Origin of the sequence: Rickettsia africae ESF-5, from assembly GCF_000023005.1 — a bacterium.
In the GTDB taxonomy this organism is placed as follows: domain Bacteria; phylum Pseudomonadota; class Alphaproteobacteria; order Rickettsiales; family Rickettsiaceae; genus Rickettsia; species Rickettsia rickettsii.
In genome coordinates this window covers 403,700-519,042 of sequence record NC_012633.1, presented here as the reverse complement: position 1 = coordinate 519,042, position 115,343 = coordinate 403,700, and the positions used below count along the sequence as shown (strand labels likewise).

Genomic DNA, 115,343 nt, shown 5'->3' with positions numbered 1-115,343 from the left:
ACCGGAAAATATTTCTACGTAGCTATTAATTACTCTATCAGGCGTTTGAAGCAACCCTTCTCTGCTTGGATCTTCACCAATGAATTTTAGTAACGTTCTTACTGCCTCTGTAGCTTCTTCTCTAGTTGGTTTACTCATGTGCTAGTTTTATACTTTTAAAAAATATTACTTTAACACAAATATATACAAACATCAAGCCGCCTACTATAGCAATAACCCCTCCTCCGCCCATCATTCCCATTAATAGCTTAGCTGACATCGGCATTACACTATTTGGGTCTTTCCGCATAACACCGTAACCACCGGCGAATGCTAGACCTAGTATGTGCAGAATCTGCCCGAATGTTAGGAGGTAAAATGTAAAATTAATAATATTGTCATTGCGAGGAGGCACGAAGTGCCGACACGATAATCTAGGGAGTTTTTGTATTACCTCATGAGATTGCCACGCTCTTTTTAGTCGCTCACAATGACGTTGATACCTCCCAATACCCAAATAACTACACCCCATACAAGCAATGCTAATCCCTACTATAGACCCGTGATAATGAGCAGGAATTGCTACATTTATCCCTGTGATATTCATTGCTATAAGCCCGCCAAGTAAGAATAAAGTAATAGAGCAAAGTAAGATGGTTTTGATTACTCTGTCATTTATTGTAACCGTGTCATCCCGCGGGATGACAAATACCCACACCAACTCAACCCCCATACCTATTAAACATAAAACAGGAGCAATGCCGCCTAGATATTTCATATGATTTGTATAGAATACTTTGAAGGCTCCATCGATAATATCATAAAATATATGACCGAAAAGTGTAAGAATTCCGAAAATAAAATTTAAATAAAGTAAGAAAAGATAGAATTTTTGACATTTCACTTCTCTAGCTATTAACTCTCTAAATAAACTAACCCAAATAAATATTAATATTTGAGTATATATAAATTGCAGTAAATGACCTCCGCTCCAAAAAAGTAATTCATAATAAAATTCTATCTCGATTGGAATAATTTGAATGATGTTTTGCAAGCCATTATAAGACCATCCAAAACAAACAAAGCTTAAAATAAACATTATAATAGTCGATAATACGGTAAAATTAACTAGACTATTTAAGTTCGTCCAATCGAAGAAATATAAAATATTTATAGCGTACAATAGCAATGTAACACCAAATAAGCTTAACCCCCCAATAAATACGATATTTTCAAGCATCGGTATATAATTATTCATCACCGGATTATGCCCAGCTATTGGGGAGATGGCGATTAGAAGAGTAGCTAGAAAAGCAAGTTTGGGGTAAAGGCGAAACACGTCATTGCAAGCGAACGTAGAGAGCGTGGCAATCTCAGAAATTTTGTATTGTTTCATGAGATTGCCGCGTCGAGGCTTTGCCTCTCCTCGCAATGACGTTTCACCTCCCCAAACACTAGCCGTAACGGACAATAACCAAATCAATACCGATAAATTAACATGAATAATTAAAGCAGATTTGAAAATATGCGGATTTGGGAAAAAGCTTGATAATTGCGGGGTACGTAGTACCACCAAAATAATTGAATATAAACCCGCAAATCCCAAGGATAAAATACCAAGCTTAAGCCAAGAATTAGTTAAGCTATTATTTTGCAATTGATTGGTAGAATTCATAACTACAGGTAAATATTAAATATAATCTACAAATAGCGCACAGTATTTAAATAAGCAATATTTTTTTATTTGCTTTAGAAGCTAACATACGATATTAATAAGTCAATCCAGAGTTAATAGTTAGATATGACTAACCACCTACGCATCGGTATCGGTATTTTAATCTTTGAATAATAGGAATGAAATTTTATTAGGTAAACATATTAGTTCCCATGGTGAGTCTAGTTATGCTCCTGTCGGTGGACATTTAGAATTTGGAGAAACATTTGTAGAATGTGCTATCCGTGAAGTTTTAGAAGAAACAAATCTGATCATTGAAAATCCACAATTGATAGCGGTGACTAACAATATTTTTGAAAAAGAACAAAAGTATTACATCTTGATTTGCCTTAAAGCTCATTGTTTAAATGAGCATGAATTACAGAATCTTGAGGCTCATAAAGTAGAAAACTGGTAGTGGTTTGCTCTTGATAATTTACCCTCTAACCTTTTTCTACCTCTAAAAAGACTCATTGAGAAAAAATGTTATTTATATAAAAAAAGTATTGATTAACTAAGTTTATCTAATTTTAAATATCCGGACGCGTATTTGTGTAAAACACTAGCAATAAGAGTTTGATAAGACATTCTTTCTTGTGCTGCAATTCTTTTTATATGATTTAAATCGTATAACGGCAATCTAATATTAATTCTTTCCGATTTTTTAAAAAAATTAGCTGCGGCAATTTTAGCTATATTTTTTGGCTCTCTAGTTCTTTTTTAGGTAACTCTAAAAGCTCATCTTGTTCAAAATAATCTAGTATTTCTTATTCTTTTTCAGTAAATTTGTATTTTTTCATAATCTAATCCTTAGCTTGACTAATCCTTAGCTTGACAATATCATCCTAACTTAGCAACATTAATAAATGATCACCTTGATTTATAATTATGATAATACAGATTTTATTGTTGTAGCGGATTGAATGGTGGGTTTGAGAAGACTTGAACTTCCGACCTCACGCTTATCAGGCGTGTGCTCTAACCAGCTGAGCTACAAACCCACAGTGTAGAAGTATGGTGAGCTCGCCGGGATTTGAACCCGGGACCCTTTGATTAAAAGTCAAATGCTCTACCGACTGAGCTACGAGCTCTTAAATATATTGCATATATTCAAAAATTATGTTTTACTTTATCGCCGAAAAAGGCTAATCTGTCAACAATTATTTTTTAATTTAAACTTAGGAAGTTTATGCGGCATCAGGACGTGGCTATAATTATCCCCTCAAGGCTAAGTTCAACTAGGCTTAAACAAAAACCGCTGCAGCTTATCGGCTCTATAACTTTAATCGAGCGGGTATTCACACAAGTAAATCAAGCGGGCCTTGAGCATACATATGTTGCGACCGACTCGGAAGAGATAGCAAGCGTTATTACAAAAGTCGGAGGAAAAGTAATATTCACAGATAGTGCTATCCCAACCGGTACTGATCGTACTTATGAAGCTTTTAAATTAATTCCAAATAATCAAAACATTAATTACATAGTTAATGTACAGGGAGATATGCCTTTCATTGAACCTAGCTCTATTTTGAAAATTATAGAATATTTAAAAAACAGCAAATACGATATTGTTACACCGATAGTCAAAGTAGATAGGGAATCAGTGAAAGCTAGTAGTAATGTTACCGTAGCGGTTGACTCGGCGGGAACAGCATTGTATTTTTCGCGTAGTCTTATTCCAAACGGTGCAGAAGAATTTTTATATCATGTAGGCATGTATGGTTTTCGCAAAAACGCTTTAGAAAAATTTGTATCTCTTAAGCCAACTTTTTTAGAAAAAACAGAACGTTTAGAACAATTACGTGTCCTTGAAAACGGCATGACTATAGGTACATGTTTAGTTGAGAATGTTCCTATTTCCGTAGATACGGAAGAAGACTTAAAAAAAGCAGTAAAATTTTACGAAAATATTAGTAAACTAGGTTTATAATAATGGTACATTTCATTTTTGTTACCGGCGGCGTTGTTTCATCACTCGGTAAAGGTCTAACGGCAGCATCTCTTGCTATGCTATTGCAAGCGAAAGGTTTTAGAGTAAGTGTACGAAAACTAGACCCTTATCTTAACATTGACCCGGGAACTATGAATCCTCACGAACATGGTGAGGTATATGTAACCGATGACGGAGCAGAAACCGATCTAGATCTTGGACATTATGAACGTTTTACCGGAGTTTCCGCATGCAAATTTGATAGCATCACAACAGGTGCGATATACTCAAAATTACTTAAAGATGAACGTTTAGGAAATTACGCCGGCGTTACTGTTCAAGTCATCCCGCATGTTACAAATATAATAAAAGATTTTATACTTTCAAACACCAAGGGTTTTGATTTTATTATTTGTGAAATAGGCGGTACAGTCGGTGATATTGAAGGTCTACCGTTTTTTGAAGCTATAAGGCAAATTGGTAACAAATTAAAAAGCGAAAATTGTTTATTTATTCATTTAACATTATTACCTTATGTTAAAACCGCCCGTGAATTAAAAATAAAACCTACCCAACACTCAGTTAAAGCATTACGCGCTATAGGTATTTCACCTAATATACTAGTGTGTCGTGCAGAACGTAACATTTCAAAAGGCGAAATAGATAAAATATCTTTATTGTGTAATATAGAATCTGAGTATGTTGTTCCGGCAATAGATCAAAAAAATATATATTTAGTACCAATTGCATATCATAATTCAGGTCTTGATAATAAAGTATTAAAATTTTTTAATATTAATATCATGCCATCTAAATTAGATAAATGGTATGATATAATTAATAGGCTAAAAGATTCTAATTCAAAAGTAAGAATCGCTATAATAGCTAAATATCATAAATTAAAAGATGCTTATAAATCAGTAATCGAGGCACTTGATCATGCAGGTATTTATTACAAATACAAAATTGATTTAGCATGGATAAATGCTGAAAATTTAACTGAAGAGAATATTAATAAAAAATTATTAGATATAGATGGGATTTTAGTACCAGGTGGATTTGGAGAACGGGCAACTAAAGGAAAAATTATAGCAATAAAATATGCCCGTACTAATAACATACCTTTTTTTGGAATATGTTTCGGTATGCAACTTGCGACGATCGAAATAGCTCAGAATTTAATCGGTATTAAAGATGCAGTAACGGAAGAATTTAAAGTAGACGGTACAAAAATTATTGAGAAAATAAATAAAAACTGTGAAGACTCAAAAATAACAATTGAAAATGTAAAAAAGACTATGAGGCTCGGCTCTTATCCTTGTAGTTTGGTCGCAAGTACCATTGCAGCTAATGCTTATAAAAGCCTTGAAATAAATGAGAGACATCGTCATAGATATAAATTTAATAATGAATTTCAAAATATTTTTGAAAAACACGGAATAGTATTTAGCGGTTTTTCAAAAGATGAAGAGATTGTAGAAATAATTGAACTACCGCTACTGCGTTGGTTCGTAGGAGTACAATTTCATCCGGAATTTAAATCTAAACCTTTTGAAGCTCATCCGTTATTTATTCAGTTTATTAAAGCAGCGATTGAGTATAACAAATGTAATTAACAACAATATATGAGACTATTTTAAAAAATCTTGACATAGTTTTTATTATAGTCTAGGGTGCATAAAAAATAATAGCCGGACAGTTTCTAAAAAGCGTTTGAGGTCATTCCCGCATATGCGGGAATGACCTATAAAGCTCTAAGCCTTGCAAAAACATAACATTTTTAAACACTATCCGGTACTAAAAAAATAAGCTCATAGTAAATCAATGGATAGCGTGGATTCTAATTTCACAATTTGGAATAAAGCCAGAAACAGTAAATTTAGGCATATAGTATGGCCGATTAGATCGTATGAATTAACCAAGTTCATCCCGATGGCTTTACTAATGTTTTTTATTCTACTTAATCAAAATTTAGTTCGTAGTATTAAAGATAGTTTTGTTGTTACCTTAATGAGCTCGGAAGTATTGAGTTTTATCAAACTTTGGGGCGAAATGCCGATGGGAATTTTATTTGTTATTTTTTATTCTAAACTCTGTAATATTATGACAACCGAGCAAGTTTTTAGGATAATTACCGGTACTTTTTTATTTTTCTTCGCAATTTTTGGTTTTATTTTATTTCCGTACAGAGAGTTTTTTCATCCCGATCCCGAATTAATTAAGCACTATATCACTGTTCTTCCTCACTTAAAATGGTTTTTAATAATTTGGGGACAGTGGAGTTTGGTATTATTTTATATTATGGGAGAGTTATGGCCGATTATAGTCTTTACTCTTTTATATTGGCAGCTTGCAAATAAAATTACTAAAGTCGAAGAAGCACCAAGATTTTACTCATTTTTTACTTTATTCGGACAAACTAATTTACTCATCTCAGGAACCGTAATTATTTATTTTGCTAAGAGTGAGCATTTCTTATTACCTTTATTTTCTCATCTAAACGATACAAATGAAATTCTTTTAAAATCATTTATTACGGTTATTTTAATATCCGGATTAATTTGTCTAGCTCTTCATAAACTTATTGATAAATCAGTCGTAGAAGCTGACAAAAATATTAAATTTAAAAACCAAAGAATGGATATATTAAAATTAAGCTTGGTCGACAGTGCAAAAGTAATATTAACTTCTAGATATCTCGGTTTTATTTGTCTTCTTGTAATGTCTTATTCTATGAGTATTAGCCTAATAGAAGGATTATGGATGTCCAAAGTACAGCAACTCTATCCCGCTACAAAGGATTTTATAGCCTATCACGGCAAAGTGTTTTTTTGGACGGGAATACTCACGTTAGTTAGTGCGTTTTTAGGCAGTAGTTTAATTAGAATATGCGGCTGGTTTTGGGGAGCTATTATAACACCGATTATGATGTTTGGAGCAGGTGTTATGTTCTTTTCATTCACGGTTTTTGAAAATCACCTAGGAAATATCGTAAATACTCTCGGCTATAGTGCACCGCTTGTCGTTATAGTTTTTATCGGCGGACTTTGGCATGTACTTTCTAAATCCGTAAAATATTCACTTTTTGATGCTACCAAAGAAATGGTATATATTCCGCTCGATAGTGAAATGAAGACCAAAGGTAAAGCTGCAGTTGATGTTATGGGTGCTAAAATCGGTAAATCAATAGGTGCTATTATTCAATTCATATCCTTTAGTATTTTCCCGAACGCCATACATAACGACATAGCCGGTTTATTGATGTTTAGTTTTATTATCGTATGTCTATTATGGCTATATGGCGTGAAAGTTTTATCAAAATATTATAATAAGATGATACAACGTTGATAAGGATATCCATTCCTGCGAAGGCTTGCTTGCGTTGATACCTATAATCTTCATGAGCTACGTAGGCGTTGTTGCATGACTCAGAAAAGGCGTACGATGTCATTTGTAGCTCAATATTGTTGCGTAGACTGGTAAAATCCCCTGTGTCATCCCGTGGCTTGACCACGGGATCCATAAAAACAATAAAAAATACTAATAATTCTAGTATTTTTAACTGGATCCCGTGATCAAGTCGCGCGCGGGATGACATCGGGAAAACTGATCCACGCAACAAGGCCCAAAAGCGGGGATCTAGCACAATAACTTCAAATATCGATATAGAAGTTATTTATTAAAAAAATAAACCTAAAAAAACAAATTTTTTATAGGTTTTACTAGATTTCCGCCTACGCGGGAATGATATCAAACGATCCATGTATACAATGCTGAACAGAAATGACCAGTGCTTTTTAAAAATTGCTTGATGCTATGAATCAAACTACTGTATTTTGAACATCCTCTCCTATTAATCCTTGATCAAGCAAATTAAAAGCCTCATCCAAGCACTTATATACTGCATTTTCTTGAGCTACTTCGGAATAATTTTCGATTACCCCTAGATTTTGACAATAATAACAAGTTGAGCTTTTAAACCATCACTCTATCGATTTTTAATATTTTTAAAACAGCTTGGCTACTATCCTTTGCTTTTTCATATTTATTTTTTAAGCTCTGTAATCTGTCAACATATATTCTTAACGTCTCTACTTCTTTACTTTGATATATTAAGCTCTCTATTTTTTCAATTTTATTAACCGCTCTGCCTCTTCATACGGTTCTTTACATTGTCTTACTAAATTTGCTTTTGTAAAATTAGTATTAGCATTGTTATGCATTAATAGTGAAAGAATAATTTTGTTTTCTACTAAATTACGACCACAGTAATGTAATACTTCAGTCATCTGTTTATAAGTCACTCACCGTAGCACCATATTCAAGTAACATTCTGGCTTTTTTAAAATTACCTGTAACCTCTAAAGCAGTATCACCATTCTCATCTTGTATATTAAGATCAATACCTTTTTGCAGTAACTCTTTAAGGTCTGCTAAGTCAGTTACATAATGTAGGGTACTTTTGTTTTCTGGGCTATCTACCGTATCAAAACTAACGTCTTTACTGTTTTACTATTAAGATTATTGTTAATACTAATGCGTGAATCATGAAACATTTCTGGAGTGGTTTTACATTCTTTTGCATTACTCCCCTTTCCTATACAAGATTTAAAAATATTTATTAACTTAGAAATTTTAGGCATAATTATTTTTTTAGTTATTTTATTAAAATTCCATGTTTCATGGTATTTTTGACTCGACATTATATTAATATATTTTAATAAAGTCAATGTGAATGGTTAATTTTTATGAATTAACCAATTAACAATATAATTTAAAAATTCTTTTTTCTTGAATCTATTTGTAATATATTAATAGGCATATTTAATATTTGTAGAGGGAGTAATGAAACAAAATCCAAAAATCTCATTAATAGGTAGCGGTAACATAGGTGGTACACTTGCCCACTTAATTAGCCTTAGAGAACTCGGCGATATCGTGTTATTTGATGTGACTGAAGGAGTACCGCAAGGAAAAGCATTGGATCTCATGCAAGCCGGTACAATAGCTGGGTCTGATATCAACATAAAAGGCACAAACGACTATAAAGATATTGAAGGATCTGATGCCATAATTATTACTGCCGGTTTACCAAGAAAACCAGGGATGAGTAGAGAAGATTTAATTAGCATTAACACCGGTATTATGAAAACGGTTGCAGCAAATGTTAAAAAATACGCTCCTGATGCCTTTGTAATAGTAATTACCAATCCACTTGATGTTATGGTATATGTCATGCTTAAAGAAAGCGGATTGCCTCACAATAAAGTAATCGGTATGGCAGGAGTACTTGACTCATCAAGATTTAATCTTTTTCTTGCTGAAGAGTTTAAAGTATCGGTTAGCAATGTTAATAGCATGGTTCTCGGCGGTCACGGCGATGCTATGGTACCTCTTGCAAGATATTCTACAATATCAGGCGTGCCGATACCTGACCTGATAAAAATGGGCTTATCAAGTAATGAAAATATTGAAAAAATAATCGATCGTACTAGAAACGGCGGCGGTGAGATTGTTGCATTACTTAAAACAGGTTCTGCTTATTATGCTCCCGCAGCCTCAGCAATAGAAATGCTTGAGTCATATTTAAAAGATAAACGTCAGATTCTAACTTGTGCCGCTCATTTACAAGGTGAGTACGGCGTACATGATTTATATGTTGGAGTGCCTATTATGATCGGTAAAGAAGGTGTTCTAAGAGTAATAGAACTGCAGTTAACCACAGAGGAAAAAGCACTATTTGATAAATCAGTCGAGGGAGTTAAAAAACTCATTGAGACGATAAAATAAATGATAAAATTATATTATTGAAGCACAAATGCAACAAGATTTAAAATATTGAATTAATACTAATTATTAGTATTGTTAATTGAACATAAATGGTATTACATTTTGGTTTATTTTTATTAATAGAGGGAAATTATGAAACATAAGAATGAATTAGACCGGCTAATAAGAAATCTTTATTTAATAAAAAATACTAATTTAAATAATATTTTAGAAACAGATAAACTAGCTATAACACGTACAACTATTTTATAGAAGCTCTAATAAACAAAATAGACCCTAGAACGCCGGGACCGTATGTTTCTCAATAACAAGCTAACTTCAAAGTAACAAATGATAAAAATATACAGGGTGCTAGTAAAGAAATTTATTTAAAAAATCTACCTATGAGTATTGGTAAAGTTGAAGGCTTTAAGGAAGACGGAAAAGGTCGAAAAACAAAGGCTCAACTTGATATCCTAATATCCCCTTCAGATTTTTCAGCATTATTAAGACTAAGTAATTCATTACCGATCACTAATGAGCAAAAACTAGAAATAAAGGGCAATATTAATCTATTGCAATTGATGGAAGAAGTTGTTCAGAAAGTAGAGGAAAAGAGCTTAAATATAAAGCAAGATAAAAAAGTACTTACCTCACAAAAAAACGAACAAGCTATAACACACGGTCAACAAAAAGTAGAACTTAGCCTTAAAGAAGAAATAATCAAGTTAAGGGAAGCAGTTCAAGAAACAATCAAAAATCCAACTAATAATGAAGAATTTAATAAGACATCAAAAGAAATTTTAGGTTTGATTAATAATATCAACGCTCATCAACCATCTAGATTACAAGCAACTAGAAATAAAATCCTGAGTAGCGGAGAAAGCCCTAATACTAAAAATACAAAAATAGAGGGATTTTTTCTTGAACAACATGAATGGGATAAATTTCAAGAATTAAGAGAGAGATTACAAAAAATAAAAGAACCTAGAGAAAAATTATATGAAATGAAAAATTTTTATGATGTGATTAATTCATTAGATAAAAAGATCATTCTAGGAGTAATGCAAGAGAAACAAAAAGTGCAACAAACGTCCAATCAAAAAGCGCAAGAGATTATAAGAAGTAAATTTTTATACCTTGATAATGCCTGGGATTTTTCAGATGGTTTACAAAATTTATTTGAGAAGTTAAAAAATAAAGAAGCGACAGGGGAAAAAGAACTTATAGAAGCTTCTAAAAATATACTCAGCAAAAGTATATCAGTAAATAAAAATTACTTCCGTAATACTAATAATTCAAGCGAATTAGATTTACAATATAAGATGTTGTTAAGATAATATCTTGCAAAATATAAAGAAGGCTCTAGTCTTATATGCCAGAAGTAATAACAATAACAAAATTGATATATTATCCAAATAAATTTATATCAAATTTAAGCAAGCAAAATGAATCGGTACTACAAAAAGAAACAGGTAAATATTCTCCTTCTTTAGAAACTATACCTTATTAATAGATACCGGCAAATCTTATGTACAACAGGCAAATATTAATCCTCAATCTAATACCGTTTCTAGATCTTCTTCTATTGATTCAGGAATAGCATCAAGTCAAGAAGAATTATCTACCACATTTGGAAAAAGCAGCTCTACTAATTTAATTGAAGCTCTTTTTAGTACAAGCGAAAATTTTATCAAATTCAAATATAGCAAAAGATAAGTTAACGGTAACAAAAGAACTACAAAAATCTATCCAACAAAAAGAAGTAAGCAATGAAAGACTTACTCAAGAAGAAATAGATAATATTTATAAGACACTAGGTATATTTGAAGAAATTAAGGAACATGAAAAGAGCGACAATTCACGTGTTCCTCGTTTACTAAATAAAAATTACTATAAGCTAACTGATCCTCGTGAGGAGCGTAGAAGCGATAATATCGCTTTAGAGCAGGATAATACTGGAATGCTAACTACTGATACTGATTTAGAGTGGGATGACACCGGAATACTGCCTCCTGCCCAAAATAGTGCCGTTTCAGATAAATTAAAAGAAGCAGTAGATGATTATATATCTGAGCTACAAAATGAAAAGCTATCTAAAGATACATCCCCGAAACAAGTTGAGGCAATAACTCATCCAATGCAGGAAGCAATACCGACTCCTCTTGCTCTTTCCTGAAATACTCATCCTATATTCGATGATACAATAAAGTTCTTAAAGAGGTTTAAAGAAGAGATCGATAAATTTCCACAAGATTATACTAAAGCCTCTACCATACCTCTATATTGACATAATGTTAATAGAAATTTAGGAAGAAGTGAATTTTTAGCAAGTATGGTATCAACTTCTCAACAAAATGAGAGAATTAATGATATATTAGATAAACTTCAAAAAATTTCTACTAATTGTAGTACGATAATAATGATGATAAATTTAATCAAGAGATTAAAGCATCTTTTGTAGAAATTAATACCACATTAAAAAATATAATGGAATATAAAGGACCCGAAATAGAATATTTAAATTCCAATATAGAAAAAGTTTAAAAGAATTTATCTAATTTAGAATCTTTGACTTATGAATTATCTAAAAATACATCTCCGAAACATATTAAGCAATCAACCCAAGATCAACCTAAAATATCTACAGGAGCAGTTACCGGTATAAAAGATAGAATAGCAAAAATTGAAGCAGACTCTGACAGCAAAATCAAAAAATACTGGACAGAAGAAAAGAAACAGACTGTAGAAAAACAACATAAAAATACTCAATCTGACTATATAACTCCTCAGAAAAATTTTGAGTTTGAAAATCGAGGTAAAGAAATTAAAGAGAATAGTACCAAAAATTTAATAAACAAATTTGAAAAAGGCTTTGATAGTAAAACAACAAGATACTGGACATCACCGGCGGAATAGGATAAATGGGAGGAAGAAAAACAGAAAGGTATAGGAAAAGAGAATGAACTAATAAGACCTCGTACAAAATTTGCAATAGAACATTCTAAACATACTCAATCTAAAGAGCCTATATATCATCCAACTCCTGAAAAATTGAATATTAACGAAATAACTCACGATTTAAAGCTAAAAGGCAATACAAAAAACTTAAAAGACAAATTTGAAAACTTAGCAAAAGAAGCGAAGCAAATTGGGACACAAGCACAGCAACGCTCCAAATCTTCAAGTAGTCCTAACATAAAACCTACAGGTTGCAGTAAAGACGGAAGAAATATATAAGGCAATTGATGTTATTCTTGTTTTTGGGTCTTGTTGCATGGCTCGTTTATGTCATTTCCGCGGAGGCGGGACTCCAGTAAAAAAAAACAAGTTTTTTATGTGTTTATTTTGGCAAATATATCAATATTGAAGTTATTTTGCTAGATCCCCGCTTTCGCGGGGATGACATTGAGTAGGTTTTTCAAGCCATGCAACAAGACTTTACTGTTGTGAGGATGACATCCTACGTAAAACCAACACTGTACTCATTAATATTATAAGCAAAAATATGAAAAAGCTTAAAGTGAGAGATAGTGACTTAAAATTTTGCCATAACAACATACTAAAGAAAGGAGTAGTTGAGGATAGAATAATACCTCCAAAAGAATGTGATAGACTATAAAGCCTCATTTTAACATTAGTCTTAAATAAGGATTGAACAATAATTTGTAGCGGTACTGCATAAAATGCTGCAAGTCCTATTAATATAACGGGACAGAGAATATTAAATATTTGTTTGTATAACATTATTTGCATTCCTAAAGCAACAATAATGCTGACAAATAAAGCCCATGTAATCTGTCTTAAAGGGTTTATTTTATCGGCAAACAGCCCTGCAAAAACAGCTGATATTCCATAGGTAGTAGTAAGAGCTATATTCATAAATCTTATTTCAGGATGATTTATAAGAGCTATTTTTGTTAAAAAAACTCCTAAGAAAATTACTAAAAAGTGATACACTCCTCCAATAGCACCGTTTATTAGTAATGCTATTATAACGGATAGTTTATTATTCCATATAATTTGCCGCAAGGTACTTTTTGATGACGTTCTTAAAAACTCGCTACTTTCTTTAAAAAAATTTCTCATCAAAATAGCAAATAAACCAAATATTGCACCAATAAAGAAATTAAAACGCCATAAATATTGGATATCGGAATTACTAGCGTAATAATAAGCTATAGCCGCAAGTAATGCACCTATTTGGCCACAGCATGAAACTATTCCTATATTTAAATTTTTCTGATTATCTCCTGTTTTTTCAGCTACATAAACCTTTATTCCGTCAACCTCTCCGGCAAGGCTTGCTAAAAAAACCATTCGACATAATGTTAGTATTACCGTAGCAAAAATACCTATTATCTCAAAGGAAGGAGTAATAGCAATGAATCCGGTAGCAATGCTACTCATGCACATTGATATCTTGATAGATTTAGTACGCCCGTATTTATCTCCGATAAATCCAAAAATTAAGGACCCTAAAGGTCGTACTATAACAGCTGCACTAAGAATAGCAAAAAAACCAAGTAGTTGTTTATCCTGCTCTATATTAGGTAAGAAATTTTGTGCAAGAATACTAGCCGATAAACCGAATAGAGCATAATCATAATAACGGATAATCGTTGTAAAAAATGCAACTAAAAAAGCTGAATTAAACATATAATATTTTCTTTTTGTGGCAACAGCATATGATACCAACTATTTAGGCTGTGTGAAAGAAAATTAATTTAATCTATTTTGACTCTTTGCGTCTACAAATTATAAGATTTTTTTGAAATAGGAACAACTACAGCATAATTTCAATATAAAAATATTTTATATTTATTTTACTATTGTAGTTTTAATTATAATATTTTATATTTGGTATATATTTAATTTTTAACCGTTTTAAAAATATGCACTTAGAATATAAAGTTACTATATCTGAAAATGGCAGAATAAATATTCCTGCAAAAATTCGTGATCAATTACATCTTGCGTCAGGAGATCAGTTAATGCTAATACTTGATAAAGAATTAACATTGATTCCTCTAAAAAATAAAATTAAAGAATTTCAAGCATTAGTAAAATCTAGAAATAAAGATAACATATCATTAGTTGACTCTTTAATTGAATCAAGAAGAAAGGAATTTAATAATGAATAAATATATTTTAGATTCATCTGCTTTACTTGCATTATTTAACTTAGAAACTGGTAGTGACAAGGTCGAAGAATTATTACCGTTATCTATTATGTCTACAGTAAATATAGCAGAAGTAGTAGCTGAACTAGATAAAAAATTGAACATATCTTTTATTCAAAGTAAAGAAATGATCTCAGCTTCCATAAATAAAATTGTAGCCTTAGATTTTGATCAAACTATAGAAATTGGACGCTTAAAGAAAGAAACAGAACAATTTGGCTTATCTCTTGGTGACAGAGCTTGCATTAGCCTAGGATTAATTACAGGCTATCCTATATATACTGCAAATAAAATTTGGGCTAAACTGCAATTAAATTGTAAAATCGTTCTAATTCGCTAAGCTCTACGAAGATTTCTAATTGATTTGCTATTTTGAGGTATTTTTTAGCGAAAATTAATAAGATTTTTGAAAGAATAGCTACTCCTATTTCAAAGAAACCTTATAATTTGCAGCAAAAAATAACCAAAATTAAATCTTCTTAGAAATCTTCATAGAGACTAACAGCTCATTTTATGATAAAATTTGAAAAAAGAGCCATTATGATACTATAATAATTACCTTCCTCTTCCTGAGTTTTGCTTTTCTATTTTTGCTCTTCGTGCTTTCATAGCCTTTGCTAGTTCTTCTTTATGCTGATCTCCTCCTTGAGGCATTTGTTTACCAACATCCTTTGCCTCTTTTTTTATAGTTTTTGGAATTGATATAGGTGGTGGCGGAGGCGATGGGGGAATAGGAATACCGCTTCCAGGCATTAGAGGCGGCATCGGTATAGTACCGCTAGGCATAGTTGGAGTATTTTTTGAAGATTGATTAACAGCTGCTGCTTTATCTTCTCTTCTTTCATACGTTTTATAGCTGCTAATGCTCCTTATTGCTATAAATCTGCAGCTATCGGCTCTCTTTTTGTAGCAGTTAAGTGTTTATTTTTATTATCAAACTTTTGTTCTCTATCGGAAGCACTATTAATAGTATTATGTTCTTTTTCTATAGCCCTAAATTGATCATTAATAGCTTCTAATGCTGCAGCGATTTTCCATCTTTCTTCTCTAGTAATATTAGAATTAGCTTTTTTTTCTTCAAGCCACTTTTTCCTCTCTTCTAGTTCTTTCTGTTTTTGCTTTAATTCTTCTATACGTTTTGCATGATTATCTATTTTTTCTTCTGTACTCTTTGTTTGCTGCTCGAAAAAATCCTGTACTTGTCTGCTTTGAACTTTTTTCTTTAACTCTTCATCAAAAGAAAGCGGTTTATTTCGTACAGGCTGTCCTAAATCAGAATGTATTAGATCGTCAAAATTTTCTCTAGAAGCTAACGGTTTTTTACTGGCATCAGGTATTTAAGGATCATGTTTTCGTAAATCTTTTGTAATTTCTTGTATATTTTTATGAAGTTCTGTAATCGACGCCACTTTACCTCTCACAAGTTAATTGATTTTAAAGATATAGTAATTAAACCTCGTTTATAGCTTCAACGCAAGCAAAAGTTGCTATCTTTAGTATTTCATTAGCTGTTGCTGCAGCTTGAAGTATTTGAACGGGTTTTTCAAAACCGTTTGTTATAGGACCTATAAAGCTGTTTGACGAAAATTCTTGTAACAACTCAGTAGAAATAGCAGCTGAATTTAAACCAGGCATAATTAATACATTTGCAGATCCTGATAATCTACAAAATTTATATAATTTACGTAAATCACCATCTAAAGCCACTTTAACCGACATCTCTCCATCATATTCAAAATCTACCTTCATGCCGCTCAGCTCTTCTTTGTCCTTGCTAAAATTATCTAGTATATTTACTGCTTCACGAATACGAGCTGTTTTTGCCTTAGAAGAATTACCGAATGTTGAAAAAGAAAGAAGTGCAACACGAGGCGTGATTCCCATATTTTTAGCAATTTCTGCAGTTTGGGTTGCTATTTGTGCAAGTTCCCAACTGTTTGGATATTCTGTAATACAATTATCGGCAATAATAATATTATTATCTTTAGCAATCATAATTGAATAGCCAAGGATGCTACGATTAGTTTTTGGTGAAATGACTTTCATGATATCTTCTAAACTATCGATATAACTTTGTGTAACACCGGTTAGAAGAGCATCACCGTCACCGCATGCTAACATACAAGCAGCGAAAATATTCTTATCAGTTTTAACAAGCTTTGCACAATCACGGTATAAATAACCTTTTCTCTGAAGTCTTTTATATAAATAATCAGTATATTTCTCTAAACTATCGCTTAAGGCCGCATTCATTATTTGAATTCCGTCTAAGCTAATATCTTGACCTATCTTTTTTAACATAGCCTCAATTCGTTCAACACGACCAATTATAATCGGATGACCGTATTTCTTGTCTCGCATCATAAGAGCGGCAGAAATTACTTCTTCTTCTTCACCTTCAGCAAAAACAATCCGTTTAAGCGGTGCATTATGAATTTTTTCAGCTAAGAAATTCATATAGTTAGCAGTAGGATTTAATCTGCTACCTAATTCTTTCTTATATTTACCTATACTAAAATCTTTAACCCTAGCAACGCCGCTTTCTATTGCAGCAACGGCAACCGCCGCTGCTACTACGGTAATTAAACGAGGATCAAACGGTACAGGAATGATATATTCCTTACCAAAAACCATCTTACGCCCTGAATAAGCTTTATACACCTCTTCCGGTACAGGTCTACGGGCTAAATCTGCAATGGCTTTTGCTGCAGCTATTTTCATTTCCGTATTAATAGTCTTAGCTCTTATATCTAATGCTCCTCTAAAAATATAAGGAAATCCCATAACATTATTAATCTGATTATTATAATCAGATCGCCCTGTTGCTATAATCGCATCATCGCGTACAAGTTGTATATCTTCCGGAGTAATTTCTGGATCAGGGTTAGCCATAGCAAAAATAATCGGATTACTTGCCATTCTACTCACCATATCTTTAGTTACTGCGCCTTTTACCGATAACCCTATAAATACATCAGCGTTATTTAAGCTTTCCGCTAAAGTTCTAAACTTGGTATCACTTGCATATAGCTCTTTCCATTTATTCATACCTTCTAGGCGTCCTTTGTAAACAACGCCTTTAGTATCACATACAATAATCTTTGATTTATCAGCTCCAAGAGCAATTAATAAATCAATGCAAGCAATAGCTGCTGCACCTGCTCCGTTAACTACGATTTTTAAATCTTCAAGCTTGCGATTAGTAAGATACGCAGCATTTATTAGCCCTGCGGCGGTAATAATCGCTGTTCCATGCTGATCGTCATGAAAGACCGGTATATCCATTAAAGATTTTAATTTTTCTTCTATAATAAAACATTCCGGAGCTTTAATATCTTCAAGATTAATACCCCCAAAACTATAACTGAGATACTTCACAGCATTAATAAATTCTTCAGGATCTTCCGTATTCACTTCCAAGTCAATTGCATCAATATCAGCAAATTTTTTGAATAGTACCGCTTTACCTTCCATCACCGGTTTTGAAGCGGCAGCTCCTAAATTACCAAGCCCAAGTACGGCAGTACCGTTAGAGATTACGGCAACTAAATTACCGCGAGCAGTATATTTATATACATCCTCTAAATTTTTAGCAATTTCAAGGCAAGGAGCCGCAACCCCTGGGGAATAAGCAAGTGATAAATCTTGCTGAGTAACTAAAGACTTTGTTGCAGAAATAGCGATCTTACCAGGCTTATCTTTTGCATGATATTCAAGGGCCTCAGCATAATTTATTTTATTCATTTCATCCATTTTAGAAATTCCTGTTTTATTTGTTTGTTTTAGTTTTTCGTCATTGCAAGCAGACGCAATAGGCATCGACGAAGCAATCTCAGGCAACATTCCTGAGATTGCCATGCTCCTTTCAGTCGCTCACAATGACGTGGTAAATTCACCCCATTATATACATAATAATTGATATAGTAACTACCGAGAAAAAAGTAGTAAATGTTATAATCGACGCCATAGAATCAGGATCACCGTCAAGTTGACGAGATAAAACATAAGCCGTACTCGCACATGGAAGGCAGCTATATAATATTCCTACCGATCTATTTAATCCGTCAATAGACATTAACCATAGTACTACTACACTAACTAGAGGAAATGCAACTAATTTAACAAAGCTTGTAAACATTACATTATGTAAAAGCTCTTGTCTAATAGTAAAATTAAGCCCTGCCCCAACATTTAGCATACCGATAGCTAAAGCGGCATTAGAAAGGCTATCTAACGTTTTCTTAAGCCCTAAATGTAATTCAAGATTTGAGTAATTAAAAACAAATCCTACTAAACTTGCGATAATTAACGGATTACGCACAATTAATTTCATCATTAAAACAAAACTAGTGCTAATAGTATTAGTCACGGATTTATTAGGGATATAATAAGCGAAAATCATTACCGATAAAATATTGGTAAAAATAATCATATAAGAAGAAATAATGGCAACGATTGAAAGTCCGCTAGAACCAAGCAAGGGGCTACTTACCCCAAAAAAAATGTAGCTATTATAACGAATCGATCCTTGAAAAATGGAAGTAAATTGGACTTTATCTATGTTGTATTTTTTTTGGTAAATTATAAGACCGATTGATACAAGAATAGTGGATATAATAAGAGCCACTACTAATTTAATTATGGGCGCAATGCTTAAATCGGCAGTAGATACGTAACTAAACAACATGGCAGGAAATAATACAAAATACGATAATTTCTCAATACCACGCCAAAATTCTTCTGAAGTTAACCATTTATTTTTGATAATACTACCAAGCAGCGTAATTAAAAAAATAGGTAACGTACTACAAAAAATTTCATTCATTTGTTAATAGTTTTTATTTTAACACCATTGCGAGGAGCGAAGCGACGTGGCAATTTCGTCCAACTTCCTGAGATTGCCACACTCACTTCGTTCGCAATGACGCTTAGATACCCATGCGGGAATGATATATAGGCTACAACTGCCCTTCAACCAGCTTTTTCATTTCCTGCACCCCGTAAAGCTTTATAAAAGTCCCAAGTCTTGGCCCTTCATTCTGTCCAAGCAATATTTGATATAAATCTTTGAAGTAATCACGCAGATTTTCATATCCTGCTTTCATTCCTATATCATATATTGCTTTCTGAATTGCTTCAGCTTCGGTTTGATCAGCTATATCAGATAACATATCTAATATATCCTGCAAAATAACCTTATGCTTTTCAGAAGGAGATAAATATGATTTATGTGCTTTAATAAAGTCATTATAATATCTTATAGCAAATTCTGCTAAATGGTCAAGATAAGGGTTAGTATTTGGAGTTGCTTTTGGCTCATATTTGCTAATAAATCCCCAAAGCACCGATTTATCCGAAGGATTACACACAGAAGTAAGATTTAAAAGCAACGAATAGGTAATTCCAAAAGTCTCAATTTTCGGTACATTTCCGTGATGGATGTGATAAACGGGATTTGCAAAACGCTTTGCCCTGTCCTCTTCTAAATGATATTTCTGGTTAAAAGTAATATATTCATCAACATTTTTAGGAATTACATCAAAAAACAAACGCTTAGCTCTAGTCGGATTTTGATACATAAATAATGCCATACTTTCAACAGGAGCATATTTAAGCCAATCATCAATGCTAATACTATTACCTTTTGATTTTGATATTTTCTCACCGTTTTCATCTAAGAATAACTCATAACATAACTGCACCGGCGGCTTTCCTCCTAGGATTCGGCAAATTTCCGAATAAAGACGAGCATTTGCCAAATGGTCTTTGCCGTACATCTCATAATCGACTTTAAGCGCAGCCCAACGCATACCAAAATCCGGCTTCCACTGTAATTTGCAATGCCCTCCTGTTACCGGTACTTCTATATAATTACCGGCTTTGTCTTTATACGTTACAGTGCCTGCTTTAGCATCCCATTTCTCTATAGGTACTTGCAGTACCTTACCTGTTTTCGGACATATAGGCATGAAAGGTGAATAGGTAGCCTTGCGCTCTTCTCTAAAAGTCGGTAGCATTAGCTCCATTATCTCGTCATATTTCTCAAGCACCATTCTCAGCATCTCATCAAACATACCAGCTTTATAACAGTTAGTACTGCTATAAAATTCATACTCAAAGCCGAATTTATCAAGGAATGAGCGAAGCTTTGCATTCATATAATGCCCATAACTTTCACATTCACCGAATGTATCAGGGATAGAAGTAAGCGGCATATCCATATACTGTGCCACCATTTCAGGATTTGGGATATTGCTAGGTACTTTACGAAGCCCGTCCATATCATCGGAAAAGCAAATTAGTTTAGTCGGAATATCGGATAATTGCTCAAATGCTTTCTGTACCATCACCATACGGGCATTTTCACCAAAAGTACCGATATGAGGTAAACCTGAAGGACCATAACCCGTTTCAAATAATACATACCCCTTCTCAGGAATTTGACCGTTTAAGCTATCTAATATCTTCTTAGCCTCAACAAAAGGCCACGCGTTTGACTTAATAGCATCTTCCCAAATTTTTGACATTGATTTTTCTTGCGCTTTAATTAATAATCAGTGACAATATACTAAATTTATTTATTTGTAAAATATCAAATTAAACGCCGTCATTGCGAGGAGCGAAGCGACGTGACAATCTCATCAAACTTCCCAAGATTGCCACGCTCCTTGCAGTCGCTCGCAATGATATTAAGAAAAAAAAAACATGCCATTTAATACTATTATAAATTACATCAGAAAAGATAGCTATAAAGTTCTACATTTAGGACTGATCGCAATTTCTATAATAGCACTTTCTACCGCTTATATTGCTGAATATATATTCCATTATACACCCTGTCCTTTATGCGTTTACGAACGATTTCCCTATTTAACCCTAATCAAAATTTGCTTAACTGCTTTAATCATCCGACAGTTAAGTAAGTATACTTTAATATTCATTCTCCTAACTATCCTTAGCTCTTGTATATTATCAACCTATCATAGCTTCATAGAAAGAGGCATATTACAACCAAGTGCTCTTTGTTCATCAATGCTTCATATCCCGAAAGGCTTGTCTATACAACACATCAAACAAATGTTCTACTCACAGCCAATCACGTCCTGCATGAAACCCGCCATCAAAATCTTTGGTATTTCTATGACAGAGTATAATCTACTCTTAAATATCGGTCTTCTAATCTGTTTACTCCTCGTTTGGTTTTATCCAAAATCTAATAAATAGTTAAAAAATTAACTATTGGATTGCAGAAATTCAAAATATTATGTATAATGCTCGCACGACAAAATAATATTTAAACATAAAGGAATATTTATATGATGAATCAACCAACAAATAATGCCAATTACAGACTTCCAGACGGTAGTACGGTTTTACATAATGCAGCAACATATAGGGAATGTAAATAATGTTAGACTTTTACTTTCACAAGGTGCCGATGTTAATGCTTTAGATGCTAAAGGAAAAAAACTATAGATTATGCATCTAAACCAGAAATTAAAGAAATACTAACTGATTCCGCTAATGCACGCTCAGCACTACCTGAATTCAAAGCAGAACAAAAGCTTGCTGAGATGAAGAAAAATATTAAAAATGAGGATGATAAAAATAAAATTATCAACGGATTAATTATGAATCCTGAATTTTATTCTGATATAGATGATGTTACAAGAGAGAAATTAATAGAAAAACTTTTTAATTATAATTTAATGATAATAATCCAGTAATAGCTCCGGTAGCAGCACCGGCACCAGTAACAACCACTACTTCTACAGAAATAGCAGCAGAGGACAATGTACGTGCACCAAACCCTGAAATATATGACACCTTAATTGAAGCTGAAGACAACTGTACACCGTTTAGTATAGCAGCCTCAGCTGGAAATGCCAATATTGTTCAAAAATTAATTGAGCAAGGTCATAATGTCAATGCTAAGGATGAACAAGGAAATACGGCATTATTTTATGCAAGCACTAAAGAAATAGCTAAAATTTTATTAGACAAAGGGACAAGTTTTGAAGTTGAGCATAAATATCTATATTCACCTATACATTATGCGGCCACAATAGGAAATAAGAAGCTTTTTACTTAAAAAAAAATGTGGATGTTAATACTAAAGATGGAAAGGGACGTATACCTATACATTATGCAACTTATTCTAAACAGCACGAAATAACTCAAATTTTATTACAACCCGGCAGTGAAATTGATACAGTAGACAATTATGGCGGCACACCTTTTTTCTATTTGCTACTAAAGCATGAATCAGGTCAAAATAAAACGTTACTGGACTTCTTTTTACGTTAATCTTAAGATTAATGCGTGTGGTAAGTCAATTTTTAATCACGCACTAACATCAAGAGATAACTGGTTACTTGAGAAGTTAAGATCTAAAGGTGCTGATATAGGACGACAAGGCGTTCTATTGCATAATCCATTCGATCACAGTATAGCAACACTTGTAAAGATAGGTGTTGATAAAGAAAAGATAATTCTCATATTAATGAGCAATTAAAAATTAACACCATACAAAAATACTTGGGTGCAAAATCAGCTAACAATTATAAAGACATGGATGTTAATGATTATAATTATGATTTACCGGATGAAGAAGGGTTTGCAAAAAATACACACGAAAAATTATTAAAAGATGTTATGCAACGTCTTAAAAACGGTGAAGATAAAGATGGCATTATTAATACATTAATTGAGATTAGTATTAATGAAGATACAAGAACAGAGTTAATAGAAAAAGTTTTAAATTATAATGTTAATGATAATAATCCTGTAGCAACTCCAGCATTAGTTACTCCTGTAGCAACAGTAGTACCGGCTCCATCAACTTCAACAGAAGAAAAGTTATCGGCTGAAGTGAAGACACGCCTTACAATAGGGAAAATAAGGATGATATTATTAATTTCGTGCTTCTTTATCAGACTACTAACGAGAATGTAAAAAGTGAGTTAATAGATTATATCTGTGAATATTCTTTCGATACTGAATTAGCCGGACAGATAGGTGCAGATATTCAATTCTAATTTAAAATCTCTTTAAGTTCTTTTAAAGAAAAACCCGGTGGTTTTAGGTAGTCTAGTACTACCTTACCACTATCTAAGACTATAAGCCTTTTGCCGTAATTTACGGCATCTTCTAAATTATGCGTGATCATAACAGAAGTAATCTTATGTTTCTCTATAATCTCTGCTGTTTTTTTCATCACTTCCAAAGAAGCTTTCGGATCTAAATTTGCCGTATGTTCGTCTAGAAATAATATTTTAGGTGGATGAGCTATGATAAGTGCCAGCAGTATCATCTGTTTTTCTCCACCGGAAAATTTACCTAATGGCTGTGAAAGTAAAGGCAAAAAGCGTTTAGGCGCACCTGTAAGCTCTAACAACTCGCTACTTGCTAACCGTTCATTACTAGAGAATCTACTTTCCCACAAAATGACATTTTCTTCAAGGGTTAGCTCGGTAAATAGCCTCTCTTCAGCTTTTTGTGTTAATGTAACTAATGTAGAAGCTTTTTGTCCTTTAGGTATTTTATCGATTCTGACTTGATCTAGAAACACTTTCCCGCTAGTAGGTTTTAAATAGCCGGCAAGTATTTTAGCTAAAGTAGACTTACCGCTACCGTTATGACCCAATATTACAACAAACTCTTCTTTAGTAATATTTAAAGTAGTTTCAGCAATTATAGGTTCGGTTCTTTCTTTAACTTTGAACTGTATATTTTCTGCATATAAATAAGGTTTCATAAAGCCTCTCTTTTTACAGAACTCAACGAAATAAACAATACTATACCTAAAATAAGCTTAAGATTTATGGGATCGATTCCAATTCGGAGTAAAAAGCCCAGAGCAATAAAGTAAAATAATATACCTATCAAACAAGACAATATCTCTTTAAACGCATTAAAATTATTAGCATGGATTAAAATATGACGCCCTATAACAATTGCACCAATACCGACTAGTGCCACCCCGAAACCCATATTAATATCGGCAAAACCATTTACTTGTGCAGATAAAGTACCGGTTAAAGCAGCCAAACAATTACTTATGCTAAAACCGATAGTACGGTAAAGCTCAGCAGGTTTTCCTAAATTAATCAATAAATCTTTATTAAAACCAAAAGCACGAAGAAATAAACCGAGCTTACCTTTTAATAAAATTATAACTGAACATATAATAAGACAATTGATTATTACTAAAGGTATTAACCAATTTTCGAGATCTAATATAGATAATAGAGTCGGCATACCAAGAACCGATATATTAGGACGCTGCATAATTTGTAAGTTAACCGAATAAAGCATAAAACTTGCAAGTATTCCGGCTATAAGCCCGTTAATGCGGTTATTCTTCTGCATAACACTAACTATACTGCCTATAATTCCGCCTGCTATTACGGCAAATATTAATGCAGGAAATAACCCAAATGAAAGGCTGCGGGCAAACACTGCCGCACCAAGTACATAAGTACCGTCTACGGTAAGATCGGTAATTTTGAGAATCCGATAACTTATATACATCCCTAAAATAAGCGGCAACATTATTAAGGATTGCTCAAGAGCAGTAACTAAAATGTTCATGTTACTACTCTTCAAGTTCTTTACGCGCGAAAGGCAGTACGGATAAATTTTCTTTAGTAAGAATATCTTGTTTAACAAATGATTTAAGGTTAATAAATAAAGTTAAGTCTTTCATATCCCCAAATGGAATATCTTTCGGTTCTATTCCTTGTAAGATTTTTTTTGCCATTAAACCTGCTTCTACGCCTATTTGCTTCTCTTGTACTCCTACCGCAATAGTTGCCCCGCTAATTACCGACCCTTCATCGGAAGCAATTATCGGAATACGGCGTTTAAATGCTTCTTGCTTTAAAATATTAATCCCACTGACTATTAAATGATCTTTCAAAATTATAAAACTCTGCGTATTTTCAGGAGCATTTTTTACAGCCACAGGCATATCATTGAAATTTTGTATCATTACCGTGTGCAGAGAAATATTGTTTTTTCCAGCATATAATTTTAACATTTCTACTTCAGGTATAACTTTCTCACTACTGCTATAAATTAAAGTGATATTCTGTAAAAAAGGTAATTTACTAATGGTGTCAGTGATTTTTATCTCATCGTTAACACCAGTAACTAAAGGTAGGTTTTTACTATTAATCATAGCAGCAGCACAAACAAGCGGTTTATTTGTTATATGAGAAATAACAGTTTGGCTGGCTGTCGTGCCTATTGGAATTATTACATCAATATCCTGATCTATTATTTGCTTTATAATGGCAAGTAAAATATTAGCATCAGCATGAGCATTTTTAACTATAATTTCTGCATCTATATCTTTTAGCGACTCTTTAATTCCTGATATAATCTCAGTCATTGCGGCATGTTCAAGTGGCACAATGACTGCTACTTTTTTTTGATCCGCATAAACTGCAGCTGTGATGAATAAAACAAAAAGAAAAGAAAAAAATTTTTGAAAAATATTAGAGATAAACATTTTAATATCCTGTTATAAGTTATAATTTAATAATCAAAATTTAAATTTGCATATAGCAAACACATAAACGCAAAAAATTATCTACGCCAACACCAATTTTGTATTAAACTATTAACCTTTAAAGATATCATAAATATTTTTAACTGTAGAAATATAAAGTAAAGATAAAAAACTTAGCTTTCTTTGACTAGAAGCTAAATAGTCAAGGAAGCTCTACCTTAGAGGCTATCTGTAAATAAGTTTTAATGTTTAGCACTATTTTTAGATTAAGTAACTTTAAAATACTAAATTTTTAGTATTTTAAATTGTATCCCGCGATTAAGTCGCGGGGATGACAGGGGTGGAATGGATCCACGCAGGAATGACCTAAACAAGCCATTAATCCTTTTAATGACGATTCAGTACCCATGCAACAAGGCTTGCAAAATGAAAAAGGAATTCATTTCTTAAACTATGCATTTTCTGTTTGTGCTAATACCGTTTGCCCTAGTAATTGCGATAGAACATCTTGACCTGCTTCAGTCCAACTTACAGGTGGCTCTTCGTTTGGTAAACCTGTACCATAACGATCATTAAATACTCTCACTGCTTGCTGAGTAAATTGATCAAATGTACTTGTGGATTCCACTCCATAGCCATATTCTTTTAAATTTTCCTGTAAAGTATTAACTTTTTCTCCAGTACTATCAAGACTTAATAATAATTTACTCTTTTGCTCTTGCGTAGTCTCAAAATATCTACCAAAACCAGCTGCAGCTAATTCTTTCCAAGGAAATTTTGATCCAGGAGCTATATGAGCATTGCCTTCTCGGTTTACAGTTACTTCACCAAGACCGACTAAATCATGTTTTAAATCTAAATTTGGATATCTTTCTGTTACATCCTTAAGAAATTCTTTTAATTTCCCTATTTGCTCTGCAGGAAAATCACTTTTTGCATCATTAATAAGCATGACTCCAATACCAAACTTATTAACACCTACTTCTCCTTTCCAACTACTCTTGCCTGCATAAAAAGCTTGATCTGTTAAATCATTATGATATCCTTTTTGAGTCCCATCCTTATCAATTATGTAATGAACACTTGCACCTCGCTCATCCAATACTTCACGAACAGCCTTAATATCCTTGCTTACAGAATAAGTAATTACTACACAGGTAGGTTTTACTCCTTCCGGTCTTGGGGCCATATATTTACCATTTGGACTATTGGTATTACTAATACCGTTATTTTCAATAGCCTTACTTTTACTCATAACCTTCCTCCAATATATTTAATAATTGTTGACGGTTCAGAATTTACTAAACCTTAACGAAAATTAATACTTTGGTAATGCTAAGTCAATGAAAATTTAAATATTATTCACAAGGTATCGATACTGATCTGACACGTTCAATGATTATTTTTCTAATATTTGTAGTAAATGCTCTAGTTAACGATAAAAGTGCTCTTTCCATAGTCCTTGATAATTCTTTATAATCAAAAGAGACGTCATGTTCATATTGCCCTTCTGCTTCAGCAATATTATTTAAGCAATCACTTTCTATTTCTTTGAATAGATATTCAATTTTATTATTAGGAGTATTTTCATTGTCAGCTTTTAACTTTTCTTCTTCAGAACTATTAAAGAAATATTTTAAAGGCGTATTTAAAACTTTTGCAAAAACATATAACCTACTTATAGGTATATTACTTAAACCTTCTTCATATTTTTTAACTTGGAGAGCACTAATATCGAAAAAACTTGCCCTAATTCTTTTTGGATAATACCTACAGCAAGACGTCGTTCTTTTAAACGTTCACTTGCGAGTTTGTCTGGATGTTTTATTGAATAATTCATTTTAACAATAAGCTTTAATTAAAAATTAATTATTAATGAAGACTATTCAACTTTAAATGCAGTATATATTACTTTATATTTAATCAAGCAACTTTATTAAAAATTTAATATAATAATGCTAAAACCCTTTGGTGATCAAGAATCAAGGCCAATAAATAATTAATTAAAAGTATAAAAACGATGAGTAATAAAATAGTAAAATTACCGAATTGCGAGAATATAGTGGGAGAGATTAGTTTTTTAGGAATTAAACCTTGAGTACCATTTATTTCATTTAGATTTAGTTTTTTTATTGTTCTGCCAAAAGGATCTACTATAGCTGAAATACCGTTATTCGCTACTCTAATCATAGGTAAACCGTTCTCTACGGCTCTACTTCTACTAATATGAAAATGCTGATATGGACCGCTGGATTTACCATACCATGCATCATTTGTAATATTAATTATTACATCGGCTATTTCATTATTCGTCCGTACAAAATCAGGAAAAATAGCTTCATAACAAATTAAAGGTTTAATTTTAAGATTATATTTTTCAAGATAAACAAACCCTCCGTTTCCTTCTTTATAATCAATTAAACCATGAGTTAATTTTTTAAACGGTAGTATCTTTTTAAAGGGCATATACTCACCGAAAGGTACTAAATGTGATTTATGGTATTCAAATAATTTATGATTATTTTTATCAAGAGCATACATAGCTGAGTAAAGTTCAAACTCATCACCTTGTTTTTTATTATCCGAAATTCCTCCTGTTATCAAAATAGCATTTGTAGAATTTAGCATTTTTAATAATTTTGATTTAACTTGCGGTATATCATCAGGGACTACTAATGCTGCCTCAGACCAAATAATTAAATCGGTAGGTTCCAAATTTTCCGATAAATTAATATGTAGCATTAAATTATGCCAAAATTCTTCTTCATTCCATTTTTCGGTTTGAGGTATTGAAGGTTGCACTAATCGTACTTTTATATCAGTGAAATTTGTATGGTTATTACTTAGCCTTACTGCTCCATAAATGACAATGATGGTTAATACTAGGACTGAACTAGCTAGTAATATTTTTAACTGAGTAAATTGCTTGCTAAATAAAGGATAAGCTGATGTAGAAATATATATAACTATAAAACTAAGCCCATATATCCCTATTATACTTAAAGGCTGTATTAAAATATCTGAAAACGAAAAAGCATAACCAATCAAATTCCAAGGAAGACCGGTAAAAATCCATGAACGTACCCACTCAAATAATACCCAACATAAACAGAATATAAATTGGTAATATTTATTATTTTTAGCAAAAAAACTAAGCATGCAGCTTGCCGATATAAAGCAAGCTAAAACTATAGGTAGTCCAAATAACGCAAAAGGAATTGCCCACCAAAAATCTGCAATATAAACGCTAACACCGATACTTATCCAATATATTCCACTTAAAAAATGCCCAAAACCGAATAAATAACCAAATTTTGTGGCTTCTTGCCAATTTTCGGATTTTTGAACTATATAACATAAGTAAGATAACGTTAATAATGCCGGTATAAAGAAAGTCGGAGCAAAAACTAAACCGCTTAATATCCCTAGCAGTAAACATATGATTTTAGGTTTATACATTTTTATCGATTATTTGTTTACAAAATAATACATCATGCTATCATTTCAGCAAGTTTTAATATAATGAGTAAATAAATGACTACAGGATTACTACAAGGAAAAAAAGGCTTAATTACAGGTATTGCAAATAATATGTCAATATCGTGGGGCGATTGCACAGCTTGCTAAAAAACACGGAGCAGAGCTATGGTTTACTTATCAATCGGGAGTACTAGAAAAACGAGTTAAACCACTCGCTGAGGAAATAGGTTGTAATTTTGTTAGCGAACTTGATGTTACGAAGCCAAAATCAATTAGTAATTTATTTGATGATATAAAAGAGAAATGGGGTAGCTTCGATTTCTTACTTCACGGTATGGCTTTTGCCGATAAAAATGAATTAAAAGGACGTTATGTTGATACTAACTTAGAAAATTTTCATAATTCTTTACATATATCATGTTACTCTCTTTTAGAACTCTCAAGGTCCGCAGAAGCCTTAATGCATAACGGCGGAAGCATTGTGACATTAACTTACTACGGCGCTGAAAAAGTTATACCTAATTATAACGTTATGGGAGTAGCCAAAGCTGCACTTGAGGCTAGTATAAAATATCTAGCAAACGATATGGGAGAAAATAATATTAGGGTAAATGCTATTTCGGCAGGACCTATCAAAACTTTAGCATCTAGTGCAATAGGTGATTTTAGTACTATGCTTAAATCTCACGCTGCAACCGCACCGTTAAAACGTAATACTACCCAAGAAGACGTAGGAGGAGCAGCAGTATATTTATTTAGTGAATTATCTAAAGGTGTTACCGGTGAAATCCATTATGTAGATTGCGGTTATAATATTATGGGAAGTAATAAATTATTGTAGGGATTAATGTCATTCCCGCAAAAGGCTTGCTTGTGTAGACCAATAAAATCCACTGTGTCACCCCGTGGCTTGACCACAGGGTCCATAAAAACAATAAAAATACTAATATTATTAGTATTTTAAGCTAGATTCCGTGAATAAATCACGGGATGACAACTGTATTTTTCAAGTCACACAACAAAATCATCACAATCCATGATTTCTTTTTTTGAGGTGTTCAGGTTTTGGAGGAACAGGCGGTTTTTTAGATTTTGCCTGAACCTTTTTAGCCTCTAACGGCAATGCCAGATTATTGAATCTATTTAATTCTTTTGAGATTTGTTTTAACTGTTCTTGTACTTCTATCTTTAAAGGAGTATGGGAATTTTTCATTTCCCTATTTATTATTGTGCCTATTTTCTCAAGATTTTCTTTAGAAATAAAATATGATTTTATACCTATATAATTAACAATCTTTGACCACCAAGTTTGTCCTTTATCTAATCCTTGATATATTACATCTACTAAATCATTTTTTTTGAATGTTAATATATAATCAGAAACTCCTTCTAAAGATTTAGATAAATGCCTTTTTATTTCTCCTTGTCTCTTATCTTCAATATTTACTTTTTTGTCTTTCTTAAGTTTTGTTATTGCTTTTTCAATTATTGAAGATATCTTAGTTTCTTTTCCTGCATGTGCTTTATTTTCTAAATTTTCTTTGGTATTAAAATTTATATTAGTTCCTATTTTAGCATCTACTAATTGTTTAGCATACTTACCGTTAGGATCTTGTATTTCTCGCTCTATCTCAGCAGATTTTAAACCTAATTTTGTATATATATCTGATTCTCGGAAAAGTGGAGCATATAATAAAAAATTAATACTTTGAGCTATTCTACTATCTATCAAATCTTTAGAATCTCTTTTGGAATAAAATTTTTCTTGTAAAATACGATAGTGATCTAATATTTCCTGTGTTATATCTTTTACATCAAGAGATTGTAATTCTCCTTTATCATTAAATTTTGCTTTCATACCTGAGCGTTTGGCTTCCAATAATAATATTTCTTGAAAAACTTTATTATTAGGAGTACGACAAACGAAATTAGGATCGTTATCCGGCATTAATTCATTTGCATTTTCCATTATTGCTTGATTGAGTTTATGTAATTGCTCTTTATTAAGTTTTTTATCTAACAAACTTATAAAAGCTTCTCTTTGTTTTTGTTTACTTGCAGTACTAAAAGCCTGCTGCATCTTTTGCAAAACAACAAAATCAAAATTTTTGTTACCTATTTCTTGGATAACTAAATTTGCTAAATTTTTTGTTTCAGTATTCACTGTTTCTTTTTTATTTTTTGTAGCCATATTGAGTATTAATCTCACTTATAATTATTTAAATATTAATGATAGATTAAATTAACTTCTAGATGTTTTTACTATATTTATAATCAAAACTTTAAAACAGTATCTAGTAAGTCATACTGGTTCTGAGCTATTACCCAAAATTTCTATTGATTCTATTGTTTCATTATGCGATTGACTATGCATTACTAAATCTAAAATACTTGAAGATGCTAAATTGCTAATATAAACACCTTGTATATCATTTAATACATAATCAACCACTAATAATTTAGAATCAGCAGAAGTTCCATATAATGACATTTTTGCCTCAAATAATTTTTTAAATGTATCTAATTCAAGTAATTCTTCACATACAGCATGTTCTTTAATATCTCTACTTACAAATAAACTCATTATGCTTCGTGCTAAACTATTTTTAATATACATGCCTTTTAAGCATTCAATAAAATTTTCAAAAAAATTTAGTTCTTCAAAAGGAATGTTGAAATCAGGTAATAATTCTTGATATAATTTTTGCTGCAATTCCTTTTTTTCAATTAGTTCTTCAAAAGGAATGTTGAAATCAGTGAACAATTCTTGATATAATTTTTTCTGCAATGCCTCCTCCTCAAATTTTTTCAAATAGAAATTATCAATTAATAGCTTGTAAAGCTCAAGTATCCCACTAGGAAAGTTAATTTTCAAAGTTCCTTTTTTATCAATTTCTACAGTAAACCTGTTTTCTTTTGCTTCTAAATATATTAGATCTCGAAATATACTATCCTCTTTTGTTCTACGAAGTAAAAAAGCTGCATCTTTAGAATCAACTAAATCTAAAGCATGTTTCATTATTGTTGCATTAAGCTCATGTAACATATTGTTAGATATCACCTCTGCTGCATCTGCTAGAAAAGATTTTTTATCATCTATTTTTAATTTCCTTAAATTTTCTAGAACTTCTAAAGTTATTTCTCCTTGTTGAATTTTTTTAAGTAACTCATAATAGTTGCGAAATTTTACTTCTTGATTTTTGCATCCTAACCCGGCATAAACATTGCATCCTGATTCTTGCTTTTGAGCTAATCCAGGATATTCTTTTTCAATTTCTCTAGGTTTATTAATAAAAGAACTCATAATGTCTTTTAGCTTCATATAATTTATTCCTTATATTTAATAAGAAGTATTATATTTAGTTAAGAAATATTAACAAGTACTTTATAGAAGATTAAGATAAATTAATTTTTATTGAGAGGATGATGCAACAATGCTTTTTTGAGATGATTAGTTTGAAGATGAGTATATATTTGGGTAGTAGATATATCAGCGTGACCAAGCAGCTCTTGAATTACTCTTAAGTCTGCTCCGCCCTCAAGCAAATGACTTGCAAAACTGTGACGTAATATATGCGGAGAAATATACTCAGGGTTAAGTCCTGCATAAAGGGCAGCAGATTTTAACAGAATAGCAAAATTTTGCCTAGTCATATAACCCGCTAAAGCTGATGAAGGAAATAAATAAATTAGATTTCTGGGTTTAGCTTTATTCACAAAAACACCTCTAATTGCAAGATATTTAGCAATACTGATAACTGCCTGTTCATTTATTACTATGACTCTTTCCTTATTACCTTTACCAAGTACCGAAAATATTTTTCTTACTTCTCCTTTAGACGTTTTATTAGTCAGAATATCAGCAAGCTTAAGACTAACAAGCTCCGAGACTCTAAGACCGCTAGCATAAAGCAAATGAATCATAGCATTAAGCCTGATACCTTCAGGAGAATTATCTTGAGAGCAATGTTCAAGTAACGATTTAATTTGAGCTATAGATAATATTTCGGGAAGTTTATTTTGATATTTGGGCAAATCTACGTTAAGAACCGGATTAAACGCGGTATGGTTTTCGCTAATTAAAAATTCATAATAACTTTTTATAGTTGAGATTTTTCTGTTGATTGAGCGTGCTTGCAAATCATTACTTGCTAGATACTCAATCCAGTCTCTAATATTCTCAGTAGTAATATTTAATTCAGATAATTTGTGTTTAGCAAGATAATTTTGAAAATCGAATAAGTCACGCTTATAGCTAAGTATAGAATTTTTTGACAATGCTCTCTCGGCTAAAAGCATTTCTAGGAATTGCGCAATAAATCCCATAAGATGTTTTAATTTCTATAATGGAGGCCAGGGTCGGAATCGAACCGACGAATAGAGGATTTGCAGTCCACGGCATTACCACTTTGCTACCCAGCCTAATCAGTGTCATACCACAATCCTATGTCATTCCTGCGAAAGCAGGAATCCATAAACGGATAATTGTATTTTTACTGGATTCCCGCTTTCGCGGGAATGACATAAATACTACCAACATCGATACAAAAAAGCAACTATTTTTATATTAAACTCCTAATCCTTGCAGGATATTTAAACGATTTATCCTTCATACAATTCAAGAACTGCTAACTGAATCTACTATATCGTCATTTTTAATATGGGGAACATTCAGTAATTCCTTTAAAATTATGCTTGATTGTTTAGGTATTAGAACACTAGCTGATTGAAATAAAGGAACTACCGAGGCGAATCTTGTAACTTTATCAAAGCGTGGCTTAATTCCTATCACTCTAATATTACCACCTAAAAATCCTATATCTTGAATCAATTGTTGACCACTTGCTTTATCTTCGATTAATATAAATTTTGGCTGATATTCTCTAGCTAATTTTTCCGTCAAATTCTTAAGCTCAGGATAATTAATTTTTTTCCGTACTAATGATACTAGATAATATTTCTGAATCCCCATATATTACAAACACTATAATCGGAATCTTCGGAACTCTTAATTGCCGTATCCCAGCTTTGCACAAAATAATCAAATCTTGAAGGTAGATTTTCATAAAATCTAATATCTTCCATATTCAGTAACGATGACCTTTGTGCTATCGGTTCTTGTAAATATTGAGCATTATCATTATAGCTACCTATTTCCTGCTCTAATTTCATTAAACAATCAAGAGGTTCTTTAATAGCTGTCTAATAACTTTACCACTAAGATATTGATATTCTTTATTCATTAATTTAAAGGAGTAACCTTGAATGCTAATCGCCGGAATTTTTAAATGATGCCATGAATTGCTATTATTAAGTAGATAACCGGATAAATCATCCGTATGCAGACGCTGCATAACTAAAACTATCGCTCCCTTATTACGATTATTTAGTCTGCTAACAAAAGTTTGCTCAAACCAATCTATAAACTTTCTTACGTATTTTATAAGAATGAATTTGCTTGGGGTTATGAGGATCATCGATAATTAAGATATCACCGCCCTCACCTGGTTGCCGATCCTCCAACCGATGTTGCAAATCTAAAGCCATTAGCTGTCGTTAAAAACTTACTTTTTTGATTATGGGGTTTACTAAGGATAGTACTTGGGAAAAGTTCTTTATACCAATCAGAATTTAAAATGAACTGACAATCTAGTGAGTGTTTAATGCTAAGTATTTGAGAATAGCTGGCAACCATAATCCTTTTGGTAGGATTAACCCCCAATAAATAAGCAGGCCGAGCAACGCTAACACAAATAGATTGTAGTAAGCTCCTTGGCGGTAAATTATTAAACGATTAATATCACCGCTTTGCACGGCATTTAAATAATCGGTAATTATTCTTATATGCTTACTTGGATAATACTCCGCTCCAGGATTAATAGTATTAAATACCTTAATTATAAAACTATGAAAATCCTATCGTAAAATAGAATTTAAGAGTTCTTTAGAGTGGAGCATATTGTACCTACATCGTCATTGCGAGGAAAAATTGTAAGTTTTGACTAAGCAATCTCAGGCAAGATTCCTGAGATTGCCACGCTCCTTGAAATCGCTTGCAATGACCTTAAAATCTTATCATAAATTATCATTGCCATTAATCCCCTATAGTATATAATTTTGAAAAATAATATATTTATCTATGAAATTACTAAAAATTATTTTTATCATTACTATATGCATTAATTTTCCCATATTCGCAGAAAATTTAGAGTCGGTTACTACAACCGAAGATATTGAAAATGACGTATTTATCCCTCTTGATGAAAATCATCCTATTTTAAATCCAAACGATAATATTAATGATAGTTCTGAGTTTAAAAATTATACAAATGGCAAAATTATTGCTCTAAATAACATTACTGCTACTTCTGAAGAGATAGATTTGAAAGTCGGGGAAGAAAAATATTTCTGTAATATAAAAATCAAATTGCACAAATGTATAAAAAACCTTGATCCATATAATGAAGATAATTATTTGTTGATGACCATAACGGAATATAAAATAGACGAAGATCCTAATTTACTCTTTCAAGGATGGATGATTTCTTCAAGCATTTCACTTTCAACGTTTGAACACCCAATCTACGAAATTTTTGCTAAAGATTGTTTTTAGATGCAATATTTAATTTCAAGTTTAATATTTTTAATTCCAAGCCTTGGGATGCTGGCGGGCTTATCCGCTGCAGCTACTGTTACAATGTTTTTGCTTATATCATTCCTGCGAGGTATTAATCGTCATTGCAAGCGACTGAAAGGAGTGTGGCAATCCAGTAACAATGTCATACCGTGGCTTGACCACGGTATCCAAAAAATAAAAAAAGACTGGATCCCACTACAAGCTCACGGGATAACAATGTTATTCACCGCTTGGTGCTTTATATCTTGTTTATTCGCAATTCATCTTATTAATAGCTTAGCTACTTTTACTCAAGTTTTTATACTCTTATTTCTTGGCTTTGCAGTTAGTAATTCTGCTCCTTTTCAAAATCGCTTACAACTTAAAAAAGCCTTAATATTCGGAATTCTCACAGCAATATTATTATTCTTCATCGAATATTCTTCTAATGGATTTTTAACAAGAATATTCAAAACTAGTTTTGGCTTATATATGCTAGATCGTGGTTGTGCTTTACTTTCAATTACCGCTTGGGTAGCGATTATAATTTTACTTTCTAACGGTAAAAAACGACATACCTTAATGCTATATATATTAGTACTTTATTTACTAAGTATTTCCGATAGTTTAGCAAGTTTTTTAGGCTTCGGTATAGGAGGAGTAATATTTATTTTAACAAGATTTATGAAGCCGATATTTTTCAAATTAATCGCAATAAGTTTAATTACCGGCTCGTTACTATTTCCTGTGATAGCTAAACAAATAGAACCACAAGATTTATCTGAAAAATATTTAGCTACACAACCTTCCGCTGCTCATCGTTTATTTATTTGGCATTTCGTCGCAAACAAAATCATTGAAAAGCCGATTTTAGGCTATGGCTTAGCTTCTTCTAAATATATCAAAGCTGGTGATAATGAAATGATCGATTACAACGGAGAAAAATGGCATCCTTTGCCGCTTCATCCTCATAACAATATATTACAAATTACTCTTGAACTCGGTATAATAGGTTTAATATTATTTTTATGCTTAGTTTATAAATATCTCAAACAAATTAGTAATCTCGAAAATAAAAATTTCAAGGCAATTTCCTATGCATGTTTTATAAATTACTATATTATCGGCATGATTTCATATAATATTTGGCAAATATGGTGGATATCAAGCGGTATTTGGGTACTAGTTTTAATGAAGCTACTAGTTAAACCTGATATTGTCATTGATAATTGATGCTATTTGAGGTAAATATAGAGTTAAGTATCATTAAATCTACGTCATTGCAAGCAGCCGTAGGCTGCGTGGCAATCTCATCAAATATCCTGAGATTGCTTCGTCGCATTACTGTGCAATTCTTCTCGCAATGACGGAACAATATAATAAAAAACATATGCTACAAAACTCAGAACTTTTACAAGAATATCTACCGATTGCTATATTTTTCGGTATTGCGGTATTGGTTTCCGGTTTAATAATGATTCTACCTAACCTATTATCGACAAAAAAATATAATAAAGATAAGCTAGAACCTTATGAGTGCGGTTTTGAGCCTTTTAGCGATGCAAGATCAAAATTTGACATATGTTTTTACTTAGTTGCTATTTTATTTATTATCTTTGATCTTGAAATTGCATTTTTAGTGCCTTGGGCTATTAGTCTTAATACGATAGGTAAAATAGGCTTTTTCTCAATGATGTTTTTCTTATTCGTACTTATTATCGGGTTCATATATGAATGGAAGAAAGGAGCTTTAGACTGGTAGTAATATGAAAAATAATTTTTATCAAGAAGACGAATTATTAAGTAATGAGCTTTCTAATAGAGGATTCTTACTCACTAAAGTTGATGACGTTATAGGCTGGGCGAGAGCTAATTCCTTATGGCCTATGACTTTTGGGCTTGCTTGTTGTGCTGTTGAGATGATGCAGGCAGCAGCAAGTAGATATGATATGGATCGCTTCGGTATGTTATTTAGACCAAGTCCAAGACAGTCCGACCTTATGATAGTTGCAGGAACGCTTACTAACAAAATGGCACCAGCTCTACGTAAAGTATATGATCAGATGACTGAACCTAAATGGGTGCTTTCAATGGGTAGCTGTGCCAATGGCGGCGGCTATTACCACTTTTCCTATTCGGTAGTGCGTGGCTGTGATAGAATCGTACCGGTTGACGTATATGTCCCTGGCTGCCCTCCTACCGCCGAAGCATTAATTTACGGGCTGATGCAGTTACAGAAAAAAATTAAACGCACTACAGGTTTTAAGTATGACGCTAGACAAACTCATTGAAAGACTTGCAGCTAAATCTAGCATTTTAATAACTCCGATCACGGTTAAAGATTACCTAGCTTATAAAATCGAGCCGAATTTTTTATTGCCGTTTTTAAAAGCTTTAAAAGAATCGGAAGAATTACGCTTCACTTTACTTACTGATTTATTTGGGGCTGATTTTCCTCAGAATAACGTAGTCAATTCAGTTGGGCTTGGCCACAAGGAGCAAGGCGCGAAGCCTATAACTAATAGGAGAACGACGAGCGACAATGTAGGCGAGTCCAAATCAATTGACTATAAAAGGTTTGAAGTAGTATATAATTTATTAAGCTTAAAATTAAATAAGCGTCTTATAATAAAAGTATATATATCTGAAAAAGAAACTATACCTTCAGCAATGAATATATTTAGTGCCGCTTGTTGGTATGAGCGTGAAGTTTATGATATGTACGGGATAAATTTCGAGGGTAATGACGATAAAAGACGCATACTAACCGATTACGAATTTGAGGGGCATCCATTACGTAAAGATTTCCCGTTAACAGGCTATACACAAGTTAAATATGATGAGAAGCTAAAGAAAGTAGCTTATGAACCGGTCGATTTAGACATAGAATATCGTGAGTTTGATTTTAGTTCGCACTGGCATAGCCCGAGTTATGTATTGCCAGGTGATGAGAAGGCAACCGATGTCATTCCTGCGAAAGCAGGAATCCAGAAATAAAATGAATGTCATCCTGTGACTTGATCGCGGGATCCAGAAAAAATACAAAAGACTGGACCCCGTGGTCAAGCGAACTAGGTGACAGTAGGAAAAATACTATGACTAACAACACCAAAACTATAACTCTAAACCTTGGTCCACAGCATCCGGCAACTCACGGAGTTTTAAGGTTAATCCTTGAGATGGACGGGGAAGTAGTAAATAATGCCGACCCTCATATTGGGTTACTTCATCGTGGTACGGAAAAGCTTATTGAGCATAAAACATATTTGCAGGCTATACCATATTTTGATCGTCTTGATTATGTTTCACCGATGTGTCAGGAACATGCATTTGCTTTAGCTGTTGAGTCGTTATTAGAATGCGAAGTCCCACGAAGAGCTCAGTTTATCAGGGTACTATTCTCAGAGCTAACAAGAATTTTGAACCATACTTTGAATATTGGCAGCCAAGCTTTAGATATCGGTGCTACTACTCCTTTATTATGGCTCTTTGAAGAGCGAGAAAAGATCATGGAATTTTACGAGCATGTTTCCGGCTCTCGTATGCATTCAAACTACTTTAGACCGGGCGGGGTTGCAGCAGATTTACCCGAAGGTTTACTTGAGGATATAGATAAGTTTATAGAACAGTTTCCTCCTAAACTTCACGATATTGAAAGTCTACTAAATGAAAATAGATTATGGAAACAACGTTTAGTAGATATCGGCGTTGCGTCGCAAAAAGAGGCAATGGACTGGGGGTTTTCAGGACCAATGCTTAGAGGTTCGGGTATAGCTTGGGATTTACGCAAATCAAACCCTTATGACGTTTACGATGAAATGGACTTTAAAGTACCAATCGGCAAGAACGGTGATTGTTACGACAGATATTTCGTTCGTATGCTTGAAATGTACGAATCAATCAAGATAATCAAGCAATGTATAGAAAAAATGCCGAAAGGTGCAATTAAAACCGATGATCCTAAATTAACACCACCGACAAGAGCCAAAATGAAAGAATCTATGGAAGCAATGATTCATCATTTTAAGCTCTATACGGAAGGATATGACGTCCCAGCCGGCGAGACCTATAAAGCTGTAGAAGCCCCTAAAGGCGAATTTGGTGTATATTTATACTCGCAAGGAGGTAATAGACCTTATAGATGTCGTATTAAAGCACCCGGCTTTGCTCATTTGCAAGGACTAGATTTTATGTCTAAAGGTCATTTAATGGCAGATGTTATTACTATTATTGCAACGCTTGATATAGTATTTGGTGAGATAGATAGGTAATATATTTGTCATGCCGCAGGCTTGTACTTGCGTTACTCTGTCATTCCTGCGAAAACAGGAATCCATAAAATAAAACAATACATTTAAAAAACAAAAAATGTATTGGGTATATATATTATGCTCTAATAAGCATGGTACTATATTGGTATTACTAATAATATAATAAGTCGTGCTTATGAACATAAACAAAAAATAATAAAAGGTTTTACCTCAAAATATAATATTATAAAACTTGTTTATCAAGACAGAAGAATTTACTGATATTCAAAAAGCACTTACAAGAAAAAAACTTGAAAAAATGGCAACGTAGTTGGAAAATAGAACTGATAGAAAAAACTAATCCTGAATGGAAAGATTTAATTAAATAGTTCTACGGATTCCTGCTTGCGCAGAAATGACATAAAACTATACAGTACTAAAAATATATGAATACAAAAATTACAAATTTTACATTTGATAAGAAAAATTTAAATCTAGCAGAAGAGATTATAAAAAAATATCCACCGCATGGAAAAAGAAGTGCAATACTTCCGCTGCTTGATCTAGCACAACGTCAAAACGGCGGCTGGCTACCTGTTCCTGCTATCGAATATGTCGCAAATATGTTAGCAATGCCTTATATACGGGCTTATGAGGTTGCAACATTTTATACTATGTTTAACTTAAAGCGAGTTGGTAAATATCATATCCAAGTATGTACTACTACTCCTTGCTGGCTGCGTGGTAGTGATGATATAATGCAAGTTTGCGAAAAGAAATTAGGTGTACAACTCAAAGAAACTACTGAAGATCAAAAATTTACTTTAAGCGAGATAGAATGTTTGGGAGCATGCGTTAACGCTCCGGTCGTACAGATTAATGACGATTATTATGAAGATCTAACTCAAGAAAAAATGGGGGGAATAATAGACAAGCTTCAAAATGACTAGAATCTTATTATTATTACTTGGATTTTATCAATATTTCATTTCTCCACTACTTGGCAATAATTGCCGGTTTCACCCCACTTGTTCTGAATATGCCAAAGAAGCTATATCAATGCACGGCAGCATAAAAGGCTTGTGGTTTACCTTTAAAAGAATCATCAAATGTCAACCGTTTTGCAACGGTGGATATGATACCGTTCCAATCTCTATAAAAAATTCTAAACCACTTAATAAAAAAATATAAATTATGTTTATTGTAAACCTTAAATATACCTTAGGCTTAGATCTTTCTTCTGTTGAAAAATTTATTACGAAACATAGAAAATGTTTAGATACATGTTATGATAAAGGACATTTTATTAGGTCCTATACATCCAAGAATTGGCGGTATTATTTTAGCTAATATAGAAACACTAAGTCAACTTAAAAATATATTAAGATAAGATCCTTTTTATATAAATAATATAGCTGAATATGAAATTACTAACTTCACTCCTACAAAATGGAATAAGAATTTAAATATTTTTTTTCAAAAACATGAATAAACTAATTCCTGTACCTCGTGAATTTTTTGCAAGAGATACTAATGTAGTAAGCACTGAGTTAATCGGTAAAGCTCTTTATTTCCAAGGTAAAACAGCTATCATTACTGAAACTGAAAGCTATATAGGGCAGAATGATCCTGCTTGCCATGCAGCAAGAGGGCGGACAAAAAGAACGGATATAATGTTTGGTCCTGCAGGCTTTAGCTATGTCTATTTAATTTACGGAATGTATTATTGTTTAAATTTCGTAACCGAAGCTAAAGGCTTCCCTGCTGCAACCTTAATAAGAGGCGTACATGTTATTTCGCCTGAAAATCTATACCTCAACGGTCCGGGTAAATTATGCAAATATTTAGGAATTAATATTTCTCATAATAAATGCGATCTTATAAATAACAACGAATTTTTTGTCGGCGATATCGGCTTAAAGCTACCCTACTCTACTACTGCTCGTATAGGTATTACTAAAGGCACGGATAAATTATGGCGTTATGTTGTTACAGATATCACTAATTTAATCTCTCAATATAATGTACAGCCTTAATAAGGTCATATTGACTTACGGCAAAAGGACCTCGAAAAGGTTTGTCTAATATAAATAATAACAAAAGCATTGATGATGAAGTGATACAAACTAAACCAACCGAAATCTTATGTAAATAAAGCTTGGTGCCAAACATACAGACAAAAATTAAATTAATAGCAGTCATTATACACACAACTATCCAATATTGAATATTTAAGGAAAAATAGGACATTTTAATCCTGTTATACCTTACTGTATAAAGCTCTTTTATCTCCTCAATGATTTCCTGCTTAGTCAATAGCTGCACTTGCTCGCTTGCTTTATAAGCTTGTAGTCTCTTATTAATATCTTGGAGGAAACTAAGAGCTTCATGACCGATTTGCTTGCCGTCTTTCATTAATTGCCATTCACGCCGCATTACACCTTTGGTATAATTTTTAATATCTAGATAAATTGTAGGCCTCATTTCATGAGGAAGCCAACCTACACTATCTGCAAGCCTCATCAACACTATAGATTCTGCTGCCACCCCTTCTTGTGCTTCATTAAAATTACCGAGTAAATAAATTAATACCAAACCGGTTGATACCGCATACATACTACCGACTACACCCGATAAAAACCCGCCAAGACTTCCAAGCTCTTCTTTTTGAAAATTATTAGGAATAATGTATTTTGTTAAATATAAACATCCCACACAAAAACTCATCAAAACAATATTTATTATGATGAATAAAACAATATTAGGAACGGTATAGATAAAGTCAATTATATGATTACATAGGTATTATTAACCATGTCCTGCTGAATATTTATGTAATATACTAGAAATAAGAGTTTGATAAGGTAATCCCTCATAAGCAGCTTTTTGTTTTATTCTCACTAAATCACTACTAGAAATATGAATATTTATTCGAGTATCTTTTTTTAAATAATTAGCTGCTGCCACTTGTGATATATGTTTCTCTTGTTCAAAATTTTTAATTCTTTGCCATTCATCATTTTCAAAAGATTCCAGCAATGCGTTTTCTTCAGCATCTAGTATTATATTTGATATATTCTCTTTATTTCTCATTACTTTTTCCTATTTTTAGATATTTCTGAGTAGCTTTGTGACGTGGAATAATAGTATTTAAAAAAACTGTTCCATCAACTTCACTAATAAAAGGCACTAAATAGGCGTATTCATTAAATTTAACTATATACATTTTTTGCTCTGAATATTTATTAGGATTTGGATGTTCTATTATATCCAATAAATAATTACTTTCTATAACTGATATTATTGCTTCAAAACTTACCTTGCGCTCACTTATTAAGTTATAATTTTTTTCAGCAGAAAAGCTATAATTACATTTCTTTGTCATCTTATGATACTAGTACAATGTATGCTTTATGTCAACACTACACTTCCATCTCTTCTAAGACCACTGTAGAATCAGCAAGTTTAGTAATTTTTTCAATTTTTAACCGAGCTTCTTTTAGTTTTTTCTCACAATGATTCTTAAGTAAAATACCTCTTTCAAAGCTATTAACTGCCGTCTCTAGACTCTCTTGTCCTTTATCTATTTTTTTAACAATTTCCTCAAGCTCTTTTAAAGCTTCTTCAAAGCTAATATTTGCTTCTAAAGTTTTAGTATTAGTCATTTATTTTTATTTTTTAATGGTTATCTGTAGTAATTGTGTCTTCAGTTGTTTGGGGTATAAGTAATTTTTTTAGCTCACTACTATCAAAAGTTTTCTTAGGAGCAAAAATACTCCCTTGCATTTTTATATTAAGATGTGCCAAGCTATCTTTATCAGAACTTGTATTTGAGGTATTTAACTTAACAAGCCTTGCCGGCACGTAAAATGACAAAATACTAGATGCATCCATATCAAAATTATATATATTAACTGCAAAAGAGGCCGCACCGCTACTATATTGTGTTGCAAATTTTACTTTCTTTAAAAGGGCAATACCTTTTTGTAGTTCAATATCACCGCTTATACCTCTAATATTTTCTTGTCCTGTGGTTATAGCACTATTTATATCTTTATCTAAATTTTGTACCTTATAATCAGCTGTATCAATTTTTTCTATAAAAGCATCAATTGCAAAATTATTAACATCTATATTGTTTATAGCAAATTGTGATTTTGTAGTAAGGTTATATAGCTGGCTTTGAAGAGTGTTACCGTTAGTTCCTAAACTACCGCTTATACTTATTTTTCCGCCACTTGCAGTAAATATTTTAGGCATAAGAGCTGAAACTTTGTTTAAATCTATTGTATTTAAAGCATATACGAAATTTATAGCATAAGGTTCTAATAAAATATTGCCGTTACCTTGAAACTTACCACCTAATAATTCTGCTTCAATATTATTAAATTGTAATAAATTATTATTATTTGCTACATAAAATTTAACATTTTTCAATATTAAATCATTTTGTAATAATGTCGACAATGTACCGGAAACTTGTAAGGTAGCTTTATCTAAACTATAATCATTTATTAATTTATTTCTTAAATTAAGCATTCCTGCCGGTGATAATAAATCAGTAGTAAGATTACCGTCCTTAATTTCTACGATCAAAGACGGTAATACACTCGATGCATCTAAGTTCCAGCTAGTTGATAAATAGCTGTTAGCAGTTTTAAAATCTAAATTACTAATTTTTATATTAGCTGGTACGATTTTAGCAAGCAAATTCATTTTGTCAAATACATGATCGTTATACTTAACGCTATCTATCAGAATATCTAAATTAGCTAAATATCCTATTGTTCTAATAGGGATGAATTTACTTGGATAATCTAGAGCTTTCATATCTTTAGTTAAATTTTTTGTAAATTCGATAAGCGGCGAAATTATTGGATACGTTCTACTGCTTAAGTCAAGCGAAGATATATTAAGCGTAGCGTCTAAACGAGGTGTTTGAGCAATAAATTTACTAGAAAAATTTCCTGATAAATTTAAATTATCTGTTTTGAGTAATAAATTTTTAAAAAATAAATCTATTAAAGTGAGTTTTAAATCCGATGACAAGCTAAAAGGAATAGCTTCTTTAATAGTAACGTCGTTAAATCCTAAAATATTCAGTAACGAATTTATATCGTTGTGCTTTAAATATAGCTGTCCATCGAACATACTTCTAACGGCATTCTGTGTTACATTACCTGTAAGCTTAAATTCTCCACCTGATTTAATATTACCTGAAAATTCATTTATCTTTAAAGTACCCTTTAATAAGTTAGAAGAAAAGACTATTTTTTTTAGTTCTTCATTATTACTTAAAATTATTTCGTTAATTGCCACGTTTGCTTTAAGTAATTTATTGGCAAAAATAAATCTACTATTTGAAGAAGAAGTATTAAATGTTACCTCTGCATTTGGAGAAATTAACGAACTTAAATCTATTTTAGGAAAATCTAGTTTTACATTAGTAGTAATATTATCATTTTTAGCAATGTTAACAAATCCATGACCAATAATAAAAGATGATGCTATTACTATGTCTTTTAGTTCTATTTCATCTTCATTATTTGAAATATTAAATTTAACGTTTACTGCCTCATGTTGATTAAATTTATTAAAAAGATGGTTTAAATCCGGTAATATATTATACATTACCGATGCTAAATTTTTAATCTGATATTCACCACTACCGCTAGTAAGCTTAGAATCTTTGTAAATTTGCGATAACTTAAAACCATAATCATTATTATCAATATTAAGACTAAAATCTACTATATCGTCACGTTTATTAATTGAACCTGAAATTTTACCTATATAGTTACTTGTAGTTTTAAATATGTAATTAGACGATAAAGCATTTTCTTTTTTTAATATACAATTATTAAAATTTAAAATAGAATAATCTTGTTTATTAATAATACTTAGATTAGTAACATTTAGATTTATATTTTGTAATTTATATTTAAAGAAATTCTTTATTAACTCTTCATGATTATAAATATTTAATACATTAGAATGTGAATAAAATTTAGCATCTAATATATCTATTTTATTAATTTTAGGATTAAATTTTATAAGCGACCACAACGAAAAATGAATTTTAATCTGCTCTAAATCTAACTTTCCTTCTTCTCTTATCGTCTCAATAACTAAATAGGACAAAGGAAATTTATTCATCTTTATTTTTCCGATATTTTCTTTCGCAATTCCTAAATGACTGGTAAAATTATTAGTAACCGAATTATAGTTAACAAACGATAATGCACCAAACATTATAAATAACAATAATGAAAAACAAATTATGACGCCGGCAGCTATTTTTTTTATCATGTCTGTAAAAAAGTTTTTAAATATATTATTATATATAACTATCAAAATTTAAAGACAAATTAATGAATTCTTTAGAAAATTTAATTTTAGTCGGTGTAATAAAATCATGTCATGGAATTAAAGGTCATGTAATGTTAAAATCTTTTACCGACCCTGCTACAAAAATACTTGAAAGAAATTTAGTAAATGAGTCAGGAGCAAATATACATATTAAGCTAATTAGCCAAAATGCCAAAGGAGAATTAATTTGTACATTTAATGATATAGCTACTCGAAATGAAGCTGAAAATTTAAAAGGTTATAAAATATTTTGCTTAAGAGCAAGTTTACCGGAACTAGAAGAAGATGAATTTTATATAGCAGATTTAACTCATTTACCGGTATTAAACCAAGATCATAAAGAAATAGGCAAAATTAAAAATATTCTTAACTTTGGTGCCGGTGACATAATTGAAATAGAATTTTCAGATCAAACAACCGAATTATTACCTTTCAATAAAGAATTTTTTCCTATTATAACTAAAGATTATGTGATTTTAAATTATCAAAGAGAAGCTTGAATAATTTACCGTAGTTTTCAATTTCTTTATAGTACCCCACGATTCTTATTCACCTCTGTCTCATCCCGTGGCGTGACCACGGGATCCAGTTAAAAATACTAAATTTATTAGTATTTATTGTTTTTATGGCCCCCGTGGTCAAGCCACGGGGTGACACAGTGGGTTTTACCGGTCCACGCAACAACGCCTCGTGGGAATGACATAGAATATAATTATTTTAATCCTTAATTGAGTAAATTATATAAAATTGACAATTAATCCTTAAATACTATAATTAATATTATGTATATAAATAGAAGGTTAAGCTCTATGCCTAAAACTTTAAAATACTCACTTATTATATTTATAAGTATAATATTATTATTAATTGTTATTCCTTTCTTTATTCCTTTAAATAATTATAAAGGAATAGTAATAGATAAAGTTAAAGAGGCTACAAATAGAGATTTAACTATTAACGGCGACATAAAATTATCTTTACTACCGCATCCCGCAATATCACTATCAGAAATTAAATTATCATCAATAAACGGTACAAAAGAACCTCATCTAGTTTCCGTTGAAGGTGCTAAAGCGTCATTGCGACTTTTTCCTCTTTTTAGAGGAGCAATTGAAGTAGCTTCTATAAAACTGCAAAAACCGATTATAAATCTAGAAGTTTTAAGTAATGGACAAAAAAATTGGCAATTTTCTACACCTAATAATGCATCCAAAACAAATGAACTTAGCTCTGTAGAATCTACCAATACTAAAACTGAATTAGCACTTCCTATTTTGATTAGTCATTTTAAAATTATAGACGGCAAAGTAATATATATAGAAAAAAACAGTGAGAAAATATTTAACGATATTAACTTAAAGACTAAAATTAAAAGCCTTAAAGGTCCTATAGATTTGACTTTAGCTTTAAAGGCTTTGGAACAGCAAATTAATATAGACGGCAATATTGAAGAAATCGGTAAAATAATTCCGTTAAGTGCCAATATTAATCTTGCCGGTGAAAAAATTAAAATCGAAGGGAAATTTGATAGCGAAAATAATTCGTTCATAGGTAACGCAAATATTAAAGGTAATACTAAAACTTTAGGTATGCCTGCTGATTTACAAAATGACTACGAGCTAACTACGGCAATTACTGCCGATAGTAAAAATATAGCTATTAAAGATGCTAGACTTAATTATCCAAATATAGCATTACTAGCAAATGCAAATTATGATATAGAGCGTAATAACCTGAAATCAAATATTATTATCAATCCCGGTAACATTATAACCGAGATTAGCTCTAATTTAGATAAGACAAATATTATGCTACAAGCTGATAGTTTAAAACCTATACTTGATGCTCTAAAACTAAAGACCAATAAATTACCGCCTATTATTAACCAAAAACTTATACTTACTTCTAATGTAATTAGTAATTCTCAAGCAATAAAATTACAAAATATTAATTTATCGGCTGCAAATAGTAATCTAACGGGAGATATTGAGCTTAAAAATTTAGCACAAGATATAACTATTTCGCACAATCTAAAAATTAATAATTTTGAGTCGTTTATGTCTCTTATGGGAGTAAGTAATTTAAGTCAGATTGGAGTATTGCAGTTAAACGGAGGAGTGCAAAAAATTAAAGATACTTTCCATATTAATAATAAAATATCCGCTTTTAATACTAATATATCTATTAAAGGAGATATTAATTTAGAAACTCAGAAGCCCAATTTTAATCTTAACTTATATAGTCCGTTAGTTAATTTGGATAAAATTCTTACAAGTAATAGTCCTACTCCTGCTCCAAATAAAACTAATAGTCCTGCTACTCAAAACATACCTACAGCTAAAAATAATTCTCCTTGGTCAAATAATCCTATTAATTTAGGGTTTTTAAATGAAATTGAAGGGCAATTATCCGCAAATATTGATAAATTAACTAACAACTCATTAATCATAAATAATTTAAAAGCAAAATTAAATATCACCGGCGGCACGCTGAATATTACTTCAGTTAATGCAAGCATTTACGGTGGCGAACTAAGTAGCACCGGTTATGTGAGTTCAGCCAAAGATCAAAATGCTGCAATTAAAATCGATTTAAAAAATGCCTATCTCAAAAGTTTCACTCCGCAATCGGATAAAATAAAAATAACTGATGGGCGACTAAGCTTTAAAGCCGATCTTACTTCTCGCGGTAATAGCGTTTATACATATGTTAATAATCTAAATGGACAATTTAACGTAAATAGCGATAACGGGGAAATAAGCGGATTTGATTTAAACCGAATCGCAGATGCGGTAAATAATGCTAAAAATACCGAAGGAGTATTGCGACTTATTAACAGCTCCTTTAGTGGCGGATCCACATCTTTCAAAAATTTAATTGCCAGAGGAAATATAACGCAAGGCAAGCTTAATTTAAATGAATGTAGTTTAGATGCTTCACCTGCTACAACAAATGCAAGCGGTCAAATTAACTTACCACAATATATGATGGATGTTAGTGCAAGCGTTACTATTGCGGATTTACCGCCTATAGCCGTTAAATTATACGGATTCATAAATAATCCGCAGCATAAATTAGACGTTCAAGCCTTTCAAACATATTTAGTTAAAAACGTATTTAATAGCGTTATTAAAGACTTAAAAAGCGGAGAGAAGAAACCTGAAAATATTATTAAAGATGCTTTGAGTCTCAGAAAGAAAAAGGATACAAATACAGAGGAACAAAACAGCCCTCCGCAGGAAAACCAACAAGCAGATCCTGTGAATAAGCTTCTACAAAAAGGATTGAAAAAACTGTTTTAATGTGACCGTCACGAATGTTGTGTGACTTATTATTCCTCTCTATGTCATCATCCAGCAAAACATATAATATAGTGTAGTAACAATGTTGAAGTTATTTTTTCTAGACTTAGTTAGCAAGCAACTAGATGACAGTGCAAAACTCATAAATACCCACGTTTTGATACAGTTATTCCTGTGCCAAACCTAATTAGATACAAATCCTTTGTTTCCTCAGTATCTAATACCAAATTAGGTATGTTTTTAGGGAAATCTTGAATTACTTTAGTAATTTTTGCTGCTTCTTCATCATAATTTGCCTTTTTCAACAAAATAATAAGGTCTTCATATAATGATTTTTTATTTGGATTTAACCCTATAGCTCTTTTGATAGAAGCGAGTGCTTCCTCCGGATTTATTTTATGTAATTTATTAAAAAACTCTTCGTGAGAGTATGCTTTACTTGAATCTAGTTCAATAGCTTTCTTTAATGATTTAATCGCATTATCTTGTTGTTTTTCCATTAAAATAGAACTTAAACTATGAAAAAATTCAGCTTCTCTATTGTTATATTTTTCAGTTTTATCATAAGTTTCAATAAAATTTGAAAGTTCTTCAGGATCAGTTTCAACGAATCTTCGTAGATTGTCTTTTTCTTCTTGATATTGGATATCTGTGATGAAGATCGAGATATTTTTTCACTACTTGCTTTAGCAATTTCAGAAGTTTTAAACTTCCAATAAGGCAAAATTTCATTTTTATATGGTTGACAAATGCATACTCCTTGCTCCCCTTTACTCTATAGCTTTCCGGGCATTTACGATACTCAATATCATTTTTCCATTTATAACTTTTATTATCAAAATTTAGATAGCTTGGTTTTTCCATAACTTATGATATATTTGTAATTAATAATTTATAACCACAATTTCAATGTAAGTAAATAAATCTGAAGTTTGTAAAGCTAAGTAAGTAGTTTAAATAAACTTTAATTTAAAATCGTATGATTAAGAAAATAGTACAAAATACGAAAACTTTGCACGTACGTCCTAATGGAAGATCAGCTGATTACATAACGCCTAACTTCATGTATGGCTGTGCCGGAGGTTGCAGAAATAGTTATTGTTATGTTATGCATCATAACTATGAGACATTATATATCAATGAAAATATAGATCAAATACTTGACGTATTGGATAAACATATAGCAAATTTACCGACTAAAATTTCCAATCAAACAGATTCTAAATATTGGACATATAATATAGGTTGTTCTAACGATGTAAGTTTGCATTGGAAACACACTAATTGGTTAAAGATATTTAATTTCTTTAAAGAAGATCCACGTACTAAAGCAACTTTTGCTACTAAATATGTCAATCCTAAATTACTTAATTTTAATCCTGAAAACAAAATAAGGATTAGATTTAGTTTGATACCGACAAGAATGCGTGAGATATTAGAGCCAAAAACGCGTCCAATTATCGAGAGAATAAAAGCGGTGAATATTTTTATTGAAGCAGGTTACGAAGTTCATCTCAACTTTGCTCCTATTATTGTTTATGAAGGCTGGCTTACCGAATATGCAAAGTTATTTGAAGATTTAGGCTCAATACATAAACAACCAATATAAACCGTTTATAAAAGCAGAATGCATATTTTTAACGCATAACGATAAGCAGCATGAAAGAAATATTGCCTCAAATAGATTAGAGAGTGAAGCTTTAATTTGGCAACCAAATTATACAGGAAAATAAAGTAAGCAAATATGGAGGCAAGGCGGTACGTTATAAAGCCAGTATTAAGAGTAGTTTTATCCAACGATGGAGTGTGTTGCATGACAGGTTGCACCCATGGAATAAAATACGATATATATTCTAACTCTTCCTACTTATCAAAATTACGAAACAAAAGCATAAAATTTAAAAATTACAGTTATAAATAAAAAATCACTTGCATGAAAATACACTTATGATATGTTTCTTCACGTTGGGTTTCAATTTTAGCTTCTATAAAAGTAACCCAACACTATTATCTCTCAGCTAATAGTGGATATAGTGTTAGTTGAGTACAAGAGTAAAAATATAAAAAACAAGTAAAATATCGAATAGGCAAAAAATCGTTTAGCTTGTTTGTTATCAGGGGTGTCATAGAATAAAGAACCGGCATAATATAGAAATACTACCCCAAGGATACCAGAAATTATTAAATATATAAAATTATTCATTCCAATAAAAAAAGGCATTAGCGAAACAATAAATAAAAGAATACTGTAAATTAGAATTTGTTTTTTAGTATATAAAGTCCCCTTTACTGCAGGCATCATCGGTACTTTACAGTTTTTATAGTCATCGTTACAGAATAAAGCAAGAGCCCATGAATGCGGCGGCGTCCAAATAAAAATAATCAAAAATAATATAATCGACTCTAGAGATATAGTATTGCTTACCGCTGCATAACCTATCACAGGAGGTAATGCTCCCGATACTCCGCCAATAACGATATTTTGTATAGAACGACGCTTTAACCAAATAGTATAAATACAGATATAATAAAAAATAGTGAATAGCAGTAAAAAGGATGCAAGTAGATTAACACATAAAGCCATAAAAAATACTGCAAAAAATCCCGTTATCAAACCAAAAGATAAAGCTTCATCAGATTCTATAACTCCTCTTACTATCGGTCTTTTTTGGGTACGTTTCATTAAGCTATCGATGTCTCTATCGTACCACATATTAATTGCCCCTGCACTACCTGCCCCAAGCGCTATGCAAACAACTGCAATACCAGCAATAAACGGATGCACAGAATAAGGAGCAAGCCACATACCTACAAAACCCGTAAAAATCACAAGCGACATTACACGCGGTTTCATAAGTAAAATATAGTCTTTAACAGTACTTTGTGAATGATTAATTTTACCTAAATTGATTGGTCTTACTAAGGAACTCATATGAAATATTTTTTAATTAAATATAAAAAGTTTTAGGTTAAAAATCAATGATTGACTTTGATGCAAGAAATGTATATATTTTTTTGTAATTCAAATAATAAATAATAAGTTAAGGATATTATCAGTGACAAAAATTGTTCGTTCTAAATATAAAGCTAGTAGAAGACTTGGAGTAAGTCTATGGGGTGATAGCAAGGATGCTTTCAATACACGAAATTATCGTCCCGGGCAACATGGGCAGAATACCATGATTAAAACTTCAGATTATGGTTTACATTTAAAAGCTAAACAAAGATTGAAATGCCACTACGGTCGTGTCACTGAAAAACAATTTAGAAATATTTTTGCACTTGCTCAAAAAATGAAAGGTAATACCGGTGAAAATTTCATTGGGTTACTTGAAAGTAGACTTGATACGGTAGTTTATAGAATGAATATAGCTCCAACTATTTTTGCTGCAAGACAGTTAGTTTCACACGGACATATTAAACTAAACGGTAAGAAAGCCGATATCGCAAGCATACGACTCAAGGCAGGCGATGTTATAGAAGTTAAAGAATCCGTAAAACAAATACCGCTTATCCAAGAATCCGTTTCAAAACAAGGTCAAACAACACCGGGATATTTATCATTTGATGTACCTTCATTAACCGGTAAATATTTAAGAGTTCCTGCTCTTTCTGATGTCCCATATCCTTTTGAAGCAGAAGTGCATTTAGTAATCGAGTTATATTCTCGTTAATAATTATAAAAAGGCAGGTTTTATTTAGCTGCCTTTTTACTTTCTTCCCTACACCTACATTTTTTCTTTATACTATAATACAACTTATCACCTAATTCGGTAGCTTTTATTAAAGATAGATTAGTTAAAAATTTAACGTCTGAGCTAAGAAAAAACTGTAATTTTTGACGAAGCAAGGAAGTATAAAAATGCTAATTTTTAGTATTTTTTTATTATTTTTATGGAGTGCCACGCTACTTTCAATTGCTCAAAAGGTAATTGCTGCGTGGATCAGTTTTTCAGTTGTTTTTGGATACCGTGGTCAAACCACGGTATAACACCGAGTGCCTTTTTCGATACACACAACAACGCCCACTCACAATAACGATATCTATTTTTAATAAAAATAATAGCTGCTTCTACCTTTTCCAAAAAGTTAGCATATGGAACGCATTTAATAATTAGCGGTATAATTGGTTTTATTGTAAATGGGACAACAGGAAGCAGTCTTTTTGTTTCGGCAACTCTTGCTGATGAAATCTTAATAACCGAAGGGTATTTTCAGAAACATTATCTTACTTCTGCCACATTTAAAGGAAATTTAATCTACCCTATTACTACAAATCTCATCACAACTTTTCCTAATTATTCAGTACCAATTTATTTAACTTCTACAGCTGCAATAGTAGGCTTAGCATATTATGGGACTGATTTCTTAAATTATCAGGAAAATTTAAAAGAAATTCAGATAAACTTAACTCCTAATATTAGGGTAATTGATCCTAATATACTTTCTAACAATTTTAAAAATGATTCAAAAAATGAAATTAAAGATGTAACCCAAGGGTTTTAGATTTAATTGAAGCATACATAAATAGTAGTTTTATTAACTATACCGGAAATGATGGCAATACATTAATTGCATTAACCTTACTCATACAGGACCCTAATGCTGATATAGGACCTCTTGTTTCTCAAGGAGCAAAAATCAGTATTTTATGGTGTGGAAAAAATATAATAAGCACACTATTCCAATCATATAAAGTTTCTTTAACACAAAATACTCAAGATTTAATCGAACAAAAAACTTTAGAACTGTTACTAAACGAAGAATATAAAAGTAAAATCTTAGGATTAAAGGATATAGAAGCTATTACTAATAATTTATTTAATGATCTTAATAATACTTTCACTATTGGAATTTTACAATTAGGGAATTTAACCACTCAAAAAATTATACAGCTTATTGCATTGCAAGATATAATGAATTTAGTTCCAGGAGCTATTATATTTAATGCGTTTGAAAATATTAAGGAAAGATTTTTAAATATATTATATCAACTGAATATTTCTTACAGGCAAGAAGCCAGAGGAAATTAACGAAAATACAGCTTCTATAGTAAGAAATATATCCTCTAATACTTCAAATATCTTGTTAACTGATTCTGCTCAATTTATACAAAATCAATATGCCAAGCAACTTAAAGCTAAAAAAGAAATATCAAAAAAAATGTTGTTTTTAGATAGCACAAAAAATACTATAACTACTATACTAGATATCTCCAATAAATTCATAAAATCACTTTACTATATTTATAAAGTAAAAAATGGAGAGATTACGCCTGAGCAAGCTCTACTACTTAATCCTTGACTTGAAACCTTAAAATCATTCTTAACAAGTGCCTCATTAAAAATAATCTTTAGTGGAGCAGTTAGATAACAAGCGAGAATTACAAAATTAATAGAGGCAATTTCTTCTGAGAATAAAAAAGGAATAACATGGTCTACTAATGATACAAACGATGAACTTGTAATTTCTGATTATAACCTAATTATAGAAGAAAGAACTATTTTGAGTTTTGAAAAATTAGTATTCAAACTAGGAGCACATGATCTTCTTTCAGCTTCCTCAAGGCAACACTACTTTTTTAAAGAGTTTAGTCAATTGTATTGCTGATCCATGCCATAGCGTTGGTGAAATTTCCATACCTACCCATTATCAAAATCCAAAAATAATATTCATTAATCAGAATAGTTACATACCGGTTTAATCTACTTTATTTGAAATAATAACCTCCGACCTTGATCAATCAATCATTAAAAGTAATAAGCAATTATTAGAAGAAAAAATTAACACACTACTTATAAAATTAGATCTAGGTACATTAATTAAGCACTTAAGTGATAAAAATTATGATGTAATAAATGCACCAAGTGGCAGCAGTCAAAAGAAAAAAATTGGAATCATTAAAGCTATAATTTCAAACCCTAAAATATTAATTTTAGACGAGGTATTTGCTAATCTTGATAAAATATCTATAGAAAATGCATAACAAGCTTTAAAAGAATTTTTACCGGAAACTTTAATGCTTGTAGTGCATCATGATGGTAAATCTCATGACTATAATAATTTTTATGATCAGTATAAATCTTGAAGATTTGTATGCTGAAATAAAATTATTAGGAACCCTATATACTTGACTACTTTTCATTTATCATGAGTATATACTAAATCTAGATGTTCAATTATGGGAGTTTTTTAAGATTTCTTTATAGATTTCAAGGTTTTTTCTTAGCATCAGATTAAGAGAGAAATTATTAATTACCGTATGCCTTGCCGCTTCTTGGATTTTCTTAGCAAGATCAGTACCTAAAATCGAGAAACAATAATCGATTTTCTGTGCTAACGCTTCGGCATTATTTGGTTCTACATGGAAACCGGTTATATTATTATTTATTGTCTCTACTGCCCCACCGATATTAGTTGCAATAACAAGCTTCTTCATCGCCTGCCCTTCTATAATAGTACGCCCGAAAGCTTCAGGCTCGATTGAGGCAGAAATGATAATATCGGAAATCCCATATAGGTTTATTATATCCGAATCATTACCAAAAATTTGAATTTTATTTTGAAGTTTTAAATTAGCTATAAGCTCTTTTACTCTATTAGTAAAATTGGGATGTCTAGATATATCACCGACCATTAAACAATAAAAGTCTCTATGTTTTAATTTACTTAATGCTTCTACTAGAACAAGATGTCCTTTCCAACTTGTCATTCTAGAAGGCATTAATATTATCGGCACGTTACTCGGTACATCATATTTCTCACAACATTTTTCAAGTTTTTCCGGCGTTAAATTTGCGGGATCGAAATAATCACAATTCACTCCACGCTCAATTACTACTATTTTATCTTCATCAATTTTATAGTTTTCGAGCAAGTGTTGTTTTACAAAATTAGACACGGCAACAACTTTCTTGCCTTTTAGCATTATGCTATTATAATATTTTTTAAAACTATTCGGGATATTATAAACCCCATGAAAGGTAGTCAAAAATTTAGCATTTGTCCATTTTGTTGCTAGATATGAACTCCATGCCGGTGCTCTTGATCTTGTATGAACTATATCAACATTATATTTTTTGATTATTTCTGCTATCAATTTTGCATTATTCAGAATTACAAAAGGATTTTTACTGTTACTATTCATTTCAATATGCAATATATCTTCCTTATCTAACTCTTTAACTAGAGTACCGCCTACTGAAATTATGATAGGAGTATGACCGAGAATTTTAAGATATTTTGCAACTTCTATAGTACCTCTTTCAACCCCTCCCGAAACTAGAGCAGGCACTACTTGCAAAATAGTATATTTATTGTATCGTTTACTTGACTTTAATGAAGGCATTAAATCTCAATCTATTAAAATAATTATTTAAAATGCACAAACTTTATAATAAAACACAAGACAAATTTATTGTCTATGATAATTATAGAATAATTAATACAAATATTCCATCTGTAATTTTTTTACACGGCTTGATGTCTAGTATGCAATCAACTAAGGCTATCTATTTAATAGATTATTGTAAAAAAAACAATTATAATTTTATTGTTTTTGATAATTTCGGCCATGGAAACGCATCAGGACAATTTAAGGATCAAACAATTAGTGATTGGTTAGAAGGAGTATCACTAATTTTAGATAAATTAATTAATACGGAGGCGATATTAGTAGGTTCGAGCATAGGAGGATGGCTAGCACTTCTTGCGGCTTTAAGATTTCCTGATAAAATAAAGGGACTTGTGTGTGTAGCCCCTGCTCCAGATTGTACTGAAAATATTTGGCAAAATATATCTCTAAATGATCAAAATAAGATGCAAAAAGAGGGAATACTAGAAGTAAGCGGTAAAAATTGTGAGCATAAATATCCTATAAGCTATAAACTGATAGAAGATGCAAAAAAACATTTATTATTGACAAAAAAACAGATTGATATAAATATACCGGTACATCTCATTCATGGGATGTTAGATGAAGACGTGCCTTATAATGTTTCAGTAAAATTATTAGAAAAAATAACGAGCAAACAAATAGTAATGAAGCTAATTAAAGACGGTCACCATAATTTATCTAGAGAAGAAGATTTAAAGGTAATGACAAATTCCTTAGAAGAAGTAATTAGACTCTTAAGTAAGATTAAATAAACAATAACTATGTATAGCAACATAAATAAAGTTCATGATTTTAAAGAAGTTATAGAAGCGGTAAAACAAGCCGATAATACTAGCTTGGTGCTTTTTGATGTAGATGAAGTAATTGTAATGGATAGTGATGAATCTAGGTTAACACATGATTATAGAAAAGAATTAATGAAGAACATTGAAAAAAGACTTACTAGAAAAGAATGTGAATTGTTACTTAGTATTGTTCTTAAAGATAGGAAAGCTAGATTTGTTAACCCAGATATCTTAACGATATTTGCTCTACTTACAGAAAAAAATGTACCGGCAATGGGTCTTACTAAACTTCCTACCGGTAAATTCGGCGTAATTGAAGATATGATCGAATGGAGAATTCGTGAACTCACTGAATTAAAGGTAAATTTTCAAGAATTTTCACCTTTAGAAGATGAGATAATAATAGAAGATTTTAATGCCGGTTACGGTAAACCTACATTAAAAGACGGAATAATTTACACTGCGGAATATGATAAAGGAAGCATGCTTGAGTATGTATTACGAAAAACAAGTTATTATCCACAATCAATAATATTTATCGATGATATAGAAGAAAATTTATTATCATTACAAGAAATTTGTAAGAAACTAAAAATTAACTATCAAGGATTTGAGTTTACCGGTTCTGCTATCGTTCCTGAACCTGTTCTTGATGCACAATTAGAAAAAATTAGATTTGAAATTCTAGAAAAAGAATATAAATGGTTAACGGATGAGGACCTGAAAAAGCATACTTTGTCATCTAGTAGCTTGTCCACATTATCCAGCTAAAAATGTCACAACAACATACACTTTTAGTTGCTTTTCCTACATGGACAAACTACTAGATGACACCTATGCACCTTAGAGTATAATATATGATGTCTGCAAAACTTATTGTTCTTTTTACCTTACTTATCTCGTTTTCTACTATGGCAAGTAAAAAGGAAGAAGAAAAAATTACAGCAGTAAAAGCAACTAAAGTACAAATTGCTGAGCTTTACGACATATTTAATATTGTAGGGCAATGCCAGAATGATAATAGTCGTGATTATTATGCCAATGCCACCGGAGTAGTTGAACAAGTCTCAGCACATCAAGGAGAAATAGTAAAAAAAGGGGATATATTGCTAGTTATAGATAAAAACATAGCAGAAACCACTAAATCTAGAGCAGCAGCGTTATTAAATACAAAACAAGAAGATTATAATAGAAAAGAAGCTTTATTCGCTAAAAAATTTGTAAGCAAAGAGGAATATAACAGGTCAAAAAGCGAACTTGAAGATGCAAAATTTAATTATTCCAAAGCTCTAAAAACATATAATGATATGATAATTACTGCACCCTACTCTGGTAAAATAGGCGTAATTAAGTCTATGGTCGGCGATGAAGTAAAAATAGGTGACTATCTTTTTAGCATTACCGGAACAGAAAATTCACAAGGTATTTTTATTGAATTGCCGGAGTCTTTAAGCGGAAAAGTTGGCGTCGATACTGAAGTTTTAATTGCAGGAAAAATTAAAAGTACAATCGGGGCAGTATCGCATTACTTATCAGATAATGGTACTTTAACAGCTAAAATTATTTTACCTATGGGTACAAAAATCCTGCATAATAGCTTTGTAGATGTTACGCTTATAATTAACCCTCATAAAAACCTAACCGTTCCTGAAAGTTGTATTCAACGAAATAATCAAGGTACTTTTATTTATAAAATAGAAGGTTATACGATAAAACAATTATATGTAAAAATCGGTACACGTACAGAAGGTCTAATTGAAATTATCTCTGACGATATTAAAGCAGGTGACTTAGTCGTTACCGAAGGTATGACTAAAATTGGTGATGGCTCAAAAGTTAAGATACTTGAGGAATAGTTATTTATATATGCTTTTTAAGCCATCTCTGTATTCTAGAGATTGTTGCACGTATTCCTTCTTGCCTTATAGAAGTAATAGTTAATAAAATCAAAATTTTTGTCACAAAGCAATAGGTTCGTATTTTTTGAATTACATAATTATTTTTGAAAAAAGAAATATTACTTTTTTTATAGTCTTTATTTTTATTTTCTAGTAATCTTAATTGTGTAACAGCTGCTAATAACAAATTAATAGTAAACGGACTAAATTTACTTAAATAAGAATCATTAAGAACATAAGAAGTAATATTTATTAAACCTACTGAATATTTATTTGGGTCCATAAACGTATTAGTACCACCGCTAATTCGTACTTTAGACAATTCTTTGTCTATACCGCCTATTGAGTTTTTACTAGCAATAGATATCCATGAACAACAATCTTCACCGCTTCTTATATTTTCAGGAAATAAATTTGCTTGAAATAATGTCAAAGTTCCCATAACTGTCGGCATTGCTATTGGACAAGTTTGTATGACTTGAGGAAAAACATTGCCACTAAAAAGCCCGGAATGAACAGATTCGATATATTTTCCTTTTTCATTTATTTTTTGATATGAAGTATGAGAAAATATAAAATTATTTTCTTCCATAAACTTTAATTGGATTTCTATTTTATCCTTATAAAATAAATCGTCCGAATCAAGGAAAGCAATATATTTTCCTATAGCATTTTTAATACCTAAGTTACGTGCAGCAGCAGGTCCTTCATTTTTTTTATGAAAATATTTTATTCTTTTATCTTTTTTGCATATTGCAGTTAATTCTGATATATCATCAGTCGACCCATCATCTATTATAAGTATCTCAAAATTTTTGTGTGTTTGAATAAGTACACTTTCTATAGCTTCAATTGCCCAATTTATTCTATTATATACCGGTATAATAACACTAACTTTAGTATCATTTAGTACTTGTTTAGCCATAGTATTTGCTAAATCACAGGCTTTTTTATACGGAGTATTATTGGATAAAAAAGTAGCTGTACGAGTTAAAAATAAATAAGGAGAACCTTCCATTTTGATCATTTCTTCTTCTGTTAACTCGTGAAGAAACGATGACCATAATACATTACATTCTTCGTTATGATTTGATATTTTTTTACTACCTTGCTCTGAATGAAAACGAGATTTAATTAGGATAGATTCGTCAAAATGAATAGGGGCAACACGGAAAATTTTAAACCATAAATCATAATCTTGCGTTGTCGGTAAAGCCTCATTAAATATACCGACTTCATGAAAATATTTAGCAGGCATCAATAACGAACAACCATGTATTAATCCTCGTAATAAAGGTAATAAAGAAATATTAAGTTTATTTATAGGTAGCACACTATCCGGTTTAATATAACGTAGAGAGTTGCCTTTTTCATCGATTAATTCATAACCACCGTAAATGATAGTATCTTTATTATCTAATTTATTTAATATGTCAACTTGATGCTCGATTTTATTAGGATAATATATATCATCATGGCTAAGCCACGAAAAATATTCCCCTTGCATGTTTTTTATACCGTAATTTAAGGCCGAACCGCAACCTCCGTTTTCTTTATGAAAATAGCGTATTTTATCACCATATGATAATGCTACACGTTCTGTCTCTCCATTATCTTTTGAACCATCATTAACAACAATAATTTCAATATTTTTGTAAGTTTGTGCTAAAGCACTATTTATAGCTTCTTTCATATAATTAGCCCCATTATAGACAGGTATAATAATGGAAACTAAAGTATGATAAATATTTAGAGGTTTATCTTTTCTAGTTGTCATAACTTTTAAAAATAATTTATAAAATGTTAGTTTTATTGTTTAAATTTTCTATAGAGCTTTAGAAAAATAGATTTTTCTTCTTCACTAATAATTAGTTTATTTTTAAATTTTTATTTCTTCTAAAGCATTATTTAGCTCTGTTACAGTATTATTTAATTTAGTGTTTCTCTTCGCTATGTTTAAATGCATCTCTAGTTTGCAGCAATTGTTTTAATATATCTTGGGATTGCAAACCTAGCTTTTCTAAAAATTCCAGAGTCCAAGCTGAGATTGGATAGTGAAATAATTGTTTTATAGGCTTTAAATCTGAGTTACTATATATACAGATTATAGAATTAGGAGGATTTTTTCAGAATGCGTGTCGTTAGTTACACCATCTACTCCTTCATAGAAAAATTCTTTGTTCGGATATGATTCAAAGTCTTTTTCAGTAATTCAATTAACTAAATGATGTATATTCCCTTCCGGTTCATTAAAAGGTACATTTACTATTAATCGTTTTTTATATTTAAGATTAAGTGCTAGATTTAACCCATCTTCAATATGCTCAAGTGCATGTCGTGATACAATATAATCACATTCTTCTACCTTTTTAATAAAACTAACTAAATCAGCTTTAATATATTATATATTAGATGTTCCACAATTTTGTTCAGCATAAATTATAGATTCTTTACTGATATCTATTGCTGTAATTTCTACTCCTAATATATCGGCTAAGCATGAAAGTTCCGTGTCCCGTTCCACAACCTATATCTAAAATTTTTATTTTTTGATTTAGCATTAATGGGCTATTAAGTATATCGGCTTCTATAATTTTTTTAAAAATCTTATAGCTACTTTTATGACGCATTACCTTTAAAACATCATAAGTTGCCCCAAGAATTAATCTTTCTCCATCATTATAAATTTCTTCTAACATAAATTATTTAAACTATTATAATTTTAATAAATATTCGGCGATAAATGCAGCAGGGTTTTCTACAGGATCAAGCATCTTTTTAAATTGATTTCTGCCACTACTATTTTCATAATAAGGTAAATAATGATTTTGCTTAATAAATTCTATATAGTTAATAATATCTTGCGGCTCATAAGCAAAATACATATATTTTTTTAATTCTTTAGATAGAGCATTGCTATTAAATTCATTATTCCAACCATTACTTAAGTAAATTATAGGCTTATCGGCAACTACTACTTCAGCAAGAGATGAAGTACCGTCACTTATTACAATATCTGACACCATTATATCATCCAGTAACGACCTGAATGCATGTGCAGAAACAGTAACATTCTTTAAAGAGTTAAATCTACTTAATATATTATCCATATCACTTTGGCTTAAATAATTTTTACCGACTGCATAGGTAAATAGTGTAACATGCGGTCTTATAATCAAATGCATATTAGGATGTTGTAATGCATAATTATAGAAAAAATAGTGATAATTTAAGAAAGTAGAACCTCCTTCATATAAATCTCTATTTTTAAATGATAATTCCCATCTAGGAAGCCATAAAATGGTTTCCGAGCTTGGTTTTTCTTTAATATTATAATTTCTTACTTCATAGTATGGTTGATAACCTGAAACAATAACTCTATCCTTAGGAAATTTATAATTACTAATAAAGATATCCTTTGTACTTTCTGAATCAACAAATACCGTCTCTATGCAACTTGATAACTTATCATCATCAATATTTTTTTGATGAAAGATATGCGGACCATAGACTATATACATAATTTTTGTTTTAGTTCCTCTAAAGCTCTTATACAAATTAGCAGCCGTAAAAGGTTCTGATATATAGCCTTGAAAATTTTCGTAAGGATTTTGCGTAAAGATAAAATCCGGCTGATAATTTTTTAGTTCAGAAATTTCACATTTTGTATTAACATTTGAATAAGAAGCATACTTACCGCATGGATATATCACATCTTGTGCATCAAATTTACTAATAAACCCGGTATCTATTCCTCCTTGAATATTGGGATGAGGATGAGGTACTATTACAATTTTGACATCATGACCTATTTTTTTCATCTCATTATACATTGCGTATACACCTTTGCCGCCGAATGTCTCTGTACTAACAAGGAAAACTATTTTTTTATAAGAATTTTCTTTGGAATAGCAAAAAGAAGATATAAGAGTTATTAGTAAAAAAACACTTAAAAATAAAGTGTTAAGTTTTATTAATTTAAAAAATTTCATGTTTTTGATATGATAATAATGAATAGGATTACTTTTTAAACCATACTGTATGGTTAACATAATCCACATAACTTAAAACTATACGTAATATTTTCTTTGATACAAGTCCTGCTTCTGCATAATCCGGCACGATCTCTTGCAAGCGTTTATTATTCTCGTGTTCTTCCGTAATAGCTTTCACCGATTGTAGTACCCGTTTAGCCTTAAAACCCGACATAATAAGCGTTCCGGCATCCATACCTTCAGGACGTTCATGTGCTTCTCGAATATTTAAAGCAGGTAAATTAAGGATAGATGCCTCTTCAGTGATAGTACCGCTATCGGATAAAATACAAAATGCATTCATCTGAAGTTTGACGTAGTCCGTAAACCCGAAGGCTGGCAAAAATCTTATTTTATCGCCAAGTTCTTTAAACTCCTCTAAATCCTCAAGCCTTTTTTTAGTCCTTGGGTGTGTTGAGAAGATTACAGGAAAATTATACTCTTTAATAAGCGTTTGTAAACTACTTAATAATTCTTTCAGGTTATTTTTGACATCAACATTTTCCTCACGATGTGAGCTAATTAAGAAATATTGCTTTGTGGTAAGTGACAATTTATCTAAAATATCAGACTTTAATATTTTAGACATAAAGCGATCAAGGACCTCAGGCATATGCGAACCTGATTTAAAAATAAGCTCAGGCGGTAAACCTTCAAAAATTAAATAACGTCTTGCATGCTCGGTTAACGTAATGTTAACGTCACTAATATGATCAATGATTTTACGGTTTATTTCTTCAGGTACACGCTGATCAAAACAACGATTTCCCGCTTCCATATGAAAAATCGGAATTTTACGGCGTTTAGCGGCAATTGCCGATAAACATGAATTAGTATCACCATAAAATAGAACGGCGTCGGGCTTTTCTTTCTCAAGTACTGCATCAACTTTTTCGATAATAAGCCCGATAGATTTTGCCGTATTATCTGCTGCTACTTCTAAGAAATAATCGGGTTTTCTAATTCCCATATCATCAAAAAAAACCTGATGTAATTCATATGCATAATTTTGACCGGTGTGAACTAGGATGTGATGAGTATATTTATCAAACTCAGAAATCACGCAGCATAGTTTAATAAGTTCAGGACGAGTACCAACAATCGTCATTACCTTAAGCATTTTTTAGCTCCTCTTGTACGTAATCAAGAGTCAGTAATAACTCTTTTACTTCTTCTAAATTTAAACGTTTTGTATTATGGGAAGTGTAATCCTCTAAAAGTGCTACTTTCTTTTCACCTTCAACAAAATATTTTGCATAATTAAGATCGCGCCCGTCCATAGGAATACGGTAATAATCCCTTAAATCATCAGCTTTTGCCATTTCTTCTGATGATACTAATGATTCGTAATGTTTTTCGCCGTGACGTGTACCGATAAAACGTATTTCATTTTTACTATCGAATATATCTTGTAACGCTTTTGCGAGTACTGCAATTGTGCTTGCCGGAGATTTTTGTACGAAAATATCACCCTGATGACCATGCTCAAACGCATATAAAACTAAATCCACCGAATCTACAAGCGACATTAAAAAACGTGTCATTGACGGTTCTGTAATGGTTAATTCCTTACCTTGTTTTATTTGATTGATAAAAAGAGGAATGACCGAACCTCTAGAAGCCATAACGTTACCGTATCTAGTAACGCACAGCACAGTCTCACCTGGAGAACGCATACGTGCTTTTGCTATTGCTAACTTTTCCATTAATGCTTTAGATAATCCCATTGCATTAATTGGATATACAGCCTTATCGGTACTCAGTACAATAACTTTTGTAACTTTGTTATTAATAGCAGCACTTAAAACATTTTCAGCACCTAAGACGTTAGTATTTATTGCTTCCATAGGATAAAATTCACAAGTCGGAACCTGCTTTAAAGCAGCGGCATGGAATACATAATCTACACCATGCATTGCCTCATCAATACTTTTATAATTGCGTACGTCCCCGATATAGAATTTAAGTTTCGGATTATTTAAAGCAATACGCATATCCTCTTGCTTTTTTTCATCTCTACTGAAAATACGAATTTCCTTAATATCGTTAATAATACCGGATTTAAAAAAACGAGAAAGCACTGCATTACCAAACGAACCGGTGCCTCCTGTAATCATTAAAGTTTTATCTACAAACATTATATATAAATACCTATTTTGTTATTATTCATTCTGTCATTGTGTCAATCGAGAAACACTCTAAGGTAGTCATCCTGTGGCTTGTCCACAGGGTCCAGTTATAAAAAATACAAACATAAAAAGCTCGATTTATCTCACTTTATGCTGGATTCCGTGTACAAGCCTATATTCGCAATGACAATTTACTTAAACTCACACATACGCTTTACAAGCTCACGCCATTCAGGAGGCGTATATCCCGTCACCTCATTAAAACGAGTGCTATCTAGTGAGCGATCTACTACAAGCTCATCTGATGAAATAATATCGATGTTTTTATTATATATTTCTGCTACCAATTTTAACAATTCTAACTTATTAATCGGTTTTGAGGCAACATGATAAAGCCCGCGCAACTCTTTATTAGGTAACACAAAATCCCTTATTATTCTTGCAAGCTCTACTGTCGGGAATCCTGAATAAATAGCTTTCTCAAACCCTTTCACTGAACCTTCTGCACTTAAAAACCAATTGATTAAGCTTCTATTGCCTGCTAGCTCATGACCTATAATGGAAGTACGCAATGTGATAGCATGCGGATAATCTACCTCACCAAGAAATTTTGAACGACCGTAAAGGTCATAACAGTCAGAAAAATCGCTTTCCTTATAATTACCTTTTTTTCCTGAAAACACACAATCAGTACTAATATGGATTAACCTTGAATTAGCTAGTTTACATAAATTAGCTAGCCTATGAGGCAGCAAACTATTTATCGGTAATGCTTTTAACGGATCATTAGCATCTGCCAATTGTTTTACAAGCCCTATACAATTTATTACTATATCGGGTTTTGTTTGATTAAATACCTCAACTAACGCATCATGGTTCTCAACATCTACATTTGTAATTAATTTATCGGATAAATCCTTAGAAAAGTAAGAACGAGCTGAATTATTTCGGGCTGTCGCAAAAATGTCAAATTTTTTATCACTACTTAAAAACCTGAATATGCTATTACCCAGCATACCGGTAACACCTAAAATTAATATTTTCATAGTATATTTTATTTATTTTTACCGAATCGGTTCTATCATAAATAATATATCTTTACAATAGTGTTTTGAGTGCGTAACAATATTGAGTTATAAATAATTAACTTGCCATAGAAAAGGTTCTTATTCTATCTTCTGTAATTTTCCAACCTTCATCTTCTGCAAGCTCTAAATCATATTGGTCTTGCATATTCCCAACGAGGATTAATATTAAAATACTTACCCAAACGAAGGATTGTATCAGCGGCAATTAAACGATGATGCTTAATTCTATTATTGATCCTAGTAACGGGTACATCAATATCACGAGCAAGTTTGCTTTGACTAATCCCCATAGGTTCCATAAATTCTACTAGTAAAATTTGTCCCAGTGAAATAGGAGGTAATTTATTCTTGGCTTTGTTGCATGGACCGTTTTATGTCATTCCCGCGTAGGCGGGCACCCAGTAAAACCTATAAAAACTTGTTTTTATAGGTTTATTTTGTCAAATATGCCACTTCTATATCAATATTAAAGTTATTTTGCTGGATCCCCGCTTTCGCGGGGATGACATTGAGTAGGTTTTTCGATCCATACAACAACTCCTCAATTCTTTCCTAATTAAATATTTTTTATAGAATCAAGCACGGTTTCAAGAATCATACTAGCAGCTACTGCATCATCGTTATTATTACGGTCTTTTCTTTTCACTCCAAACGATTTAAGCAAATTATTTGCAGCTTTGGTAGTTAATCTTTCATCTTGTAAATATATAGGCAAATTTATAGATTTTGCTAGCTCTTCAGCAAATTTCATCACTATATTTGTTTGCTCCGTTACTGCTCCGCTCATATCAATCGGTAGACCTATTATAACACCGCAAACTTTATATTTCTCGATGATATTAAGCAAGGAAGTAATAACAATTTTTTTATTTATCTCGGTTATAGTATTTAAGGGCATAGCAATACTAAGTTCTTGATTAGATAATGCGATTCCTAATTTTTTGCTTCCGTAATCAATAGCGATAAGCGGAGCATTTGGTATTAAAAGCCGATAAAATTCTTGAAGATTTTTTATGATCATGATAGTTATAAAAATTACTTTATTAATTATTATTTATGCTAAAAACTATTCAGAAACATTTAGATACGAAATTAATTAAATTATCGGCGATTTTAGCCTTTATTTATTGTTTATTATTTAATACCGCAATATTGATTTATAAATTTGATTATTATAAAGCAACAATCTTTAGAGGGATATTAGAGTTATCAAAAGATTTTTGCTATATTTATATATTTTCTTTTATAGCATTTTTCAGTCTTAGCGTACATAGATTAGTGTTAAAAATCGGCGTGGGGTTTTTATTTATAACATCCGCTATTGCTAGTTATTACATTTATTTCTTCAAAATCAATCCTACTAAACAAGTAATAGGTAGTTTTTTCTCAACGGATTTAAACGAAGTTTATGAATTAACCAGCATTAAGTTAATAATATGGATAATTTTTTGCCTTTTTACCTGTTTTTATACTCTCAAATCTTTTGCCGCCGAAAATTCTAAATCATTCGTAACAAAACTATTATCTACCGCTTGCTTACTTATTTTTGTATATAACATTATTACGCCTTCATTTAAGATACTAAAAAATTATTTTCCCATTCAGTATTTACATAATAGCTACCTTAATTTTGCCGGAAATTTCGGTAAAAAAAATTATGCATGTATAGATATTAGCAAACAATATAACTTTATAGATAAGTCAGATAAAGATATTATCGGTGTTTTAGTTATAGGAGAATCAGCAAGATTTGATCATTTCGGTATTAACGGTTATGAAAGAGATACGACTCCTTACTTAAAGACTATTCAAAACCTAATTTCTTTCAAAGCTAAATCTTCTTCTAACCTTACCTATCTTTCCGTACCGTCGTTACTTTCACGTTATCCTGCAAGTCAAATTGAAAATAGTAGACAAGAGAACAGCTTTTTATCAATTTTAACAAATCTTGGCTTTAATACTACCTGGATCGGTACTCAAACTTTAATGAGGAGTTTTGCAAATTTTGACCTCAGTAATATATATAATGACGTTAATTTTACTATAGTACCGGGCGGCTCTGCCCTATTTTCTTTAAATGATCATGATGAAAAAATATTGCCTTTTATAAAAGAAATACTCACAAACTCAGAGAAACAATTTTTAGTAGTTCACACTTCCGGCAGCCATTGGAACTATAATGCGAGATATCCAAAAGAGTTTGAGTATTTTACCCCTACCTGTCCTATTAAGGTTAAGGGAGATGCAAGTGATTGCGATAAGCTTGCTTTAGTTAACAGTTATGATAACTCTATTTTATATACCGATTTTTTTTTATATAATTTAATAGATTTGCTTAAAGATAAAAATGCATTTTTATTATATGTATCTGATCACGGCGAGTCCCTCGGAGAAAATGGTTATTACGGTCACGGCGGTCCACTACTTGCAGAACAAATAACCGTACCTCTTATAGTTTGGGTATCAGATGATTTTCAAGCCAAATATCCTAAATCAGTATCTTCAATTAAAAATTATGCTAATACCGAAATTAGCCATGATTATGTATTTCATTCAATCCTTAACTGTTTAAATATAGAGTCCGACATAATAGATAAAGACTTAAGTATATGTAAATCTAGTTAAAAATTATTGAATTATTAAAAAATTTATATATAAATTAAGAACCCAATAATTATATGGTTTATTATTATGTCTGATATACCTAAACTAGACGACTATTATTATAGATTTTTACAAAGTATTTTACTTAAAACACTAGAACAAAATAAAGCTGCTGAAACGTATTTATTGCAGAAAGATTTTAATAGCGCTTTAAATGAGATACAAAATGTAAATGAACAACTTGAAGAATATTCAAGCATTCTTTCTTTACTCAAACTAATTAAAACCCATTTTAATGATAAAAAAAATTAAGTACCGTTTAACTTAAATCCTTTTTTTATAATTAAAAATAATATAGAGTGGAAATAAAAAAAGGTATTGAATTATGGAATATGCATTATTAATTTTCAGTATTATAGCGATTTTAGTTATAATACAAATGGTTAAAGTTGTACCGCAACAACAAGCATGGGTAGTAGAAAAACTTGGAAAATTCGATAAGGTACTGCAGCCTGGCTTAAATTTACTCATCCCTGTTATTCAGAGAGTAGCATACAAACATACTTTAAAAGAAGAAGCAATAGACGTTACCGCTCAAACAGCTATTTCAAACGATAACGTAACATTATCTATAGACGGTGTTTTATATGTTAAGATCATTGATCCAATGGCAGCATCTTATGGTGTTAATAATCCTTACTATGCCATAACACAGCTTGCCCAAACTACTATGCGTTCGGAAATCGGTAAACTCCCTTTAGATAGAACTTTTGAAGAGCGCGAAACTTTAAACGTAGCAATTGTAGCAGCTATTAATCAGGCTGCTATAAATTGGGGCATACAATGTATGCGTTATGAAATTAAAGATATTCAACCTCCGCAAACTATACTTAAAGCTATGGAATTGCAGGTAGCGGCAGAACGTCAAAAAAGAGCTCAAATTCTAGAGTCGGAAGGTAATAGACAAGCAAAAATTAATCATGCAGAAGGTGAAAAAGCACAAATCGTCCTGAATTCAGAAGCTTCTTATACAGATCAAGTTAACAGGGCAAAAGGTGAAGCTGAAGCAATAGGCTTAGTCGCTACCGCTACGGCAAATAGTATTGAGATTGTTGCAACTGCCGTACAAAAAACGGGAGGAAGTGATGCAGTAGCTCTTAAAATAGCCGAGCAATATATTAGTGCGTTCGGTAATTTGGCTAAAGATACCAACACCGTAATTTTACCTGCAAATCTTTCAGAACCGAGTAGTTTTATAACCGAAGCATTAACTATATTTAACCAATTAAAAGCTTCTTCTTCGGGAACAAAAATAGATAAGTAGCAATTTATAACGATTTATTATTGTAATAATAATTAGTTTTATATATCATATCAGATTATTAATTAATAAAAGGTTATGAATATGTCAGTATTTGTCGGCAAAACTGCTCCCGATTTTACAGCTAAAGCTATTATGCCTAATAATAATATAGACGATAAGTTTAAACTTAGCAATTATGCTGCAGGGGATAATATAGTATTATTTTTTTATCCCCTAGATTTTACTTTTGTTTGTCCATCGGAAATTATAGCATTTCACAATAAGCTTGGTGAATTTACCGAAAGACGTACTAAAGTAGTAGCTGTTAGTGTTGATTCTCATTTTAGCCATTTAGCTTGGAAAAATACTCCGCATAATAAAGGCGGGCTTGGACAAGTACAATTTCCAATGGTTTCCGATATAAAAAAGGATATTTCTTCAAAATATAATGTACTTAATGAAGACGGTGTTGCTTTGCGTGGAACTTTTTTAATCGATAAGGATTTCATAGTACGTCACATGCTAGTTAACGACTTACCTATCGGTCGTGATATTAATTATACATTAAAAGTAATCGATGCTTTAACTCATCATCAAAAACACGGCGAAGTTTGTCCTGCCGGCTGGCATAAAGGTGAGGAAGCAATTACCCCATCACATGAAGGTATAGCACATTATTTAAGCTCACATGCAGAGAAGCTGTAATATATTACTACTGTGTTATTAAAGTGGAAAACTGTCCTACCGTGGCTTGTCTAGTGTTGTTGCATGGTTCGATGTCATATCCCGCGAAAGCGGGAATCCAGCAAAAAATAACCTTAAGATTGATAAACAATTACATATTTAACAAAATAAACATATAAAAACACAAATTTTTATATGCTTGACTGGATTCCCGCCTAGGCAGGAATGACATACAGCACTAACGCAATATCAAATAACCCTAAATAATGTTGAAAGAATTATTTTCTGCTCCTAAAATATCTTATAATATTGAAACAATTAATATTTTACGTCTTATTAGGAGTGAAATATCGGTCCTAAAATTTTCTTTAGTTTAATTAAATTATTTGGTGATGTAGCAACTGCCACAAATAACGTTCCGGATTTTTCATTGCGAGGCGGAAAGTCAAAACCAATTAAATTTTTCAGTAAAAGCGATGCTGAAAAAGAGTTAGAGCTTCTCGAAAAAGACAATGCTAAGATCATCACATATAAATCTACGGAATATCAAAATTATTACTTGAAATTTATGATCCACTGCTAATATTAAGCTATAATAATATAGAGTTATTAAATCATACTATATAAATGTGTTGCAATAGTAGGTACAAAAACGCTGCTGCAAACGGAAGAAGCTTTGCGCATAAAATTGCAAATGATTTAGTAAAAGAAGGTTATATAACCGTTTCAGGGTTAGCACGAGGAATAGATAGCAGCGTACATCAAGCTGCAATTTCTCAAACTATCGGAGTTATTGCAGGCGGTATTGATCATATATATCCACCGGAAAATAAAAAACTATTTGAAAATTTAGCAGAAGAAGGTTTAATATTATGAGTTACCTATCGGCTTTACCCCGCTTGGAAAACATTTTCCACAGCGTAACAGGATAATATCGGGACTAGCCTTAGGAGTAGTGGTAGTAGAAGCAAGCTTAAAATCCGGTTCATTAATAACTGCAAAATTTGCACTTGAACAAAATAGGGAAATATTTGCCGTTCCCGGCTTTCCTTTAGATCCAAAATGTCAAGGTACAAATAAATTGATTAGAGAGGGAGCATATTTAGTGGAATCAGTAGACGATATTGTAGCTAATTTACCGCAATATGAAGAATTTATGAAAAAAAATGATGGATTATTTAAGGATTTTGTTGAGCTAGGCACAGTAAATACGAGATATGTTAAAGAACCGTTACAAAAAGAGCGTACTGCTTGCTATATTGGAATTATTATCGGTAGTACCCATAATAGACTTGGAATATTTACAAAAAGAAATAGAATTACCGCTTCCTATCATATATACGGTAATATTAGAATTAGACTTCGCCGGGACAGTAATGCGTCACGCCGGTAATAAAATATCATTAGTTTATAATAAGTAGATGAAATTAGTAATAGTAGAATCGCCGGCAAAGGCAAAAACGATAAATAAATATTTAGGTGATGAGTTTAAGGTCATTGCATCATTCGGTCATATTAGAGATTTACCTTCTAAAAAAGGCTCGGTGTTACCTGATGAAAATTTTGCAATGAAATATGATATTTCCGATAAAGCCGGTAAATATGTAGATGCCATAGTTAAAGATGCTAAAAAAGCTGACGCAGTATATCTTGCAACCGATCCTGATCGTGAGGGTGAATCTATCTCATGGCATGTTGCAGAGGTAATAAAAGAAAAGAATCAAGTTAAATCCGATGATTTTTTCAAAAGGATAGCCTTTAACGAAATCACTAAAAAAGCAATTATTCATGCCGTTGAAAACCCTAGGAAACTTGACACTAACTTAGTAAATGCCCAACAAGCAAGAAGAGCTTTAGACTATTTAGTCGGCTTTACCCTTTCACCTCTTTTATGGCGTAAGTTACCGGGATGTAAATCGGCAGGACGTGTACAGTCCGTGGCTCTGCGATTAATATGTGAGCGAGAAGATGAAATAGAACGTTTTAAGTCAGAAGAATATTGGGATATTAGCCTTAAAATGCAAAATAGTAATAACGAACTATTTACTGCTAAATTGACTCACGTAAACGATCAGAAGTTAGAAAAATTCTCAATTATTAACGAAAAAAACGCCAAAGATTTAACCAAAAAATTAAAATCTCAAAAATTTCATGTTGATAAGATAGAAAAAAAACAACAAAAACGTCAACCACAACCTCCTTTTATTACTTCATCACTACAACAAGAAGCAGCAAGAAAATTAGGTTTTAGTGCTAAAAAGACTATGCAAATAGCACAAAAACTTTATGAGGGTGTTGATATAGGTAAGGAAACTATAGGGCTTATTACTTATATGAGAACCGACGGCGTTACATTATCAAATGATGCAATAGCAGATATACGTAAGTTAATCGATAAAAGTTACGGCGATAAATATTTACCAACTAGCCCTAGAATTTATAAATCCAAAGTAAAAAATGCTCAAGAAGCTCATGAAGCAATAAGACCCACAAATATTACTTATACTCCTGATAGCTTAAAAGAAAAGCTAGACAAGGATTATTATAAGCTTTATGAGTTGATTTGGAAAAGAACTATAGCCTGCCAAATGGAAAATGTTATAATGGATTTGGTAGTTGCAAATTTAGCTTCGGAAAATAAAGAATATTTGGCAAAAGCAAACGGATCGACTATAGCCTTTGACGGATTTTATAAGGTTTATCGTGAAAGTATAGACGATGAAGCTGAAGAAGAAAATAAAATGCTGCCGCCTTTAAAAGAACAAGAGCCGCTGAAAACTAAAGAAGTTATTCCAAATCAACATTTTACCGAACCGCCTCCAAGATATTCAGAAGCAAGTTTAGTGAAAAAACTTGAAGAGCTTGGGATCGGTCGTCCTTCGACCTATGCTAGTATTTTATCGGTTTTACAAGATCGAAAATATGTTGCTCTTGAGAAAAAACGATTTATACCTGAAGAGCTTGGACGTTTGGTAACGGTATTTTTAGTCGGTTTCTTCAAAAAATACGTTGAATATGATTTTACTGCAGGACTTGAAAACGAATTAGACGCAATAGCAGCCGGCAAACTTGAATGGAAAGCTGCTTTAAATAATTTTTGGAGCGGTTTTAACCATAATATTGAATCAGTAAACGAACAGAAAATAACCGAGATTATTAGCTATGTACAAAAAGCCCTTGATTATCACCTGTTCGGTGAGAATAAAGAATCTAAAATTTGTCCTTCATGTAACACGGGCGAGCTTAGCTTAAAGCTTGGTAAGTTCGGAGCGTTTTTAGCATGTAGTAATTACCCTGAATGTACTTTTAGAAAATCTATTGTTAGCGGTAACGATAACAACGAGAATGAAGGCGAGCCTGCCACTATGCCTAATGAGAATAAAGTTTTAGGTACGGATAAAGACGGAGTAGAAATATATCTGAAAAAAGGACCTTACGGACCTTATATTCAACTTGGCAAACAAGAAGGCAAAGTAAAACCGAAACGTAGCCCCGTGCCTGCTAGTTTGAACCAAAATGATATTACACTTGATATAGCATTAAAGCTTCTAAGCTTACCGCTAAAAATAGGTATTCATAAAGATAGCGACGAGGAAATTATGATAGGATACGGTAAATTCGGTCCTTACATAAAATATATGGATCAATTTATTTCAGTGCAAAAAAAATATGATTTTCTAAATTTAAGCTTAGATGATGCGATGAAGCTAATTGAAGAGAATAAAGCGAAATTAGAGAAGAAACAGGCGTAAATGGTTTAGTGTCACCCCGTGACTTGATCACGGGGTCTCAGGACACAGGCTGTGATACAAGATCCCGTGGTCAAGCCACGGGATGACAATTAATAAAATTACTTATTTATGACAAAAGTTATAACACGATTTGCTCCGTCACCGACCGGTATGTTACATGTCGGGAATATCAGGGCAGCATTGCTTAACTGGCTATATGCAAAGAAGCATAACGGACAGTTTATTTTAAGATTTGACGATACGGATTTAGAGCGTAGTAAACAGGAATATAAAGACGCTATCGAGGAAGATCTAAAATTTTTAAATATTAATTGGGATCAGACATTTAATCAATTAAGTCGTTTAAGTAGATATGATGCAATCAAAAATCTATTACTAGACAAAAAAAGATTATATGCCTGCTATGAGACTCCTGAAGAGCTAGAATTAAAGCGTAAATTTCAATTATCTAAAGGTTTACCACCGATTTATGATCGAGCTAGCTTAAATCTAACTGAAGAGCAAGCAAAGAAATATATAGAACAAGGAAGAAAACCGCATTATAGATTTTTGGTAAATCATGAACCGATTAGCTGGCATGATATGATCAAAGGCGAAGTTAAATATGACGGCAAGGCTTTAAGCGACCCAATAGTGATAAGAGCAGACGGTAGTATGACCTATATGTTATGCTCAGTTATTGATGATATTGATTATGATATTACTCATATTATTAGGGGTGAAGATCACGTTAGCAATACCGCCATTCAAATGCAAATGTTTGAGGCTTTAAATACTACTCCTCCGACTTTTGGGCATTTAAGTTTAATAATCAATAAAGATGAGAAAATTTCTAAAAGAGTTGGAGGGTTTGAGATCGCAACTCTTAGAAAAGAAATCGGAATCGAAGCTATGGCAATCGCTAGCTTTTTTAGTTTACTTGGTTCATCAGCACAAATCTTGCCTTATAAATCAATGGAGAAGCTAGCAAATCAATTTGAGATAAGTAGTTTCTCTAAAAGTCCAACTATCTATCAGCCGGAAGATTTAGAAAGATTAAATCATAAATTACTTATAAGTTTAGATTTTGATACAGTAAAAGAACGCCTTAAAGAAATAGATGCCGAGTATATTGATGAAAATTTTTGGTTATCGGTAAGCCCTAACTTGCAACAATTACGTGATGTAAAAGATTGGTGGGAAATTTGCCATCAAACTCCGAATGTAGAAAATCTAAATTTAGATAAGGAATATTTAAAGCAAGCAGCAGAATTATTACCGAAAGGTGAAATCACTAAAGATAGCTGGAGCATTTGGACTAAAGAAATAACAAATAGAACAGGCAGGAAAGGTAAGGAGTTATTTTTACCTCTTCGCCTTGCTTTAACCGCCAGAGAATCAGGACCGGAAATCGCAAGCGTTTTACCTTTGATTGATAGAGAAGAGATAATAAAGCGTTTAACTAGTGCGTAACTCTCTATGTCATTCCCGCGAAAGCGGGGATCCAGTAAAAATAATCTTATTGGTACAAAAATTGTATATTTGGTAAAATAAACATATAAAAACAAGTTTTTATATGTTTTACTAGATTCCTGCTTTCGCGGGAATGACATAGAAACCATGCAACTCCTCACAATGACAATTGAGTATGACAACATTTTAATTATAATACTCTATCATGTGAGTATTAATAGCACCGGCAAGCTTTGCGGTATCACCGTAAATATTATCGGTAATAAGAGAAACTATACCTGCTGTTCCTGCTACTAAACCTTCCCACAGTTTCATACGCTACATATCCTGCAGTTAGTCCTGTTTTTACTGTATTTTTTAATCGGACGGCGAAATTAAAATTGCTCCTAATGTAAAAGCACCGATAAAAACCGGAGGATTGTAATAAGCAAAAGTTGCAAGGCTTACTACAGTTGCTTGAGCAAATGTAGATACAACAGAATAATTAGAGTTGTTCACATCAGAAACACAACCCTGAACGGAACATACAGTTTTTGCACCGTTTTCTATCACATTAATAGCATGTTCCGTTGCTAAAGGTAGCAACATAACATTGTGAAATTGTCGCAGCTTTAGTAGCATTTTGAAAATGAATTGTAGCACTGTCAAAGTAACTTGATGTTTTTTTTGAAGTTTTTACAATCATTATTATTGTAATTGACGTTTCCGCTATTTATTTGTGGCCCCGTATAGTTTTTTGTCATGATTTTTCCCCTTAAAATTAAATCGTGACGCAATTATAACTTAAATGTTGTTGTGTCAATGGATATTATTAATAAAAAATTAATAATACTTTAAGACAAAAAAGAAGTTTTAGCTGTTAAAAAACTTTTTGATTTTTAGCTTATCTTCTTTAGACAAAGTAGGCTTGAACCCGTATATATCTTTTTTATTAGCACTTTCAGGTCTAAATTGAAACTCGCCTTTAATTGTGTTGCTTGTAACTTCTGATCAGGAGAACCCCATTTAGGAAAATCATATTTTATAACTATGTCCCTGTTTCTAAGTCCAGATTTATAAGCGTTACTATTTTCGTCAATATCTTTTATTGTATAATTATTTATTAAAGCATCTCTATCAAAACCACGATCATATGCCTACATTGTTATTTTCTCGATCGGCAGCACTTTAGCGACATTAGCTAAATCTATAGTTTTACCTTGTTCTATATATTCGTTTATCTCTTTATCTATGCCCTTTGGAACATAATTTTTAACTATTGTTTTAAAATAATCGCTTGAAAATTCTTGTTCTTTTGAGGTTTTAAATAAATCAAGCATAACATTATCCAGCGATTTACTCTTATTATTCTCTTTAATGAAATTGTCCAAATAAAGTGCCAAAACAAATCCACGATAATATGGCAATCTTTGTACTGCATAATCTTGCCAATAATCTGTTTCGATTAAATTATTAGGTTCATTTATAACAGGTGATAAATAATAATTCTCAAAGAATTTATTAAATTCTTCTACAAATTCCTCAAGCGTTATAACACTAGAACGTAAGGCTAAAACCCTGCTATAATAATCGGTAAATCCCTCACTCCACCAATAATTTAATCGTTCTAAGTTATTACGTATTTTCTTCCCTGTCCAATTATATAGATGTTCATGAGCAAGTAACGTTATATAATCCTGTTTGTCCAAACCTTGAGGAATAAATGCAGTAAAACTATGAGTTAAGCCCGTTCTGCCTATATGTCTAGGTTGATTCCCCTCGATTAAGCTTAGTAGATAATAAGGAAAATCATTATCATGGAAAAATGTTCTTTGTCCCTTGATAATTTTATTTATATAAGCAGCTATTTCTTAATCTTTAAAATCAAATTGACCATGTAACGAAAGATATACAGGATTTTTTTGATCGACAACTTTGTAAACACGTAAATCACCCGCTGCATAAACTGCACTATATAATTCAATCGGCATAGCTTTAAATTTCACGCTTTTACCAAGACCATAATCTGATATTGTTTCCCAACTATCAGGAATATTATTCCATTCAATGTTAAACGCTACTATATCATTTCCATTTAGATCACCGGGAGTAGCAAAAAGCCCATAACCCGGTGAATGAATTAAATTTTGTCTAATTATTGCTTCGTGGATATCACAAGGATTACCGGTTTTTTGATATATTGCGTAGCTTAAACGAATAATATTGATTTTTCCCGTATTTAAAATAGCTTTATTCGAGTTTTGATTTCTAAACTGTAATTTTCCAATAGGATATTTTCTAGCTTAACATTTTTGATTTGCTTGTAATATGTAGGCATTTGCCCCATGCATAGGGTAAATCTAAAACAACCTCACCACTCATATTGCCGATTATTTCCATCTCAACTTTGATAGCTGAAACAGACGTATTAGACAAAGGTGTTATTTTGTAATGTATCTGCCTATAAGTATTTGCGGATACTAGATTTGAAATTAGAATTCTGATTTACAGAATTTTTATTATTTTTTATGGATTGCCACACCGCCTATATGGCTACTCACAATGACGATATCTATGTATGCATGTATTCTATTTAATTATTACTTCCTGACCATTAGCCCATAAGCTTCTATGTCTTCAAGCCATTTAGCGTTTTCTATTAAATATGATGCTTAAAATTCGGCAAGTGTAGGATCAGGTTCGCCTGTTAAATTTTTAAGCCCGTCAAATAAAATGTCTAAAAAACCTATTTTATTCTTTTTACAATAATCTCCTACATCTTCAATATGCTTCGCATGATCATCAACAAATACAATAAACTAGCATTTAGCTCTTCAGAAAATTTTGATAAAGTACCACTTTTTGAGTGATTACCGGTTATAAATATACCTTTATAAAAAATAGCATCATCCTTTTGTCCTGAATTATAAATTGCTAATTTTTCATTATCTGAAAATTCGATACCCAGCTCTTTTAGTTCTTTATATCGCCAATCTTGCATAGAAGGAATATTGCCGAATGCTCCCGTATTCATTTGTGTAAGACCATAAACCGAAAACTTTTCCTTGAGCTTGTTTATAACTTTTACCCACTCTTCATCAATTAATATTACTTTTCGCTGCAAACGCCAATTACTGATAATTTCCTCATAATTGTCATAACTACTTTTATTTTCCTTAATTCTATCAATTATTTGATTATAAGACGACTGCTTAAAAGTTTTTGATTTAGGAGTTATAAGCGTATCGTCAACATCAATGAATATAGATGCACGAGTAGGAGCATTTTTTATTATTAAATCATAAACTTTTTCGGCACTATCGGCAGTTTCAAAATCTTTCATATATACTCCGAAGTAAAATGAAGAGTAGTGATACGAAGTTTAACTTGGAAAAGAGTAACCGGTCTGTCAGCCGAGGAGCGGAGCGTATATTAAACGTTCAGCATCCGAGGTCTTACAAAGACATTGTTGCTAATTTTTCAAGTGGGGCGAGTATCAAATTTAATATTAAGTTCTTCAGTTAAAATAGCCATTAATTCAAGCCCTGCTCTATTTGTCCATTCGCCTTGTTCATAAAAAAAATGATAAGGACCGCTAACCGGCGACGACAACCAAATTTCTTTGGCGGCACTTTGTTTATTTATTACATATACCCCTTTATCAGTATCAAGGTTTAATATATCGCCTTGTAAATCTACATCTATACTTGCTTCTTTATCCTGCTCTTCTATCTTTTCTGCTATATATGCAATTGTTGTCTCGGCTATTTTACTAAATTCACTATTATTCATGATAACATCCCTTAAGTAGATAAAAATATACGCAAATCAACTTCAAAAAGAGTAAGGAGTCTATAAGGCAAGGAGCGGAGCGTATACTTAATACATAAGCACCACAGCTCTTATAAGACGACGCAGCCAATTTTGAAATTCATCGAGTAGATGGTTTTTCAGGATCAATTGCCGGCTCAGGTACTTTAATCAAACTTTTTCGATAAGTTTCAACAAATCTATTATGATCATTAAGATTGTTAGAAAAATTATGCCCGCCTTTACCGTCAACTACAAAAAATAATGCATCCGTTTTAGCAGATTTTACCACTGCTTCTAAAGATTTTAACGACGGACAAGAAATCGGACCGGGTGGTAAACCTTTTATATAATAAGTATTATAGGGTAGTTCTTGCAATAAATCTTTTTTTGTTAAAGCTCTTGCTAATTTAAATTTTCCTTCAGTCAAAGCATATATAGTAGTCGAATCGGCTTGTAGCTTCATATTTTTCTTTAAACGATTAATGAATACTGCTGCTATAATAGGCTTTTCTGCATTTGAGCCGGCTTCTTTTTCAATTATCGAAGCTAGCGTTAATACCTCAAGTCTAGTTTTTAATGGAGAATCCGGTGCAAGATTTTGCATTACTTTATCTAAATTAGCAGACATTAAATTTCTCATGTGATCAATTATCTGCTCTTTTTGATCACCGTAAGAAAAAAAATACGTGGAAGGCATTAAAAAACCTTCAGGTATTATCCCTTTTATTTCTCCAAGTAATCGACTTTCTTCATTAATTTTCTTTATAACCTCACTAACTACCGTACCTTCCGGGACAATTATCTTGTGTATTATAGATTTACCGCTTGCTAATATTCTTAAAGTTTGCAGAGGCGATATATTACGAGTAAACACATATTCACCACTTTTAAGAGGTCTTTTTATAGAATAAATTTTAGCAATTACCTTAAAAATTCTTGGATATTTGATTACTTCATTAGAATAAAGTTTTGTAACTATTTGATTTACGGATAATTTAGGTTCAATAATTATCGTTTTATTTTGAGTAAGATCACCCGGCACAAAAATATAAAATATACTAAAATTTAGCAAAGTAATAAATATAGTTAGAGATACTATAACTAAAAAAAGTTTAGTTTTTAATAGGTTGTTTAACATAATAACTATTATTTGTATAAGGCTTAGAAATATTGATAAAAATAATTACCATGAAATGTGGTTTTTTCTTGACATTTGAAATAACATATAGTAAAACTAACTTTTTGCTAAATTTAAATTATATAGTTTGTGCTAAATCAATCAATAGTTTTAATATTTGGTAATTAAAATGAGATAACTAATGAGCAACACATTAATAACGCAAACCAATTTACTATAACAATAGTATACTCCTGTAAAATGAAAAGTTAGAATTTTTATTACAAACAAAAAATATACATCTTTATTCATAGTGCATATTACTATACCGGCGTTAATACTGATCTTATAATGGGCATTATATATTATGATACAAGATCACAATACCGATCTAAAACACGAAGAACAGACTGAAAGGTTAAAAGCTTTACAAAATAAGTTAGGAAACTTATCCGGTTTCTTGACAACAATGCGTTCTGATAACAATGAGGAATACAAAAAAATTTCCAATGATTTAAAAATTTTAATGAAACAAATTAATACTATAAGAAAAAACATGGAAATATATTTTGTTATTATATTAATATTAATGTTTATTATAATTCAGAAAATGTTGTGGACCACCGGTTTCAAGTACTAATCTTTCTCTTTTAACAACTTTATTTTAGGTTCTAAGAACTCCTGTTTAATAATTGCTGCAGCTATATAAGAAGGTACAGCGTCATCTCGATCACTTGATACAAGCGAATTTTCCAAGCTAAGCCTGTGTTCACGTACTTTTGTACACCTAGCTAGCTTGCCTTTAAATTCATCGTGTCTAAAACTTTCTGAATTTAGCTGTAATCGGTTTGATTTAAATCCTAATTGCTGCAAAATTTTTTGGCTTTCTATTACCTGCTCATAAGCTTTCTTAGAATTAAATAATAACTCTTGAAGCTTATTACTAATAAGATTAGCTCGGCAATTAAATTGGATAAATTCCGGAATTATTTCTTTATCGGCTATAATATTTATCAACGTAACATATTTTATTTTTATCAATAGCCTGATAATAAAAAAGCTTATAAGATTAACTTTATAAGCCACAATCATAGGAGTACCAGAAGCTGCTATCTCTAAAGTATTAGTACCGGATTTTGCTAAAGCTACATCCGCAACAGCATAAGTTTTAAGTCTCTCACTTGAAAATAAATAATTAAACTTAACATCTTCTAGAAACGGTTTTATTATTGCCTCATGAGCAGGATTTGCAAGAGTAAATATAACTTTAAGATTATTACAACTCTTGAATATTTCTTCAATAGAAGAAACAAAAACCGATAAATGCCTTAGAATCTCACCATTCCTACTACCAAGAGTAACACACAAAACTCTCTCATTCTCATCTATTTTAAACTCTTCACGTAAAGCTATTTTATCACTATAAAACTCTTGCTCCATAATCGGATGACCTATATATCTACAATCAAGACCGACTTTAGTAAAATATGGAGGTTCAAACGGTAGTAAAGCAAATAAACAATCATAAATTTTAGCGTATTTTACTGCCCTACCCTCTTTATATGCCCAAACTGATGGTGCAACGATATGAATCATTTTCAGCTTTGGTAAAAGTTTCCTTACTCGCTTTGCCACACGATAAGTAAACCCTGGTGAATCTATGGTAATTAATAAATCAGCTTTACTATTTATTATATCCTCCACAGTTTTATCAATTAATTTTTTAAGCTTAAAAATATGAGGCAAAATTTCTACAAAACCCATTAAATTTATGGAAGTAATAGGAAATAAGCTTTTAAAGCTACCGGCTTCCTCCATATATTTGCCGCCAACACCAACAAACTGTACAGCGTCATTCACAAAACTTGATACAGGTGAATTGAGTTGTACTCCTGTATTGTTTTTTAAATGCTGCATTATACGACCACCTACAAAGTCTCCTGACACCTCACCAGCTATAAAGTAAATTTTTGTCATTAAAGATAGTTATTTTTTAAGGTTCTCAATTTCTGTTTGTAATCGCTCTATTTCTTTTATAGATACTTCAGTAATCTCATGTATTTTTTCTATCGAGTTTTTTTTCATTAACATCTTTGTTGCTATTTTTATACTTTTTGTAACTTCACCTTCTTGTTTACCTTTTTTCCTCCCCTCCTCTATTCCTTTTGCCATACCTTGTTCTCTACCTTTTTCTTCAGCAGAAACTATATAATCACGCTCTTTATAGCTTTTATTCATATAGGTATGATAAATTATTTGCTCTTTAGGAGTTATCTTCAGTATATCAAGACGTTTTGCTACTTTCTTCATATATGGTGATTTAAAATCTTTCTTAACTTCAGAATGTTTTACTACATATAGCCATTCATCCAATTCATCTCTTATAACATCATTAAATAATGGTACTGATATTACAACATATTCTGGCAATACATTATATAAATCAAATATTTTACCTCTCATATCTCCCAAAGAAAATTGCATAGGGTGTTTTTTATCAACTTCTCTAAAAATAGTCTTACCGTGATATAAAGGTGCTGTCATATTATCAAAAGGAAAATACAATAAATTGATATGAAATATTTTTTTATAGTAGAATAATCCTCGCTTTTAGAAATACTATCAACTATTAATCTACTAGAATTAAAACAAGCTTTATGCATAAAAAGATTTGTATAGGATTTATCTATTTCTACTATATATTTATGTCCTTCTTCATCTTCCACAATGACATCTGCTACGCTAGATTTTAAGCTATCATTTTCTTTATTACTGGCACTTTCTAGTAAGGGGCTTTTATTTTAACAGCACTATAACCAGCATCTTTAAGAATAGCCGAAATAAATCCCTCAACTATTTCATAATCCCCTTTATCTTTTAATAAATATTTTATAGCGTAATCAAAACTTATTATAGTACTCATATCTTTTATCCTTAAATCATCTTAAATATATTGCAAAAAATGAAGACAGTATACGAAGATCAACTTCAAAAATGCTACATCGTCCTACAAGAGCTTCGGTACTCACGTATTAAGTTATACGCTGCGTTCCTCGCCTTGTGGACTCCTTGCTCTTTTTGAAGTTGATCTTCGTATACATATTATCAAATTCCATTTTACGGTAACTCAAAGCTTCTGCAATATGCACTTTCAAGACATTATCAACAGTCTTAAGATCAGCAATCGTGCGTGCTACTCTAAGTATTCGGTTATACGCACGCATTGATAAACAAAATTTATTCGCCGCTTCATTCAGTAAATCTTTACCTTCATCCGCAGGCATAGCATAATCTATTAACAACTGCCCATCTAATCCGTTATTTGTTTTAATATTATAGCCCTCATATCTCTTTTCTTGAATTAAACGTACTTTCTCAACTCTTGCAGCTATATATTCAGATTCTTCCTCAGAGTTATCTACAATCAAGTCATAATTATAAACATTAATACTAGATACTTCTATATGCAAATCAAATCTATCCATAATAGGTCCCGATACTTTCATTTGATAGTCGCTAGCACATTTTGGAGCTTTCATACATTCTTTATAAGAATCGCCTCAATAACCGCATTTACAAGGATTCATAGCTGCTATTAACTGGAAATTTGCCAGATATTTTATATGAGCATTTGATCGTGAGATTAGTATTTCACCGTTTTCAATAGGCTGTCTTCATGCATCAATAACCTGCTGTGGAAATTCAGGTAGTTCATCTCAAAATAATACTCCGTTATGAGATAGCGTAATTTCCCCAGACTTTACTTTTTTTCCGATACCGCCACCGACCATAGCGGCCAATGAGCATGAATAATGTGGAGTTCTACACGGCCTTGCTTTGGTAAAAGTTTACCGTCTAAAAATTTTCCTGCAACACTTGTAATCGTACTACATTCTAAAATTTCTTTTGTAGACATTTTAGGTAGTATACTGGGAAGACAGGCAGCAAGTCTTGATTTACCGGTTCCGGGAGGACCAAACATTAAAAGGTTATGCCACCTGATGCTGTAATTTCTAAAGCTTGTTTAGCAATTTTTTGACCTTTTATATCTTTAAAATCGGGATAATTTATCGGCTCATCTTGTAGCTTAGCTTCCGGAGGAGTTAAAACTTGTGAACCTTTAAAATGATTTACTAGTTCAATTAAATTACCTGCAACAAGTATATTATCATTACCCGACCAAGCAACTTCCGAGCTGTTTTTACTTGAACAAATAAGACCTTTACCTCTAACAGAAACCCCAATCGCTGCAGGTAAAGCTCCACTTACCGGTAAGCTTGAACCGTCTAATAATAGCTCTCCTATTATCCAACATTCCGCAATTTCAAGTTCAGATAAAATATTCATTGCGGTAAGTATCGCACAAGCAATCGCAAGATCGAAGTTGCTTCCTTCTTTTACTAAATCTGCCAGAACTAAATTTATTAAAATCTTTTTTAGTATGTAGTACAAGCCCTATAGAAGATAACACTGCTTTAACACGTTAGACTTGCTATATGCCTTATCATGAAATTTTTCTTAAAATACTATTTTGCTAGGTTGTAGATGTTATTGCATGGATACTACTAAATCGTCATTGTGAGCAGACATAGACTGCGTGGCAATCTCATGAAATAATAACAAACTCCTGAGATTACTTCGTCAATTACTGACGTAATTGCCTCGTAATGATGAAAAATAACAATCTTACCTTAATCATTGATTGAAAAAAGTACTATAGAACAAACTTAGCTAAGTCGAGATTAGTTATTATTTTTGATAATTGATTTTCTACAAATTTATCATCGATAGTTATTTTTTTGCCTTTCATTTCGCTAGCTTCAAAGCTTATATCCTCAAGCAAATTCTCAAGTATAGTATGCAGCCTTCTAGCCCCTATATCTTCGACTTCTAAATTAACGGTGATCGCATAATCCGCTATCTTCTCAATAGCAGAAGCAGCAAATTCAAGACGTACGTCTTCAGTACCTATTAACGCCGAATATTGTTTTATTAAACTAGTTTCAGGCTCAAGCAATATTTTAATCATATCATCTTTGGTAAGCGAATTTAATTCTACTCTAATCGGTAACCTTCCTTGTAACTCCGGTAATAAATCAGAAGGTTTAGCAATATGAAAAGCACCGGAAGCAATAAATAATATATGATCGGTTTTAACCGGTCCATATTTAGTATTAACCGTCGTGCCCTCTATCAAAGGTAGCAAATCTCTTTGCACTCCCTCTCTACTTATTGCGGCATTTTTTGCTCCGGAACTACCAGTTGAAGCTATTTTATCAATTTCGTCAATAAAAACTATACCGTCATTTTCAGCTAAATTTATAGCTTGCTGAATAATTTTTTCTTGGTCTATTAATTTTTCTGATTCTTCAGGTATAATAATAGCCATAGCATCTTTAACTAGCATTTTTTTTGTTTTAGTCTTACTACTGCCAAGGGCTCGTCCAATCATATCGCCAAGATTAAGAACGCCCATAGATGCTCCCGGCATACCCGGTATTTCAAAACTTCCACCGCCGACAGGTGTAGTATCAGCTACGCTAATTTCAATTTCCTTATCATCAAGTTCGCCGTTTAAAATTTTTTCTTTGAACTTTTCTCTAGTCTCACTACTAGAAGTTTTACCTACTAAACTATCTAATATTCTCTCGATCGCTTTTTCACGGGCATGAATATCTACTTTCGTTTTTGCTAAAGTTTTTTCAGTATTAACGGCTATTTCGACTAAATCACGAATTATTGATTCTACATCACGCCCTACATATCCGACTTCGGTAAATTTAGTTGCTTCAATTTTATAGAAAGGAGAATTAGTCAGCTTTGCAAGGCGTCTTGCTATTTCCGTTTTCCCGACACCGGTTGAACCAATCATTAAAATATTTTTCGGTACTATTTCATTACGTAAATTACCTTCTACTCTTTTACGACGACAACGATTTCTAAGTGCAATAGCAACAGCTTTTTTGGCCTTTTCTTGACCTACGATAAATCTATTAAGTTCATTCACTATTTGAGAAGGGGTAAGCCCCATAGGATCTTTTTTATAAGTAGTTTTAGTAGCTTTCATACAACTTTTTCCATTATAATATTATGATTAGAAAATACACACAAATCTGCAGCTATATTCATAGATTTTAAAGCAATTTCTTCAGCAGTTAAATTATTCTCGTAAGACATTAGAGCGCGAGCGGCAGATAGCGCAAATAAACCGCCTGAACCTATTGCTGCAACATTATTTTCAGGCTCTACAACATCACCGTTACCGGTTAAAATTAATATATGACTACGATCAGCAACAATCATCATTGCTTCCAAACGTCTCAAATATTTATCGCTACGCCAATCTTTTGCAAGCTCAACTGCACTTCTAAGTAAATTATGCTTATGTTGCTCTATCTTTACTGCAAGCTTTTCAAATAACGCAAGACCGTCAGCCGTAGAACCCGCAAAACCGGCAATAATTTTATTATTTGCTATAGTCCGAAGTTTTCGTGCTGTAGATTTTAGTACGGTATTACCATGCGAGACTTGTCCATCTGCTGCTATAATTATTTCTTCGTTCTTTTTTAAACAAAGTATTGTTGTACCGTGTAAGGATAAATTATCTGACATAATATAAAATTTATTGATATTAAGTTGTTAATTAAGTACTATTAGAATTACTGTTAAGTAGACGAATAGACGAAGTTTAATTTGGAAAAGAGCAAGGAGTCTGTAAGCCGAGGAGCGGAGCGTATATTAATACGTGAGCATCCGAGGACTTACCAAAACGACGTAGCCAATTTTCCAAATTAAACGAGTATACTTGAGTATACTTGACTAATCCAATTTAATTAATTATTGTCCCTTGAATTTTCAAGGCTTAAACTTAAATAATGAATATATACGCAATATACATTAACTCCACACAAAAAAATAATAATTTTATTGTTATTGCAGAAGGCTTTTCATGGATAGCGGCTCTTTTAAGTATATTTTGGGCATTATACCATAAAATGTGGTTAATTGTTGCTAGTGCCGTAATAGCGAATATAATCGTTACGGCGATTAATATCGAAGAGTTAACGTTTATATTTAAGATAGTCTTAATATTAGGCTTCGGCTTTTTTGCTTCAGATATTAGAGAAAATTATTTAAAAAGAAATAATTACCGACTAGAAGATATAATAATTGCCAACTCTAGAATTGAAGCTGAATTAAAATTTCTAAAACGTAGTATGCTTGTTTAACAGCAACGTGGTTTCATAAATATTAAATCGTCATTGCGAGCAGTCGTAGACTGCACGGCAATCCAGAAAAAAATTAAAGAAATGCTAAAATTAGCATTTCTTACTGGATTGCTTCGTCAAAACTTACATTTTTTACTCGCAATGATGGAAAATTAAGCCATACAATAAAGCTTTTAACAGGAATAAAATGATGTATAACAAAGAAAATGTTTTTGCAAAAATCATAGGTAAAAATCTTCCGGCAGAAATAATTTATGAAGACGAACAAATTTTAGCATTCAAAGATATAGCACCCGTAGCACCTGTACATATTATCGTTATACCTAAAAACGAATATATAGATTATGCCGATTTCATCTCTAAAGCTTCTATAGACGAAATAAAACATTTTTTTGCTAAACTTTCTGATATAGCAAATGAAGCGGGTTTAGATAAAGACGGTTATCGTTTAATAACTAATAAAGGCGAGAAATCGGGACAAACTATTTTTCATTTCCATTTCCATATTATCGGAGGTGAAAAACTCATCGGATTAATAAATAATGACTAAAAAATACAATATTGCAGTAATCGGAGCTACAGGAAATGTAGGGCGTGAAACTCTCAATATTCTAGCTGAGCGTAATTTCCCCATTAATAAAGTTTATGCTATAGCTTCAGATAGCTCTCTAGGGCGGGAAGTAAGCTTTGGAGAAAAAATACTACAAATTAATAGTTTAAAAAGTTTACATTTTGACGATATCGATATTGCTTTTTTTTGTGCAGGTTCAGAAGTGTCAAAAGAATTTATACCAAAAGCTACTGCTAGTAATTGTGTAGTTATCGACAAATCCTCACTTTTTAGAGTTGATAATCAAGTGCCGTTAATTGTACCTGAGGTTAATTTATCAACACTTAAAGAGTTTAATACTAAAAATATCATAGCTAACCCTAACTGTATCGTCATTCCGCTTGCAGTAGCATTAAAACCGCTAGATAATGAAATAAAGATTAAAAGAGTAGTGATATCTACTTATCAATCAGTATCAGGAGCAGGTAAAGCAGGAATGGACGAACTCTACGACCAAACAAAATCTAAATATGTTTTTGGAGAGAATGATCCTAAGAAATTTCCAAAACAGATTGCATTTAATCTTTTTCCTCATATAGGTGATTTAAATAAAGATGGCTATACAAGTGAAGAAGCAAAAATTGCTTCTGAACTAAACAAACTTATAGGTAATCACTTTAAAGCTAGCGTTACTTCTGTTAGAGTACCAGTATTTATCGGTCATTCTATATCGGTTAACATAGAATTTAACGACAAAATTGATGCCAAAGAAGTCGAAGAAATATTACAAGATGCCGATGGAATTGTTACAATTTCTAATAATAATTACCTTACGTATATCTCACCCGTTGAAGTGGTAGGCGAAGATGCCGTATATGTCTCCCGAATTAGAAATGACGTAAGTAGAGATAATACGATAAATCTATGGATCACATGTGATAACTTACGTAAAGGAGCAGCTTTAAACAGTGTTCAAATTGCTGAAGAATTAATTAATAATTATTTATAATATAACTAATATGGATAATAAAAATAATAATCTAAATAAAAAAAACCCACTAGTAATAGCATTAGGCGAATGTAGAACAGCTTTTTGGATAGTCTTTTGGTTTGCTTTTGTAATCAACTTACTAATGTTAATTACTCCTCTTTACTCACTACAAGTTCTTGATAGAGTCCTTGGAAGCGGTAATCTACAAACATTATTATTTTTATCAATAATAATCGCATATATTTATTTTGTTTACGGATTATTACAAATTGCTCGTTCTTTTACACTTATAAAGGTAGGAGAATGGCTTGATAGAACAGTAGCTCCCGTAATTTTTGCTTCTTCAATTTCTGCAGCTGCAACACGAGCAAATATGGGTTCTAGCCAATTATTACGTGATTTTCAAGCCGTCAAAACATTCCTAACAAGTACCGGAATTAATACTTTATTCGATGCCCCTTGGAGCCTTATCTATATTGCGGTTATTTTTTCAATTCATCCATATATCGGTCTTATTACCGTTTTTGGTGCAATTATAATAGTTTCAACCGCTTTCTTTAACGCTGCAGCTACTAATAAAACACTTGGTGAAGCTACCGAATTTTCAATAAAAGGTATGACACAAGCCGATATTGCAAACAGAAATGCAGAAGCAATTGAAGCAATGGGAATGATGAAGAATGTTACAAAAAATTGGCATAAATTTAACATATTAGCACTTGATAAGCAATCGGTTGCTAGCTATCGTAACGGTGTTATTTCTAACTTTTCAAGGTTTATCCGTAATATAATGCAAATGGCTGTTACCGGAGTCGGTGCTTACATTGTTGTAAAATCTCACAGTGCAGATATGACTCCCGGTAATATGATTATGAGTTCTATCATAGTCGGTAGAGCTCTTGCTCCTTTCGATAATGCTATTGATTTATGGAAAAGTATGAGCGGTGCTATTAAATCATACAAAAACATTAATAATTTATTTAACACTTATTCTTCTAGAGACGAAACGATGCCAATTCCGAACGTTGATGGTCATCTTACTGTTGAAAATATTTATTATGCTCACCCTATACCGCAATATTTACCGCAACCTCCCGTACCGAAATATATCTTAAAAGGCGTTAGTTTTGCAGTACAACCGGGCGAAGTTTTAGCAATTATCGGTCCTTCGGCTACAGGAAAATCAACTTTAGCTAAAATCATAGTCGGGGTATGGAAAGAATCATCAGGTTCCGTACGTTTAGATAGTGCTGAAATTTATCGTTGGAATAGAGAAGATTTCGGTAGACATGTCGGCTATCTTCCTCAAGGAATAGAACTTTTTAGCGGTAGTATTAAACAAAATATAGCTAGAATGGAAGAAGATGCCGATCCGCAAAAAGTTATTGAAGCAGCTAAAATAGCCGGAGCTCATGAAATGATATTAAGATTCCCTGACGGTTATGATTCTGATATCGGTCCTGCAGGCTCTAATCTATCAGGTGGTCAAAGACAGCGTATCGGGCTTGCTAGAGCTTTTTACGGTAATCCAAAACTCATCATTTTAGATGAGCCTAATGCTAATTTAGATGAGGCAGGTGAAGTTGCCCTTGCAAGTGCCTTAAAACAAGCAAAACTTAAAGGAATAGCAGTTCTTGTAATTTCACATAGACCATCCGTATTATCCGTTGTTGATAAAATTCTAATATTACAGGATGGAGCCGTTGCAATTTACGGAACGGAAGAAGAGATTCAAAAACACTTTAAAACTTTAAAAAACGGTACAATTCATATTAATAACTAAAGTGCCATATCGTGACTTGATTGGCATTGTTGCATGGCTTCCAAATCATCATTGTGAGGGAACTTTAGTGAACGTGGCAATCTCATGAATTCTATCGAGATTGCTTCGTCAATTACTACATCATGTCCTCGCAATGACGCAAAATACAAACAATACTGACTAAATATAATAATGATTAAATATTATGCAGGACTTAAAACACAATAAACCTCAAATTACTCCGGAACAATTAAAACAATTATTGTCCTTAAGAGAAGATGCATTAAATCTTAAAAGTCAAAGTTCTAAACGTAAAGCTTTAATAAATACTACATTAAAGAAAACCTCTCATGCTATAGAATTCTTATTAGTAAAACTTGATAGGTTTGTTAATTTTATTACCAAGAAAACCGATAAAGATCGTAATAACGTAACCCAAGCTGCAAGATCACCTATACTTTTCGGTATTTATGTTATGATCTTTTTAGTATTAATAGGTGGATTATGGTCGGCTCTTGCTCCACTTGATAGTGGTGCTATAGCTGTCGGTATCGTAATGCCAAGCACAAATAAAAAAACGATTCAACATCATGAAGGCGGAATAATCAATGCTATTTATGTGAAGCAAGGTGATAAAGTCAAAGAAGGCGATAAATTAATAGAGCTTGAAGAAACTAGAATAAAAAGCGAACATGAAAATATTCTTGGTCAGTACCGTAATTTTTTAGCAACTGAAAATCGTTTAATTGCCGAACGTGATAATTTAGAACAAATCGAATTCTCTGATTTTCTAATGCAGGATATCAATTTACCGGAAGTAGCTAAAATAATTCATACGCAGGAAAATTTATTTAGATCTAGAAAAGAAGTATATAACTCAGAGAAAGATGCATTACATCAAAATATTGCTCAACTTGAGAAAAAAATTGAAGGTTTAGAAGCAAAAAAAGTTGCCGCCTCCAAAACTGCTGAAGTTTATCAAGACCGTTTAAAAGCTTTAAGAACGTTAAAAGAAAAAGGCTTTGTACAAAAAGCAGCCTTATTAGACCAAGAGGCAAAAGTTGCAGCTTCAAAAAGCGATGTTGCAACAATTGAAGCCGAAATAGCAGGAATACGCCATGCTATTACCGAAACTCAAATTAAAATTATAAATCAACAAAATAAATACACTGAACGGATTTTAACAGAGCTTCGTGAAGCTCAAGTACAAACCGCATCTCTTAAAGAAAAATATAATGCCCTAACGGATTCGCTTAATCGTGTGATAATCAGATCACCTGTTGACGGTATAGTTAATAGTTTAAAATATCATACAATAGGCGGTGTTATAAGTCACGGACAACCTATTATGGAAATTTCGCCAACTAATGACCCATTAATAATAGAAGCAAAGGTATCTCAAAAAAACATTGACTCAGTACATGAGGGATTAGTTGCAAAAATACGTTTCAGTGCATTTAAATCAAGAACAACTCCAACATTTACCGGTAAAGTAGTAAGCATATCTCCCGATATCGTACAAGATGAAAGACAGTATCCAGGACAACAGCAAGATAATTATTATGTTGCAAGAGTTGAAATCGATATGGATGAATTTAACAAAGTTGCTAAAGTTAAAAATCTTGAATTACACCCCGGTATGCAAGCTGAGGTACAAATCGTAACAGGTACTAGAACACTACTTAGATATTTACTTGATCCTGTTATTGATACTGCATTTAAAGCTTTCAGAGAAAAATAGATAATTTGAAAATTTTAAGTTAGATAACTTTACGAAACCTAAATATTTACAATATTTATTAAAAATTCTTAATCCTTTATTGACTTTGAATCAAAAACAGTATAACTTATTTTGTAATCTAATTAATATACAAAGGTTATGTTAGGCTACGAAAAAGAACAAAGAAGTTTAAATACAGAACAAAAACAAGCAGTCGGATTACTTTCTATAGGTACATTTCTAGAGTATTTTGACCTTATGCTTTATGTGCATATGGCGGTACTTTTAAATAATTTATTTTTGCCGGAATATGATCCTTTCACTTTTTCGTTGCTTACTGCCTTTTCTTTCTGTTCTACCTATTTGCTAAGACCTATAGGAGCATTAATATTTGGGTATATAGGCGATCATTTTGGACGTAAGATTGTAGTTGTTTTAACTACCCTATTAATGGCTATTACTTGTGTGATTATAGGCAGCATGCCAACATATGCACAGATAGGTATAACAGCCTCTTGGGTTCTTACTATATGTCGTATAATTCAAGGTATGTCAGCAACTGCAGAAGCACGAGGTGCAGAGCTGTACTTAACCGAAAATTCATCTCCTCCTATACAATATCCATTAGTAGCAATTATAACCATATTTTCTGCCGTAGGCACTACGGTAGCACTAGGTATTGCATCAATTTTTACTAATCAAAATATTTATCACCATGAGTCAAGTTGGCGTATAGCCTTTTTCGTTGGTGCAACTATCGCTTTTGTAGGTACTATTGCAAGGACTAGTTTAAAAGAAGCAGAGGCATTTTCAAATAAAAGAAACCAATTAAAACTAAGACTTCAAGAAAATAATATTATGCTTGAAGAAATTGACAAAGATATTCTAGATCAAAAAGTTCCAAACACCACTTCTATTTGGTATTTCTTTATCCAGTGTGCTAGACCACCGTGTTTTTATTTCGTATATATATATTGCGGTGATATATTAAAAAGAGAATGTGGATTTACTCCAAATCAAATTATAAATCAAAATTTTTGGGTATCTATAATAGATTTACTCGGTATTATCGGTCTTGCATTTATTAGCTATAAAATCCATCCTTTAAAAATCCTAAAGGTAAAATTATATCTATTTTTTACCTCTCTCATTTTTTTTCCTATAATGTTAAGTTATAACCCTACTCCTTTATATATTTTTATTTTTCAATGTTTAGCTGCATTATTCGTATTTGATCACGTACCAGCATCTCCTATATTTTATAAATATTTTCCGGTTTTTAAGAGATTTAGATATACCAGTATGCTAAGTGCAATAGCAAAATTATTTACTTATATTATAACGTCATTTGGTTTAGTTTATATTACCAATTATCTAGGATATTGGGGATTATTTTTAATTTTCATTCCGGTAGGTATAACTTTTTTTATGGGAGTAACTTATTTTGAGAAAATGGAAACGAATCGAAATTTATAATTTTATTAAAAGTAGAATTTATATTAAATTTTAAATTATTTTTATAACATTCAGCATATATAAGCTCTGAAACTGAAGGTATTTCAAGTATTTCACTTAACACTAAAAAGCTTTTTAATGTCTCTTTAATTATTTTATGAGCTTTTTCAGGCGATTTTGCTTCCAAAGTTTGTAAATTATGTATTCTATCAAAAAGTTTTATAAGAGCAGTATCGTATCTTTTTTGTTTAATTAATAAAATAAGACTTTTCTCGCTACTTATTTTGCCCCAAGGTTTAATTCTAGTTAGACCTGCTACATGCCTTGCTACTTCTTTATCAAAAATATTGCTAATTATGTCTTCAGTAAGTTCAGTATCTTCAATAGTGTCATGAAGTAATGCAGCTTGTAGCATTCTAAAAGTAAAGAGTTTAGGCACTTCTTTTGCTACAAATTCCGCTACCATAATCGTTACTGCGATTGGATGAGAATAATAAGGGTCACCTGATTGACGCATTTGCTCACCATGATATTTACGAGCATAATAAATACCTTTTTGAACTTCTCTAATATCGATAGGTTGTTTGACTTGGGTATTTAAAAATAAAAGCCTTTCGATTAATTGATCTGAATATTTACAGCTTTCAAAATTTTTTTCCCAATATTCTATATCTTTCATACAATCGTCCCATATATATATTATATATTATTTTATTGTTTTTTTTGATGATTATCTTTTATATTTTCAATTATTATTTATTAAAAATCTCTATATTTAATAAATTTTCTATTTTTAATGCTAAAAAATAACTATATATTAAAAATAGTTTTTTACAAAGGTTTATATGTCATTCTTAACTCTATCACCTACATTTTTCTCATTACAACAATATTTCTTTTTCGTCTGTATGGCTTAGGAAGTATTCTTTCGAGGGTTTTTTAAAAAGAACATTACAAAATCTTTTACCAGAACAGCAGATTTTAGCTGTTATTATAGCATCTTTAATATTTGGGATTACATATTTTCAAGGCAGAATATATAGCTTTAAGCACTATATGCGGTTTTTTCTATGGTTATGCATATTATAAAACAGGCAAAATATTTATGCTCTGTGATAGTTCATTTCGGTCTAAATTTATGCCATGTATTATTATTTACTTATCCTGCTCTTAAAACTTTGTGCAATAAATGTAATTCTAATAGACAAAGTTATAGAGTTTTTTTATTTACAAATAGTAAACATAATAACTAAGTTTTATGAACAAAGATCCCTACAGATTTATTACCTTCAGAATATGAGTTAGCAAGCTCTAGTAATGCTGCTTTGACCCTATTTTTAATGGAAGCAACCTTATTATTCTTGTTTGGTTATTGCTGCTACTGTTGTTTCAATAATGAGCCAAAAGATATGGGGCTTGAATTAATCGGTGATCACCACGAACATGATGAATAATATTTTTTAATTATTGCATGGTTCTTAATGTCATTCCTGCAAAAGGCTTGCCTACGTGGCTCGAAAATAGTCATTGCGAGGAAATTATGAAATAATTGATGAAGCAATCTCAGGAGTTTGTTATTATTTCATGAGATTGCCATGCAGTCTACGACTGCTCGTAATGACGGGGTGGTATCCACGCAGGCAATACCCAACCTACAATTTACTTGGATCAAAGCTAAAATTCATCTCTTTCCAATGGTTAAAGCGTGCAGAGTCAAGGTTTTCGATAGGGCTTGCTTGCCATACCGCTCTAATGGCATTATCTGCCAAAGCTTCACAAACACTAGCCGGAATATTAGGACAGATTTTTTTGTTAACCTTTGCCTGCTCAACATTACCTGCTTTATCTAGCGTAATACTAATAATGACTTTTACCTTATTATTACCTCTAACTCCTGCCGGTACATTACTCCAATGTCTTTCAATCTGTCTTTTTATCAAAGATGTTTCACTATCGGAAAGAGGCAGCCCATCCGTATAAACCCCTTTAGCTTCTTGTGCATTATCAGCTTTTTTTGACCTTTGATGCTTATTGGATTTTACATTATCCCCTTCTGAAGATTGCTCTAAATGCTTCAGCAAAGAATCAAGCTCATCGGTTTTAGGCTCTTTTTTCTTCACATCTTTAGGTTTCTCAGCCGGTTTCGTTTCCTCTTTCTTTTCTTCGGGCTTCTTCTTTTCTTCTGCTTGTTTTTTTTCTTCTTCTTTAGGTTTTTCTTCCTTTACTTCTTCTTTCTTCTCAGGTAACGCTTCTTTTGCTTCTTCAGACTTTGGTTCTTCTATAGGTTTTTTCTCTTCTATTTTAGGCTTTGCTTCCATTGTTTTAGCCTCAGGCTCTTTTGTTTTTTCTTCTTTAGACAAATCTTGCGGTTCTTCTTTTTGCTTACTCTGCTCAGATTTTTTAGCGTCTTCGTTTTCTATAGGGGCTTCTTTTTGCTTTGTCTGAGTGATAATATTTGATTTATTGCTAACAGGTAACATTTCAAAAGTTATAGTTTGCTCTTCCGGTAATTTTTCAAAAAGTGACGGCATACCGAATAGAAAAAAATATAAAAGAAGTAAGTGCAGAACAATAGAGAAGCTAAGGGAAACCGTAAAATTATCCTTATTTTGATTACTTTTCATTATTTTTAATATTTGAAATAAGAGCTACACGAGAAAAGCCGGCAGCATGAATTTCGGCAACTATCTCCACTACCTGCCCATAAGAAACATTCCTATCGCCTCTTACAAAAATTCTAGCATCCTTTTTTTCTTTAGTGATACTTGCAAGCTTGTCGGTTAAATGCATTCTTTCTATTGGAATTTCAAGTAAGAAAATTTTGCCTTTATTATTGATCGTAACAACCAAAGGCTCATCCTGACCTGAAATCGGGCTTGAATTTGTCTCAGGCAAATCCACGTTTACTCCTGACACAAGCATTGGAGAAGTAATCATAAAAATAATTAATAGCACAAGCATCACGTCAACAAGCGGCGTAACGTTAATTTCACTAACTACCGCTCTTTTACTTTTTCTATTACTTCCGGCAAGCTTTATAGCCATTACATTTTCTCCTGATCAATTGCCTTAGAAAGTATAGAGTTTAACTCACTAATAAAATCTTCAATCTTATTATTGATAAGAGTAATACGGGAAATCAGATAATTATAAAAAATTACTGCCGGAATAGCTGCAAATAAGCCTATCGCAGTTGCAAGTAACGCCTCAGCAATTCCGGGAGCTACTACGGCAAGAGAAGTATTTTTTGAAGTAGCAATCGATTGGAAGCTATGCATAATCCCCCAAACGGTACCGAATAAACCTACGAAAGGAGCACTTGATCCAACAGTTGCCAAGAAGCTTAAATTTTTCTCGAGCTTTTCGACTTCCCTATTTTGAGCTAAGTACATTGCACCCGTTATACGCTCTTTATGGTTGTTTTTTAAGCCTTCAGAAAGCCCTTTAGTGCTTAAGCTTTTACACTCATCCATAGCTGAGACAAAAATTAAAGCTAGCGGATTATTAACCGACCTCTTTATGCTTTCATATAATTGTTCTAATACTCCACCGGACCAAAACACATTTTCAAATGCCCGCATACTTTTCTGCACTTGCACTAGCTTAAATATTTTATCCAAAATAATAGCCCATGACCAAATAGAGGCAATAAGCAACATCAGCATAACTGACTTACCGATAATGTCGGAGGAGCTTATTAAAGAAAAAATCGATAAATGATCTTGCGTAATGACTTCTAAACCATCGCTAATATTAGTATCTGCACTCATTGAATATATATTATTTAAATTATTCTAAAATTAAATAATATATTCATATTTTATTTTTGTCATTAGGTTATGTGAAAAATTTTAGTCATCAATTTAGTATGGCTTTTGAAAAACACTTCAGTGTCATACCGTGGCTTGACCACAGTATCCAGAAAACAACTAAAAATACTAATATCATTAGTATTTTTAACTGGATTCTGTGAATAAATCACGAGGTGACACATATTTTGAAACCATTAATTTAATATCTCTTGACTCATGTCAATTTTTCATATAAAATGCCGCTCTTAAATTTAATCTAAAGTTGCACATAAAATTAATTCAATATTTAAAAAAACTTAAATCTATAGCTTTTGTTCCATGGCTTAATAAATACAAAATACAAACAATTATTTACCTCAGATGAATTAGAAACTGAGCTGTTTGATGATATAATCATTCAAACTCACGAAAATAAAAAACATTTTAATAAAGAGTTATTTATATGATCTAATAACGTTATTGAGAGAGCAAAAAGAAGAGATAAAGCAATCAGAAGTTGCTATTATTTTTTCTTCGGACTATAGAGCAAATTTATATTCTATATTTACTTGGTTAACTAACTTTCAGTTAGAACAATATGCTAGATTTATATTAAATCTTCCAAAGAATTATAAGGACTATGAAGATTATTTTTTACAAGAAAAACAACAAGACAGATATTCAAAAATCAAAGCTTTTAATAATGTTCAAGATAAGAAATTCTTGGCGAGAAAATATTTCAATTTATCAAAGCACGAACAATCAAATAATTACCCATTGTTTCAAAAAAATACTTTAAAATTGCAAAAATATTTAGAATATCCTTATGAATATAATACTGCAATTGATAAATCTGAATTTCTAGGTTCTGTAGATAGCTATTATAATTATTCTTGTGATAATATATAAAAATTATATATTAATAAAACAATCATTTATTAATAAAATTAATATGCTGAAATCAGAAAATATACAAAAATCCGATAAAGCTCCTAAAGTTATTAAGTAAAGACACTTTTTTTAGACCTTATGGCCTTCCATCTTATTCTATTTACTATATGGATGACGGCACAACTATATATCGTGAATCTAAATCACCTTATTATTATGATAAAGTTAAAATGATAGGGCATGATACCGGATATTTTCATAAATATTTTACTGGATTTGGGTTTGAATAGACATTACTTAGAAAGAATTGCTTTGTGAGTTAATTGAGCCTCTCGATGTCATTCCTAGCTAGAAGCAGGAATCCAGTAATAAAAAGTTCATACACTGTAAGTTTTTAATAATAATTCTATGTAAAATTTTAAACCTTTCCTATCACATTGTAGCAGTTCTTAAGCCCAACTAATACTAAATTATATTCATGAACAATGCAGAACCTTCAATTACTTTTAAGCTTGATATTATAACGGTTTATAACACCCTCAATATATTATCAGAAAGTAACATAAGAAATTTTAGAAAAAACTTTTCCGGTCTTGATGTAGTAGAAATGGATAAAAACTTTTCATCTATACCAACTGTTGGTGCCGCTATAGAAGTAATGCATTATATATTTGGATATTTAAATAGTGAAAAATCTACAGTAAGTAGCAAGAAAGTTACAGAAATTAAGCATTCACTAATACATAAATTAATGCCTAATTATCCATATGAAAGTTACACAAATCATGAATTGTTGAAAAATTATAAAATAATACCAGGCTTTTTTGAATATCAATTAGATGGTGAACTCATAAAATGGATGCCGGATAAAATCATTTCTATACCACCTGATACGCTAACCAAAATTCAAATAATGAGTCTTACCTTTCAATGTAGTATATTAAATAGACACAATGAAGCTACTAAAGAGATATTTAAATGTATAATTGCAGCAATAAATCTATATTTTAATTACTTTGCAAAAGAAGTTGAACAATATAGCAAATGTGCAGAATATCTACTCCCCGTACTAAAGCTTATTGAACCGGAATCTAAGCTTCAAATTACCCAAGCACTAGTACCGTATATAAAATCCAACTTAGATTTGTCAGGTCAATTCTCTGATTTATTAATGGAAAATAAAAATTTTGAAGGGGTCAAAGCTTTACTTGAAGAATCTATTTTTTCGTTAAATACTCACACTGAAAATCAGGTTTTAGCCCAGTGGTATTATAGAACAGGGCGTGTTTATGAAGAAACCAGGAACTATGATATGTCCACTAAATGTTATGAACATGCTTTTGTGCTTCTACCTACACATCCAACAACAGCCTATCATTTATGGTCTAATTATAGAATACAAGGCAAATGTGATAAAACTAATGACTTAATACAAATATGTGCCGGTAGAATATATACAATACATTCTAGAAATGTTAACTAATCCATATGAAATTTCTTATAAGACGTTAGATATAATAAAACAAATACCTTAGTTCCTTTCTATTCATCAATATATGATGGCTATGAATACATGGCTTTTTATAACAGCATTTCCAATAAAAAAATTAACAAAAACCAACAATCAATATTATCAACTAAAAAAGAAACATGAATTTTATCTAGCCACTCACAAGATTACCAACTTCAATAATAATTCTTGGAATATTCCTAAAGAAGGTCAAATTAAAATTGATAATCAGGAAGTAACAAAAGGTACGGATAAATTTCTTGGCAAATATAGAGGATGTGATTGTTACGGTACAATGTCTAAAAAAATCTATAACACCTTTGATAAAAGTAAAGTTACCTCTTTTGTTTCTGCTTTAAAAAAAGGAATAATATATCACAAACACGGAGTAACCGGAGTTAAACTTATTAAAGAAAATGCTTTTAAAGCTAAGTGGGACTGTGATGACTGATTATTTACGAATATATTATATTTTAATGAACAAGGGTTATTATTAAATGTTGATGAGTATGGTAACCATGCTGAAATAAAAAAGTTTATTAGCGGTCATCATTTGGAGTTTTATAATGTGGAGTGATTAACTTTAAGATTCTGCTTTGTTGTATGACTCGATTTTTATTGTCATTGCGAGGAAATTGCATAGCAATTGACGAAGCAATCTCAGGATATTTGACGAGATTGCTACGCAGCCTATGGCTGCTCGCAATGACGATATCTATATTTCATGAGCAATACCTAAAACTTAGGATAATTTTGTAGTAGAACTTAAATAATCGTTGCCGTATTTCTCAATATAATCATCATAAAGATTGTTGATTTTAATTTACCTTTAAAATCAACAATCTTTTTCCTATGGGAAAGAGGAATAATTCCGATCGTACGTTACTAATATTACCGTACCATCAAAATCAATTAGCGATTTTTTAAGAGCTTCTCTTGACTCTATATCAAGATGGTTTGTCGGTTCATCGAGTAGTAAAATATCGGGATTATTAAATAGACTTTGTACGAGTAATACACGAAAGTTTATAACCTTCTGACAACACAGAAAGCGGCTCATAATGGTATTTTTTGGCTATTCCAAGACCTACAAGCAAGCTAGCTGCAAAAATTTCAGAAGTATAACCGTCATTAAAGAAACTGATCTTGTTTTAAACAACCTATTTTGGAGTTTTTTGGTATGTTAATCTCACCGAAAGCTGGCTCTTCTTCCTTAGTTAAGACTTTGAAAAAAGTTGTTTGACCTGCTCCGTTGGCACCTACTACACCATATCGTTTATTGTTTTTAATATGCAAATTTACATCGGTAAATAGTATTTCTTGTACCATAACTCATGGCTAAATCGTTTATAATAATCATATTTTTAGATGTCGTAGTTAAATGGTGTTATTGTATAGACACCTAATCGCCATTGTGAACAACTGCAGATCTTGTTGCATGGCTCGTTTTATGTCATTCCAGCGAAGGCGTTGTTGCATAGATACCGTCCTGTCATTACGAGCAGTCGCAGACTGCGTGACAGTCCAAAACAATAATAAAAAAATTCTGTAAATCAGAATTTTTACTGAATTGCTTCGTCAAAACTTACAGTTTTTCCTTGCAATGACGACCTTCAGTATCCACACAACAAGACCTATGCAGGCATAAAATAAGAGCCATGCGGGCAATGCCGAGCTTGTGGCAAGAGTCATAAATGCTTATTACTTAAAGTTAGTTTTGATGGATACCATGGAAGGTTCACGGTATAACAATAAAAAATCTTATTTCTTCAATAGCTCAAGAGCTTTTGCAAAATCTACTATATATTCTTCTGCTTTTTTTAAGTCTTTAATTTTTAAGTTATTATTCGCCTGCTCTTCATCACCTATAAAAATAATAAATTGAGCATTTTCATTAAAAATGCGTTGCATTCTTTTAGCTATTTTACCTAGAGATTCTATGATAATAGCAATATTTTCTGTTCGCAATTTATCTACAATTTCTAAAGCATAGCAAATATTATTTTTGCCTATAGGTAATACAAATACCGGCTTAACTTCAGATATATTATATTCCCGCATTAAAGCAATTCGCTCAATACCGGCAGCAAAACCGATAGCCGGCACATCATCGTTATTACCCATGATTTTAGCAAGCCCGTCATAACGTCCACCAGCTAGAATAGTAGATTGGCTCCCTAACTTTTTTGTAGTGAATTCAAAAGCAGTATGGCAATAATAATCAAGCCCTCTAACCAAGCGTGGATTTATGCTATATTTCATACCTAAAATATCTAGATACTGTATTAACTCCTCAAAATATTCTTTGGATTCATCAGTGTAATATTCAGATAAAACCGGTGCGTTTGCTATTATTTTCTGATCAGTCTCACTTTTAGAATCAAGTATCCGCATTGGATTTTTGGATAACCTTATTTTGCTTTCTTCTGATAATTGATCTTTAAAATCATTTAGATATTCTACTAATTTTTGCTGATAAACGCTTCTTGATTCATTACATCCAAGAGAGTTAAGCTCTAAGGTAGTATCCTGCTCTATTTCGAGTGCTTTTAATATATCAACAGCTAACTTCAAAGTATCAGCATCAGTAATTGCTCCTTTAGCACCGATATACTCATAATTTAGTTGGTGAAATTGTCTTTGACGCCCTGCTTGCGGTCTATCATAACGAAAAACAGGACCGGTAGAGAAAAACTTTAATGGTAATTTATGTTGTAATCTGTTTGAGATGAGGCTTCTTATAATACATGCTGTAAATTCAGGTCGTAATGCTACGAAATCATTGCTTTTATCTAAAAAACTATAGATTTCTTTGCTGATTACGTCAGAGCTTTCACCCATCGAACGGTTAAAGACTTTAGTATACTCCACAAGAGGAGTACTCATTTGTTTATAGCCGTACAATACTCCAACATCTCTTGCTTTGTTAATTATATAGTCGTGAACTTTATAATCATCCGGCAAGAGATCTTTCATTCCTCGGAGTGGTTGCAGTTTTTCAGTCATTTGGTTAATTTTGTTTTGTTGCGTGGATACTACTAACTCGTCATTGCGAGGAGAGGCAAAGCCTTGACTTGGCAATCTCAGGAATTTTGTACTACTTCATGAGATTGCCATGCTCTCTACGTTCGCTCGCAATGACGGATATCCCCCTCTTAATTCTGCTCTTTTTGCATAAAAAACGATCTTATAATATATAAAACAAATATTGTAATAAACCAATATATTAATGCACGACCTGCGGTTAATAGATTAAATTCACCGTCATATATTTGAATAAATAGTAAATATGCACAAGCAATTAAAATAAACGGTACGATAATAAATACTAAAGGACATCTAAAAGGTCTTTGAGCATCAGGTAGCGTGACCCTAAATAATACCACTATTATTGTAACGGTTATATAATCAATAAGAGCTCCCATTGAAGTTAATTGCGTTAATAATTCCGTAGAACAAAATCCTCCAAGGATAGCGGCTAAAGAAGCAAATATTATAATCGTAATATACGGACTATCATATTTTGGGTGCAGCTTTGCAAAACTTTTCGGTAGTAAACCGTCACGTGCAATAGCATAAAAAATACGAGAAGTACCGTAAATATTCATCATCAACACCGTCATCATACCGCAAACTGCTCCGGTTGCAACAATAGCAGAGCCGATCTTGCTATTATTGATAGTTAAAGCATAAGCAAGCGGTTGATCGTTATTTAACTGATCAAAAGGTGCAATACCGGTCACAAGCCCTGCCATTGTTACATAAACTATAGTAGTTAGAACAAGTGAGCCAATAATACCGATCATTATATCGCGTTTTGGGTTTTTACACTCCTCAGCTGCGGTTGCAATCGTTCCAAAACCCGTAAAAGCTAAGAATAAAATAGACGCACCTACTAAAACATTACTAAAACCGAAAGGCATAAAATTACTCCAGTTAGTAGCATCAAAATGAGGGGCAGCAGCGAGTATAAATACAAATATTGCAGTCATTTTTATGAAAACTAAAATTGCATTTAGTCTCTTACTATCTTTAGTACCTAAATATAAAATAAATCCAATAAATCCCGAGATTAAAAATGCCGGTAAATTTATTATACCGCCGTTTGTCGGTACAGTAGTTAATTCTTTCGGTAAATTGATTCCACCTGCTGCTAGTATTCCTTGTACGTAGCCCGACCAGCCTGCAGCTACTATTCCTGCAGCAACACCAAGTTCTAATATTATAACACTACCGATCATCCAAGCAAATACTTCGCCAAATGCTACATAGGAATAAGTGTAAATACTGCCTGATGTCGGAAGCATTGCAGCAAGTTCAGTATAAACAAGCGCTACAAAGATACAGGTAATACCTGCAATCACATAAGATAACATTACCGCAGGTCCTGAATATTTAGCAGCAATTATACCGGTAACGACGAATACACCTGTGCCGATCATCGCACCAAGACCCAGTAATATTAAATCGAATGCTCCAAGTGTCTTGCTAAGACCGCTTGAACTGCCTATCTCTTTTACTGATTCAAAACTTTTCTTCCTTAAAAAACTCATTAGTTTCTCCTGTTTTAGTGAGCTTATTTTTTTGTGAATTGTGTCTCATTGCGAGCGACTAAAAGGAGCGTGGCAATCTCAGAAGGTCTAACTAGATTGCCACGTCGCTTCGCTCCTCGCAATGACACAATTACCTTATCTCTCTAGTAATCCATCCGCCGCCAAGTACTCTTGCACCGGCATAAATAACGCATGCTTGCCCAGGGGCAACGGCTTTTTCTTCGCATAAAAATTTTACTTTCATTTTATCATCACCGAATTTACTTATTTCGGCTAGACGCGGCGGTCTTGTCGAGCGAATTTTAACTGCTACTTCTAACTTTTCGTTATCTTTAATCTCATCTGCAAGCCAATTCACATCTCTAATGATAAATTCCTGCACGTTTAATGCGGACTCCGGTCCTACATATACTACATTGTCCTTAGGATCAATCTTTACTACATATAAAGGCTCATTATAAGCTATACCAAGACCACGACGTTGCCCTATGGTGTAGTTAATTATACCGCTATGCTCTCCTAGCTCAAACCCGTTTACATGAATAATTTTACCGCTTTCACTGCTATTTGGACGTATTTTATTTATTACGCTCTTATAATTTCCGTCAGGTATGAAACAAATATCTTGGCTGTCGGGCTTATCTGCTACCTCAAGCCCAAATTTACTAGCAAGCTTTCGTGTTTCATCCTTAGTAAGCCCTCCTAGAGGGAAACGTAAATATTCTAATTGCTCTTTAGTTGTCGTAAATAAAAAATAACTTTGATCTTTTGCTGGATCAAGCCCTGTATGTAATTCCGCTCCGTTATCACCGTTTATTTTTCGTACGTAATGACCGGTAGCAAGCTTATCTGCTCCAAGCTCTCTAGCCGTTTTAATTAGATCCCTGAACTTTACCGATTTATTACATTGCACACATGGAAGCGGTGTTTCACCTTGTAAATAGCTATCGACGAAATTATCTATTACCGACTCTTTAAATTTGCTCTCATAATCAAGTACGTAATGGGGAATACCTAGCTTATTTGCTACCATTTTAGCATCGTAAATATCCTGACCGGCACAACAGGCATTTTTCTTCCCTACTGCCATACCGTGATCATATAGCTGCAAGGTAATACCTATAACATTATGTCCTTGTTCATGCAGCATTGCGGCAACCGCCGAACTATCAACCCCGCCTGACATTGCGACAACTATAGTAGACTGCTTATCCCCTAAATTAATCATACCAACCTTAAACAAACAGCAGATTATACTAAATTTATAATTAAATTACAACACTATCTTTTAATATATTAAAATGCTATAATTGGTGTTGTCTAATAATTATCGATTTCGTCATTGCAAGCAGCCCTAGCCCTAGGCTGCGTGGCAATCTCATGAAATAATAACAAACTCCTGAGATTGCTTCGTCAATACTTCGTATTTCCTCGCAATGACGCTTTACTAATCCACCTGGGAATGACAAAATGCTTCAAATAATGCAAAAATTATATGTTATTTAAAATATTATACAAAACAGTTATTATATTAGTTCTAATTTATTTCATACTGATTATTTTAGAATATGCACGTCAAGGTTTTCTTAATGACTTATCGTTACAAAAAGTAGATTTATCTATTCAGAATTCCATAAAAGAACCAATTTATTTAGTTTCTTATGCCGACGGTCTGGAGTATGTTTATCGTAATCAAAATGCAACCACTCATTATGCAATTAATAAAGGTATAGACTTCATATTTAACTATAAGAAAAAGCACATAAATCAAGCGTTTATAGAAAAAAACCAAGAAATTTTTAATGAACCTGCAGGAGCGGGGTTATGGCTATGGAAGCCTTATATTATACTTGAAACAATGAAAAATGCACCAAAAGGAGCTATTATAGTATATTTAGATTCAGCATTTGTTATTAAAAAGCATATCAGTAATTTAACAAATCTTTTAGGCGATAATGATATATTACTGGTACATGATCGCAATCGTAAAAACGGTAGTTTTGTTAAAGGCGAAACTTTTGCTTTAATGGATTGCCTTACAGACGAATGCAGAAATGACGATCACATTTGGAGTGCCGTTATTATTGTGCGTAATACCAAGCTTTCTCGTTCTTTCATTGAAAAATGGCTAAAAAGTTGTGAAGATATTAGAATTCTTTCAGGTAAAAATTATAATATCCATCCTAATTACGATGAATATAAATGGCATCATTCCGATCAATCGGTACTGAGCCTTATATATCATAAAAATCCACAATCGGTTAAAGTAATAGAATATGAAAAAACAACACCTTCTTTATCTTGGTTCCACCGTAAATATTCAAATAGCTCACCGTTAAAACCTTGGTATAGCATATACGGTATAGATCCTATAATTAATTTTAATACTAACGGCAAAGTTTTACCTGCTACCTCTCTTATAAATACTCCGACGATTGTTAGACTTCGTAAATGGGTTATCGAGTATATTCAATGAGCCGGTGTTGTTGCATAATTCCAAAGCCGTCATTACGAGCGAACGTAGAGAGCGTGGCAATCTCATGAAATAATAACAAACTCCTGAGATTGCTTCGTCAATTACTTACGTAATTTCCTCGCAATGACGACATCTCTCGTACTTTAAAAAAACTATAAGATAAAGTAAGTACTTTAATGTCTTGCATTTCAGGATCAAGCTCAAAATCCTTATCTATATAAAATGTAACCGGCATTAAGACTCTTTCGCCGGCTTTTAATAATTGTTCTTCAAAACAAAAACAATGAATTTTTACGAAATATTTTCCTGCTTTATTTGGAGTAACATTATATACGGAAGTACCTATTATATCGTTATCGCTTAGATTCTCCGTTTCATAGAACACTAGAGTATTCTGCCCCGGAACAATTTGCACTCTTTGCTGCCTTGGAATAAACCGCCAAGGTAAATCTTTATCAACATTAGCATCAAACTCGATAATTATAGGTTTAGTGCCTTTTACCTTAGAATATACACTCACCGTTTCTTTTGCAGTAGTGCCGCCATATCCTGTAACTTTACAAAATAAATTATAGATAGGTACGGAAGCAAAACTGAGTAACACCATACTAATTATTAATCCCAGCAAGGAAAAAGCTAAATTTTTATTGGATTTTTTAGACATTATTTGATTTTATTTAAAAATACTCTAGAAAAAGTTTATTTTAGATCATATATGTGTTAGTATAAAAAAAATAGTTTTTAAGGTTAGTATGACTAATAATATTAATGCATTAGCAATTTCTAGCGAATCAGGATTTTATAGCTACTTACAGAAAATCAATAAAATTCCTTCACTTACGCAAGAAGAAGAATTGTTATTAGCAAAATCCTATTTAGAAGGGAATGATTTACAAGCTGCACATAAATTAGTAACAAGCCATCTTAAACTTGTTGCAAAAATTGCAAGCGGCTATAGGACTTACGGTCTTCCTATGACCGAATTGGTTTCAGAAGGTAATATAGGTTTAATGCAGGCAGTAAAAAAATTCAATCCCGAACTTGGTTTTCGCCTATCAACATATGCGATGTGGTGGATTAAAGCAGCCATACAAGAATATATATTAAAATCTTGGTCATTAGTAAAGATGGGAACAACGGCCGCACAAAAAAAATTATTTTTTAGTCTTAATAAAGTTAAGCATAAAATTACTAATTTATACTCAAGGACTATTACTACCGATGATTTTGTACAAATAGCAGATGAGCTAGGCGTTTCGGTTAATGAAGTTTCTGAAATGAATACTAGAATTTCAGGACCTGATTTATCGTTAAATAACTCTATAAATAGTGACGATGCAGAATCCGGAGAATTAATAGAACTATTACCGGAAACACGCCCTACTCCTGAAACTATGGCTATTAATAAGCAAAATTCTACCAGTAAAAGGCAGTTACTATCAAATGCTATGAAGATTTTAAACGACAGGGAACTGCGTATTTTAACAGAGCGTAAATTAACGGATACTCCTAAAACTCTAGATATTCTAAGCAATGAGTATAATATTTCTAAAGAACGTATTAGACAAATAGAAAATACGGCTTTTGAAAAAATAAAGAAGTTTATTTTAAACCATAGTAGAGAAGCAGCTTAAGCCTTATTGGACTGTCATCCCGTGGCTTGACCACAGGATCCAAAAACAACTAATAGTATTTTTACTGGATACCGCGATTAAGTCACGGTATGACAACGGAAAAACGATCCACCCAACAATGCTTTCGTAGGAATGACATTAGTTCAGTACACCTGACCATTCTGGATCAGAAGCATCTGCCGGTGTCATAATTTCTCTTTCATTATGACCTGTTAGATCAATTGCAAAAATTTTGTTTTTTCCCGGAGCTTTAGCACTCGACGGCCAACCTTTAGCAAACATAATAACTCGTCCGTTAGGCGACCAACAAGGACTTTCAACTAAATATCCGCTTGTTATTATCTTTTCACTATTCTCATCATCTTGAGGACATGCTTTCATAATTCCGATATTAAAAGTTTTTCCTCCGTCTCCTTTAGTAATCTTAGTAAATGCTATATAGTCTCCTCTAGGCGACCAGCTAGGAGCTGCGTAAGAACCACCGCCAAAACTAATACGCTGAACGTCACTTCCGTCTGAATTCATGATATATAATTGAGGCACACCGTTTCTATCGGAATTATATACAATTTTTTTACCGTCCGGTGAATAGCTAGGAGAGGTATTAATACCGAATCCGTCAGTTAATTTATGAAGCCGTTTAGTAGCAAGGTCGATTTCATAAATATGCGTCGAGCCGTTTTTAGCTATCGACATTACAGCTTTTCTACCGTCTGGTGAGAATCTAGGAGCAAAAGATATACCGGGAAAATCACCTACTACACTTTCTTTGCCTGTTTTTAAATCTTTTTCATAAACAAGTACTCTTCTTTTAGTAGCATATGAAACATAAAAAATCTTATCCGCCGAACGAGCAAATCTTGGGGTTAAGACTAGTGACTTTCCATTGGTAAGGTATTTATTATTAGCCCCGTCATAATCCATCAAAGCAATTCTTTTTATTTTCGGTAAAGAGCTGCTTTCTGATACATACACTATTTTAGTGTCAAAATAACCGGCATCACCGGTAATTTTTTCATAAATTTTATCGGCAATTTTATGTGCTGCTCTTCTCCATAGATTTTTCGGTACTTCAAGCATTTCACCGGCGAGCTGTTTTTCAAGCAACGTATCCCATAATATAAAGCTAACTTTAAATTTACCGCTTTCTAGTTTTTTAACTTCACCGTTTACTAAAAGACTAGCATTAATTTGACGCCATGCAGCAAAAAGCGGTTTATATTCTATTCCTGTCTTCTCTTCTATAAAAGAGGCAGCAGAAATAGGACGGAATAACCCCGAAAGCTTTAAATCATTAGAGATCACTTTAACCATATCGTGACCTAATACATCAGCGGCAGAATTATCGGCATCAAATTTATTGACCGCTATAGGTGTTGGGTCAGCCCGCCCATGCTCAATGTTTATTGTTTCAAGTGCATAGCTGGTAACGCTAAATAATAGTGATAATATAAAATATATAATATTTCTCACTTAAAATACTCCTTTTTATCAAATTCCGTTATGGTTGTTGTATGTCATTCCTGCTTTCACAGGAATGACATATATTACCCAAAAATCTTCATCAGTTCTTCCCATTCTCTCTTAGTCATATCACTAGTTCCATGGGTAACTTTTTCACCGTTTATCATTCTTTTAATTACATCCAAACCTTTACGTGAAATGTTTGCTCCCTGCAAACGATATTCTTCAAACGCTTCGTAAACAAAAGGAACCCAAGCTTTGACTATCTCAAGCATCTTTTCAGCATAAACTCTAATTTCATATTGAGCGTGAGGGTCGGCTCGCAATCTTAAAAAATGAAGTAAATTATGTAAATTAATCTTCCAATACCATTCCGTATAATAATTTAAAGTTAAATTCATACGAGCAAGCTCTCTTGCTATCCCTGTGGCGTTCTCATCTATAATATTACCCTCTTCATCGGCATTCATCAGTTCCTTATAATGCCCGTAGCACTGTCTAGCATCTTCCTCTAAAATTGCAAGGACCTTTTCAGCCACTTCTTTCGGTAAGCTATCCCCTTCCCTACATTGTTTATTTACAGCAGATTGGGAAGCAATATTTGCCGGTTCAGGTAGATAAAATTCATTACCTAAAATAGAATACCTTGCCGAATATTCGTTAACGCTAGCTGTTCTATGCCTAATCCATTGCCTTGCAATAAATATCGGTAGTTTAATATGGAACTTGATATCACACATCTCAAAAGGAGTGGTATGATAATGACGAAGCAAGTAGTTTATCAGCCCTTTATCTTGGTTTAATTGCTTCGTACCCTTACCGTAAGAAACACGAGCTGCTTGTACTATAGCACTATCATCCCCCATATAGTCGATCACTCTAATAAAGCCGTAATCTAACACTTTTATAGGCTCATATAAGATTTCTTCAAGTGCCGGAACTGTTACTCTTTTTGTGGTGTTATGCATTCTATTTATCCTTTATGTTTTTCTTTACATTACTGCGTTGTTGCATTGCTCGTTTTATGTCATTCCCGCTTTCGTGGCAATGACATAAAGTTATGGAAAATAACTATATAAATTCTTACCGTTTCTTTTTAGCCATAATTTTGCCGGTTGGTATTCGGGATATATATCCTCAACTAGCTCCCAAAAATTTTTACTATGGTTCATTTCTTTTAAATGTGCCATTTCATGAGCTACTAAATATTTCAGTACTTCAAAGGGGGCAAAAACTACCCGCCAATTAAAAACAAGATTCCCTTTGCTACAACAACTCCCCCAACGGCTAACATTTTCCATTATTCTAATATTGGAATAAGTCAAATTATGTTTTTTAGATATATTCTCTACTATTATTTTTATTTCTGCTAATAATTTCTTTTTAAGGAATACTTCTATACTAAGTTTTTTTAGTACCTGACTACAACAATACACTTCTAACGTAGAATCATTTAATTTTATCTGATTTTTAGACGAATCAATATGTATTATTTCATAAGATTTACCCAAAATAGAAATCTTATCTTCATCTTTTGGTATCGCAGTTACATTACGACGTAATTTTTGCCTAACCCAATATTCTTGACTTAACAAAAAATTATGACCTTTTTCGGCTTTTACCTTAAGAGGTAATACAAGCTCTGCACCTTTAGACGTAATGCGGATGGCTATATTTTTAGCTTTGCTACTCCTTCTTACTATAACATTTTGAGGTTCACCATATTTGGTAAGAGTAATAACATCTTCCATTTAAAATTCTATATACTTATTAGGATCAACTGCTATTTTATTTTTACGCATAGCAAAATATAATTTATGTTCTACATGTCCGATAACACTATTTCTAGCAATTTTATCACCTTTTTTCAGTAATAAATCATCTAAACTCGCATATGCTACTTCTAGATCGTCTTTATCTAATTTAACTATTACTAAATTACCGAATTGCTTATTATAACCTGAATATATTACCGTTCCTGCAGCTATCGATTTAACTTCACTATATTCTTTAGCTACAATATCTATCCCTTTACTTTTACCGGCTTTAAACTCGGTAATAATTACCCCATTTAACGGTTTTACAAAGTTTAATTGTTCTATCGATTCTTCATCTTCGTCTTCATTCCGAGACATAGGAATCTCAATATCATCATTATCATCTTCTATAATTTTTGCCTTTGGCTCTTCGAGTCTACCGCTAACTTTTTCTGACGCGGGATTGTCTTCCATAGTTCTTTGAACTATCATACCCTCATCGTAATCTAGTGCGGTAGAATTATTATTTGCAGTAACATCTCCTACTTTATACTCAATTGGAGCCGGTGGCTGATCAACACAAGCAACTAAACAAAAACATATAACGATACTAAGTACAACAGGATATTTCATATATTTAACAAAACTATTATTTACATTAGAAAACAAATCTTACATAGTATATAATTTTTATCATTATTTTCCATCAAAAAATTAACTATGAAAACTTATAATATTGTCATAGCTAGTGATCATTCAGGTTATGAGCTTAAGTCTGAAATTATCAATTATTTAGAGCAGAAATCTCTAAAGATTTATGACTGCGGAACAAATAATACACAAACCGTTGATTATCCTGATTATGCTAAGAAAGTAGTAGATATTATTATTGAAAAATCAGCACCTATCGGTATTTTAATTAGTGATACGGGGATTGGTATGTCTATAGCTGCGAATCGTAGCTCGGAAATAAGAGCCGCTTTGTGCAACAATATATTAACTGCCGAAAATGCTAAAGCTCATAATGACGCTAATATCTTGATACTCGGAGCAAAAACCATAGACCAAAAAATAGTATGTGATATTATAGATAAGTTTTTAACTACCCAATTTGAAGGCGGCAGACATAGCACCCGCCTATCAAAGATAAAATAGTTGTATAAACTGTTAAACATTGTTATTATCCGTCATTGCGAGGAGAGGCAAAGCCTCGACGTGGCAATCTCAGGCATATTTTGTACTATTTCATAAGATTACTACGCTCCTTGCAGTCGCTCGCAATGACGATTCGGTATCCATACAATAAAGCCAAACTATAATATAAATTATGCTGCTTAATATGAATCTTCAAGAGTTGAAACAAAAATATAATTACGATGTTGCAACGAAAATGATGCAGCAATATCTAGACATTAAATT

The 115,343-nt window shown here is 32.1% G+C and carries 123 protein-coding genes, 3 tRNA genes and 6 pseudogenes (2 of these 132 running past the window's edge); 62 read left to right on the top strand and 70 right to left on the bottom strand.

Annotated elements, in window-relative coordinates; genetic code table 11:
• Both folE and RAF_RS02705 read right to left on the bottom strand, forming a co-directional pair.
• Positions 1-138, bottom strand: partial view of a GTP cyclohydrolase I FolE gene (folE, locus tag RAF_RS02710; protein ID WP_012719639.1) — the start only. Its footprint begins 432 nt before the window's first position; the window shows 138 of its 570 coding nt (coding positions 1-138); it begins with the start codon at positions 136-138; its stop codon lies beyond the left edge, outside the window.
• Positions 131-1,654 carry a cbb3-type cytochrome c oxidase subunit I gene (locus RAF_RS02705; RefSeq protein ID WP_012719638.1) on the bottom strand — a complete coding sequence of 508 codons (1,524 nt, stop codon included), beginning with the start codon at positions 1,652-1,654 and terminating at the stop codon, positions 131-133. Before RAF_RS02705 ends, folE begins: the two co-directional genes overlap by 8 nt.
• 166 nt (positions 1,655-1,820) lie before the next feature.
• Here RAF_RS02705 and RAF_RS07690 point away from each other — a divergent pair, with 166 nt between their 5' ends.
• On the top strand, positions 1,821-2,111 hold the full coding sequence (locus tag RAF_RS07690) for a nucleotide triphosphate diphosphatase NUDT15 (RefSeq protein WP_012719637.1): 291 nt from the start codon (positions 1,821-1,823) through the stop codon (positions 2,109-2,111).
• A 506-nt stretch (positions 2,112-2,617) separates the two neighbouring features.
• Here RAF_RS07690 and RAF_RS02695 read toward each other — a convergent pair.
• Both RAF_RS02695 and RAF_RS02690 read right to left on the bottom strand, forming a co-directional pair.
• A tRNA-Ile gene (locus tag RAF_RS02695) sits at positions 2,618-2,694 on the bottom strand.
• 14 nt (positions 2,695-2,708) lie between these two features.
• Positions 2,709-2,784: transfer RNA gene (locus RAF_RS02690), tRNA-Lys, on the bottom strand.
• A 98-nt stretch (positions 2,785-2,882) separates the two neighbouring features.
• Here RAF_RS02690 and RAF_RS02685 point away from each other — a divergent pair.
• From RAF_RS02685 to tlc2, 3 genes are all read left to right on the top strand, one after another.
• Positions 2,883-3,623: a 3-deoxy-manno-octulosonate cytidylyltransferase gene (locus RAF_RS02685; RefSeq protein ID WP_012719635.1), complete on the top strand. Its 741-nt coding sequence runs from the start codon at positions 2,883-2,885 to the stop codon at positions 3,621-3,623.
• Positions 3,624-3,625: 2 nt separating this feature from the next.
• Positions 3,626-5,239: a CTP synthase gene (locus RAF_RS02680; RefSeq protein WP_012719634.1), complete on the top strand. Its 1,614-nt coding sequence runs from the start codon at positions 3,626-3,628 to the stop codon at positions 5,237-5,239.
• Between the two features lie 208 nt (positions 5,240-5,447).
• Positions 5,448-6,971 (top strand): nucleotide exchange transporter Tlc2, encoded by a 1,524-nt coding sequence (gene tlc2 / locus RAF_RS02675; protein WP_012719633.1) that lies wholly within the window; start codon positions 5,448-5,450, stop codon positions 6,969-6,971.
• 773 nt (positions 6,972-7,744) lie between these two features.
• Here tlc2 and RAF_RS09775 read toward each other — a convergent pair.
• The gene (locus tag RAF_RS09775) at positions 7,745-7,912 is read right to left on the bottom strand and encodes a hypothetical protein (protein WP_032849810.1); all 168 of its coding nucleotides are present in this window, start codon (positions 7,910-7,912) and stop codon (positions 7,745-7,747) included.
• A gap of 556 nt (positions 7,913-8,468) precedes the next feature.
• On the opposite strand from RAF_RS09775, the gene mdh reads away from it, so the two are divergent.
• From mdh to RAF_RS02625, 7 genes and pseudogenes are all read left to right on the top strand, one after another.
• On the top strand, positions 8,469-9,413 hold the full coding sequence (gene mdh, locus RAF_RS02660; protein WP_012719631.1) for a malate dehydrogenase: 945 nt from the start codon (positions 8,469-8,471) through the stop codon (positions 9,411-9,413).
• A 383-nt stretch (positions 9,414-9,796) separates the two neighbouring features.
• Entirely contained in the window at positions 9,797-10,732 is a 936-nt protein-coding gene (locus RAF_RS09770) for a hypothetical protein (protein WP_234943927.1), read from the top strand.
• A gap of 35 nt (positions 10,733-10,767) precedes the next feature.
• Positions 10,768-10,905, top strand: coding sequence for a hypothetical protein (locus RAF_RS09765; RefSeq protein WP_162465575.1), 138 nt, complete (start codon positions 10,768-10,770; stop codon positions 10,903-10,905).
• A gap of 147 nt (positions 10,906-11,052) precedes the next feature.
• Positions 11,053-11,571, top strand: coding sequence for a hypothetical protein (locus RAF_RS02635; RefSeq protein WP_041471846.1), 519 nt, complete (start codon positions 11,053-11,055; stop codon positions 11,569-11,571).
• A gap of 156 nt (positions 11,572-11,727) precedes the next feature.
• Positions 11,728-11,939: pseudogene (locus RAF_RS10555) on the top strand (hypothetical protein).
• A 24-nt stretch (positions 11,940-11,963) separates the two neighbouring features.
• The gene (locus RAF_RS02630; protein WP_041471845.1) at positions 11,964-12,311 is read left to right on the top strand and encodes a hypothetical protein; all 348 of its coding nucleotides are present in this window, start codon (positions 11,964-11,966) and stop codon (positions 12,309-12,311) included.
• Positions 12,312-12,446: 135 nt separating this feature from the next.
• Positions 12,447-12,632, top strand: a complete 186-nt coding sequence (locus tag RAF_RS02625) for a hypothetical protein (protein WP_004995935.1) — start codon at positions 12,447-12,449, stop codon at positions 12,630-12,632.
• Between the two features lie 201 nt (positions 12,633-12,833).
• On the opposite strand, the gene RAF_RS02620 is transcribed toward RAF_RS02625, so the two are convergent.
• The gene (locus RAF_RS02620) at positions 12,834-14,051 is read right to left on the bottom strand and encodes an MFS transporter (protein WP_012719630.1); all 1,218 of its coding nucleotides are present in this window, start codon (positions 14,049-14,051) and stop codon (positions 12,834-12,836) included.
• A gap of 236 nt (positions 14,052-14,287) precedes the next feature.
• Here RAF_RS02620 and RAF_RS02615 point away from each other — a divergent pair, with 236 nt between their 5' ends.
• Together RAF_RS02615 and RAF_RS02610 are read left to right on the top strand one after the other, a co-directional pair.
• Positions 14,288-14,536 carry an AbrB/MazE/SpoVT family DNA-binding domain-containing protein gene (locus tag RAF_RS02615; RefSeq protein WP_010977150.1) on the top strand — a complete coding sequence of 83 codons (249 nt, stop codon included), beginning with the start codon at positions 14,288-14,290 and terminating at the stop codon, positions 14,534-14,536.
• Positions 14,529-14,915 carry a type II toxin-antitoxin system VapC family toxin gene (locus RAF_RS02610; protein ID WP_041471844.1) on the top strand — a complete coding sequence of 129 codons (387 nt, stop codon included), beginning with the start codon at positions 14,529-14,531 and terminating at the stop codon, positions 14,913-14,915. The genes RAF_RS02615 and RAF_RS02610 overlap by 8 nt, the downstream gene beginning before the upstream one ends.
• Positions 14,916-15,130: 215 nt before the next feature.
• Here the strand turns inward: RAF_RS02610 and RAF_RS02605 are convergent, their stop codons facing one another.
• From RAF_RS02605 to RAF_RS02590, 4 genes are all read right to left on the bottom strand, one after another.
• Positions 15,131-15,361 carry a hypothetical protein gene (locus RAF_RS02605; RefSeq protein ID WP_014410614.1) on the bottom strand — a complete coding sequence of 77 codons (231 nt, stop codon included), beginning with the start codon at positions 15,359-15,361 and terminating at the stop codon, positions 15,131-15,133.
• A 663-nt stretch (positions 15,362-16,024) separates the two neighbouring features.
• Positions 16,025-18,328 (bottom strand): NADP-dependent malic enzyme, encoded by a 2,304-nt coding sequence (locus RAF_RS02600; protein WP_012719628.1) that lies wholly within the window; start codon positions 18,326-18,328, stop codon positions 16,025-16,027.
• A gap of 139 nt (positions 18,329-18,467) precedes the next feature.
• A complete protein-coding gene (locus RAF_RS02595; protein WP_012719627.1) occupies positions 18,468-19,400 on the bottom strand; it encodes an AEC family transporter in 933 nt (310 codons plus the stop codon).
• A 133-nt stretch (positions 19,401-19,533) separates the two neighbouring features.
• Entirely contained in the window at positions 19,534-21,102 is a 1,569-nt protein-coding gene (locus RAF_RS02590; RefSeq protein WP_012719626.1) for a lysine--tRNA ligase, read from the bottom strand.
• Between the two features lie 178 nt (positions 21,103-21,280).
• Here RAF_RS02590 and RAF_RS07665 point away from each other — a divergent pair, with 178 nt between their 5' ends.
• The 5 genes from RAF_RS07665 (at position 21,281) to RAF_RS02570 (ending at position 23,530) form a co-directional block, all read left to right on the top strand.
• Entirely contained in the window at positions 21,281-21,799 is a 519-nt protein-coding gene (locus RAF_RS07665) for a disulfide bond formation protein B (protein WP_012719625.1), read from the top strand.
• 350 nt (positions 21,800-22,149) lie between these two features.
• Entirely contained in the window at positions 22,150-22,302 is a 153-nt protein-coding gene (locus RAF_RS09760) for a hypothetical protein (RefSeq protein ID WP_234943926.1), read from the top strand.
• A gap of 50 nt (positions 22,303-22,352) precedes the next feature.
• Positions 22,353-22,667: an ankyrin repeat domain-containing protein gene (locus RAF_RS09750; protein WP_327203442.1), complete on the top strand. Its 315-nt coding sequence runs from the start codon at positions 22,353-22,355 to the stop codon at positions 22,665-22,667.
• A gap of 8 nt (positions 22,668-22,675) precedes the next feature.
• Positions 22,676-22,882, top strand: coding sequence for an ankyrin repeat domain-containing protein (locus RAF_RS07655; protein WP_004995956.1), 207 nt, complete (start codon positions 22,676-22,678; stop codon positions 22,880-22,882).
• A 231-nt stretch (positions 22,883-23,113) separates the two neighbouring features.
• Positions 23,114-23,530: a hypothetical protein gene (locus RAF_RS02570; RefSeq protein ID WP_041471841.1), complete on the top strand. Its 417-nt coding sequence runs from the start codon at positions 23,114-23,116 to the stop codon at positions 23,528-23,530.
• 79 nt (positions 23,531-23,609) lie between these two features.
• Here the strand turns inward: RAF_RS02570 and RAF_RS02565 are convergent, their stop codons facing one another.
• The 5 genes from RAF_RS02565 to lnt form a co-directional block, all read right to left on the bottom strand.
• On the bottom strand, positions 23,610-24,332 hold the full coding sequence (locus RAF_RS02565; protein WP_012719623.1) for an ATP-binding cassette domain-containing protein: 723 nt from the start codon (positions 24,330-24,332) through the stop codon (positions 23,610-23,612).
• Positions 24,329-25,168, bottom strand: a complete 840-nt coding sequence (locus RAF_RS02560) for an ABC transporter permease (RefSeq protein WP_004995960.1) — start codon at positions 25,166-25,168, stop codon at positions 24,329-24,331. Before RAF_RS02560 ends, RAF_RS02565 begins: the two co-directional genes overlap by 4 nt.
• Before the next feature lie 4 nt (positions 25,169-25,172).
• Positions 25,173-26,090: an ABC transporter substrate binding protein gene (locus RAF_RS02555; RefSeq protein WP_012719621.1), complete on the bottom strand. Its 918-nt coding sequence runs from the start codon at positions 26,088-26,090 to the stop codon at positions 25,173-25,175.
• A 451-nt stretch (positions 26,091-26,541) separates the two neighbouring features.
• The gene (locus tag RAF_RS02550; RefSeq protein ID WP_012719620.1) at positions 26,542-27,345 is read right to left on the bottom strand and encodes an N-acetylmuramoyl-L-alanine amidase; all 804 of its coding nucleotides are present in this window, start codon (positions 27,343-27,345) and stop codon (positions 26,542-26,544) included.
• A 689-nt stretch (positions 27,346-28,034) separates the two neighbouring features.
• The gene (lnt, locus tag RAF_RS02540) at positions 28,035-29,549 is read right to left on the bottom strand and encodes an apolipoprotein N-acyltransferase (protein WP_012719619.1); all 1,515 of its coding nucleotides are present in this window, start codon (positions 29,547-29,549) and stop codon (positions 28,035-28,037) included.
• Between the two features lie 75 nt (positions 29,550-29,624).
• Here lnt and fabI point away from each other — a divergent pair.
• A pseudogene (gene fabI, locus RAF_RS02535) lies at positions 29,625-30,411 on the top strand (enoyl-ACP reductase FabI).
• A gap of 186 nt (positions 30,412-30,597) precedes the next feature.
• Here fabI and RAF_RS02530 read toward each other — a convergent pair.
• The 7 genes from RAF_RS02530 to RAF_RS02505 form a co-directional block, all read right to left on the bottom strand.
• Positions 30,598-31,761, bottom strand: a complete 1,164-nt coding sequence (locus RAF_RS02530; RefSeq protein ID WP_041471840.1) for a DUF5410 domain-containing protein — start codon at positions 31,759-31,761, stop codon at positions 30,598-30,600.
• A 111-nt stretch (positions 31,762-31,872) separates the two neighbouring features.
• Positions 31,873-32,892 (bottom strand): DUF5410 family protein, encoded by a 1,020-nt coding sequence (locus RAF_RS02525; protein ID WP_012719616.1) that lies wholly within the window; start codon positions 32,890-32,892, stop codon positions 31,873-31,875.
• A gap of 83 nt (positions 32,893-32,975) precedes the next feature.
• Complete coding sequence (locus RAF_RS02520; protein ID WP_004995969.1) at positions 32,976-33,896, bottom strand: site-specific tyrosine recombinase XerD; 921 nt, start codon at positions 33,894-33,896, stop codon at positions 32,976-32,978.
• A 21-nt stretch (positions 33,897-33,917) separates the two neighbouring features.
• Positions 33,918-33,992 (bottom strand) — tRNA-Cys (locus RAF_RS02515).
• 196 nt (positions 33,993-34,188) lie between these two features.
• Positions 34,189-34,473, bottom strand: coding sequence for a phage terminase large subunit (gene terL, locus RAF_RS09740; protein ID WP_234943924.1), 285 nt, complete (start codon positions 34,471-34,473; stop codon positions 34,189-34,191).
• Positions 34,474-34,517: 44 nt separating this feature from the next.
• A complete protein-coding gene (locus tag RAF_RS09735) occupies positions 34,518-34,742 on the bottom strand; it encodes a hypothetical protein (RefSeq protein WP_234943923.1) in 225 nt (74 codons plus the stop codon).
• Positions 34,742-35,047, bottom strand: coding sequence for a hypothetical protein (locus tag RAF_RS02505; RefSeq protein ID WP_041471839.1), 306 nt, complete (start codon positions 35,045-35,047; stop codon positions 34,742-34,744). The genes RAF_RS09735 and RAF_RS02505 overlap by 1 nt, the downstream gene beginning before the upstream one ends.
• Before the next feature lie 662 nt (positions 35,048-35,709).
• On the opposite strand from RAF_RS02505, the gene RAF_RS02500 reads away from it, so the two are divergent.
• The 10 genes and pseudogenes from RAF_RS02500 to RAF_RS02465 all read left to right on the top strand — a co-directional run bounded on the left by RAF_RS02500 (position 35,710) and on the right by RAF_RS02465 (position 42,472).
• A complete protein-coding gene (locus RAF_RS02500) occupies positions 35,710-36,183 on the top strand; it encodes a DUF2155 domain-containing protein (RefSeq protein WP_012719615.1) in 474 nt (157 codons plus the stop codon).
• Positions 36,184-37,419, top strand: a complete 1,236-nt coding sequence (locus RAF_RS02495; protein ID WP_012719614.1) for an O-antigen ligase family protein — start codon at positions 36,184-36,186, stop codon at positions 37,417-37,419. It begins immediately after the preceding gene.
• A gap of 157 nt (positions 37,420-37,576) precedes the next feature.
• Positions 37,577-37,948 carry an NADH-quinone oxidoreductase subunit A gene (locus RAF_RS02490; protein ID WP_012737002.1) on the top strand — a complete coding sequence of 124 codons (372 nt, stop codon included), beginning with the start codon at positions 37,577-37,579 and terminating at the stop codon, positions 37,946-37,948.
• Between the two features lie 4 nt (positions 37,949-37,952).
• Positions 37,953-38,477: a NuoB/complex I 20 kDa subunit family protein gene (locus RAF_RS02485; protein ID WP_012719613.1), complete on the top strand. Its 525-nt coding sequence runs from the start codon at positions 37,953-37,955 to the stop codon at positions 38,475-38,477.
• Entirely contained in the window at positions 38,455-39,183 is a 729-nt protein-coding gene (locus RAF_RS02480; RefSeq protein WP_012719612.1) for an NADH-quinone oxidoreductase subunit C, read from the top strand. The genes RAF_RS02485 and RAF_RS02480 overlap by 23 nt, the downstream gene beginning before the upstream one ends.
• 98 nt (positions 39,184-39,281) lie before the next feature.
• Positions 39,282-40,457 (top strand): NADH dehydrogenase (quinone) subunit D, encoded by a 1,176-nt coding sequence (gene nuoD / locus RAF_RS02475; protein WP_014273401.1) that lies wholly within the window; start codon positions 39,282-39,284, stop codon positions 40,455-40,457.
• A gap of 97 nt (positions 40,458-40,554) precedes the next feature.
• A pseudogene (locus RAF_RS10550) lies at positions 40,555-40,825 on the top strand (GIY-YIG nuclease family protein).
• Between the two features lie 57 nt (positions 40,826-40,882).
• The gene (nuoE, locus tag RAF_RS02470) at positions 40,883-41,386 is read left to right on the top strand and encodes an NADH-quinone oxidoreductase subunit NuoE (RefSeq protein ID WP_012719610.1); all 504 of its coding nucleotides are present in this window, start codon (positions 40,883-40,885) and stop codon (positions 41,384-41,386) included.
• Complete coding sequence (gene yidD / locus RAF_RS07630; RefSeq protein WP_012719609.1) at positions 41,379-41,627, top strand: membrane protein insertion efficiency factor YidD; 249 nt, start codon at positions 41,379-41,381, stop codon at positions 41,625-41,627. The genes nuoE and yidD overlap by 8 nt, the downstream gene beginning before the upstream one ends.
• A gap of 293 nt (positions 41,628-41,920) precedes the next feature.
• A complete protein-coding gene (locus RAF_RS02465; RefSeq protein ID WP_012719608.1) occupies positions 41,921-42,472 on the top strand; it encodes a DNA-3-methyladenine glycosylase in 552 nt (183 codons plus the stop codon).
• On the opposite strand, the gene RAF_RS02460 is transcribed toward RAF_RS02465, so the two are convergent.
• The 5 genes from RAF_RS02460 to RAF_RS02440 all read right to left on the bottom strand — a co-directional run bounded on the left by RAF_RS02460 (position 42,438) and on the right by RAF_RS02440 (position 46,745).
• Positions 42,438-43,163, bottom strand: coding sequence for a DUF4239 domain-containing protein (locus RAF_RS02460; protein ID WP_012719607.1), 726 nt, complete (start codon positions 43,161-43,163; stop codon positions 42,438-42,440). The two genes, RAF_RS02465 and RAF_RS02460, sit on opposite strands and share 35 nt — an antisense overlap.
• A gap of 81 nt (positions 43,164-43,244) precedes the next feature.
• Positions 43,245-43,529: a hypothetical protein gene (locus RAF_RS02455; RefSeq protein WP_041471838.1), complete on the bottom strand. Its 285-nt coding sequence runs from the start codon at positions 43,527-43,529 to the stop codon at positions 43,245-43,247.
• Positions 43,519-43,821 carry a hypothetical protein gene (locus RAF_RS02450; RefSeq protein WP_041471837.1) on the bottom strand — a complete coding sequence of 101 codons (303 nt, stop codon included), beginning with the start codon at positions 43,819-43,821 and terminating at the stop codon, positions 43,519-43,521. Before RAF_RS02450 ends, RAF_RS02455 begins: the two co-directional genes overlap by 11 nt.
• 37 nt (positions 43,822-43,858) lie before the next feature.
• A complete protein-coding gene (locus RAF_RS02445) occupies positions 43,859-44,101 on the bottom strand; it encodes an exodeoxyribonuclease VII small subunit (RefSeq protein WP_012719606.1) in 243 nt (80 codons plus the stop codon).
• A 13-nt stretch (positions 44,102-44,114) separates the two neighbouring features.
• Positions 44,115-46,745 carry an AsmA-like C-terminal region-containing protein gene (locus RAF_RS02440; RefSeq protein ID WP_012719605.1) on the bottom strand — a complete coding sequence of 877 codons (2,631 nt, stop codon included), beginning with the start codon at positions 46,743-46,745 and terminating at the stop codon, positions 44,115-44,117.
• Between the two features lie 62 nt (positions 46,746-46,807).
• On the opposite strand from RAF_RS02440, the gene rimM reads away from it, so the two are divergent.
• On the top strand, positions 46,808-47,305 hold the full coding sequence (gene rimM / locus RAF_RS02435; protein WP_012719604.1) for a ribosome maturation factor RimM: 498 nt from the start codon (positions 46,808-46,810) through the stop codon (positions 47,303-47,305).
• Positions 47,306-47,614: 309 nt separating this feature from the next.
• Positions 47,615-50,107 (top strand): AsmA family protein, encoded by a 2,493-nt coding sequence (locus RAF_RS02430; protein WP_041472011.1) that lies wholly within the window; start codon positions 47,615-47,617, stop codon positions 50,105-50,107.
• 140 nt (positions 50,108-50,247) lie between these two features.
• On the opposite strand, the gene RAF_RS02425 is transcribed toward RAF_RS02430, so the two are convergent.
• Together RAF_RS02425 and RAF_RS02420 are read right to left on the bottom strand one after the other, a co-directional pair.
• The gene (locus RAF_RS02425; protein WP_012719602.1) at positions 50,248-50,607 is read right to left on the bottom strand and encodes a hypothetical protein; all 360 of its coding nucleotides are present in this window, start codon (positions 50,605-50,607) and stop codon (positions 50,248-50,250) included.
• A gap of 155 nt (positions 50,608-50,762) precedes the next feature.
• Positions 50,763-50,971 (bottom strand): annotated as a pseudogene (locus RAF_RS02420) (DUF4385 family protein); the annotation flags it as partial.
• A gap of 115 nt (positions 50,972-51,086) precedes the next feature.
• Here RAF_RS02420 and RAF_RS02415 point away from each other — a divergent pair.
• The gene (locus RAF_RS02415; RefSeq protein WP_012719601.1) at positions 51,087-51,716 is read left to right on the top strand and encodes a spore photoproduct lyase family protein; all 630 of its coding nucleotides are present in this window, start codon (positions 51,087-51,089) and stop codon (positions 51,714-51,716) included.
• 405 nt (positions 51,717-52,121) lie between these two features.
• Here the strand turns inward: RAF_RS02415 and cyoE are convergent, their stop codons facing one another.
• A complete protein-coding gene (gene cyoE / locus RAF_RS02410; protein WP_010977112.1) occupies positions 52,122-53,039 on the bottom strand; it encodes a heme o synthase in 918 nt (305 codons plus the stop codon).
• A 124-nt stretch (positions 53,040-53,163) separates the two neighbouring features.
• On the opposite strand from cyoE, the gene rpsD reads away from it, so the two are divergent.
• The gene (rpsD, locus tag RAF_RS02405; protein ID WP_010977111.1) at positions 53,164-53,781 is read left to right on the top strand and encodes a 30S ribosomal protein S4; all 618 of its coding nucleotides are present in this window, start codon (positions 53,164-53,166) and stop codon (positions 53,779-53,781) included.
• Positions 53,782-56,282: 2,501 nt separating this feature from the next.
• Here the strand turns inward: rpsD and RAF_RS02395 are convergent.
• A complete protein-coding gene (locus RAF_RS02395; RefSeq protein ID WP_012719600.1) occupies positions 56,283-57,455 on the bottom strand; it encodes a glycosyltransferase family 4 protein in 1,173 nt (390 codons plus the stop codon).
• A 32-nt stretch (positions 57,456-57,487) separates the two neighbouring features.
• Here RAF_RS02395 and RAF_RS02390 point away from each other — a divergent pair, with 32 nt between their 5' ends.
• From RAF_RS02390 to RAF_RS02380, 3 genes are all read left to right on the top strand, one after another.
• Positions 57,488-58,255, top strand: coding sequence for an alpha/beta hydrolase (locus tag RAF_RS02390; RefSeq protein ID WP_012719599.1), 768 nt, complete (start codon positions 57,488-57,490; stop codon positions 58,253-58,255).
• 9 nt (positions 58,256-58,264) lie between these two features.
• Positions 58,265-59,059, top strand: a complete 795-nt coding sequence (locus RAF_RS02385) for a DUF2608 domain-containing protein (RefSeq protein ID WP_012719598.1) — start codon at positions 58,265-58,267, stop codon at positions 59,057-59,059.
• 86 nt (positions 59,060-59,145) lie between these two features.
• Entirely contained in the window at positions 59,146-60,144 is a 999-nt protein-coding gene (locus RAF_RS02380; protein WP_012719597.1) for an efflux RND transporter periplasmic adaptor subunit, read from the top strand.
• Between the two features lie 4 nt (positions 60,145-60,148).
• Here the strand turns inward: RAF_RS02380 and RAF_RS02375 are convergent, their stop codons facing one another.
• The 9 genes and pseudogenes from RAF_RS02375 to ruvX form a co-directional block, all read right to left on the bottom strand.
• Positions 60,149-61,963 carry a glycosyltransferase family 2 protein gene (locus RAF_RS02375; protein WP_012719596.1) on the bottom strand — a complete coding sequence of 605 codons (1,815 nt, stop codon included), beginning with the start codon at positions 61,961-61,963 and terminating at the stop codon, positions 60,149-60,151.
• 435 nt (positions 61,964-62,398) lie between these two features.
• Positions 62,399-62,885 (bottom strand): annotated as a pseudogene (locus RAF_RS08560) (class I SAM-dependent methyltransferase).
• A gap of 15 nt (positions 62,886-62,900) precedes the next feature.
• Entirely contained in the window at positions 62,901-64,247 is a 1,347-nt protein-coding gene (locus RAF_RS02365; protein ID WP_012719594.1) for a hypothetical protein, read from the bottom strand.
• Positions 64,207-65,340, bottom strand: a complete 1,134-nt coding sequence (gene wecB / locus RAF_RS02360) for a non-hydrolyzing UDP-N-acetylglucosamine 2-epimerase (protein ID WP_012719593.1) — start codon at positions 65,338-65,340, stop codon at positions 64,207-64,209. The genes RAF_RS02365 and wecB overlap by 41 nt, the downstream gene beginning before the upstream one ends.
• Positions 65,333-66,358: a UDP-glucose 4-epimerase gene (capD, locus tag RAF_RS02355; protein WP_012719592.1), complete on the bottom strand. Its 1,026-nt coding sequence runs from the start codon at positions 66,356-66,358 to the stop codon at positions 65,333-65,335. The genes wecB and capD overlap by 8 nt, the downstream gene beginning before the upstream one ends.
• Positions 66,359-66,540: 182 nt before the next feature.
• Positions 66,541-67,395 (bottom strand): dTDP-4-dehydrorhamnose reductase family protein, encoded by an 855-nt coding sequence (locus tag RAF_RS02350; protein WP_012719591.1) that lies wholly within the window; start codon positions 67,393-67,395, stop codon positions 66,541-66,543.
• Positions 67,396-67,492: 97 nt separating this feature from the next.
• Complete coding sequence (locus RAF_RS09730) at positions 67,493-67,582, bottom strand: hypothetical protein (RefSeq protein WP_012150658.1); 90 nt, start codon at positions 67,580-67,582, stop codon at positions 67,493-67,495.
• Entirely contained in the window at positions 67,566-67,727 is a 162-nt protein-coding gene (locus tag RAF_RS09725) for a transcriptional regulator (protein ID WP_041472010.1), read from the bottom strand. Before RAF_RS09725 ends, RAF_RS09730 begins: the two co-directional genes overlap by 17 nt.
• A 266-nt stretch (positions 67,728-67,993) precedes the next feature.
• Positions 67,994-68,458, bottom strand: a complete 465-nt coding sequence (gene ruvX, locus RAF_RS02335; protein ID WP_012719589.1) for a Holliday junction resolvase RuvX — start codon at positions 68,456-68,458, stop codon at positions 67,994-67,996.
• A 35-nt stretch (positions 68,459-68,493) separates the two neighbouring features.
• Between ruvX and RAF_RS02330 the strand changes: the two genes are divergently transcribed.
• From RAF_RS02330 to gltX, 9 genes are all read left to right on the top strand, one after another.
• The gene (locus tag RAF_RS02330) at positions 68,494-70,062 is read left to right on the top strand and encodes a phosphoethanolamine transferase (RefSeq protein WP_012719588.1); all 1,569 of its coding nucleotides are present in this window, start codon (positions 68,494-68,496) and stop codon (positions 70,060-70,062) included.
• A gap of 66 nt (positions 70,063-70,128) precedes the next feature.
• The gene (locus tag RAF_RS02325) at positions 70,129-70,353 is read left to right on the top strand and encodes a hypothetical protein (protein WP_041471835.1); all 225 of its coding nucleotides are present in this window, start codon (positions 70,129-70,131) and stop codon (positions 70,351-70,353) included.
• Positions 70,354-70,426: 73 nt separating this feature from the next.
• Complete coding sequence (locus tag RAF_RS02320; protein WP_004996064.1) at positions 70,427-71,365, top strand: SPFH domain-containing protein; 939 nt, start codon at positions 70,427-70,429, stop codon at positions 71,363-71,365.
• 81 nt (positions 71,366-71,446) lie between these two features.
• Entirely contained in the window at positions 71,447-72,049 is a 603-nt protein-coding gene (locus RAF_RS02315) for a peroxiredoxin (protein ID WP_012150652.1), read from the top strand.
• 328 nt (positions 72,050-72,377) lie between these two features.
• Positions 72,378-72,611, top strand: a complete 234-nt coding sequence (locus tag RAF_RS10545) for a DNA processing protein DprA (protein ID WP_327203438.1) — start codon at positions 72,378-72,380, stop codon at positions 72,609-72,611.
• Positions 72,612-72,655: 44 nt separating this feature from the next.
• The gene (locus RAF_RS10325) at positions 72,656-72,904 is read left to right on the top strand and encodes a DNA-processing protein DprA (protein ID WP_014410573.1); all 249 of its coding nucleotides are present in this window, start codon (positions 72,656-72,658) and stop codon (positions 72,902-72,904) included.
• 7 nt (positions 72,905-72,911) lie between these two features.
• Complete coding sequence (locus RAF_RS10705) at positions 72,912-73,421, top strand: DNA-processing protein DprA (protein ID WP_083762094.1); 510 nt, start codon at positions 72,912-72,914, stop codon at positions 73,419-73,421.
• A gap of 28 nt (positions 73,422-73,449) precedes the next feature.
• Entirely contained in the window at positions 73,450-75,780 is a 2,331-nt protein-coding gene (gene topA / locus RAF_RS02300; RefSeq protein WP_012719587.1) for a type I DNA topoisomerase, read from the top strand.
• Between the two features lie 108 nt (positions 75,781-75,888).
• A complete protein-coding gene (gltX, locus tag RAF_RS02295; protein WP_012719586.1) occupies positions 75,889-77,232 on the top strand; it encodes a glutamate--tRNA ligase in 1,344 nt (447 codons plus the stop codon).
• A 186-nt stretch (positions 77,233-77,418) separates the two neighbouring features.
• Here gltX and RAF_RS10315 read toward each other — a convergent pair whose 3' ends face one another.
• From RAF_RS10315 to mltG, 7 genes are all read right to left on the bottom strand, one after another.
• The gene (locus tag RAF_RS10315; protein WP_268738934.1) at positions 77,419-77,547 is read right to left on the bottom strand and encodes a hypothetical protein; all 129 of its coding nucleotides are present in this window, start codon (positions 77,545-77,547) and stop codon (positions 77,419-77,421) included.
• A 42-nt stretch (positions 77,548-77,589) separates the two neighbouring features.
• Complete coding sequence (locus tag RAF_RS02290) at positions 77,590-77,784, bottom strand: hypothetical protein (protein WP_041472009.1); 195 nt, start codon at positions 77,782-77,784, stop codon at positions 77,590-77,592.
• 584 nt (positions 77,785-78,368) lie between these two features.
• Positions 78,369-78,920: a peptidase gene (locus RAF_RS02285; protein WP_012719584.1), complete on the bottom strand. Its 552-nt coding sequence runs from the start codon at positions 78,918-78,920 to the stop codon at positions 78,369-78,371.
• A 963-nt stretch (positions 78,921-79,883) separates the two neighbouring features.
• Positions 79,884-79,997, bottom strand: coding sequence for a hypothetical protein (locus RAF_RS10310; RefSeq protein ID WP_230453593.1), 114 nt, complete (start codon positions 79,995-79,997; stop codon positions 79,884-79,886).
• Positions 79,985-80,554 carry a DUF2608 domain-containing protein gene (locus RAF_RS07585; RefSeq protein WP_012719582.1) on the bottom strand — a complete coding sequence of 190 codons (570 nt, stop codon included), beginning with the start codon at positions 80,552-80,554 and terminating at the stop codon, positions 79,985-79,987. The genes RAF_RS10310 and RAF_RS07585 overlap by 13 nt, the downstream gene beginning before the upstream one ends.
• 137 nt (positions 80,555-80,691) lie before the next feature.
• The gene (gene cyaY, locus RAF_RS02275) at positions 80,692-81,003 is read right to left on the bottom strand and encodes an iron donor protein CyaY (RefSeq protein ID WP_010977089.1); all 312 of its coding nucleotides are present in this window, start codon (positions 81,001-81,003) and stop codon (positions 80,692-80,694) included.
• A 139-nt stretch (positions 81,004-81,142) separates the two neighbouring features.
• On the bottom strand, positions 81,143-82,162 hold the full coding sequence (gene mltG, locus RAF_RS02270; RefSeq protein ID WP_010977088.1) for an endolytic transglycosylase MltG: 1,020 nt from the start codon (positions 82,160-82,162) through the stop codon (positions 81,143-81,145).
• Positions 82,163-82,508: 346 nt separating this feature from the next.
• On the opposite strand from mltG, the gene RAF_RS02265 reads away from it, so the two are divergent.
• A complete protein-coding gene (locus RAF_RS02265; RefSeq protein WP_004996088.1) occupies positions 82,509-82,781 on the top strand; it encodes a hypothetical protein in 273 nt (90 codons plus the stop codon).
• Here RAF_RS02265 and lpxB read toward each other — a convergent pair.
• The 9 genes and pseudogenes from lpxB to hslV all read right to left on the bottom strand — a co-directional run bounded on the left by lpxB (position 82,778) and on the right by hslV (position 88,753).
• Positions 82,778-84,118 (bottom strand): lipid-A-disaccharide synthase, encoded by a 1,341-nt coding sequence (lpxB, locus tag RAF_RS02260; RefSeq protein WP_012719581.1) that lies wholly within the window; start codon positions 84,116-84,118, stop codon positions 82,778-82,780. The two genes, RAF_RS02265 and lpxB, sit on opposite strands and share 4 nt — an antisense overlap.
• 9 nt (positions 84,119-84,127) lie before the next feature.
• Entirely contained in the window at positions 84,128-84,706 is a 579-nt protein-coding gene (locus RAF_RS02255) for a hypothetical protein (protein WP_012719580.1), read from the bottom strand.
• Positions 84,682-84,867 (bottom strand): hypothetical protein, encoded by a 186-nt coding sequence (locus tag RAF_RS02250; protein WP_041471833.1) that lies wholly within the window; start codon positions 84,865-84,867, stop codon positions 84,682-84,684. The genes RAF_RS02255 and RAF_RS02250 overlap by 25 nt, the downstream gene beginning before the upstream one ends.
• Positions 84,868-84,923: 56 nt before the next feature.
• Positions 84,924-85,064, bottom strand: coding sequence for a hypothetical protein (locus RAF_RS09265; RefSeq protein ID WP_014273363.1), 141 nt, complete (start codon positions 85,062-85,064; stop codon positions 84,924-84,926).
• 109 nt (positions 85,065-85,173) lie between these two features.
• Positions 85,174-85,932 (bottom strand): annotated as a pseudogene (locus RAF_RS10530) (ATP-binding protein).
• A complete protein-coding gene (locus RAF_RS10300; protein ID WP_041471831.1) occupies positions 85,902-86,123 on the bottom strand; it encodes an ATP-binding protein in 222 nt (73 codons plus the stop codon). Before RAF_RS10300 ends, RAF_RS10530 begins: the two are co-directional and overlap by 31 nt.
• A complete protein-coding gene (locus tag RAF_RS02235) occupies positions 86,123-86,593 on the bottom strand; it encodes a magnesium chelatase domain-containing protein (protein WP_234943922.1) in 471 nt (156 codons plus the stop codon). Before RAF_RS02235 ends, RAF_RS10300 begins: the two co-directional genes overlap by 1 nt.
• A 262-nt stretch (positions 86,594-86,855) precedes the next feature.
• Positions 86,856-88,208: an ATP-dependent protease ATPase subunit HslU gene (hslU, locus tag RAF_RS02230; protein WP_012719579.1), complete on the bottom strand. Its 1,353-nt coding sequence runs from the start codon at positions 88,206-88,208 to the stop codon at positions 86,856-86,858.
• Positions 88,205-88,753 (bottom strand): ATP-dependent protease subunit HslV, encoded by a 549-nt coding sequence (hslV, locus tag RAF_RS02225; protein WP_004996101.1) that lies wholly within the window; start codon positions 88,751-88,753, stop codon positions 88,205-88,207. Before hslV ends, hslU begins: the two co-directional genes overlap by 4 nt.
• Before the next feature lie 81 nt (positions 88,754-88,834).
• Between hslV and RAF_RS07565 the strand changes: the two genes are divergently transcribed.
• The 7 genes from RAF_RS07565 (at position 88,835) to RAF_RS02195 (ending at position 95,869) form a co-directional block, all read left to right on the top strand.
• On the top strand, positions 88,835-88,936 hold the full coding sequence (locus tag RAF_RS07565) for a palindromic element RPE5 domain-containing protein (RefSeq protein WP_014410558.1): 102 nt from the start codon (positions 88,835-88,837) through the stop codon (positions 88,934-88,936).
• Positions 88,937-89,016: 80 nt separating this feature from the next.
• Complete coding sequence (locus tag RAF_RS02220; RefSeq protein WP_012719578.1) at positions 89,017-89,370, top strand: DUF2628 domain-containing protein; 354 nt, start codon at positions 89,017-89,019, stop codon at positions 89,368-89,370.
• A gap of 190 nt (positions 89,371-89,560) precedes the next feature.
• Entirely contained in the window at positions 89,561-89,920 is a 360-nt protein-coding gene (locus tag RAF_RS02215) for an HIT domain-containing protein (RefSeq protein WP_012150637.1), read from the top strand.
• Positions 89,913-90,929, top strand: a complete 1,017-nt coding sequence (gene asd, locus RAF_RS02210; protein WP_012719577.1) for an aspartate-semialdehyde dehydrogenase — start codon at positions 89,913-89,915, stop codon at positions 90,927-90,929. Before RAF_RS02215 ends, asd begins: the two co-directional genes overlap by 8 nt.
• A gap of 10 nt (positions 90,930-90,939) precedes the next feature.
• Complete coding sequence (locus RAF_RS02205; protein ID WP_012719576.1) at positions 90,940-92,694, top strand: type I secretion system permease/ATPase; 1,755 nt, start codon at positions 90,940-90,942, stop codon at positions 92,692-92,694.
• Positions 92,695-92,878: 184 nt separating this feature from the next.
• A complete protein-coding gene (locus tag RAF_RS02200; protein ID WP_012719575.1) occupies positions 92,879-94,414 on the top strand; it encodes an HlyD family type I secretion periplasmic adaptor subunit in 1,536 nt (511 codons plus the stop codon).
• A gap of 138 nt (positions 94,415-94,552) precedes the next feature.
• The gene (locus RAF_RS02195; protein WP_012719574.1) at positions 94,553-95,869 is read left to right on the top strand and encodes an MFS transporter; all 1,317 of its coding nucleotides are present in this window, start codon (positions 94,553-94,555) and stop codon (positions 95,867-95,869) included.
• Here RAF_RS02195 and RAF_RS02190 read toward each other — a convergent pair.
• Complete coding sequence (locus RAF_RS02190) at positions 95,820-96,527, bottom strand: HD domain-containing protein (protein ID WP_012719573.1); 708 nt, start codon at positions 96,525-96,527, stop codon at positions 95,820-95,822. The genes RAF_RS02195 and RAF_RS02190 overlap by 50 nt on opposite strands.
• 589 nt (positions 96,528-97,116) lie before the next feature.
• Here RAF_RS02190 and RAF_RS10525 point away from each other — a divergent pair.
• Positions 97,117-97,302 carry a hypothetical protein gene (locus RAF_RS10525; protein WP_083762093.1) on the top strand — a complete coding sequence of 62 codons (186 nt, stop codon included), beginning with the start codon at positions 97,117-97,119 and terminating at the stop codon, positions 97,300-97,302.
• Between the two features lie 198 nt (positions 97,303-97,500).
• On the opposite strand, the gene RAF_RS02185 is transcribed toward RAF_RS10525, so the two are convergent.
• Genes RAF_RS02185 through tolQ form a run of 3 tightly spaced genes read right to left on the bottom strand, consistent with a single transcriptional unit; the run spans position 97,501 to position 99,618 of the window.
• Positions 97,501-98,472: an energy transducer TonB gene (locus tag RAF_RS02185; protein WP_012719572.1), complete on the bottom strand. Its 972-nt coding sequence runs from the start codon at positions 98,470-98,472 to the stop codon at positions 97,501-97,503.
• The gene (tolR, locus tag RAF_RS02180) at positions 98,462-98,893 is read right to left on the bottom strand and encodes a protein TolR (RefSeq protein WP_012719571.1); all 432 of its coding nucleotides are present in this window, start codon (positions 98,891-98,893) and stop codon (positions 98,462-98,464) included. The genes RAF_RS02185 and tolR overlap by 11 nt, the downstream gene beginning before the upstream one ends.
• Complete coding sequence (gene tolQ / locus RAF_RS02175; protein WP_004996137.1) at positions 98,893-99,618, bottom strand: protein TolQ; 726 nt, start codon at positions 99,616-99,618, stop codon at positions 98,893-98,895. The genes tolR and tolQ overlap by 1 nt, the downstream gene beginning before the upstream one ends.
• 501 nt (positions 99,619-100,119) lie before the next feature.
• Here tolQ and RAF_RS09715 point away from each other — a divergent pair.
• The 4 genes from RAF_RS09715 to RAF_RS09260 all read left to right on the top strand — a co-directional run bounded on the left by RAF_RS09715 (position 100,120) and on the right by RAF_RS09260 (position 102,491).
• Positions 100,120-100,548, top strand: a complete 429-nt coding sequence (locus tag RAF_RS09715; RefSeq protein WP_012719570.1) for a hypothetical protein — start codon at positions 100,120-100,122, stop codon at positions 100,546-100,548.
• Positions 100,549-100,697: 149 nt separating this feature from the next.
• Positions 100,698-100,820 carry a hypothetical protein gene (locus RAF_RS10295; RefSeq protein WP_268738933.1) on the top strand — a complete coding sequence of 41 codons (123 nt, stop codon included), beginning with the start codon at positions 100,698-100,700 and terminating at the stop codon, positions 100,818-100,820.
• Between the two features lie 188 nt (positions 100,821-101,008).
• Positions 101,009-102,013 carry a tetratricopeptide repeat protein gene (locus RAF_RS02160; RefSeq protein ID WP_012719569.1) on the top strand — a complete coding sequence of 335 codons (1,005 nt, stop codon included), beginning with the start codon at positions 101,009-101,011 and terminating at the stop codon, positions 102,011-102,013.
• A gap of 73 nt (positions 102,014-102,086) precedes the next feature.
• On the top strand, positions 102,087-102,491 hold the full coding sequence (locus RAF_RS09260) for a hypothetical protein (RefSeq protein WP_012719568.1): 405 nt from the start codon (positions 102,087-102,089) through the stop codon (positions 102,489-102,491).
• 680 nt (positions 102,492-103,171) lie between these two features.
• Here the strand turns inward: RAF_RS09260 and RAF_RS02150 are convergent.
• From RAF_RS02150 to RAF_RS09255, 5 genes are all read right to left on the bottom strand, one after another.
• Entirely contained in the window at positions 103,172-103,369 is a 198-nt protein-coding gene (locus tag RAF_RS02150; protein WP_004996141.1) for an ATP-binding cassette domain-containing protein, read from the bottom strand.
• A 432-nt stretch (positions 103,370-103,801) separates the two neighbouring features.
• Positions 103,802-105,046, bottom strand: coding sequence for a histidine--tRNA ligase (gene hisS / locus RAF_RS02145; protein ID WP_012719566.1), 1,245 nt, complete (start codon positions 105,044-105,046; stop codon positions 103,802-103,804).
• 149 nt (positions 105,047-105,195) lie between these two features.
• Positions 105,196-106,593 (bottom strand): amino acid permease, encoded by a 1,398-nt coding sequence (locus RAF_RS02140; RefSeq protein ID WP_012719565.1) that lies wholly within the window; start codon positions 106,591-106,593, stop codon positions 105,196-105,198.
• 130 nt (positions 106,594-106,723) lie between these two features.
• Positions 106,724-107,821: a tRNA 2-thiouridine(34) synthase MnmA gene (gene mnmA, locus RAF_RS02135; RefSeq protein WP_012719564.1), complete on the bottom strand. Its 1,098-nt coding sequence runs from the start codon at positions 107,819-107,821 to the stop codon at positions 106,724-106,726.
• A 76-nt stretch (positions 107,822-107,897) separates the two neighbouring features.
• Complete coding sequence (locus tag RAF_RS09255) at positions 107,898-108,062, bottom strand: hypothetical protein (RefSeq protein WP_200858180.1); 165 nt, start codon at positions 108,060-108,062, stop codon at positions 107,898-107,900.
• A gap of 26 nt (positions 108,063-108,088) precedes the next feature.
• Here RAF_RS09255 and RAF_RS02130 point away from each other — a divergent pair, with 26 nt between their 5' ends.
• Positions 108,089-109,069, top strand: coding sequence for a hypothetical protein (locus tag RAF_RS02130; RefSeq protein WP_004996150.1), 981 nt, complete (start codon positions 108,089-108,091; stop codon positions 109,067-109,069).
• 97 nt (positions 109,070-109,166) lie between these two features.
• Here RAF_RS02130 and RAF_RS02125 read toward each other — a convergent pair whose 3' ends face one another.
• Entirely contained in the window at positions 109,167-109,733 is a 567-nt protein-coding gene (locus tag RAF_RS02125; RefSeq protein ID WP_004996151.1) for a cytochrome c oxidase assembly protein, read from the bottom strand.
• Positions 109,734-109,821: 88 nt separating this feature from the next.
• Between RAF_RS02125 and rpoH the strand changes: the two genes are divergently transcribed.
• On the top strand, positions 109,822-110,703 hold the full coding sequence (gene rpoH, locus RAF_RS02120) for an RNA polymerase sigma factor RpoH (RefSeq protein ID WP_012719563.1): 882 nt from the start codon (positions 109,822-109,824) through the stop codon (positions 110,701-110,703).
• Positions 110,704-110,841: 138 nt separating this feature from the next.
• Here the strand turns inward: rpoH and tolB are convergent, their stop codons facing one another.
• The 4 genes from tolB to RAF_RS02100 all read right to left on the bottom strand — a co-directional run bounded on the left by tolB (position 110,842) and on the right by RAF_RS02100 (position 114,593).
• On the bottom strand, positions 110,842-112,176 hold the full coding sequence (gene tolB, locus RAF_RS02115; protein ID WP_012719562.1) for a Tol-Pal system beta propeller repeat protein TolB: 1,335 nt from the start codon (positions 112,174-112,176) through the stop codon (positions 110,842-110,844).
• Positions 112,177-112,250: 74 nt separating this feature from the next.
• A complete protein-coding gene (thyX, locus tag RAF_RS02110) occupies positions 112,251-113,135 on the bottom strand; it encodes an FAD-dependent thymidylate synthase (protein WP_012719561.1) in 885 nt (294 codons plus the stop codon).
• A gap of 90 nt (positions 113,136-113,225) precedes the next feature.
• Positions 113,226-113,918: a M48 family metallopeptidase gene (locus RAF_RS02105; protein WP_012719560.1), complete on the bottom strand. Its 693-nt coding sequence runs from the start codon at positions 113,916-113,918 to the stop codon at positions 113,226-113,228.
• Positions 113,919-114,593 (bottom strand): murein hydrolase activator EnvC family protein, encoded by a 675-nt coding sequence (locus RAF_RS02100; protein ID WP_012719559.1) that lies wholly within the window; start codon positions 114,591-114,593, stop codon positions 113,919-113,921.
• Positions 114,594-114,644: 51 nt separating this feature from the next.
• Here RAF_RS02100 and rpiB point away from each other — a divergent pair, with 51 nt between their 5' ends.
• Together rpiB and mutS are read left to right on the top strand one after the other, a co-directional pair.
• Positions 114,645-115,079 (top strand): ribose 5-phosphate isomerase B, encoded by a 435-nt coding sequence (rpiB, locus tag RAF_RS02095; RefSeq protein ID WP_012719558.1) that lies wholly within the window; start codon positions 114,645-114,647, stop codon positions 115,077-115,079.
• A 184-nt stretch (positions 115,080-115,263) separates the two neighbouring features.
• Positions 115,264-115,343 carry the 5' portion of a DNA mismatch repair protein MutS gene (gene mutS, locus RAF_RS02090; protein WP_041472006.1) on the top strand. It continues 2,581 nt past the right edge of the window, so the window shows 80 of its 2,661 coding nt (coding positions 1-80); it begins with the start codon at positions 115,264-115,266; its stop codon lies off the right edge, out of view.

Bases quoted from the DNA above. Each gene is read 5' to 3' on its own strand.
- RAF_RS02615 (WP_010977150.1), top strand. From the start codon at position 14,288: ATGCACTTAGAATATAAAGTTACTATATCTGAAAATGGCAGAATAAAT.
- tlc2 (WP_012719633.1), top strand. From the start codon at position 5,448: ATGGATAGCGTGGATTCTAATTTCACAATTTGGAATAAAGCCAGAAAC.
- capD (WP_012719592.1), bottom strand. From the start codon at position 66,358: ATGTTTGTAGATAAAACTTTAATGATTACAGGAGGCACCGGTTCGTTT.
- RAF_RS10315 (WP_268738934.1), bottom strand. From the start codon at position 77,547: ATGAAACTGTGGGAAGGTTTAGTAGCAGGAACAGCAGGTATAGTTTCT.
- cyoE (WP_010977112.1), bottom strand. From the start codon at position 53,039: ATGAGTTCCTTAGTAAGACCAATCAATTTAGGTAAAATTAATCATTCA.
- RAF_RS07585 (WP_012719582.1), bottom strand. From the start codon at position 80,554: ATGAAAGATTTTGAAACTGCCGATAGTGCCGAAAAAGTTTATGATTTA.
- lpxB (WP_012719581.1), bottom strand. From the start codon at position 84,118: ATGACAAAAATTTACTTTATAGCTGGTGAGGTGTCAGGAGACTTTGTA.
- RAF_RS02560 (WP_004995960.1), bottom strand. From the start codon at position 25,168: ATGAACATTTTAGTTACTGCTCTTGAGCAATCCTTAATAATGTTGCCG.
- thyX (WP_012719561.1), bottom strand. From the start codon at position 113,135: ATGCATAACACCACAAAAAGAGTAACAGTTCCGGCACTTGAAGAAATC.
- RAF_RS02425 (WP_012719602.1), bottom strand. From the start codon at position 50,607: ATGGAAAAACAACAAGATAATGCGATTAAATCATTAAAGAAAGCTATT.
- RAF_RS02265 (WP_004996088.1), top strand. From the start codon at position 82,509: ATGATACAAGATCACAATACCGATCTAAAACACGAAGAACAGACTGAA.
- RAF_RS02125 (WP_004996151.1), bottom strand. From the start codon at position 109,733: ATGTCTAAAAAATCCAATAAAAATTTAGCTTTTTCCTTGCTGGGATTA.
- tolR (WP_012719571.1), bottom strand. From the start codon at position 98,893: ATGGCTATAAAGCTTGCCGGAAGTAATAGAAAAAGTAAAAGAGCGGTA.
- RAF_RS02460 (WP_012719607.1), bottom strand. From the start codon at position 43,163: ATGAGTTTTTGTGTGGGATGTTTATATTTAACAAAATACATTATTCCT.
- RAF_RS02555 (WP_012719621.1), bottom strand. From the start codon at position 26,090: ATGTTTATCTCTAATATTTTTCAAAAATTTTTTTCTTTTCTTTTTGTT.
- RAF_RS02505 (WP_041471839.1), bottom strand. From the start codon at position 35,047: ATGATCCTCATAACCCCAAGCAAATTCATTCTTATAAAATACGTAAGA.
- RAF_RS02205 (WP_012719576.1), top strand. From the start codon at position 90,940: ATGGATAATAAAAATAATAATCTAAATAAAAAAAACCCACTAGTAATA.
- RAF_RS02480 (WP_012719612.1), top strand. From the start codon at position 38,455: ATGACGCTAGACAAACTCATTGAAAGACTTGCAGCTAAATCTAGCATT.
- RAF_RS10325 (WP_014410573.1), top strand. From the start codon at position 72,656: ATGTGTTGCAATAGTAGGTACAAAAACGCTGCTGCAAACGGAAGAAGC.
- RAF_RS02605 (WP_014410614.1), bottom strand. From the start codon at position 15,361: ATGCCTAGCGGTACTATACCGATGCCGCCTCTAATGCCTGGAAGCGGT.
- RAF_RS02485 (WP_012719613.1), top strand. From the start codon at position 37,953: ATGAAAAATAATTTTTATCAAGAAGACGAATTATTAAGTAATGAGCTT.
- RAF_RS02160 (WP_012719569.1), top strand. From the start codon at position 101,009: ATGAACAATGCAGAACCTTCAATTACTTTTAAGCTTGATATTATAACG.
- RAF_RS02500 (WP_012719615.1), top strand. From the start codon at position 35,710: ATGAAATTACTAAAAATTATTTTTATCATTACTATATGCATTAATTTT.
- lnt (WP_012719619.1), bottom strand. From the start codon at position 29,549: ATGTATAAACCTAAAATCATATGTTTACTGCTAGGGATATTAAGCGGT.
- RAF_RS10300 (WP_041471831.1), bottom strand. From the start codon at position 86,123: ATGTTTGGTCCTCCCGGAACCGGTAAATCAAGACTTGCTGCCTGTCTT.
- RAF_RS09735 (WP_234943923.1), bottom strand. From the start codon at position 34,742: ATGAAATTAGAGCAGGAAATAGGTAGCTATAATGATAATGCTCAATAT.
- RAF_RS02595 (WP_012719627.1), bottom strand. From the start codon at position 19,400: ATGAATGAAATTTTTTGTAGTACGTTACCTATTTTTTTAATTACGCTG.
- RAF_RS02445 (WP_012719606.1), bottom strand. From the start codon at position 44,101: ATGACTAATACTAAAACTTTAGAAGCAAATATTAGCTTTGAAGAAGCT.
- RAF_RS02600 (WP_012719628.1), bottom strand. From the start codon at position 18,328: ATGGATGAAATGAATAAAATAAATTATGCTGAGGCCCTTGAATATCAT.
- RAF_RS02315 (WP_012150652.1), top strand. From the start codon at position 71,447: ATGTCAGTATTTGTCGGCAAAACTGCTCCCGATTTTACAGCTAAAGCT.
- RAF_RS02130 (WP_004996150.1), top strand. From the start codon at position 108,089: ATGTTATTTAAAATATTATACAAAACAGTTATTATATTAGTTCTAATT.
- RAF_RS02415 (WP_012719601.1), top strand. From the start codon at position 51,087: ATGATTAAGAAAATAGTACAAAATACGAAAACTTTGCACGTACGTCCT.
- topA (WP_012719587.1), top strand. From the start codon at position 73,450: ATGAAATTAGTAATAGTAGAATCGCCGGCAAAGGCAAAAACGATAAAT.
- RAF_RS02365 (WP_012719594.1), bottom strand. From the start codon at position 64,247: ATGTGGATTATGTTAACCATACAGTATGGTTTAAAAAGTAATCCTATT.
- rpiB (WP_012719558.1), top strand. From the start codon at position 114,645: ATGAAAACTTATAATATTGTCATAGCTAGTGATCATTCAGGTTATGAG.
- RAF_RS09765 (WP_162465575.1), top strand. From the start codon at position 10,768: ATGCCAGAAGTAATAACAATAACAAAATTGATATATTATCCAAATAAA.
- RAF_RS02195 (WP_012719574.1), top strand. From the start codon at position 94,553: ATGTTAGGCTACGAAAAAGAACAAAGAAGTTTAAATACAGAACAAAAA.
- yidD (WP_012719609.1), top strand. From the start codon at position 41,379: ATGACTAGAATCTTATTATTATTACTTGGATTTTATCAATATTTCATT.
- RAF_RS02395 (WP_012719600.1), bottom strand. From the start codon at position 57,455: ATGCCTTCATTAAAGTCAAGTAAACGATACAATAAATATACTATTTTG.
- RAF_RS02465 (WP_012719608.1), top strand. From the start codon at position 41,921: ATGAATAAACTAATTCCTGTACCTCGTGAATTTTTTGCAAGAGATACT.
- RAF_RS02520 (WP_004995969.1), bottom strand. From the start codon at position 33,896: ATGGGATTTATTGCGCAATTCCTAGAAATGCTTTTAGCCGAGAGAGCA.
- RAF_RS02185 (WP_012719572.1), bottom strand. From the start codon at position 98,472: ATGAAAAGTAATCAAAATAAGGATAATTTTACGGTTTCCCTTAGCTTC.
- RAF_RS02325 (WP_041471835.1), top strand. From the start codon at position 70,129: ATGTCTGATATACCTAAACTAGACGACTATTATTATAGATTTTTACAA.
- RAF_RS09260 (WP_012719568.1), top strand. From the start codon at position 102,087: ATGATGGCTATGAATACATGGCTTTTTATAACAGCATTTCCAATAAAA.
- RAF_RS09760 (WP_234943926.1), top strand. From the start codon at position 22,150: ATGAAGAAAAATATTAAAAATGAGGATGATAAAAATAAAATTATCAAC.
- RAF_RS09730 (WP_012150658.1), bottom strand. From the start codon at position 67,582: ATGCAAGACCAATATGATTTAGAGCTTGCAGAAGATGAAGGTTGGAAA.
- rpoH (WP_012719563.1), top strand. From the start codon at position 109,822: ATGACTAATAATATTAATGCATTAGCAATTTCTAGCGAATCAGGATTT.
- rimM (WP_012719604.1), top strand. From the start codon at position 46,808: ATGAATTCTTTAGAAAATTTAATTTTAGTCGGTGTAATAAAATCATGT.
- ruvX (WP_012719589.1), bottom strand. From the start codon at position 68,458: ATGATCATAAAAAATCTTCAAGAATTTTATCGGCTTTTAATACCAAAT.
- RAF_RS02150 (WP_004996141.1), bottom strand. From the start codon at position 103,369: ATGGTACAAGAAATACTATTTACCGATGTAAATTTGCATATTAAAAAC.
- RAF_RS02385 (WP_012719598.1), top strand. From the start codon at position 58,265: ATGTATAGCAACATAAATAAAGTTCATGATTTTAAAGAAGTTATAGAA.
- RAF_RS02200 (WP_012719575.1), top strand. From the start codon at position 92,879: ATGCAGGACTTAAAACACAATAAACCTCAAATTACTCCGGAACAATTA.
- RAF_RS02375 (WP_012719596.1), bottom strand. From the start codon at position 61,963: ATGACAACTAGAAAAGATAAACCTCTAAATATTTATCATACTTTAGTT.
- RAF_RS02705 (WP_012719638.1), bottom strand. From the start codon at position 1,654: ATGAATTCTACCAATCAATTGCAAAATAATAGCTTAACTAATTCTTGG.
- RAF_RS02590 (WP_012719626.1), bottom strand. From the start codon at position 21,102: ATGTCAAAAATTTGGGAAGATGCTATTAAGTCAAACGCGTGGCCTTTT.
- RAF_RS02620 (WP_012719630.1), bottom strand. From the start codon at position 14,051: ATGTTTAATTCAGCTTTTTTAGTTGCATTTTTTACAACGATTATCCGT.
- hslV (WP_004996101.1), bottom strand. From the start codon at position 88,753: ATGTCAGATAATTTATCCTTACACGGTACAACAATACTTTGTTTAAAA.
- hisS (WP_012719566.1), bottom strand. From the start codon at position 105,046: ATGACTGAAAAACTGCAACCACTCCGAGGAATGAAAGATCTCTTGCCG.
- RAF_RS02140 (WP_012719565.1), bottom strand. From the start codon at position 106,593: ATGAGTTTTTTAAGGAAGAAAAGTTTTGAATCAGTAAAAGAGATAGGC.
- gltX (WP_012719586.1), top strand. From the start codon at position 75,889: ATGACAAAAGTTATAACACGATTTGCTCCGTCACCGACCGGTATGTTA.
- RAF_RS02350 (WP_012719591.1), bottom strand. From the start codon at position 67,395: ATGAAAATATTAATTTTAGGTGTTACCGGTATGCTGGGTAATAGCATA.
- mltG (WP_010977088.1), bottom strand. From the start codon at position 82,162: ATGTTAAACAACCTATTAAAAACTAAACTTTTTTTAGTTATAGTATCT.
- asd (WP_012719577.1), top strand. From the start codon at position 89,913: ATGACTAAAAAATACAATATTGCAGTAATCGGAGCTACAGGAAATGTA.
- RAF_RS02190 (WP_012719573.1), bottom strand. From the start codon at position 96,527: ATGAAAGATATAGAATATTGGGAAAAAAATTTTGAAAGCTGTAAATAT.
- RAF_RS02330 (WP_012719588.1), top strand. From the start codon at position 68,494: ATGCTAAAAACTATTCAGAAACATTTAGATACGAAATTAATTAAATTA.
- RAF_RS02450 (WP_041471837.1), bottom strand. From the start codon at position 43,821: ATGACAAAGAAATGTAATTATAGCTTTTCTGCTGAAAAAAATTATAAC.
- RAF_RS02685 (WP_012719635.1), top strand. From the start codon at position 2,883: ATGCGGCATCAGGACGTGGCTATAATTATCCCCTCAAGGCTAAGTTCA.
- RAF_RS02380 (WP_012719597.1), top strand. From the start codon at position 59,146: ATGATGTCTGCAAAACTTATTGTTCTTTTTACCTTACTTATCTCGTTT.
- nuoE (WP_012719610.1), top strand. From the start codon at position 40,883: ATGAATACAAAAATTACAAATTTTACATTTGATAAGAAAAATTTAAAT.
- RAF_RS09725 (WP_041472010.1), bottom strand. From the start codon at position 67,727: ATGGGGATTAGTCAAAGCAAACTTGCTCGTGATATTGATGTACCCGTT.
- RAF_RS02430 (WP_041472011.1), top strand. From the start codon at position 47,615: ATGCCTAAAACTTTAAAATACTCACTTATTATATTTATAAGTATAATA.
- RAF_RS10295 (WP_268738933.1), top strand. From the start codon at position 100,698: ATGGATGACGGCACAACTATATATCGTGAATCTAAATCACCTTATTAT.
- cyaY (WP_010977089.1), bottom strand. From the start codon at position 81,003: ATGAATAATAGTGAATTTAGTAAAATAGCCGAGACAACAATTGCATAT.
- RAF_RS02530 (WP_041471840.1), bottom strand. From the start codon at position 31,761: ATGGCTACAAAAAATAAAAAAGAAACAGTGAATACTGAAACAAAAAAT.
- hslU (WP_012719579.1), bottom strand. From the start codon at position 88,208: ATGAAAGCTACTAAAACTACTTATAAAAAAGATCCTATGGGGCTTACC.
- mdh (WP_012719631.1), top strand. From the start codon at position 8,469: ATGAAACAAAATCCAAAAATCTCATTAATAGGTAGCGGTAACATAGGT.
- nuoD (WP_014273401.1), top strand. From the start codon at position 39,282: ATGACTAACAACACCAAAACTATAACTCTAAACCTTGGTCCACAGCAT.
- RAF_RS02610 (WP_041471844.1), top strand. From the start codon at position 14,529: ATGAATAAATATATTTTAGATTCATCTGCTTTACTTGCATTATTTAAC.
- tolQ (WP_004996137.1), bottom strand. From the start codon at position 99,618: ATGAGTGCAGATACTAATATTAGCGATGGTTTAGAAGTCATTACGCAA.
- RAF_RS02525 (WP_012719616.1), bottom strand. From the start codon at position 32,892: ATGAAGCTAAAAGACATTATGAGTTCTTTTATTAATAAACCTAGAGAA.
- RAF_RS02490 (WP_012737002.1), top strand. From the start codon at position 37,577: ATGCTACAAAACTCAGAACTTTTACAAGAATATCTACCGATTGCTATA.
- mnmA (WP_012719564.1), bottom strand. From the start codon at position 107,821: ATGATTAATTTAGGGGATAAGCAGTCTACTATAGTTGTCGCAATGTCA.
- RAF_RS02105 (WP_012719560.1), bottom strand. From the start codon at position 113,918: ATGGAAGATGTTATTACTCTTACCAAATATGGTGAACCTCAAAATGTT.
- RAF_RS02220 (WP_012719578.1), top strand. From the start codon at position 89,017: ATGAATATATACGCAATATACATTAACTCCACACAAAAAAATAATAAT.
- RAF_RS02495 (WP_012719614.1), top strand. From the start codon at position 36,184: ATGCAATATTTAATTTCAAGTTTAATATTTTTAATTCCAAGCCTTGGG.
- RAF_RS07665 (WP_012719625.1), top strand. From the start codon at position 21,281: ATGCCATTTAATACTATTATAAATTACATCAGAAAAGATAGCTATAAA.
- RAF_RS02455 (WP_041471838.1), bottom strand. From the start codon at position 43,529: ATGAGAAATAAAGAGAATATATCAAATATAATACTAGATGCTGAAGAA.
- RAF_RS02680 (WP_012719634.1), top strand. From the start codon at position 3,626: ATGGTACATTTCATTTTTGTTACCGGCGGCGTTGTTTCATCACTCGGT.
- RAF_RS09265 (WP_014273363.1), bottom strand. From the start codon at position 85,064: ATGAGTACTATAATAAGTTTTGATTACGCTATAAAATATTTATTAAAA.
- RAF_RS09770 (WP_234943927.1), top strand. From the start codon at position 9,797: ATGAGTATTGGTAAAGTTGAAGGCTTTAAGGAAGACGGAAAAGGTCGA.
- RAF_RS09775 (WP_032849810.1), bottom strand. From the start codon at position 7,912: ATGACTGAAGTATTACATTACTGTGGTCGTAATTTAGTAGAAAACAAA.
- RAF_RS02565 (WP_012719623.1), bottom strand. From the start codon at position 24,332: ATGAAACCTTATTTATATGCAGAAAATATACAGTTCAAAGTTAAAGAA.
- RAF_RS02390 (WP_012719599.1), top strand. From the start codon at position 57,488: ATGCACAAACTTTATAATAAAACACAAGACAAATTTATTGTCTATGAT.
- RAF_RS02440 (WP_012719605.1), bottom strand. From the start codon at position 46,745: ATGATAAAAAAAATAGCTGCCGGCGTCATAATTTGTTTTTCATTATTG.
- RAF_RS02550 (WP_012719620.1), bottom strand. From the start codon at position 27,345: ATGAGTAAAAGTAAGGCTATTGAAAATAACGGTATTAGTAATACCAAT.
- wecB (WP_012719593.1), bottom strand. From the start codon at position 65,340: ATGCTTAAGGTAATGACGATTGTTGGTACTCGTCCTGAACTTATTAAA.
- RAF_RS02320 (WP_004996064.1), top strand. From the start codon at position 70,427: ATGGAATATGCATTATTAATTTTCAGTATTATAGCGATTTTAGTTATA.
- RAF_RS02215 (WP_012150637.1), top strand. From the start codon at position 89,561: ATGTATAACAAAGAAAATGTTTTTGCAAAAATCATAGGTAAAAATCTT.